The organism is Rhodococcus quanlei (genome assembly GCF_055231015.1).
On the sequence record NZ_JBUYWD010000008.1, the window covers coordinates 169,052 to 282,760 of the forward strand.

The window sequence follows — 113,709 nt, forward strand, 5'->3', positions numbered from 1 at the left end:
TGTCCGTCGAGCAGTAGTTGGCGGACGCCTGCAGAGTTGGTGGAGCCACGCACCGAAATGCCGTCAGAGCTGGTCTCCCACATCAGCAGTCCGCCGACGGGGTAGCCAAGATACAGCGATCGCATCAGCCCTCGGACCTGGTCGCGGTTCCACACTTAGCCGCGCTGGAATTCGGGGAGCAGCACGGTTCCCGAATCGATCTCGTCGAGCAGCGTGGACAACTTGGGCATTGCGGACCTTCCGGGCGAATTACGGTGTGCTTGGTGTTCTATCAGACGAGGGGGACGAGAAAGGGGCTTGGAGCGCCGTGCCAGGTGACGAGCAGCTGTTCTCGTGCTCGGGTGCATGCGACGAACAGCAGACAACGCTCGCGCTGCAGGTCTCGGTCGTGGGTCTGTTGGTCCTCGTCGGTAGCCGTGACGGCACTGGGTTCGGGCACCGCTTTGTCGGAGACTGCAGCGACGACCAAGCACCGGAATTCCAGTCCCTTCATGCGGTGCATGGTGCCGATCGAGACGGCGTCGCTGGCACCGGCTTCGGTTGCGAGCGGTCGAGTCGGCACACCTAGTGCGCGCAGGCTCGCCTCCACTTTCTCTCCGTGCTTCTTGGCTCGAGTTGCGATACCGATCTCGCTCGGCGCGATTCCGGCATCGATCCACGTTTTCACCGACTCTGCGACAAAGGTGAACTCATTGTCTCGGGTGGCGAACCCTTTCGTCGTAGGAGCGTCGCCGTGGATATCGGAGCGGCACCCGGAGATCGAGTCGAGGCCACCGTCCATGTCGTCGATCTGCTCTCCTCGAATGACGCCCAGACCCCATCGCAGAATTTCGGCAGTGGTGCGGTAGTTGATCGACAGTCTGCTGGATCTACCCGTCACGTTGATTCCGACTTCACGCAGACTCACATGATTGTTGTAGATGCGTTGATGCGTGTCGCCCGCGAGGAACATGTCGTTCGGCCCCTCCTGGACTGCGGCCCGCAGTAGTCGCCATTGGTCGGGGCTCAGGTCCTGTGCCTCGTCGACGACGATATGACGATATGGCTTCTCGGTGCGCTCTTCGAGCAGCCGAGTGGCCTCACGTCGGACGGTCTCGTGGGTCCAGGCGTCTTGCGTCGTCAAGGCAGACTCGAACTCCCAGATTGCCTGCCACACCTGGGCCTTTTGGTTCGCTCCGAGTCGGCGTCCGCGGCCGGTACGTTTGGCGGCGAGGTAGTCGGCGGCTGTGGTCACGCGCTGGGCGAGAACGACTTGGCGCCATTCATCGGCGAGGAAGGTCGCGGTGAACGGCAACCCGAGCGAATCGATGATGCCGCGCCACATCTGCTTTTCATTGCTGTTGGTCAACAGTCGTGGTGCGCCGTGCTCCTCGCGGAAGACTCGGTGGGCGATCCGGTCGACGTGTTGCACCACGATCCGCGACATGACCGACGAGTCTTCGACGAGCAGTGTCATGCCGGTCTGCAACGAATCGGCGAGAGTTGACGTGAACGTCGTGACCAATACCTTGCCGTCCGCTCGTTCGGCGAGTTGCCGGGCCCGGTGCAATGCGACCACCGTTTTGCCCGTACCGGGCCCGCCGGTGACACGGGCGGGACCCCGGTGGCTGGCATCGACCACGGACTGCTGTGCGGGATGGAGGTAGATCCGCCAGAGGGCGAACGGGTTCGCGAATACTGCCATCAACTCGTTGGGACCGTCCACGAGTACGACGCGGTCGCGGCTGCGGCGGATCGCGGCGTCGATGTCATTGGTGTCCACTGGATCGTCGAGAATTGCTGCGCCCAGGTCCGACCACACCTGCTCCGGGGACATTCCCGCCGCCAACCCGTACAGAACCTCCCATTGGATTGCGGGCAGGAAAGACTGTGCGGCTTCGAGTTGGGCGGTGTCGGTGAGGACCCGAGCGAAGGCCAGCGTCTTCTCATCGATCCCCAGGCGTGTGAGGTCGTTGTCGTCGACGTTGGTGAATAGGGGTTCCGGCGCCGAAGGTGTGGGAGTGGCTGTGAGCGTATGCAGGGTTTCGTCGAGAGCGGCCTGGTCACGGATCTCGATGCCACCGGTGGCACGGTTCACAGAGACGGAACGCCGCTTCGCCCATTCGTAGGCGTCGTCGTGGGGGAGCACTTTCAGGAGTGTGTAAGTATCGCCGGCCTCTGGGGCCATGACGATGCCACGCCAGAACTGGTTGATCCGGATGGAACGGTAGCGATCGCTTCGTGCGTTCTGGATCTTCTCGAGGTGCAGGCCGGAGTGTGTTGCGGACTCGAACTTGTCGAACACCTCCGAGACCCGTTCCTGCACGGGTTTGTCGAGTTTGCCGAGATCGAGGAGGAAGTCCCTGTCGATCGCGAGTGTTGCCAATGATTCTCCTCAGCCTCGCGCTTTCACGCTGATTGAGCGGAATTCCGTGTCGTGAACGAAGAATGGTGCCCTGACCTGGGATAATTCGACTTGCGAAGGTTGAATCAATCCAAGATCTAGGAGCACCATTCAGGTGAGTAAGTCTACGTCGCCGTACCCGACGCTGTCCGTCGACACCACCGGAACGGGTGTCATGTCGCATGCCGGCACCGCCCTGTTGCTGCGCACCGCGGAGAAAACCGGGCTGACCACCGCACTGTCGAGCGCGCTCGGGCCGTGGCGCAAGCCGCTGGCCAGCCACGACCCCGGCAAGATCGTGTTGGACCTGGCGGTGACCCTTGCCCTCGGTGGCGATTGCCTCGCCGACATCGCCCAGTTGCGGGCTCACCGGGAAGTCTTCGGCAGCGTGGCGTCCGACCCGACCGTCTCCCGACTGGTCACCGCTCTCGCCGCGGACGCGCCGGCAGCACTGTCGGCGATCAACACCGCCCGCGCCGCCGCCCGGGCGCATGGGTGGGCGGCGGCCGGTGAACACGCCCCCGACCACGACACCGATGCGAAGAACCCGCTGATCATCGACCTCGATGCCACCCTGGTGACCGCCCACTCCGAGAAGGAGAACGCTGCACCAACCTACAAGCGTGGCTTCGGTTTCCACCCGTTGTGTGCGTTCGTCGATCACGGTGAGCACGGCACCGGTGAACCGGTGGCGATGCTGCTGCGGGCGGGCAATGCCGGGTCGAATACCGCCGCCGACCATGTCACGGTCGTCAAGGATGCGTTGGCGCAGTTGCCGGCTGATCCGGGCTATCGGGTCGGACGCAAGGTTCTGATCCGCACCGACGGTGCCGGCGGCACCCACGCACTGATCGAGTACCTGACCGCACGCCAGTTGGGGTATTCGATCGGGTTCGGACTCACCGACACCATGGTCGAAAAACTCGCACTGATTCCTGAGGATGTGTGGACTCCGGCCTACGACGCCGACGGGCGGGTCCGCGACGGCGCCTGGGTCGCCGAACTGACCGACCTGCTCGACCTCGCCAGCTGGCCGAAGGGAATGCGGGTGATCGTCCGGAAGGAACGACCGCATCCCGGTGCGCAGTTGCGGTTCACCGACACCGACGGGCTGCGGTTGACCGCGTTCGCCCGCCAACACCTCCCGCGGTCAGCTGCCGGATCTCGAGTTGCGGCACCGCCGCCGGGCGCGTTGCGAGGACCGCATTCGCACCACCAAAAGCACTGGTCTGCAGAATCTTCCGTTGCACGGGTTCGACCAGAACCGGATCTGGCTGGCGATCGTGCAACTGGCCTGCGAGCTCACGGCACGGACACAAATGCTCGCCTTCGGAGCCGACCCGGCCCGCCGCTGGGAACCCAAACGCTTGCGTCTGCGGATCTTCCAGGTCGCCGCACGGGTGGTCCGGCACGCCCGCCGCGTCCACCTGAGACTGTCCGCCCACGCACCACACGTCGACCTGCTCACCGCCGGACTCGTGCGCCTCGCCACGCTACCGACACCGGCCTGACCTGCACAAACCAGCTCGACTGAGACGAAAGGATCACCAGATTCGGGGCCGTGGACCCCGACGCCACCCGACCGCGTCGGGCGCACCCCCACGGCCGAACGCCGATTCACCGGTTCAGACACCCAATCCGAACCCGCTCAGGCCAGCACGCGGAACTCACGAAAGATCGAGGTCAGGCCGGTCCTTCGGGTGATCCCGCCGGGCGGTGTGCGAGTTATGTCCGACTCGGTCTGCATGATTTCACATCGAAAAGTCATCCTTCACGCAACGACAGATTCATCGACGATGCCGCGCCTCGGATTCCTCAGTCCTATGGCTGTTGATCCATTCCGGTCAGCATGGGAAAAGGATCAACGCACTTTGAATCGGGCTTGGCGGGTTCGGGGTATGGGCAGTGGCCTGTCTCGCCACCTGGCTTCGGGTTACAAGGGTGTGTGGTCTCGCCGGCAGTCCTACTGCATTAGCACGTCGGTACCAGGAGAATCGTCGACCCATTGGAGTCTGCGGTCGGTGGCACCCCATAAACTCCACGCATGGTCGCCGCTCCCTCGACATCCCGTAACAGGGCGCACTACCGCATGGTGGACCTATTCGCGGGTCCCGGTGGACTCGATGTAGCGGCACACTGGCTTGGAATCGCGGTGCACGGGGTCGAGTGGGATGACGATGCCTGCGCGACGCGTCGGGCGGCCGGACTTGGCACCGAGCACTGTGATGTTCGGAGTGTGACTCCTGCGGACTACCCCGATGCCACTGTCCTCGCGGGCGGCCCCCCGTGCCAGACCTATACTCTTGCCGGTTTGGGCGTCGGCAGACGAGCGCTCGACGAAGTGCTGTCGTTCGTCAAGCGTATGGCGGTCGGCGACGATGTGGCCGCAAGTGTCGAGGCCCTGGACGACGAACGCACGGGACTAGTCTTGCAGCCGCTTCGTTGGGTGTTGGAGGCAGAACGACAAGCGCTTCCGTTTGACGCTGTGGTCCTTGAGCAGGTGCCCGCCGTATTGCCTGTTTGGGAAGCATACGCCGAGGTCCTCGAAGGCCTCGGCTATTCGGTGGATTGCGGGATTCTGAAGACCGAGGAGTTCGGCGTTCCTCAGACCCGACGACGGGCGATTCTTGTCGCCAACCGCGGCTTCGCGCCACAGCTGCCAAGCCCGACACATCGTGGATATCGGAAGGGTGCCCGAAGAGCAGAAGGGGACTCGGAGCTGCTGCCGTGGAATACGATGGGTGACACCCTAGATCGGGCTGAGCCATTTGTCGTAATCTCGAATTACGGCTCTGGCGGGGATCCCAGGGCACGCGGCCGCCGAACCTCTGTAGAGCCGGCCGCGACGATCACTGGAAAGGTCTCCCGTAATCGTGTGGTGACGTACGACCAGGTTGAGCTCCCACGACTTTCGAACTCAGAAGCCGGTCGGCTGCAGACCTTTCCCGCCGATTACCCATGGTCGGGACGTGGAATTGCGCAGCAGATCGGCAATGCGATCCCGCCGCGGCTCGCTGCGCATGTATTGGCAGCTGCGCTCGGAATCGAGTTAGAACCTGATCTTCTCGATACCGCAGTTGCTTGCTCGTGGCGTGACACACGGACCGGTGTACGTCGACCAACTGTCTGACTGTCGAGTGTTCGGTCGGTCCCACACAGCATGGCTCCGGCGCGGTTTGCGCCGTCTGCTCGCACTATCACAGCAATGGCTGTGGGTAACCGCCATTAGTCGTGGGGCTGACGCGCGTGCCTACTCACCAGCGTCATCGTGCGGCTGGAGACCAACATACCTGCTCAATCGCCAGGGGTCGGTCAGCGTTGAGGTGCCAATTTATTACCTGCCCGAGGCGTTCGCCGTGTATGTGGAATTCTGTTCGTGATGTGGGCCCTCACACTCGAATGCCGCGGGTGCGAATACTGTCATACGTGGCTGGTAGAAATGTCGCAAAAGCGTGGTTCACGTGTGAGTGACCACACAAGTCGAGTGGTCGTGTGGAGGCATGGGGATGGTAGGCATTGGGTGGACGACTCCGGATCGTGCATTGGAGGGGTTGGTCGACGACTTCCGTAGTCGATGCGTAAAGGTGTACAAGGAGGACGCCAACAGAGTCCAGGAAGATGCCGGCAAGGAACGCGGAATCGCCGAGGGCGGTTATGGACGGAAGCAGATCCAGGAGCTCGTACAGAACGCGGCGGACGCGCTTCAAGGTTCGAAGGGACGCATCCAGGTAGTCGTCACACCTGATGCGCTGTATGTTGCGAACGAGGGTCGACCGTTCGAGGCGTCGGGTGTTCGTGCGCTCCTTTACACCCATCTTTCCAACAAGACGGGCTCCGAGATCGGTCGGTTCGGACTGGGATTCAAGTCAGTCAGCGGAATTTCGGACGGGCCGCAGATCTTCAGTCAGTCGGTGTCGTTCGAGTTCAGTAGGCAGAAATCTGTCGAGGACTTGTCGACCGAGCTTGGCCATCATTTTAGGTCGGGTGATGTGCCGGCGTTGCGTCTTGCTTGGCGGGTTGATCCTCAAACCGAGTTCCGAAGCGATTCGATCCTTACCGACCTCTCCAGGTGGGCAGTCACGATCGTCAAGGTGCCACTGAAGCGCGACATGGCTTCGCACCTTTCTGAGGAGATCGGCGAGTTCGACGAGTCGTTCAACCTGTTTGCACCTCATGTGCGTCAGCTCGATCTCCGAGACGATTTTGCAGGCCGCGAGCGGAATTTCAAGGGGGTGAAGAAAGGGAACAGGATTACGCTGACCACCGAGGATGGGGACCGAGAGTGGCTGGTCGTTTCGCGCGAGCACTCGCCGTCGGAAGCGGCGCTCGAGTCGGCCGGACATGCTGCGCGACGCGAGTCGATCGTGGTTAGCTGGGCGCTGCCGGTCTCAGGTCGTGCGGGTATCGGGCAACTGTCCGCGTTCTTTCCTGTGAAATCCGATATCACGCTGAGCGGGCGTGTGAACGCACCGTGGAAGCTGTCGGACGATCGCATCAACGTGATTGAATGCCCTTTCAACTCCGAGATTCTGGTGGATGTCATTCCGCAGCTTGTGGTCGACGCACGTAAGGAACTGGTCGCAGACGGCGCATTCGGTCGGTACATCGACGTGCTGCCGGCTAGGGGCCGAGAAGAGCGAAGTTGGGCTGATGAGGTCCTGAACGAGCCTGTATACCAGGCATTGCGGAAGTCACGTTGTCTTCCCGATCTTGATGGGCAGATGCGAGCGCCCAGCTCGATGCGCCGTGTGCCCGAGGATGTGAATGAGTTCGCTGTTCAGTGGCTAAAGGTTGCGGGTAACCGCAGCGAATGGGTCCACCCGGACTGTACGACGAGTACTGAGCGTCGTTCGAAGGTGGATCGATTAATGCAGGACAACCCGCACCGAGTTGGTCGGGTACTGCAGTGGTTACAGTCCGTTGTTTCGGATCCCACCGCCGAGAACTCGGCGGCGGTGATCGAGATAGCCGCGGGCCTCGTCTCGCGCCGTGGAAACACGGAGATGGACGTCCGTGATTCGCGGATCGTCTTGTTGGAGAACGGGTTGCTTGCTCAGCCTATTCGTGGTCGGTGCTTCGTCCGCACCAATTCTGGGCAGCAGGGGTCCAACTTCGTTGACGATCGAGTCTCGGCTCAAGAATCGACTGCGGACGCTCTGGCCCACCTCGGCATCACCGCATTCGAAGATGGCGGTGCGATGCTGCAGCTACTCGACCAACTCAGCAAGACTGGCAGCGTCGAATGGGACGAACTGTGGATGGCAATGCGCGGTTCGGGTGAGTCGATGGTCGGTGAGGCCTTCGATGGGATCTTGCGGGGTCGGGCTGCCCAGCTGGTTCGGGTTCGTAATGGATTCGGCGAGTGGGTGCTTCCCCACGGCCTCTACATGGCGGGGGAGTGTCTCAAGCAGTTGAAGGACGATGGAGCGCATCTCGTCGACGGTGCATATCATGCGGCGGACCTTGAGATACTAGCGCTGTTGGGTGTCCGGACCCGCCCAGTTCGGTCAGTGACGCAGCGTCACGAGCCGTGGCTCGCCAAGTATCGTACCGCTGTCAAGGAAGAAGTCAGCGAACCCATGGGGCTGGGTATCCAAGCACGCGAGCGGATCGTGATCGACTCGATAGACGCCCCTCTCGGGCCGCTCGAACTCCTTTCGGACCTCGGTGTCACGAATAAAGTAGCGTTGACCACTGCAGTGCTCAATGACGTTCACGATCCACGAGTCCGAGTTACCCATCCGAGTGTGACAAGGACGCTCCGGTTTACAGCGCCGGAGATCTGGTGGGTGCGCAAGCACGGCATGCTCCCGACCACACTGGGGCCGATGCCCGTCGGCGAAGTATTCGTTGCATCGCAGAACAGGGATGAGTTCGAAGGATTGTTGCCGACGCTAACGGAAATCGTCGTCAGTCAGGAAACGGAAGTAACGCTCAAGCTGCGGACAGATATCGAGGCACTTAGTCCGACGGGATTCGCCAGACTTGTAAAAATCCACGTCGACCGAGACGATGTGGAGAGGGTAGGGCGACTATACGCGTGGTGGTGCCTGGCTCATCAGGGCACTCCTCCCGACCGACTTTGGGTCCATCGCAATGGGGAATGGGTCGAGGAAGAGCGGCGGAAGGTGGCCGTCGTGCAGGGTAGTACTGCCTACCAAGAGCTCGACGGGTTCGGCATCCCTAGTCTGGTTGTCGACAATGGAGACGATGTCTACAACCTGCGCGAGCTCTGGGGTTGTATTGAAGGGAAACAACTGCCGGTCACCTACGCATACGAGACGAGTGCTGAGTCCGAGGTGCTCACTGACGTGTACGACATTCTCGACACCCTTGACCTCGTTGACGATCCTGACGACCTACAGCTGCAGAAGTGCCTCTCGATCAGCAAAGTTGCAGCCGTCCCTGGCCAGCCGGAAGTGCGCGTGTCCTGCGCGAGCGGGCGTGAAGGCGACAGAATCCTGGTCACGGGTGCCACTGAGCACCTGATTCTCCAGCAGGTTCTTGGCTGCCTCCTACATGACGACTCCGACGAGCAGGTGGATGCGCTCCTTCGTGACATGGAAAGTAGGCGAAATACGAAGCGCATTCGGAATATCAAGAAGGCGTCGACTGATGCTGAACGCCTGCTGATGTTCGCGGGAGAGGAGCGCCTCCAATCTCTGATCCCTCGTGATGCTCTCCGCTACCTCGTTCGTAATGGTTCTTCGGAACCCGACGGAATCACACTGGCACAGCTTTGCGTCACGATGCATGGTGTTCGTGCGCTCGAACGTGTCTGCAGGGTTGACCCACAGGGCTTGCCTCGCACTCCACCGTCGACTTGGTCCGGGTCATTCAACACGCGCAAGTGGGTGGCGCAGCTGGGTTTCGGCGAACATTGGGCGGGCAATAAGGCCAGGCGTCGGAACAAGCCGACCGAGTACGTCGACGGCCCGACCCGCCTCGGCAACTTGCATGACTACCAGGAGATCGTGTCGAAACGCCTGATGGCATTACTCCGTGGGGAGGGACCCCGGCGCGGTATCATCTCACTCCCAACTGGTGCCGGAAAGACACGAGTGGCCGTTCAGACCATGGTGGAGGCGATCGGGGAGGGCGTTCTAGACACTCCGGGTTTCGATGGTTCATTCTCAGGCCCCATCCTATGGATCGCGGATGGAGAGGAGTTGTGTGAGCAGGCAATCGACGCGTGGTCATTCCTGTGGCGCGCCGTCGGCAGGCAAGATACACAGCTGATCCTCAGCCGATTCTGGTCCAGCTACGAAATGGAGGAGGAATCAGCGGGGGTTCAGGTCGTCGTAGCAACGTGGAAGAAGGTGCTCAGTCGGGCAGTCGATAACGAGACCTTCGCGTGGCTGGCTGATGCTCCGCTGGTCGTTATCGATGAGGCGCATGGTGCGCTCCACCAGTCCTATACGAAGATTCTGGAGTGGCTCGGTCGGGGAGTGAGTGACCGTACCAAGCCGCTAGTCGGTTTGACTGCCACTCCGTTCCGTGGCCGCCGGGACAGTGACGAGACTCAACGACTTTTGCGTCGATTCGACGAGAACATTCTCGATGACGGCGTGTTCGGAGCCGAACTCCCCCAAGTGAGGCTGCAGCGGGACAAGGTGCTCGCCCGTGCAAGCCTTGAGATCCTGTACGGAACATCGATCGATCTGTCCGATAAAGAGATCGAGGAGTTCAGGTCGAAGTACTGGCTATCCAGGAGTGCCGAATCGAGACTCGGTGCCGACGAAGATCGCACTAGGACCATTGTCACCTCGATCATGAAGAAGCCCGCCGACTGGCAGATCGTTGTGTTCGCCGCCTCGGTGGAGAATGCGCAGACCCTTGCCACTCTGCTCACCCTCGCAGGGAGACCCGCTGCTTCGATCGACCAGGACACAAGTCCCGAGGATCGGCGAACAGCGATCGACCGGTTCAAGTTGAGGGAGCTGAAGGTTCTGACCAACTATGCCGTCTTGTCACAGGGATTCGATGCACCCACGACGGACGCCGTCTACATTACCCGGCCGACGAGCAGCGAGGTCCGGTACATGCAGATGGTTGGACGGGGTCTTCGAGGCCCACGGAACGGCGGAACCGACAACGTGCTGATCGTCAACGTGCTCGACAATATCGTCGAGTTCGGCGACAGTATCGTTTACCAGCCCCTGAAGGACATCATCGACGCGGAAATGGACGGGGAAAGTGCTGCCGGCGCCGGATAGCTCACAGTCGCTGGTCCTGGACGCCCCCCTCGTTGAGCGCAGGATCGTTGTCGCAGGGCCTGGCGCAGGAAAGACGACCACGAGCATCCTGCTGATCGACGAGATCGTCCGGAAGTCGGGCGATCTCGACGATCGGTCTATCTTGTTCGTGTCGTTCTCTCGTTCGGCGATGTCAGCGGCCCTCGATGCCTTCGGTGGTGTATTGCACGACCGACCGGTGGATATCGCGGCTATGACGTTGGATTCGTTGGCCTGGCAATTGGTCGACGAATCGGATACGGCCGCTGGGGAGGTTCCGGACTTCGATGGTGTGGTTCGCAGGGCGACCGACCGGCTTCGTTCGAACTATGACGGCGATCTCGACGATGTCGTGCACCTCATCGTCGATGAAGCCCAGGATATGTCAGCGCTGCGCCGTGAAATGCTCTGCGCGATAATTGATCGCATTGGCCCAGATGCTGGTGTGACAATCTTCGGCGACCCGATGCAGTCGGTCTACGAGTTCTTGGCCGGCGAGTCCGCGCGAGGGGTTTCCGGTTGGGACACCCTAGTGGAGGAGCTCGGCCGACGCTCGATATCGAAGTTCTACGAACTCGCGGGGGACCACCGTTCGCGGCGACGTGGGCCGCGAAAGGTTGCCGCCAGTTCCGGGGAGCTGCGCACGGCCGATAGTGATACGCGCGAGAGCGTGCTCGACGACCTGCTGACCGAGTTCACTCACTGGAGCATCGACGAATTCGCGGAGCGTGCCACGGAGTGGCGGGGGTCCACTTCTGTGCTGGCTCGCACCAACGCCGAAGTGTTGCAGCTCTTTCAGGAGTTATCGATGCGTGGACATCGGTGTGTGTGGCGGCAGCCAGGTCGAGTCCATCCGCGCGTGGCGCCGTGGGTAGCCATCCTCTGGTGGGCAACCGGTGGCGAAGCCGTGTCGCAAAGCGACTTCGAGAAGTTTGCGGCCTCACGGTCAGAGGTCGACGTCGCCTGGTTCAGGATCATGTTGGCGGAGGCTGGGCAGGGGGACTTGATCGATTGGTCAAAGTTGGCCCGGGTCTGCCGAGGTGCCGTGGATCCCTTGGCTCCGTGGTTTGCCGATCGGAGCGGTGGCGTGCTCGTGTCGACAATCCATCAGGCGAAGGGGCTGGAATGGGACAACGTCGCCGTCGTGGGTGCCCACGACCTGCTCACGCGGGTGGGATCGCGGCAGCCTGAGTGTGAACTGTTATACGTGTCGCTGTCTCGTGCACGAGACAAGATCGTCGTCGTGGATGAACGGCGCCCCAACTATCTAAAGAGCACGCGGACTTCCGGTTTGTGGTATCAGCCGAAGCCCGGCTCGAATTCGGCCGACGCCATAAGTGTTACGCCGGACTGCCTGGCGTCCGATCGGATGGTCGGGGGATCAGAAGGGCAGAAGATACTCGCATCACTCGATGAGGATTCGCTGGCTGAGTTCGAGTTGCTTGCCTCGGGCCATGCCAACTGGCCCACGTACCGTTGCTCCGTCGCCGGCAGCGCTGTCGGGGTGACTACGCCCCAGTTCGGACGGATGCTGGCCAGTCTGCCGGGGATTCGAAACGGGGCGTGGCCCGAGCTTGGCCCGGTGTGTGTCGACGGTGTGGAGAGTCGATGGGCAACTGTCGACGGCGCCAGCTTCTGGCTCAAACTGCGGCCGTTCGGAATGGCATCGATCCAGCGAAAGGTATGACTCATGGTGGAGGATCTGGGCCCATGGTATGAGGCTCGACAGGAGATCGTCGACGAACTCGAGCGCGAACTCATGGGGCCCGAGGACGCGACACCCCTGCATGAGCGCCCACTGAACCGGATCGTCGTGGGAGTCCTCCATCCACGACCGGACGGCCGCATCGAGTACGTGCCGAAGATGGAGTCGGAGGGATCGCAGACGGAGAGACGCGGCACCGGCTCGGTCGATGACGAGGACAACGATTCGGCGATGGCCCTGTCACACGCCACCAGACCGTCATCGTTCGGTCTGACGTTCACAGTGAACGAACTGGAAACCGCGGCTGTGTCCGTCGGGGTGTTTGCACGGCGGTATCGGGAAGAGGATGGGCGTTGGCATGCGGTGGACGTCGCAACCGACGTGGATCTGAAGATCGACACCGGTTCGCCACGACGAATTGGCGAACCGATTGGTGATGAACCCCTCAGGCTGGTCGGGATTGTCCGTGCTGCGGTCGATGGAATGATTCGGATCTCGCTGTCCCTTGTGAACACCGCGAAGCCAGGCGAGCCGGGCAAGGCCGACGCGCAGTGTTGGTTCAGGCCGCGCATCACGGTTCGTGCTGCTCCGGGGCAATTCGTTGACCGCAGGCGCCACCGGGAGAGCCTCAGTGAGGATCCGGACACACGCTCGACGGATTTTCTGTACCGCAATGAACCTGCACTGGCGATCGGTCACGGCTGTGCCGTGACGTGGGACGATTCGGCCGAGCGGGTCGACGAGCTGGCCACGACTTTCGTTCCGTTCCAGGACGTGCAGCTCGCACGACCCTCCGGAGGTGATTCCGACGATGAATTCGGGACATACGACCTCGACATGGAGAGGCTGGCTACCAGCAGTGATTGCGCGCAGCTGTTCGAACTTGCGGCATCGTACGAACGGTGGATAGCGGCTCGATACCGTGACGCGGAGGCCATCGCTGATCCACATCGCCAGCAGGCACTCACTCACATCGACCTCGCCAAGCAGTGTGCCGAACGTATCCGCGCCGGAGTCGAGATCCTTGACGACCCCGCAGACCCTCTGGTGGGCCGCGCGTTTCAGTTGATGAACGAGGCAATGCTGGAGCAGCGACAAGCACAGGACCGGGGGCGCGGTGCGACGTCCGATGCGCAGCGATGGCGTCCATTTCAGATTGCGTTCATTCTGATGAATCTGCCGGCAATGGCACGAAGCACACACCCCGACCGCGACATTGTCGACCTCCTGTGGTTTCCCACCGGTGGTGGCAAGACCGAGGCATACCTTGGTTGTATCGGCTTCACGATCCTGCTGAGGAGACTCCGGCGCCACGATGACGGCGGAGTGTCAGCTATCATGCGTTATACGCTCCGGCTATTGACGAGGCAGCAGTTCGAACGTGCAGCCGGCCTGATCTGTGGACTCGAATTGATCCGCCGCCGGGAGATTCCGAGTTCCGTCGAGATCTCCCTCGGACTCTGGGTGGGCGACAAGGCAAGTCCCAACAAGGTCGATGACGCGCAACGAATTCTGAACAGCATCGCCTCGGGGCATCAACCGGAAGGGTCCACCCCGGTTCAGTTGCTTCGGTGCCCATGGTGCGGGACTGCGATGGATCACAACAATTACGAAATGATCGACAAGTCACGACTGGAGATCAGATGTTCTTCCTTTGCGTGCGAATTCAGCGACCGGTTGCCTCTCTACGTCACGGATGACGATGTCTACCGGGTGCGTCCGTCTCTGTTGATCGGAACGGTCGACAAGTTCGCGATGATGACTTGGCGTCCCCAAGTGGGTGACCTCCTCTCCGTCGACGGACCGCACTCGAGGCCCGACTTGATCGTGCAGGACGAATTGCACCTAATCTCGGGGCCATTGGGAACGATGGTGGGACTGTACGAATCCGCGCTCGACCTGGCTTGTACGAAGGACGGTCGACCGAAGGTTCTCGCGTCCACAGCGACCATCCGTCGCGCCGAGCGTCAAGTGCGGAATGTGTTCGACCGGGGATCGGTTCAGTTTCCGCCGCCGGGGCTGGACCCTGAGGACAACTATTTTGCCGTCGAAGCCACCCCCCAACAGAAGGGCACCCGGCGATACGTCGGTGTCATGGCTCCCGGTACCAGCCAAGCAACTCTGCTAGTCCGGGTGTATTCCGCCATGCTGCAAGCGGTCAATGACCTGGACGTCGAAGATTCTGTCCGCGACGACTACTGGACATTGTTGGGCTATTTCAACAGTCTGCGAGTCCTGGGTTCGACATATCTCCAGGTTCTTGACGACGTTCCCGACCGCGTCGAGGTGCTCGCCACGCGCAAGCAGACTAGCGGCCGAGGCGTGTCGCCAGAGCCCGTCGAGCTCACGTCACGTGTCGACCAGACGAGGATCCCTGGCGCGATGGCGCGCCTGGAGACCTCGTACCCCGACTCGGGAAGCCCGGATGTGGTCCTCGCGACCAACATGATCTCCGTCGGGCTAGATATCGACCGACTGGGTCTGATGGTCGTCGCAGGACAGCCCCAGAGCACATCCGAATACATCCAGTCGACCAGCCGCGTGGGACGTAGGCATCCGGGACTGGTTGTGGTTGCCCTCAACTCGAACAGGTCGCGGGACGCCTCGCACTACGAATCGTTCATTCCGTTCCATCGAGCCCTGTACCGCGAGGTCGAGGCAACCACAGCGACACCCTTCGCATCCCGCGCCAGAGACCGCGGGGCGCACGGGATGCTGGTTGCCGCGGTTCGCCTTCTCGTCGCTAGTCTCCGCGGTGACGCTTCGGCAGCTTCCGTCGAGAAGTATCGGAAGGAGATCGGTGGCCTGATCGACTCCCTTGTCGACCGTGCGCGACGCATCTCGCCTGAAGAAGCAGAGCCATTCCGTGCCCAACTGTCAGCGCTAGTTCGGGATTGGGGGGAGGCAGCCGACGCCGGGTTGGTCGACCGGTACGGGACGCTGCGGCCTCCCCAGGCCGCGGTCGCCGCCTCTGACGGACACCCTCTGCTGGCCTCTACCGGGGGAGACAACTCTCGACCGGGCAGTTTCCCGGTGGGCGAGCCGCCCTGGCCGGCGTTGTCGAGCATGCGCGACGTTGATGCGGAAACACGCTTGTATGTCAAGAACCTCAAGGGAAGTGGCAGTTGATGGCCATCACGAGAAAGATCCGTAAGTCCCCACCGATCAAGACCTCGATCAGGCGCACGCAGATGATCACCACCTACGGAGTAGGGGCACTCCTGCCCGTCGAATCGGAGAGCTTCATGATCGCGGGACTCGATCACTGGAGGGCTGACAATCGGCTGCAGGTCGACGAGCGGCGATTGTGCGAACTCCTGGGTGTGTCTCGCCTCCTCGCGCCTCCCGGTGGCGATGTTTCGGGAATGGTGCCGATGGTTCGCTTTCCTGAGTGGGTGTCCTGTCCGAAGTGCAACAGGCTGGACAGGTTTGGTCGCCTTGCGGACAAACCGAAGGGCGAGTACGTAAATCGCTGTCGGTTCTGCATCAGCCCCAAGCTCGTTCCATCGCGCTTCGTAGCCTGTTGCCCGACTGGGCACATCCAGGATTTTCCGTATCGCTATTGGGTGCACCGCGGAACGGGCGTGAGTGACGACGGCGACCATTCGTTGAGGATCATCACGAGTTCCGCGGATTCCAGCCTGGCCGGCATTGCGATCAAGTGCGAATGCGGGGCCTCTCGATCTCTACAGGGGGCTCTCGGGAGCGGATCGTTGTCGATGCGGTGTGGAGGCCACTCGCCATGGCTCGACAAGGACACGGAAGAATGCATCGAGCGACTAGTCGGGCTCCAGCGCGGTGCTTCCAACGTGTGGTTCGCAGATGTGCGTTCGGCGCTGACCGTCGACCGCGACCTGACGAGGGCCGAAGAGGCCCTCGAAACGATACTCTCGGAACTCGACGGCATGCGTGAATCCGATGTGTCCATGTACCTCGGGATCAAGGCTCGGCAATACGAAGTCGACCAAAGCGAGCTCGTGTCGGCCTATCGGACTGTCAAGGCGGCCAGACCTAAGGACTACGCCGAGGCGAGCAAGGAGCTCCGGGCAGCTGAGTACGAGGCGTTGGGTCGCCTCCATCCAGAGGATGACGGGACCAAGACTTTTGTGTGCTTCCCGTCCGAGGCTTCCCCGACCGACCGAGCTGGTGATCTCATCGATCTGGTCTCGCGGGTTCCTCGGCTTCGGGAGGTGCGTGCACTCAGCGGGTTTGCGAGGGTCGGTACCTCCCAGGTGAAGTCTGGTTCTCTTTCGGGGGTCTTGTCCCGATCCAAGATGGGGTGGTTGCCGGCGATCGAGGTGCTTGGGGAGGGTATCTTCGTTCGATTGCGAGACGAGGTATTGGCGACCTGGGAAACGTCTGAACTGGCTCGGCGTCGCGCACAGACGCTGCAGGATTCCGCCCAGTCCGCGGCTGGCTGTGTGTTGCCACCGATTTCGCCGCGCTTTCTCGCCCTGCATTCGCTGTCGCACGCCCTGCTTCGTCAGCTGGCGTTGGACACGGGATATCCGGCGTCGTCGATCCGAGAGAGGGTATACGCGGAATCCGGACAGGCGGGCATTCTGCTTTATACGGCGACTGCCGATGCCGCAGGAAGTCTCGGTGGTTTGTGCTCGCACGGCACGGTCGACAACATTGCCAAGATCATCGAGGCGGCAACGGACGCAGCACAATGGTGTTCGGCTGATCCGGTGTGTCTGGAGGCTGTCGCAACCGGCGCGGGTGCAACAAACCTGGCTGCATGTCATTCGTGTCTTCTCGCGCCTGAGGTCTCATGCGAGTACCAGAATCGGTACCTTGACCGAGTGTGCCTGGTCGGGGAAGACGGAATGTCGCGTAATGGTCTACTCCTATATCAATCGTGAAGCGAGCACCGACAAGGGCAGCTGCTGAGTGGGTCATGCACTCCCGATCGGGAAGAGCCCATTCAGGTTGGCTACGGGACTTACGGAAAGACCACTGACTATTCGGGCACACAGGTGACGATGAGGCCCGCACCGCCCGTAGGGAAAATCGACTGCGAGACCGGCGACGGATTACAACTCTCTATCAGGCGGTGGCTACGGCTTGATCGCGAGTTCGTCGGCATCGGGACGCGTCGCGCCCAATGCAGTTGCCTCAGCGGCGAACTCGGGGTGTGGCCTCTTGATGACCAGTTCGGTGCCGTCCTCCGAGGTTTCCGCTCGGAAGAGTTCCTTGTATGTTGACATGCTTCTGATGGTTGGTATCGCGAGCAGGATGCCGAGGATGAGGAGCAAGGAGCGCGGGCCTTCTGGTATCCACTCCATCAACGGCGAAATGGGGCCGGTGATGACGATTGCTGTCAGTGCAACGAGGGCGAGGCTCAGAAGCCGTCGCGCAGCGAGATACCACAGGCAGGAGGAGCACACCGGCCAGCGTGTGTCCGTCCAGATCATGAGGGACCATCGAGCCTGAATACGCCTCAGATTCGCGTATGGCTGGAGTTGGTACAGAATCTTGCGACCGGGCGAAAGGTCATCCCACGGAATGTGTGGACGCGAGGGAACACGCGCTCTCCGCGAGCGCGTGCTTGGTTGCCCGTGTCGCACGCAAATCGAGGGCAGTGTCGCGTCGAGTTCCCTCATGTGCGCGTGCCGCCGTTGGGGCGCTTCCGCTACATCGACCTGACGAAGAGGGAATGCAACGGAGGTTTGGGTCATGCCGTCGATAGTGCGACATGACCACTCTCCTCGGCAAATCGGTGGCAGCGATACAGCGCGGCGAGAAGTGGATCGGTAATGATAGTTTTGACGAAATCATTGAGGGGGCGAAATGACCTTGGAAGTTGTTCCGGCGGATGTCGACGCGTTCGCGCACCGAACAGGGGAACTGTCGGCTCAGTGCGTTGACGCGACCAACCACGTCACGCGTTACTTGTCGATAGGCGCTTCGGACGTTGGGCTGATTTTCCTGCCGGTATTGCAACAGATCGAGGACATGCGCGAAACGCTCGTGGACAACCTTGACTCGATGCGGCAATTGACAGAAGTATCTGCGCAGAACTTGAGCACCGCGGCTCAGAACTACCGCACGCAGGAAGTTGAGACAACTGCACGGCTCGGTGCGGTTGGAGGTGATGTGCTGTGACCGAACCGACCTCAGCGCTGACGACGCCCACGCCGGAGGATCCGGTACCGAACCTTCTGGAGAACGCTCTTGACGGCTCGATCACTTCCCCGACCTATCTCGTTGGTGAAGCGATGGTGTTCTGCGGCATGGTTGGGACCAACGACCCGTGGGCGTGGATCGCCGAACAATATGCTGGCGACTGGCAGGCAGTTCAGGTCGCAGGCAAATCTCTTGAAGGTCTGGCGAAGTTCAATACGGAGATGGCCGGCCAATTGTCATCGGCCGCATCGACGGCGATGACAACGTGGAAAGGCGATGCGGCGAATGGCGCGGAACGCTACTTCACCGAGTTGAGTGACGTAATCGCGCGCCAGAGCAATGCGATCCAGGCCATGTCCACCCAACTCGAGCAGACATCGATGGGGTTGTACGAGGCATCCGAAGCGATCAAAGACCTGATGGGAACCCTCGTCGACACCCTGATCATCATCGTCGCCGAATTGGCCACCAGCGCCATTGCCACGGCAACGGGTTTGGGTGCGCCGATTGCTGCTGGATTCCTGGCAACCGCTTTGATTACAGCAAAGCGGGCATGGGATCTGGTCGGGATGGTTCAGACGTGGATCAGTCGGGCATGGGCAGGCGCGCAAGGCGCCGTCGGTCTCATCGCCGGCAACCTGGCAACTGTCAAAGAGAAGTCACTGCCCCAACTTCCGAACGCTGCTTACCAGACCGGGGGTGTTTGACGTGGAGCCGGACAAGGAACCCTTGATGGACGTACTACGTGACGATCCAGCACTTGCCGCGCAGTTGAGGAAGTCGGTCAAACTGCTGGCCGACAACGCACCTGATCCGGCGATGGGCAACATGTTGCGTGAGGTCCTGAGCGGCGACAAGAATCTGCGTGACGTAGTGACGACAACCAACTTTTCCGAAATGTTCCGCCCCTTCACCGAGGCCGCCGTGGCCGAGGCCGCGCAAATGACGGATGAAGAGAAGGAGTCGTTGGCAGAGCAAGGACGTCGCCAGATCGACTCTGAGTACGAAGAGTCCTTGCGCCGCGACTCCTCGCAACCGGAAGCGGATGAGCAGGACGACGACGAGTACTTCCAGAACCGTGGATCGATCCTGAAGCCAGGCTGGTAGCGCCGTCACGAAATGAAGATTTTCAGCTTTCTCAAGAAGCACGGACTACTGGCCCCGTTGGCCAAGCTTGCGCTAGCGATTGCGGCGATTCCCGCAATTGGTTACCTAGCCTTATGGATGGGAAGCCAATCACCGGCCCATGAGCTGAAGGAATCGCCGGGCTGGTCCGCGTCGCCAGTGGAGCCGGACTCCGCTCCCTATGTGCCGCCGCCAGCCGGGTTTCCGTCGATGGAGTTTCCTCCGCCCCTCGTCGACGTCGTCGACGGCGAACCTCAGCCAGTGCCCACCAGGTACGGCCTGACATATGTGGTGCCGCCGGGCGAGCTATGGCGACCGACCAACAGTGCAATCATGGGATGGTCGGACAACAACGGCTCGATCGCCACATACGGCGCTGTCAGCGACTACGGCTACGGCTACTGCGAAGAATCGGACAGTGCTGAACTGGCGGCTGTAGGAATCACTGGCCGGAACGCCGTCGACGTGGACACCGCCGCACGGGATGCGATCACACAGGCCGAACGAATCTACACAGGCGACGAGGGACAACGTCCGACCGTTCGGATTCGAGGTCCGTTCGAAGTAGACGTGTCAGGTCGTCCGAGTGTGCGATACACGGCCCTGGTCACCGATATTCACATGGACGGGCCGTGCGAACCGCGAAGCGCAACGTTCGACATCGTCGCAACACCCTCGTACTCCAATGCCGAGGTGGCGATCTTCATGATCAACCGAGCCACCGGCGTGGAGGACTCACTGTCCGACGCGGACGCGGACGAGATCATCGAGTCACTGCGCAAGTCGGAGTGAGCTCAGCCATCCTCCCGGCGCCAGGACTGCGTTGGAATCGAATCGATGAGCTATGAGGACGAGGGCAGGTAGCGCGCGAAAATACTGGCCGTTTCCTCGAGTCCGTCGCACCAGGTGTCGAACGGGAACTCCTGACTGGAGTGCGTTCGGAAGAGGTTTCGGGCAATGATGAGGATTCCGTAATCGGTTTCGATGCTTACGGAGCAGGTGTTCGGGAACTCTTGCCGTGCGTCCAGCAAGGCCCGTCGTCCGTCGATTTCGATGGGCGTGGAGTAGTCCTTGACCTTCTCGAGTTGCTCCGCGAACGTGATGTTGCCGGAGAGGATGTTCACCCCGTACTGGACAGGGTCGGTGTCGTAATCGCAGCCGAGGAAGGTGTACGTACCTGTCGGGAAGTCGGCTTTTCCTTCTGATTCCGGGTCGTAGCCGGCTTCGATCAGCGCGTGATCGGGAATGTCGAGGCACGGATCGAACGTGACCGGCGGTCGACCCGAATCGTCGGTATGGCGGGGCGTTCGTGTCGAGCTGTCGGCTGCTTGCGTCTCGGGTATGGCAGATCCCGTTGCCGTGTTCGCTGCGTCGGTTCCGCAGGCGGTCAGAGCAATCGACGCGCAGACGGCGAGTGTGGCGGTGACGCCAGCCGATCTCGCCCGCCACGGCATGGCGCATTGTGTGTCGACGAGTCGGCCGACGGAACCGGACCGGTCGATCACTGGGACGACGGCAGGTAGCGCGCGAAAATGCTGGCCGTTTCCTCGAGTCCGTCGCACCAGGTATCGAACGGGATCTCCTGAGTGGAGTGGGTGCGGAAGGTATCCCTCGCAACGATGAGGACGCCGTAGTCGGTTTCTATGCTTACTGCGCAGCCATTCGGCATCTCTTGCCGGACCTCCACCAGGGCTCGACGTCCATTGATCTCGGTGGGTGTGGAGTAGGCCCTGACCTTCTCGAGTTCCTCCGCGAACGTGATGTTTCCCGAGAGGACGTTCAGTCCGTACTGGACTTCTTTCGTGTCGTATTGACAGCCGAGGAACGTGTACGCGCCCGCGGGATAGTCCGCTTCTTTTTCAGAGGCCGGGTCGTAGCCGGCCTCGATCAGCGCGTGATCGGGAATGTCGAGGCACGGATCGAAGGTGACCGGCGGTCGACCCGAATCGTCGGTATGGCGGGGCGTTCGTGTCGAGCTCTCGGCTCCTTGCGTCTCGGATACTGCAGATCCGGGCGCCGAGTTCGCTGTGTCGGTTCCGCACGCCGTCAACGTGAGTGAGACCGCGACGACGAGTACGGGGGTGACAATCTTCAGCGTCATACGATTGCTCCGTGTTCGAGTTCGGCCAACGACCTGGCCAACTTGCCGTCGGCGTCGGCGAACGCCTCGCCACCTGTGGCGAATGCTTCACGCATATCCAGGATCACAGCCTCGTACTGCCTGAGTCTTGTCCGAACCTCTTCCGCTTTTCGCGCGTACCCGGCGGTCAGTTGTTGCCCGATCCGGAACCCGCCGAAGCATTCGACCTTGTCGATCTTGGTGGCTGCCTGCATCTAATTGTGGATCATATCGAGCATCTCATCGCAGACCGCAACACATTGCTCGATCGCGTCGTCGTCCAAACGAAGTGCCATCATCCCCCCATTGTTCGTGTGCCGGTTGCCGACGACACGATACTCGGCGGCCATTGCGGGCGGCCAACCGGCGTTGCCGACTCAGCGGCCGGTCCGCTCCGTGATCTTTGTCGTCACATATTCGTGCACCAGGGATGGATCGTCGCGAATCTTCCTGTGGTCGATCTCAATTCCTGGCACGGGCGTGGGTGTGTCGATTCTCCAGAAGATCGCAGTTCGCTTCGTCTCCCACTGTGCGTTGCTGTAGCCGATCACCACGGTTGCGGGGTAGCCGTTGTAACCGGCCGACGCGCCCGCCACGGCGGCCCACGGCAGGCAGGATTCGAAGGCCCAGCCGCGCTGGAAGATGCCTTCCGAGGTGAACGCGATGTACCCCACCCGGAGACGTCCGACCAGGAAGCCGAGCGGAAGACTCAGGTAGAGAAGGGCGGCGAGTCCGAAGAAGGTAGTACCGCCATAGCCTTCCGAATCCTCCTCCGGCAACAGATGTTCCGACTCGGGTGGGAGGGGAAGGATGGTTCGCGGTTCCGGGAGGAGATCGTACGCACCGACCGCGAGGAGGAGCCCGAGCGATCCCGCGATGAGGCACAGCAGGATCGGGGGCGTCGCCGAGTAGGCAATCGTCGGGCACAGTTCACCCCGCACATTTCGTTCCTCGATCTCGAGGCGCCCATTCGATCGCGGCCTGTAACTCAGACTGAAACCGACGGTGACGACGACGAAGCCCAGCACACCCACCAGGTACTTCACGGTCCCGTGTTCGCCGTCGACGATGCTGCGCCAGATGCCGATCACACACACCACAGCGACCAGCGCGAAGAACGCGTAGGAGGCGCCCATCCGCAACCGACTCATTCGATTCCACCCCTCGTACTTCGCGAATCCAACGCTTCCGAACTTGCGTTTGGCTAGCCTAAACGCGCTGGCCGAAGGGTTCGGGGCCGGTATCCATCCGCCCCCGAAGTCGGCGTGGTCGGCTACGGTTGGTGAGGAACTGTTCCCACAACCCGAGCGGAGTAGTTGGATGCCCGAGCCCGTGCAACCGCAGCCTGTCGTGACTGGGTTGACCACTGCCGCGCTGTTTCTGGTACTGACCATCGACGACGGCGGCGAGGACGCGGCCCGCGATCTGCTCGAGAATGTTCCCACGATCGAGCGGGTGGTGGATTTCCGTGCGGTCGGACTGGGTGTGAGCGTGGTGGCCGGGATCGGTTCGCAGGCGTGGGACCGATTGTTCGCGGGCGAACGGCCGGCGCACCTGCATGTGTTGGAAGAACTGCACGGCGATACGCACCACATGCCGTCCACACCCGGCGATCTCCTGTTCCACATCCGCGGCGCCCAGCAGAACGTGTGCTTCGAGGTCGCCCGCCAGATCATGAACCAGCTCGACGGCGCCGCAACTGTGGTGGACGAGGTGTACGGCTTCCAATCGTTCGGGCACCGGAACCTGCTCGGCTTCATGGACGGAACCGAGAACCCCACCGGCATAGAAGCATTCGGTGCCGCGTTGGTGGGGGAGGACGAACCCGACTTCACCGGCGGCAGCTACGTGGTGGTGCAGAAATATCTGCACGACATGAAGGCGTGGGACGACACCTCCACCGAAGAACAAGAACGCGTCATGGGCCGGTCCAAAATCGACGACATCGAGATGTCCGACGACGTGAAACCCGCGAACTCCCACATCGCCCTCAACGACATCGAAGACGAGAACGGTGTGGGCCTGGACATTCTGCGCGCCAACATGCCGTTCGGCAGCTTCAAGGACGGCGAGATGGGCACCTACTTCATCGGGTACGCCGCCGACCCGGCAGTCACCGAGCGGATGCTGGAGAACATGTTCGTCGGCGACCCGCCCGGCAATCATGACCGCCTGCTCGACTTCTCCACCGCCGTCACGGGCGGCTCGTTCTTCGCCCCGTCCAAAGATTTCCTCGACGACCTCCCACCGGCGCCCGAGCAGCCGGAGGAGACCGAGGACGATGACAGGCAAGCGCCACCGGTCCAGGCCGGCTCCCTGGCAATCGGCAGTCTGAAAAGGAGTGTCCTCCGATGAACAACCTGTTTCGCGAACTCGCACCCGTCACCGACGCTGCGTGGGCGGAGATCGAGGAGGAGGCCACCCGCACGTTCAAACGCAACATCGCGGGTCGGCGCATCGTCGACGTGAACGGACCCCACGGTCTGTCCCAGTCGTGTGTCGGCACCGGCCACACGCAGAAGGTGGACCCGCCCGCCGACGGTGTGTCCTCGCGGCTGCGGCTCGCGCGTCCGTTGGTCGAGCTGCGCGTTCCGTTCACGCTCGCGCGTGAAGACATCGAGGACGTCGAACGCGGCTCGCAGGATTCCGACTGGGATCCGGTGAAGGAAGCGGCCAGCGCCCTGGCGGCTGTCGAGGACCGCGCCATCTTCGAGGGCTACCCGGCCGCCCAGATCGAGGGAATCCGCGCCAACAGCACCAACGACGCGATCGAATTGCCGTCGGATGTTCGGGAGTTGCCGAACGCGATCAGCAAGGCGCTGTCCGAGCTGCGCCTCGCCGGTGTCGACGGACCGTATTCCGTGCTGCTCGACGCCGAAACGTACACGGAGGTCAGCGAAACCTCCGACCACGGCTACCCGATCCGGGAGCACCTGAAGCGGCTCATCGAAGGTGACATCATCTGGGCGCCCGCCATCGATGGAGCGTTCGTGGTCACCACCCGCGGCGGTGACTTCGATCTGCAACTGGGACAGGACGTCTCGATCGGATACACCTCTCACACCGCCGACACCGTGGAGCTGTATCTACAGGAATCGTTGACGTTCCTCGCCTACACCGGTGAGGCATCGGTTGCGCTGACGAGGCCCAAGAAGCGCACATAACCGACGTCAGCGGGTGGTGTAGCCGCCGTTGGCGAATACCGTTTGCCCGGTCATCCAGCCACCGTCCGTCACGAGAAACTGCACGAGCGGTGCGATGTCCTCGATCTTCGTGAGTCGGCCGTCGAGGGCCTGTGACTTGTGGAACTCGACCCGTTCGGGGGTTTCCTGCGGGTAGAAGAACGGTGTGTCCATCGGTCCCGGGGCGATGTTGTTGACCGAGATGCCGCGGTCGGCGAACTCCTTGGCGGCGGCACGAGTGAAGTGCTCGACCGGACTCTTGCCGCCCGCATAGGTGGAGTAGCCGTCGGTGAAGGCGGCGAGCAACGCGGTGACGATGGTGACGATCTTCCCGCCGTCCTCGAGGTTCTTGCCGGCCTCCTTGATGAAGAAGTACGCCGCTTTCGAGTTGATCGCGAACATCGAGTCGTACTCGTCCTCGGTGGTCTCGACGATCGGCTTACGAAGCACCTTGCCCACGGTGTTGACCGCAATGTCCACGCCACCGAACGCTTCCTTCGCGGTGGCGAACAAGGTTGCCGCGTTCGCCGGGACCGTGAGGTCACCTTGGACCTTGATCGCCTTGGCACCGGCGGCCTCGACCGCGGCCACGGTGCGGTCGGCGTCCGCTTCCGAGCCCGCGCTGTTGTAGTGCACCGCAATGTTGGCGCCCTGCTGCGCCAACGAGGTACTGATCAGACCGCCGAGGTTCTTCGCCCCACCGGCGACGACGACGGACTTGTTTTCGAGTGGCTTGCTCACGTGGATCCCTCGCTTCGTTGCTTTGACGTACAAGTTCACGCTAGAAGGACGATCCACGAATGAAGAACAGCGAAAAGTGGGTTTTCGACAAGTAATGTTTGTGGGGTTACGAGGGCGTCAGATTGCGCTCACTCCGGCCGGGCACACGTTGTACGAGGGAGCCGAGCCGGTCTTGTCAGCCGCACGGTCTGTGATGGCTGCAACCGTCGCCGCAGCACAATCGGAGCCGACGCCGTTCGTGGTTGCGCACTCACCGGCCATCACCTCCGACGAGGTGTTCGATCTTCTGGCACCGGTCCGGAGTGGCTTCACGAACGTGTCCATCACGGTCCGGCAGATGTTTCCCGACGAGATGCGGGCTTCGCTGCACGAGGGCGCCATCGACGTCGGGTTGCGCCGCGGCGCGACGACACCACAAGGCCTTGCCGGTGCAGTGGTCGGATACAACGCCCTGCACGTCGCCGTGCCGTCACACCACCGACTTGCCACCCGCGACTCGGTGAGAATCTCCGAGTTGGCCGACGAGACGATCGTGTTGTGGGCACCGCCCGGAGTGTCGTTCTACTCGGACTTTCTCGTATCCATCTGTCAGCGAGCGGGATTCGAGCCGGCCACCCTGATCAATTCGGTGCAGGGCACCGCGCCGAGTACGGCGGTGATCGACAACGATGCGGTCGCGTTCGTCACCGCCGCCCCAGGGTCCTGCCACGAAGGGCGGGTGCGCGTGATCGCGATCGAGGACGCACCGTTGGCACCCATCCAGGCATTGTGGCTTCGCCACACCACGTCCGAGCCGCGACAGGCTCTACTCGACGCTCGACGCTGATCAGGCCGGAAGGAACTCCTCGGCGATCTTCTTCGCCCACTCCTGCGCCTGATCCTTCGGGCGGACTGAGCTCGAGGCGTCGTGACGTCCGTGTTCGCCGACCTGCTTGGCACCCAGTTCGGTGAGCTTCTCGGCCATGATCTCGCCGCCGCGGTTGAACGTCTCCTCGTAGATGCTGTCACCCAGGCCGAACGTGGCGAAACGCAGTCCGGCGAGGTCGGGCTGCTCGTCGCAGAGGGCCTCGTAGAACGGCTCGGCACCGGTGGGCAGCTCACCATCGCCGTAGGTGGAGCAGACGACGATCAGGAAGTCGTCGGAGTCCAGATCTTCGGGATCGAACTCCATCATGTCGTACAGGGAGGTGTCGTAGCTGCTCAGTGCGTCGACCACGTGGTCCGCCACCAGCTCGCACGTTCCGGTCTCACTGCCGTAGAGGACGACAACGCCCATCGCCAAATCTCCTTCTATCCCTGAACCACAAGATTGCCTGCGACTACTCGGTGCACGTCCAACCGCTCAGTACACGTCGCGCAGGTAGCGCTTTTCGCGCTTGAGTGCGGTCACGTATTCTGCCGCATCCTCGGCGGACATTGTGCCGTGGGTCTCGATCACCTGATGCAGCGCACGGTCGACGTCCTTCGCCATGCGGGTGGCGTCGCCGCACACGTAGAAGTGTCCGCCGTCCTCGAGCCAGGAGAACAGCTCCTTGCCGTTCTCGAGCATCCGCGTCTGGACGTAGATCTTCTCCTCCTGGTCGCGGGAGAACGCCAGGTCCAGGCGGGCAAGCACACCGTCGGCGCTCAGGGCCTCGAGTTCTTCCTCGTAGATGTAGTCGGAGGCGCGGTGCTGATCGCCGAAGAACAGCCAGTTGCGTCCGGCCGCACCCCGCGCCTTGCGCTCCTGCAGGAACGCGCGGAACGGTGCCACACCGGTGCCCGGACCCACCATGATCATGGGTGCGTTGTCGTCGGCGGGCACGCGGAACGACTTGTTCTTCGACACGAAGATGCCCCCGAGATCACCCTCGGCCAACCGGTCGGCCAGGTAGGTGGAGCACACGCCACCGCGGTCGCGGCCGTCCCCGCAATAGCGGACGCTCGCCACCGTCAGATGCACGTGGCCGGGGTTGGCCAGCGGGCTCGACGAGATGGAGTAGGCGCGGTGCTGCAAGGGCCGCAGCAAGCCCACGAACTCGTCCACCTCGAACGTGAGCGACGGATCGAGCGCCAGCAGGTCGAGGACGTCCTTGCCCCACAGCCAGGCCTCCAGGTCGGCCTTCTCGCCGCGGTGCAGCACATGGCTGAGCTCGTCGTGACCGGCACGCTTCTCGACCTCGTCGATCAGCTCGTGCGACGGCGTGGAGATCTCGTACGAGTGCGTGAGCAGGTCGCTGAGCGGGCGTTCCTTCCCCGTGACCAGGGCATCGGCCGCGAAGCCGAGCCGCTCGATAAGGGCATTCACCAAAGCAGTGTCGTTGATCGGCATGACTCCGAGCGCGTCACCGGCCTCGTACTCGAGACCACTGTCCGCCAGTGCGAACTCGTAGTGACGAATTTCCTTCGCCGACTCGGACCCGGACAGGCAGCGGTTGACCGCCACCTGCGAGCGGTACGGATTCTTCCGGTTCCACGGTGAGCGCTTGCGCTTGACTTTGGCGTCAGCGTCCGCAACCCCTGCCTCCTGACTGGCCACGGCCGGCTCCTTCCTGATCCCTTCCACTGCGGCAAACAGCGGAAGAATATCGGAAATCCAGCCGGAAGCGGGATCTTCGTAATCAACATCGCAGTCCACCCGGGGCGCCACGCGCTTGGCCCCGAGCTGCTCGAGACGCGTGTCGATCACCTTCCCGGCCTGGCAGAACCCGTCGTAGCCGGTGTCGCCGAGCGCCAGAACAGCGAAGTCGAGCCCTTCCATCCGCGGGGCCGTATCCGCGGACAACGCCTGCCAGAACAATTCGGCGTTGTCGGGCATCTCTCCCTCGCCATACGTGGACGTGACGACGAGAACGCGCTGCGCCGCAGCCAGCCGCTCGAGGTCGATGTCGTCCAGGGCGCACACCGACGGCGCGAAACCCTGTGCCTTGGCCGCGGCGGCCGCGTCCTCGGCCACACCCTCCGCGTTGCCGGTCTGACTGCCGTACAGAATCTGCATCGGCGGCGCGGCCTCGGCGCCGGCAGCCTCAGCGGACGGCGCCGCCAGCCGGGTACTCATCGCCGCGAGGAACCCGGACAACCACACGCGCTGGTCGTCGCTGAACGGTGCGTCCTGGGGAATGTAGGGAAGTGTCACGATGCGCTCCCGATGACGTCGGTGGGCACCAGATCGGGGAGCGCGTTCTTCGCGAACAGTTCCTCGTATCCGGGCATGCGGCCGATCTTGTCCACGTTCTTCGCCTGCTGGTGGATGATCCACCCGTAGGTGCCGGGCGAGTCCATCGACCGCACATTGCGGCGACTCAGCGCCTGCTTGTAGTCGCCGAGACGCTTGTCCGCCACCATCACGGCGAGGTCCTCGTCGCTGTGGCCGGCCAGAGCCTCGCGGGCGTAGCGCTGCAGCTTCTGCATCAGGAAGAAGTCCTCCGTCAGCAGCAAGTTCCGCACCGCTTTCGCGACCGCCGGTTCGGACGGATCGCGTGAACCGGGCACCTTCGCCAACGCCATCTGCTGCGCCGCACTCAGGACGGTGTAGTTGTTCAGCAACGCGAACATCGACTCGGTGTCGGTCTCGCCGTACCCGGGGGCCTTGCCGCCGAGGACGGTGTTGCCGTCCCGGTAGTCGACCTTGAACTTGTGGATCTGATGCGCGACGAGAGCCGCGGACAGCTCGTCCACGAGGTCTTTGCGCGGTTTGGCCGCCAGGATCTCGTCGCTGTCCTGGTACTGCAGCAATGCGCGCGGCATGCCGTACACGAAGTTCGCCTGCTCGGTTTCCCAGTTCTCCAGCAGCCACGTCGCCCGCGCAGAACCGGTCGCCTCCGCGTGCCACTCGAGCAGCTGACGAACAGCCTGCCGGTGCAGCAGAGCGTGTTCGTCGTCACCGATGATCGAACCGAGGAGGATCGAGTCGGCGCTCGCCTTGCCGGGGAGCCGGCCTTCGGGGTCGTACTGGTAGAAGAACCCGCCGCTCATGCCGTTGCCGACACCCTTGCCGAACCCGCCGAGGTTCAGAACGGCGCCGCCGGTCATGTACTCGCACGCGAAGTCGCCGACACCCTCGACCACCGCGGTGGCACCGGAGTTGCGGACGGCGAAGCGGTCACCGGCCTGACCCTCGACGAACGTGCGCCCGCCCGTCGCACCGAACAGCGCGAAGTTGCCGATCAGCACGTTGCCGCCGTGCTCGGCCGAGCCGCCGCCGGGGGAGCGCACCACGATGGAACCGCCGCATGCGCCCTTGCCGACACCGTCGTTGCAGGTACCCGTGTGGGTGATCGCCATACCGTCGTTGCAGAACGCGGCAAACGAGAGTCCGGCCGACCCGGACGTGGCGATGCGGACACTGCCCTCACGGAGATAGCCGCGGCCACGCTCGTCCCGCAGGACGGCCGGCTTCTCCTCGGAGAGTTCGTGGCTGAGGATGCGTTCGATGTCGATGGCCAACTGTGCGCCGACGCTCTTGTTGCGGTTGCCGAGAACGACACCGTCACCGAGATCGACGGTCAGCTGGTCCTGCTCGAGCAGCGCCTTGCGCAGCTGCGGCAGCCAACCCTCGTCCAGCGTGTAGTCCTTCTCCAGGTACACCGGATTCTCGACGGTCACCTCCTCGACGACGGTGAGCATCGCGCGCAGGTCCAACTGCCCGACGCTCGACGGGTGATCGAGCAGGTTCAACAGGTCGGCGCGACCCCGTGCTTCGCGCAGCGACGTCATCCCCAGTTCGGCGAGCAACTCGCGGGTCTCGTGCGCGATGTTGAGCAGATACTGCGCCATCGCGCGCGGGTCACCGTCGAACAGTTCCGGGTTGGTGGTCAGACCGGCGGGGCACTTGACGTTGCAGTTCTTGGCCATCACGCACCCCAGCATCATCAGCGCGGTGGTGCCGAACTCGAAGCTGTCGGCGCCGAGCAACGCCGACTTGATGACGTCGCCGGCCGTTTGGTGAGCGCCCGAACAGCGCAGCAGTACCTTCTGCCGCAATCCGTTGGCGGACAGTGCCTGATGCACCTCGGCCACGCCGATCTCGGCGGACCGGCCCGCGTACTTGAGGCTGGTGACCGCTGCGGCGCCGGTGCCGCCGGTGTTGCCGGCGACGTTGATGACGTCGGCACCCGCCTTCGCGACACCGACCGCAATGGTGCCGATGCCCTCCGACGACACGAGCTTCACGATGACGCGTACCCGTGCCGCCTTGCAGTCGTGAATCAGCTGTGCAAGGTCTTCGATCGAGTACGTGTCGTGATGCGGTGGGGGAGAGACCAACTCGACGCCCGGCGTGCCGCCACGGGCTGCCGCGATCTCCACGGTCACCTTCGGTGCGGGCAGCTGGCCACCCTCGCCGGGCTTGGCGCCCTGCGCGATCTTGATTTCGAGTTCCTCGAGCATCGGATCGGCCAGGTAGCCGGCCCACACACCGAAACGACCCGACGCGAACTGCTTGATCCGCGACCCGCGCACGGTGCCGTAGCGGGAGAGGTGCTCGCCGCCCTCACCGCTGTTCGACATGCCTCCGGCCATGTTGGTGCCGTGCGCGACCGCCTCGTGCGCATTGGAATTCAGTGCGCCGTGGCTCATGGCACCCGAGGTCAGAAACGGGGTGATCTCGTGCGCCGACTGCACCTGCTCGAGCGGGACGCTGTGCGGCGCCGCCTGCAGCATCGCCAGGCGTTCCGCGGCCTCGCCGGTTGCCTCGACGACCAGCACATTGCCGTCCGGTACATCACCGTCGACACGGTAGGTGACCTCGTCCGGGAAGCGCGCCACCCACGAATCACCCAGGGCGGTCGCACGATCGGTATCGCCGGCGTGCGGGCCGGTGAGCCAAAGCCGGAACTCGCCCTCCGAGACCTGCTCGCTGTCGAGTCCGCGGACGGCGAAGGTGTTGTTGCCCAAACGCGAGAAGCGCCCCATGTGCTTGCGGAACTCGTCCGCCGTCTGCAGGAACGTGACGTCGGTGGGCAGGCCCAGCACGTCACGCAGAGCGGCGGGACGCCGGTGACGTTCCTCGGCCATGGTGCGGGCGAACGAGCGGTAGCCGGGGGTGATGTCGAAGGAGTCGATCGCCTCGGGTGTGAGCTTGCGGAACCCCGCATTGGTGTATGCGGCGTCGTCGAGTCCGAAGGCGTCCTCGAGCCGGTGCAGCGGAAGCAGGCGCAGCGAGTCGGTGTGGTCCTGCGACCCCGTCGTGTCGAAGGCGATGGGCTCCTCGGTGAGGTCGACGAAACCACGCACCGCCGTGGTGCCGTACGAGTGACCGGCACCCTCGGCGCGTTCCTTGAACAGGCCGAGCAGCGGAATGTCCTTCTCGCCCTGAACCGTCAGCGCTCGGTCGTGCCAGTCGGCGACGGCCTGCGCGATGGTCGCGAACCCGACACCGCCGACCGGGGTCTGCACGTTGGCGAAGTAGCGGCGCAACGTCGGATCGTCCGTGTCGAGATAGTTGGGCTCGAAGAACTCCCCGCCGATGTAGCTCTCGGCGGTGCATAGGCCGACGCGGCCCATCGTCTTCATCAGCGACTTCTCGGCTGCCTTCGCGAACTTCGCGAACGCAGTATCAGGGTCGGCCGCGAACTTCTCCTCCGCGCGCAGGCGAACCGCCAACGGGTACACGGCGGACGCGCCGAAACCGAGGGTGGCCGCCACATGATGCGAGGACGAGATCTGCCCGGACTCCACGATCACCGAGACCCGAAGGCGCAAGCCCTCCTCGATCAACCGCTGGTTCACAGCGGAGATCAGCACGATCATCGGTAGTGCCGCCTGGTCTGTGGACACGTGGCGGTCGGTGACCACGGCGATACCGCCCTGCGCACGCGCGAACGCCTCCACTTCGTCGCACACCGCATCGATTGCGGCGGACAGTGCCGCCGCGTTGGCCTCCTCATTGCCCGCAACTGGGGTGTACAGCATCGGGAACCGCTGCACCGGAGTCGAATCCTGCTTACGAATCTTCAACATGTCCGAGTGCGTGAGAATGGGCGAGGGCACCACGATCTGCGGGGCGTCCACGGCGCCGCTGTTCGGGCGTCCGCCGAGCGCTACCCGCAGGGTCATGCCGTCGGCCTCGCGGATGCTGTCGAGCGAAGGGTTGGTGACCTGGGCGAAACGCTGTGAGAAGTACTTGGCCACACCACCTTCCTGATCGGAGAGGGCATTGATGGCGTTGCCGTAGCCCATCGCGGAAATCTTCTCCAGACCCGATGCGAGCATCGGATCGAGCATGAACTTGAAGCTCTCCTGGTTGTGCGAATACGCCACGTACCGCTGATGCGAGTCCAGGTCGCCCTTGTAGCGCAGCGGTCCCGGCTCGGCCGGAACGTCGGGGAGTTCGTCCACGGTGCGCCGCGCCTGCCCCAGAAGAGCCGGGTAGTCCTTCTCCGCCGCAAGGAGTTCGAGAGCATCGTTTGTGCCGAACGAGCGCCCCACGCGGTGGTCGAAATACAACATGCCGCCGGCCTCGATGCGGCCACGGTGGATCACCGATTCCGGGTCGAACTCGAACTGCCCGGCCTCCGACGTCACGCACAGGTACTCGTCGGTCTCCACCGACCGCAGCGGGCGCAGACCCAGCCGGTCGAGGCGCGCGCCGACCACCGAGCCGTCACCGAAGATCAGCGCGGCCGGGCCGTCGTTCTTCTCCTCGTACAGCGAGAAGTACTCGAGCATCGCCCGCACCTCGGCGGACAAGGACGGGTCGTTCTCCCACGCCGGGGGCATCATCGACACGACCGCGGTGACCAGATCCAGCTCGTCGTCGACGATGCGGCTTGCCAACGTCTGATCCAGCCGGCAGCTGTCCGACTGGCCGGGCGGCCGGATGATCTCCCGATTGCGGGCACGTGCCAGCGCACCCTCGGACAGGCGGTTCTTCTTGTCCGTGTTGAGCTCACCGTTGTGGGCCATCAACCGGAACGGCTGCGCCATGGTCGGGTGCGGATCGGTGTTGGTGGAGAATCGGGTGTGGAAGTACAGGGTGTGGACCGCGTGCAACGGATCGGTGAGATCGCGGAAATAGGGGACCACCTCGTTCGAGTTGAGGCGTCCCTTCAGCACCTGCGTGTGCGCGCTGAGCGACAGCGGGTACAGGCCGGTGAGGGTGGTCTGCGCGTAGGCGATCGCCTCGATGGCGAGCAGAGCGTCATGGATTCGGCGATCGAAACCACCGGCTTCGGCGCCGGTGAACACCCACTGACGGATCAGCAACTGGTCCTTGACGGCGACCGGGCGCAGTGCTGCGTTGTCGACCGGGACGTCGCGCACCAGGATCGTGTGCAGGCCGTGATCGGCGAACGCCTTCTCGATGACCGCTTCGGCCTCGGCGTGGAAATCGGTGTCGTTCGGGAGGAAGAAGTTGCCGACGCCGAACTCACCCGTCTGCAGGTCGGTGTTGCCGGTCAAGGTGCGGAAGTAGTCGGGTGACAGGTCGATGCTGACCCCGGCGCCGTCACCGACACCCTCGGCGGACATGCCACCACGGTGCGGAACCTCGCAGAGAGCGCGGTGCGCGTGAACGAGTACGTCGTGACTGCGAGTGCTGTCCTTGCGGGTGATGAACCCCACCCCGCAACTGCTCTTCTCCAATGCGGGGTCGTACAGACCGGACTTCGTTGCACTCGTCTTCAAGCGCCGTCTCCTCGTTCTTGTGCCGGATGGAAATCCGTGCTCGTGGCACGGGTGGCCGTTCGGAGGAGGGTCGGGATAGACGACCGCCTCGAACCGTTCGACCGGTGAGGCAGACGTCGTTGTCTGAATGCACGTGGAACACGCGGAGGAAAAGCCTAGCCTAAGCTAAGTTCCTTGGGCAACACTTGGGTTTGCCAGCTCTGTTCCTTTGCGAAACTGTACACCGAGAAAACCGTAGACCTGCACTGATCTCAGAGTGAAACGCGTTACTCTGCGGCAGGCAGCGTGGTCAGTCGGGATCCTGTTGCTGACGTCTGAGCAATTCCAAGAGCTCGGAAGGCATGGGTGAGGCCACTTGCTCGGCGATCGGTGCGGCGTCGGCCTTGAGCTTCGACACCTCGTCGTGCAGGCGCTCCATCTTCCTGTCCAATTGACTGGCGGCTTCCGCGGCCTCCGTGAGCTCCTCGAGGAGCGGAGCAGGAATAGCGCGGTCGTACTTGTAGTAGATCTTGTGCTCGAGGGTCGCCCAGAAGTCCATCGCAATGGTGCGAATCTGCACCTCCACGCACACCGCGTGCTTGCGGTCGCTCAGGAACACCGGAACCTCGACGATCAAATGCAGGCTCTTGTATCCGTTCGGCTTCGGGTTCTCGATGTAATCCTTCACCTCCAGGACGGTGATGTCGGACTGGCTGATCAACAGTTCCGCCACCTGGTAGGTGTCGCGAATGAACCCGCAGGTGATCCGGACACCGCCGATGTCGGTCAGATTGGCCTTGATGTCGTCGAGGGTGAACGGAATGCCCCGGCGGATCGCCTTGCGCATAATGGACTCGGGCGACTTCAACCGTGAGTTGACGTGCTCGATCGGCGTGTACTGATGAATATGCGTGAACTCGTCCTTGAGGATGTTGATCTTCGTCATCAACTCGGCGATCCCGAACTGGTAGGACATCATGAATCGGGTGAACTCACCGCGAATACGACCGAACTGAGTCACCATCTCCGGGCTGTCGATGTCCCAGGCTTCGATCTCCGCGCCGAAATCGCCCTCGAGTCTGTCACCGGTACTCAAAACTGCGCCTTCCGCCGAATCGTTCCTTCCACGTTATCTCCGCGTCGCAGTGGAAGGTGCCCGGGTCAGGTCCAGAGCACGGCAATCAGGGTGTTGAGGATGGCCAGGCCGCCGACCACGTGCACCAGCGTCGGCGCACCCTCACCGCGCTTCTGCTTGCCGTTCGCGATCTCGGCGCATGCGACGACGGCAAGCGCGACGATCAACTTGACCGCGATCTTTGCGTGGTCGTATTCCTTGTCGACCACCGCCTCGCCGAGACCCACCAGGATCAGCCCGATGACGAACTGTGCCCGGGCGCCCCACAAGATCACCGGACTGATGGCCGGTGCCTTCAGTACCGCCAGATAACCGCCGACCACAGCGGCCATACCGAGCAGATGTGCAACCACGAAAATGTTGTAGACGGTGTCCATGATCACACCGTACGAACCCGCGCAGCCGGACGTTTATGCAGGTGAGGCTAACTTGTCGGTACCGGGCCTTACGCTTGTGGTGACCGAAGGAGGTTGTTGCATGCCACGGACCCTCACCGTGTCGGACAGTATCGTCGTGAACGTCGGCGCCGACGAAATCTATGCCCAGGTCAGCAATCCGTCCCTGATGGGGAAGTGGAGCCCGGAGAACACAGGTGCCACCGTCCCGTCGGACGGATGCGCGGCCCACGTGGGGATGACGTTCGACGGACACAACAAGCGCGGCGCATTCACCTGGACCACTCGCTGCACGGTCACCGCGGCGGAACCGGGGAAGGTGTTCGCCTTCAAGGTGCGTGCCATCGGTGTGAAATCGCCACGCATCTCGGCTCCGATCGCAACCTGGAAGTACGCCTTCGAACCCGTCGACGGGGGGACCCGCGTCACCGAGACCTGGATCGACGACCGCACATCCTGGCCCGATTTCGTCGCCGACACGTTCGACAAGATCGCCACGCGGGGAAAGGTGTTCGCCGACTTCCAGCGGAAGAACATCGACATCACATTGCGCAACCTCAAGCGAGAAATGGAACAGCCTTCAGCCTGAAGGCTCGACAGAGCGGAGTTCATCGTGTCGGCCACCAGCATGAGCACATCCGAACGTGAGAAGTTTCTGGCAGATCCGCATGTGGGCGTGATCGCCGTCGACCGGGACGGCCGGGCGCCCCTGGCCGTGCCGATCTGGTATCTCTACGAGCCTGGCGGACACGTGTGGGTGTGGACCGAGAACGGCACGGTCAAAGAAAAACTGATTCGTGCGAGCGGTCGCTACAGCCTGGTCGTGCAGAACGAGGCCCCGCCGTACAGCTATGTCAGCGTCGAAGGGCCCGCCGAGTTTCAGGAGGCGCCGACCGTCGACGACGTGCGACCGTTGGTGCGGCGTTACCTGTCCGAAGAGGACACGACGCAGTTTCTCGAGCAGATGTTCAACGACAAGGCCGTCATCATCCGGATGCGTCCCGAGCATTGGCTGACCGTCGATTACGCCAAGGTCGGTTTCTGAGCTTCGACTGCTATCGGGGCCCGGCGTGGTCGGCGAGCAATGCCGTCAGCTCTTCGGCGTAGCTGACCTGTTTCCGGAGTTTGCGACAGCTTTCCTCTGCGCGCGCATGGCATTCGGTCACGAAGGCCTGCGCTGCTGCCTGCTCCGTACCGGGCATGTCGTCGGCCAGGGTTTCGAGGGATTCGAGGAGTTGCCGCATTTCGTCCAGGGTGAAGCCGAGTGGTTTCATCCGGCGGATCACCAACAGGCGTTGCACATCGGCGTCCGTGTAGAGACGGAAACCCCCCGCGCTGCGTTCGGACGGGGTGACCAGGCCGACCTCGTCGTAATGGCGAATGGTCTTGATCGACAGCTCCGTGCGCTCGGCAACCTCACCGATCTGTATGTGCCGACCCGTCGTCTCGTCAGTCATCCTCACCGACTCCCTCCTCGCGTCCCGCCATGATGTCAGTGGCCGCCGCCCAGCCGGCCACTGAGGCGCCCATGCCGCTCCGACGATGCGGTGTTGAGGCCGACGATGTCCACGTTCTTTCCTTTGGCAGCGTATTTGTTGGTGATCGCGTCGAGCGTCGCGACGGTGGAGGCATCCCAGATGTGTGAATCGGACAAGTCGATGACGACGTTGTCCGGGTCACCGACGTAGTCGAACTGGTAGATCAAGTCGTTGCTGGACGCGAAGAACAGCTCGCCGCGCACCGCGTACACCCGCGTGTTCTCGTCCGGGTGCGCAATGTCGACGACCTCGGTCACGTGCGCCACCCGGCGGGCGAAGAGCACCATCGCGGTGACGACGCCGACGATGACGCCGTAGGCGAGGTTGTGTGTCGCGACCGTGACGACAACGGTCGCGAGCATCACCAGGGTTTCGCTTCGCGGCATGCGGCGCAGCGTTTTCGGCGCGATCGAATGCCAATCCATAGTACCGGCCGAGACCATGATCATCACCGCCACCAGGGCGGCCATCGGAATCAAGGCGACAACGTCACCGAGGGCGACGACGAGGATCAGCAGGAAGGTACCGGCAAGGAATGTGGAGATTCGAGTCCGCCCCCCGGAGACCTTGACGTTGATCATGGTCTGGCCGATCATCGCGCAGCCGCCCATGCCGCCGAAGATTCCGGTGACGATGTTCGCGACACCCTGACCCCAGCCTTCACGGGTCTTGTCCGAGTGCGTATCGGTGATGTCGTCGACGAGTTTGGCGGTCATCAGTGATTCCAACAACCCGACCAGCGCCATCGCCAACGAGTAGGGGGCGATGATCGACAGCGTCTCGGCGGTGAACGGCACGTCCGGAATCAGCCACGAGGGCAGACTCGAGGGCAACTCGCCCTGGTCGCCGACGTTGGGGACGTTCAACGCGAAAACGACCGTGGCGGCCGTGAGCACCACGATGGCCACCAGGGGCGAGGGGACCGCGCTGGTCAGCTTCGGCAGAAAGACGATGATCAGCAAACCGACCGCGACCATCGGGTACACCAACCCAGGTACGTCGATCAGGTGCGGAAGCTGCGCCATGAAGATCAAGATCGCCAGCGCGTTGACGAAGCCGACCATCACGCTGCGCGGAATGAATCGCATCAGCTTCGCGACACCGAGCAGGCTGAGGACTATCTGCAGGGCGCCGGCGAGCAGGACCGCCGCGATCAGGTAGTCCATTCCGTATTCGCGCGACAGGGGTGCGACGACCAGGGCGATCGCCCCGGTGGCTGCGGAAATCATCGCCGGCCGCCCACCGACGATGGCGATCGTCACCGCCATGGTGAAGGAGGCGAACAAGCCGACACGAGGATCGACGCCGGCAATGATCGAGAAGGAGATGGCTTCCGGGATCAGTGCCAGGGCCACCACCATGCCGGCGAGGATTTCGGTCTTGAGTCGACGAGGCGACCGTAGTGCGGCGCGCACGGATCCCTCGTCTCGGACCTGCGTCTCGAGCTGCTGCGTAGTCATCGGCACGGAAACCTACCCTTACGGGAGGGTAGAGTGCGAATCGGTAGCGAGGTACTGGTATGTGACGTTGCTCGCACTCCGGTAACCCGAAAACGTCAGATCACGATGTACCTTCGAAAGAGAAACATTTTTGCAACGGGGGAGGCACTGCTGTGACACTTGTACGGACGGCTGCGGAAGCAGAGATCAATGCGGCCGCGAAGATGCGCGATTTCGGATTCGTGGATGCGACCGCGCTTCCCGGTGGTCCCGACGGTGGAATCGACGTCTACTCCCAGCGGGCCTACGCGCAGGTGAAGTGGCGTGGGGGCATTGCCGACAAGGACGACCTCGAGAACCTGTACGGAGCGCGGGGCCTCGACCACCGACGCGCACTCGTCTATTTCTCCGGTGCCGACTACACCGAATCCGCGAAGGCGTACGCCGACTCGGTGAGGATCGCGCTGTTCGTGTTCGACCGGACCGGCGAGGTGACACCCATCGACGGGCGCGCCCGCGCCCTGATGGATTCTCGCATCGAAACGCGCAGGTCGGCACCTGTGAACACCGTCGACAGGACTCCATCGGCAGCGATGGCCGCCGCGCTGTCTGCGGCGGAATCCGTACGCGAATTCGGGATACGTCACTGGCCGCTGATCGGCGCACTCCTTTTCACCGTGTCCCTCGTGGCCACACCTTTCAGCGGCGTGCCGGTCGGAGTCCGCGTCGTCGTCACCATTCTCAGTGTCGTTCTGGCACCGGTCTTCTGGACGATCTACCTACGTAATCGCCAAATCCAGGCGAGCTGACCTACTCGGTCGGCAGTGCGCGCAGCGAGGCCAATGTGGTGTCGACGGCGCGTGCGGCCTCCGCACCCTTCTTCACGAAGTGCTGGGTGAAGTAGTCGATGTGCTCGTCGTGCTCGTGGAAGTGATGCGGTGTGAGGACCACGGAGAACACAGGAACGTCCGTGTCCAACTGCACGCGCATCAGTCCGTCGATGACGGCGGTGGCAACGAAATCGTGCCGGTAGATGCCGCCGTCCACGACCAGACCGGCAGCGACGATGGCGGCGTACCGTCCGGTGAGTGCGAGGCGTCGTGCGTGCAGCGGGATCTCGAAAGCGCCGGGAACCTCGAAGTAGTCGAGGGCGTTGTTCGCGAAACCGAGCGACACGATCTCGTCGGTGAAGCCCTCGCGTGCACGATCGACGATGTTGCGGTGCCACGTTGCCTGGATGAACGCGATTCGTCCCTGACTTTCACTCATGTCAAGAAACTATCGCACAAGGGTCGCCCGGTGCGCGCCAAAGGAGTCCCTGCACTCGCTACTCACTCACAGGGGCATAGGGTTGAGCAATGGAGACAGAGTTCGTCCGGTGGAGTGAGGACGGCTCCGAACGCTCCGCGGTATGGCGATCTACCAGCGGTGCACGCGCACCGAAGAAGGTCGTCGTCGCCGATGACTCCATGCGCGCCGACGACGCATACCGCCTCGCATGCGAGGGAACGGCGCTCCTGTGGCGAGGCGACTACCAGAATGCGCGTCAACTCTCGGTAGCAATCGCGAAGCGGGTCGACAAGAAGCACCGCAAGGGGTCCGACGATCCCGCCACCGCGTTCCACCTGCATCGCCAGACGCAGTCGCGCCGGGCCCGAATACTCGGAATGCTGGTGATGCAGTTCGATGCCGACCAGTCGCTGGACCTGCGGCGGGCACCCGACACTCGCCAGGCGATGCTCGCAGCCCACGGGCCCGTCGACGTGGACTCGGTGTCGTCGCTGCGCGACCTGTTGGGTGCAATCGGCGCACACGAGTGGCAGAAGAGCGGGGTCGAGATTCCCGCCCTCGGCGCACGCATCCATCCGGATTACGGGGTGTTCTCACCGATACGGGGAGAGTATGTCGACCTGGTGGCACAGGCCCCGTTGCCGTCGACCGAACTCGCCTTCGACATCGGCACCGGCACCGGCGTCGTGGCGGCCGTGCTGGCGAAACGCGGCGTGAAGACCGTGATCGCCACCGATCTGGATGCGAATGCTCTGGCATGCGCAGCACGGAACATCGAAGACCTCGGGTACGGCGAGAACGTCACCATCGAACGTGCCGACTTGTTTCCGACCGGCCGCGCACCGTTGGTGGTGTGCAACCCGCCGTGGCTACCGGCCAAACCGACGTCGCCCATCGAGCGCGCCGTCTACGACCCGAACAGCACGATGCTTCGACGATTCCTGACCGGCCTGCCCGACCACCTCGAGGACGGCGGCGAGGGCTGGCTGATCCTGTCCGACATCGCGGAGCGGCTGGGTCTGCGCTCACGGGACGAGCTTCTCGGCTGGATTGCCGACGCAGGTCTCATCGTCGTCGATCGGCTCGACGTTCGGCCCACCCACACCAAGGTGAACGATCGAACCGACCCGCTGCATGTGGCCCGTCGCGGTGAGATCACCTCCCTGTGGAGGCTTCGCCTGTGAGCGGTTGACGAGTCCAGCGACTCGTTACGCACGCACAGGGGGAGTGCGGGGGATCAGTGCAGTGAACAGCAGCGTCACCGCGGCGGCCGCGATGGAGATGCCGATCGTGGCATCGAATCCCGCAGGCGACGGCAGGAGCACCGGCCCGACCTCGATGGTCATGTGCGCCAGAATCACACTCACGACTGCGGACGAGGCCGACGTACCCACCGCCCGCATCAAGGAGTTCAGACCGTTCGCGGCTGCCGTTTCGGTGATCGGGACCGCGCCCATGATGAGTGCCGGCATGGCCGCGTAGGCGATTCCGATGCCCGCACCTACGATCATGTTGGCAATCATGATCTCCCACACACTGCCCCGCAGCAGCAACATGACGACGTACCCGGCCGCGATCACCGCACCGCCGACGCCCAGCGTGATGCGAGGTCCGTACACGGCGGAGATTCGTGCCGACACAGGCGAGAAGAAGAACATCACCAGTCCGGCCGGCGCCAGCACGAGTCCGGCCTCGATCATCGACAGACCCAGCCCGTAGCCCGAAGCGGTTGGTGCCATCAGGATCTGCGTCGGAATGAGGGACATGCCGAACATTGCGAACCCGGTGGAGATCGAGGCCAGATTGGTGAACAGCACCTGCGGACGTGACGACACTCGCAGGTCGACAAGCGGGGCGTCGGTCCGCAGCTCGTAGAAGCCCCATGCGACGAAGATCGCGACGGAAGCTACCAGGAGCCCCAGGGTTGTCGTGCTCGTCCAGCCCCAGTCGCCACCCTTGGTGATGGCCAGAAGGAGAGCGATCAAGGCCGCACTGAGCCCGACCGCGCCGATGTAGTCGAAGCGCGCGGGTGTGCGTACGGGTGACTCGGGGATGATGGCGAGGACGAGGCCCAGCGACAACAAACCGAGCGCACCCGATACCCAGAACAAGGCGTGCCAGTCGGCTTTCTGGGCGATCGTGGCAGCGACCGGCATTCCGATGGCCCCGCCGACGCCCAGGGTCGCGCTCATGATCGCCATTGCCGAACCGACCCGTTCGGTCGGCAGTTCGTCGCGCAGAATACTGATACCCAGTGCGATCGCACCCATGGCCGTGCCTTGCAGTGCGCGACCCACGATCACCGGCAGCAGCGACGAACTGAGTGCGCAGATCACCGAACCGGCAATCAGGGAGACGAGGCTCAGCGCAAGAATGGTGCGCTTGCCGAACATGTCGCCCAGCCGTCCGGAGATCGGGGTGATCACCGCCCCGGCGAGCAGTGTCGCGGTGATCGCCCAGGAGGCGTCCGCCGCCGAGGCATTCAGGATCTGGGGAAGGATCGGGACCAGCGGAACGATCAACGTCTGCATGAGTGCAACCACGATCCCGCACAGCGCGAGTACAGCGATGATGACGCCGGGAGGTCGCGCCGGCTTCGCGGTCTCGCCCGTCTCGGGTGCAATTGTGGACACGAGGTTCCCCTACCTGACTTCGATAAAGTGCACGAACTGGCTTCGGTGGACAGCGTTGACCGAAAGCAACGATGTGTATCGTACACATTGTGTGCATGATGCACACTGTCGAGTGAGGAGAAGTGCGTGGCAGACGAGGAAGGCGCCGGGGCCGATTCGCTCACTGCCCTCGAGTACGAGTTGATGCTGCTCTCACGGCACTCGTTGATGGCGCGCACGCATCGGAAGGGTCACGTGCTCGAACGGTCGGCGTACATACTGCTGAGCAGACTGCAACTCGAATCCCCGATGAGTCTCCGAGAACTCGCCGAAGCGCTCCGCCTCGACATCTCCACGATCAACCGCCAGGTCCGTTCGATGGTCCGTCAGAACCTCGTCGAATGCGCCCTCGACCCGGAGGGCGGAGCAGCCCGAAAATTCGTCGCCACCGAACACGGTCTCGATCTCCTGCGCGAGGACAGACGCCTGAGCACCGAGGGCGTGGGAAGAGTTGTCGGCAGCTGGAAAGCAGCCGAGCTGGCCCAGTTTCGCCGGTTGCTGGACAAGTTCAACAGGTCCGTGGAGAACCTCGAGGACAACGAATGGCCACGCCCCGACTAGCTGGTGGTCACCGTCTGCAGCCGTCGCAGTAGTTCCTCGTACACGTCGATCGGAGACACCGGCCGTAGATGCACGGCGTGGTCGACACGGTGAAGGTAACGGCCATCGCCGACGACATCGAGCCAAGTGAACTCGTCGACAAGCGGTTCCTCGAGACCGCTGCGCGCCCCGCGTATGCAGACGTAGCCGATACCCGAACGTGGATGCCCGAGAAGACGACGCATACGCTCGGCCTGAGACGGCACCGCACTCTGCAGAAACGAGCGCGATGGGGTATCGCACGGCTGCACGTCGTCGGGGTGGGCGGTGAGAGCGCCCACCGTTCCGGCCACACAGTCGTGAAGATCGCCGACGAGTCCCCGGGCGAGCTCGGCGATACCGCGCGATTGTCCGATACGACTGGTACCGATACGAATATCGCCAGACGCGGAACCGCCCGGGAGTTGCTCAGCCAGAACGGCAAGGTCGCCACGTACGCATCCGCGACGTCTGAGTGCTGGACTCTTGTCGATGTGCGGCGCGTACACCGTGACCGACAGGTCGGGATAGCGAAGGGCTCCGATCCACTCGGGCAGTTCGAGTTCGGGTGGATGCTCGTCCGGCGTCGGTGATCCGGATCGGTACTGGAGGGGATACGGCATTCGGTCCAGATCTGTGGCCTCCCACCATCTCATGAACTGGGCGGCGGTCACCGATGCCTTCATCAGCGGATCACCGGCGGTCCTACAGGATCGATCCGCCCGATCAACGCATTTCCGTTGTCGACGCTGACCAGGTAGCTGGGTGTCGAGTGCTCGGGGTCGTCGCTGCGTCCCATGCCGCGCGCACCGAGCGGCATCACATGACCGCCCATGGGTGTGACCGGCCGAGATGACGCGGGCTGCGACATCGTCGTATTCGCGGCCGAAGCGACGGCGGCCGAGGAGCGCGGAGGGACTCCGACCGGTGGCTGGTCGCCGGGCGTCCGAACACCACCTGGAGCTCCGGTGCTCACAGGACGTGTGACCGAGGCGCCCTGAACACTGGGCGGTGTGGATGTCGGGGGCAGCGCTGAATCGTACACGGGCTTTGCGTCGAAACGTGCTGTGCTGTAATCGGAGCGGGCAGTGGTCTCCGGAGCGCGACTCGGCATGGTCGCAGATGGTGTTCCCACGAATCGGAATACCGTGTGCTCGGGTGTCACCACTGGCCGAGGGCTCGGCGCAATTCCAGAGGCGCCGGCCGTCGTAGGCGGAGCGGAAACCTCGGTCACGGTACTCACGATCGTCGTGGTTGTGGTCGCGGCGTCGGCGAGTGGCGGCGTCGTGGTCGTGCCCGACGCATCGGCAAAGGGTTTCTTCTCCTCGCCGGGAAGGAGGTTCGACTCCTCCGCCGGTACAGAAATCGTGCCGTCCGAGCCGCTCGCGACGGCCGTATGGGGCGCCGGGAACACCGGTACGTCGGTGCCCGCATCACGATACGAGGGCGAGTACAGGTTGGTGAGCGCAAGCGCTGCCGCTTGCCGGGCGTCTTCGCGGGCTTCGTGCACGGCCTGCTGCCGAGAGCCACTCAGGGACATTTCGGTGGAAGTGTCCGGCGGTGGCACCGCGATCTTGATGTCGTCGACGTACGAGTGGAGACGGTGCAGCTTCACCGCGACAGCGGCTATGCCGTCACGGAACTCGGTCCCCTGATCGCCGAGCCGCTGGGCTGCTTCCAGGGCACGATCGGCCGCGTCGCCTTCCCAACCGGCATCGATGGTTGCCTTCAGGAAGGCCACGCCCAGTCCGAACGGGACCAGCCCGGCAATGTCGTTGAGGGTTTCGGCGACCTGACGGATTCGAGTGCTGTCGATGGACTGGACAGCCTCGTACATCTCTTCGTGGTCCCACCCGAAGAAGTTCTCTGTCGTTGTCACGTACGGCAGGTCGGTCTCGCCACCGAGTCGGCGGGCGAGCACTCGCTCGGTTCTGGCCAGTTGGTCTTGTCTCGTGATGGATCCGGGCACCGGTCATGCCCTTTCGGTGTCGAGTGACGCCAAACTGTCGAGCGACGCAAGACTTCGGTGAATGGCATCGTCGGAATCCCGGTATCCGGCCCCAGCCTCCGAGAACGCGGTGCGCATCTCGATGACGGCGCGGGTGTACTGCTGCAGGCGCTCCACCAGGGATGTGGGGTCGCCGGTGAACTTGTTCTGATACCCGGACTGCAATTCGAGGGCAGTGGTAAATGTGCCGAATCCGGAGATGGTCGTCAGGTCCTGTGCTCGGTCCGATGCCAATCTCAATTGATCCAGCATTCCGTCACAGATCGACTGACATTTCGCGATTACGTCCGGTTCCAAGCGAATCGGCTTCATCTTCCACCCCCAGTGTGACGCGATCGGCAAATCGTGTGGGAGCGACGCTATCCGGCGGAGCCGCCGCGAGTGAGACTGCTGGAAAGACTGTGGACAACTTCGTAATCACCAACAGCGTGCGAGTGAGGGTTGTGCGTGGTCATCTTGACGTGAGGCAACACCGGAGTCTCTGCCCTCGCTACGCGCGCACAGGGGTGGTCAGGGGTCGTCGAAGAGAGTCGGTTCACCTGGATCGGTGGACGATCCGGCTTGTTCGTTGCGGGCGGTGGATTCGGACTCGGTTGTGTCGGTTGGGATGACGACGGTCCGTAGCGCGCCGCGGAGAAGGTCCATCATCGAGCGCCACGATGCGGCTTGCGCTTCGAAGGCATCGCGCATCGAGAGATCTTCGTCCTCGGCAGCCATTTTCGACGATTGCTGCAATTGGCTTTGCCACAGATGAGCGAGATTGAGCAGCTCCAGAATCCGGCTCCGATCGTGCCCGCACACTTCCGCGACAACCGCCGCGTCGACAGTGCCGTCGCCCCGCGGATCGAGATGCAGCAGGGTCTTCAGTTCGGCAGGAAGTTCGTCAGCAGTCAGGTCCACCTCCGTGGACGGCGACGTGCTGCGGTCGAAGAACAGATTGCCACCGAACTTTTCGGCAAAGGCATGATCGACCGTCTTCAGGAACTGACTGAACGTGCGGCACAGATCGGTGAGGTGCTGTGGCACGAATGGGTTTCCGGGCAGTTCGACGAAACCGGACAGTCGATCGTCGACCAGAACGAACTTGATACGCAGCCACTTACGGTTGAGGTCGGCGACGAGCTCGCACGCGCGGGTCCGATCGGAAATGTTGTCGACCAGCGGTGCGAACAATTGAATATCGAGAGTATCGGCGATTTGCCCCACGAACATGATGGTGTTTCCCACGCGCACCGGAATGTCGCCGTCGGGATCTTGCTGTGGTGCAACTCCCAACAGTGATACGAGCGCTCTCGATACCAACGCCTTCAGATGTGCCGAATCGTGCGGTACGACAGGGGCTGTGGGAGAGAGCGGTGTTACGAGACTGTCGGCGGGCGCGAGCACCTCGAACGGTGCGTCACCGTTTCCCGATTCGACGCTCTCGAGGAAGGCAGGGTGAGTGACACCCCACACGTCGCGGAACGCGGCGACCGTCATGGCTGCCAGTTGGTCCGACCAGGACTGACTCTTGTCGACGAAGAACGACGGTGAGCCTTTGTCGTCGTCCACCTCGAGGCTGTGCGTGGGCCGCGCCCAGCCGAGCTCGGTGAGATAGGTCTGGTCGGAATCGCTCAGCGCGCGGTCGGGGTGCAGGAGGTCGTTGGAAGGAACCTCGCAACGCACCATGTTTCCTTCCCACACCAGGTACTGCACGTACGGCATCGATCGCTGCGCGTCGACGTCACCGAAACCGGCTTCCAGAATCAGAAGGTCATCCTGTTGCATGACGGCGATGTGATCGGCAAGACGGCGCTGAAAGTCTGCCCACGCCTGGTTGACGTTGGTATCGAGATCGAACGTGTCGGCCTCGAAATCTGCGGAATCGGTCACCGGTCACACCTCCTTCGTGTCTGTCCACATTAGTGGTTCGGTCCGACAGGCGAGACTCAGCGTGCCTGTCCCGCCGACAGTGTTCCGGTCAGTCGATCGAGGACGTCCAACAGATCCCAAGACGTGCCCGGTTGCACGGTCACCGTGTCGGTCCCGAACACGATGTAGCGGCCGTCGGCATCGATATCGCGCCAGGACGCACCGCCACGGGTGACGGCCGCGTGCCTCGGTCCCGACACGACTTTCACCACCCCCTCGCCGATCGAGGGGCGGTCCAGTAGATCGGCGACCGGCCGGAGCGCGTGCTCTGCCGCCGGACTGCGCAATACGCCGCTTCCCGGTGCGGCATCGTCGCGGCGAAATTGCACGCCTCGGTACCTGCCCGGATCGGTGTTCGGGATCTGTGCGAGAACCTGCCGTGCGACGTCGTAGGGTTCGCAGCCGAGCATCACCACGTCCCCACCGGTGCTCGATGTCCGGCCTGGGTGTTGCAATGCGACGATGCCGTGGTGGCCGTCCATCGCACCGATGACACGCAGCGGTGCCGACCTCACCTGCCCGGCGAGCTCGATGCGGAGATCGGGTTCTGCGATCAGCAGAAGTGCGGCAGCGAGAAGGTCGTGCTCGGGCCCGTCGAACGTTTCACGAATCGTGTTCTGCTGCACGTCATGTTCGGCGGCCGTCGCCGCGGGGCTCGGCACGGCGAACGGATAGGGGATCCGATCTTGGCCCGTCCGTGTCCAGAGCGCCGAGAACTGAGCACTGGACAGGGTCCACCTACCCATTCCTAGCCGCCGATCACCGGAGGCGAAGCGGGCGGGAGTGTTCCGACGATGGCGCTGCCTTCGTCGACCTCCACCAGGAAGGTCGGAGGTTCGGTTTCGTCCTCGGGCGGGTCGACGGCCTCGGGTTCGGGTGTGCCGGTGGGAGCGTCGGAATCCGTGCCCTGATGCGTCGCCACTACGTGACGTGCGTACTGTGCCGCACCGCTTCCGAGGGCACCGGCCAGGACGCCGCCTGCCATCGCTCCGCCGGGTGTTCCAGCGGGGGAGGGAACACTGTCGCCGGTATCGTCGGGAAGGCGACGAGGCAGGTTCGGATCTTCGGTGGAGCTCGATGTGAATGCCGGGACACCGTGAATGCCGTTGGGGCCCTGTTCGTATCCCGCGATGTCGGGTACCGCGACGGCTGCCACCGATGTCGTGGCGTTCAGCAGCACCGGCTGGTACGTCGATTCCATCGCGGCCTTCGCGGACTGCTCGGCCACGTCCGCGGCTTCGTCGGCGTCCCACATCCAGGGCATGGAACGCACCCATCCCTCCGGACGGTCGACGGGTGCGGGTATGGCGGTGCGAATCGATTCGGCGCCGGCGACCACCTGCCCGATCGCCGTGCCGGTGTCGGCGAAACTCGCCCCGACATGCGCACGGTCGGCCGCATATCGTGTGACGGATTCGGTGGCGGCTGTGGCCGTGCTTCCACGCCAGCCGGCGGCGGTAGCCGTTTCGACGGTCCCGCGGAACCGGTCGATCGCGGTGTCGAACTCACGCCCGATCGAGGTCCACGCCTGCGAGACGGCGGCAGCAGCGGACGGATCCACAGCGTCGACCGCGGCTTTGATCGCGTGGTGGTCCCATGCGGCGTGACGAAGGTTCTCCATCCCCAGCCTTTCCTTCGAGGCGACGCGTCCCGGAATGGAATCCCCCCAATCCGGCGGAACGTCAGCCTACAGGCGGGAGGGTCAGCCCTCCGGTGTGGAGTCGTCGGACCAGTGTGTGGTGACGGGCGGCGTGGTGATGGTCGGCATGGTGATGGTCGGGTCGGATGCCGATCCATCCGATGCTGCGTCGGCGAACGAGTCCTCGTCTGCAGACGAGGACTCGGGAGCGCTGGTCGTGGCCGGAACCGACGTGGTCGTCGGGTCGGCAGTGGTGGTGGGCGTCTCGTCGGTGGACGATGGCTCCGACGCCACCGGTACAGGTGCCGGGCTCGGAGTGGTGGTTTTCGGCCGAGGTGTGGTCGGGGCCGCGACCTTCCACGTCGGTGACGGTGGCACGATCACCTGTTCAGCTGTCGGGGACTGCGGCCTGCTGGCCTGTTGCAATCCGACCTGGACCAGCGGGGGAGCCTCGACGGTTCGGGTCTCGGTGCCGAAGGCGCCGCCCACAGCGCCCACCATGAGCCCCGAAACCACCGAGAAGCTTGCGATCGCGAGGGCGCCGATCGCCACATTCCTGTCCTTCATTCCCTACCCGTCGTCGGCCGGTGAGTCGCGTACACGATAGGGGTCCGGCTACGTGAAGGCACCATTTGCGCGAGCGAATGTGATGTAAGTCGCTTTGCATGCGGCGCGATTGCGCACGACGGGGCGGAAGCGCTTCGGACACTTTCGGTGCCGGCCCGAGGCGGGTGGCGCGAGCTTCGTGACCGAGCCTCAGGCAGCAGCGATTCGAGCGGTGGTCGATCGCTTGACGAACCGGCCGATCTCCTCGATAGCACGCGAACTCTCGGGCAGGAACCCCGCTGCGGCCTGGAACACGTGTACTCGGTTCTCCCACACCTGCAGTTCGGCGGGCACTCCTGCGGCCGCCAGGCGCTCGGCCATCAGCTCCGCGTCGACGTAGGTCAATTCCTCGGAGGCGGATTGGATCAGGGCCGATGGCATGTCCACCAGTAGGTCGTCGACCGGCGAGACGGTGGGATCGGTGCCGCTGCGGGTGTCGAGCTCCTCGATCATGGTCGACAGCACCGGAACAGCGCGGCGTGGGAACACTGCACACGTGCCGGCATTGGGGTGTGCGAGTTTGCGCGTCGGGTCGAGGTCTGTCAGCGGTGACAGCGCCACATTTGCCGCCGGCCGTGGCAGGCCTTGCCGCATGGCCTCGAGGGTGACCGCGAACGTGAGGAAGCCACCCGCGGAGTCGCCGGCGAGGACGATCCGATCCGGGGAGTATCCGTGCGTGAGTAGCCAACGGTAGCCGTCCACACCGTCGTCGACTGCGGCCCGGATCGGATCATGGGGGAGCATGCGATAGGCGACGTTGAGTACGCGCGCGTCCGATTCCGTGGCGATACGCGACACCATCTGCCTGTGAGTGTTGATGCCGCAGCACAAGAATGCGCCGCCGTGGAAGTACAGGATCGCACGCTCACGACCAGTAGTGGCGGTGGTCGAGGGCGTGATCCACTCGGCCGGGCAGTTCGCGAGCTTGATGGACCGCCGGGAGGTGCCCTTCACCGGCGGCAACGAGCGTCCTGCGAAGTCGACGAGGTCTGTAGGCCACGGCAGGTACGGCCGCCGCGCCCAGGTGTCCAGGAACGGCTTCACGGTGCGCCGAAGTATCGCCGCCAAGAGATGCGCTTGCGGTGATGTGCCGGCAAACAACTGGCGAGTCACGGGGACGGGTGCGGGGCACAGCTCGAATGCAGAGGTAGTCATCGCCCTCTCCGTTCTGGTCGTGTTTCCGTAGATATCCACCACAATTCGTTCTCTGACAACTACATCGGACCTCCGGACTCGGACGCTACAGGGCAGCGCCCATTCGGATGGCCGCCGTGATGCGAAAGTGACCGTTTTCAACCAAAAGTCCAGGTCGGTCAGTTCTCGGTTACCGATTCGATACGCGCGAAACGTCGAAAACCACCCTTCAGAGCGGGGTTTCCTGTGCTGCAAGCGCTCTCCGAGACTCCTCGTGCAGGATCTCGAGCAACTCGTGTTCGATCGCGACGAACTCGGGTGACGTCATGACCCCGATATCCCGCGGTCGAGGCAGATCGACCTGCACTTCCCGTCGCACAGTTGCCGGACGTGCAGACAGGACGACGACACGATCCGAGAGGTAGACGGCCTCACGAATGTCGTGGGTGATCATGAGGACGGTCCATCGGTATTCCTGCCATACCTGTTGGAGCCAGTTCTGCATCTCGGTGCGGGTCAGCGAGTCGAGCGCGCCGAACGGTTCGTCGAGGAGCAGGAGGGGCAATTCCTGAACTACGGTGCGTAGTACGGCCGCCCGTTGGCGCATGCCGCCGGACATCTGGGAGGGTCGGGCATCCTCGAACCCGGCGAGGCCGAACACGGGAAACAACGCGCGAGCCCGCTCACGTGCTTCCTTGCGCGCAACTCCGTGGACTTCGAGCCCCAGGGTGGTGTTGTCGAGAACTGTCCGCCACGGAAACAACAGATCCTTCTGCGGCATGTACGCGCACTTCGCGTGGCCGCTGCCCGCCGGCTCGACGGGTGTACCACCGATCGCGACCGTGCCTTCATCCGGTGTATCCAGTCCGGCCAGGATGTTGAACACTGTGCTCTTCCCACAGCCCGACGGTCCTATGACCGATACGAACTCGCCGGGGAGCGCATGGAACGACAGCCCGTCCAGGACCTGTCTCGAGCCGCCCCGGATCGGGAACGATTTGTCGAGGTGCGATACGTCCACCCGCGACTGGTCACTCATGACGACTCCGCTCGTCTCGGGCCCAGGGCGCCACAACCCGTTCGAGTGCGAACGTCGCGAGATACAGCGTGACACTGAGCAGTGCCGTCACCACCACGGCAGCCAATACGAGGTCGGTGCGGAACGAGTTCTTCTGCATCGCCATGTAGATGCCGAGCCCTTCGGTGGCGCCGACGTATTCGGCGAACACCGCAGCCACGACCGCGTACGTGATGCCGATACGCAGTGACGTGAAGAATCGTGGAATTGCCGATGGCAGTCGCACGTAACGAAACTCCTGCCACCTCGAGGCGCCCATGCTGCGCAGCAGTGCTCCCGCGTCACGGTCCGCAGCGGCGAACCCTTCGATCAGCCCGATGGTCATCGGAAAGAACGTCGCCAGCGCGATGACGAGAATTTTGGGAAGTACACCGAACCCGAACCAGATGATCATCAGCGGCGCGATCGCGATGATGGGCAGGGTCTGCGAAATCACGAACAGCGGCAGCAGTGCGCGCCGCAGCCACGGAGAGAAGTCTGCGACCACCGCGAAGACCCAGGCACACAGGAGTGAGACTGCGAACCCGAGCAACGTGACCTGCACGGTGGCCGACGCATGTATCGCGATGCTGTCCCGGGCTGCCCACCCTTGCTCGAGCACACGTGTCGGCGACGGCAGGACCTGCGGCCGTATCCCGGATACGGCCACGTAGGTCTCCCAGGCGGCGATCAGCACGACAGCTGCAACGAGGGCGGGTAACACCGTCCGCATCGCGGTTGCGGTAATACGGGAGTCGGCGGGCCCGGCGGCGCTCGAACGAATTCGCGCTGTGCTGGTCGGCATCAGGGCCCGGGCAGGTATTCGTTGGTGAAGTAGGTCGACCAGTCGGGTTCGACGGTGAGCGGCGATCCGTCGGGGCCGGTGAGCAATCCGCGGTCGAACAGGAACTTCGAGTAGCCGGTCCACTGTTCGAGGGTTTGCCACCCGATTCGCCCGGCCTCGTCACGCATGTAGTCCGCCGACAGCATGCGTTGACTCTCGTAGACGAGGTCCTCGTCCGAGAACGCACCCGGGTTGGCCTCGATCAGCAGTTGTGCGGCTTCCTCGGGCTGCTCTGCCGCGAACGTGTACCCACGATGGAGGGCGGAGACGAACTTGTCCGCCTTGTCCGGGTGTGCCTCGAGCCACGGCCGGTTGCCCTCGATGATCAGCGCGTATGCGTCCGGAAACCCGAAATCCGTGTACTCGAAGTACGTCATCGGAGTGCCACGATGTTCGGCTTCGATGCCCTCCCACGCGAAGAACGACACGGTGAAGTCCGCCTCACCGGAATACACGGCCTCGTATGCCGACGTGCCGAGGGTGACCGACTCGAACTCGCCTGTGCCGCCGTCGTTACGGATGACCTGGCGCAACGTCGCCTCGCTGTCCGGGTTGCCGAAGCCCGCGTACACCTTCCCGTCGAGGTCACGAGGCCGGGTGATGTCGGGGCGGTCTGCCCGCACCGCGATGCCGGTCGCCCAGTGCTGCAGCGGTGCCATGACGGACACCGTCTGTGCGCCGGCCGCTTTCGCGAACACCGACGAACTCTGGAAACTCACCCCGAACTCGGCATTACCCGAGTCCACGAGAGTGTCGGGAGGCGTGCTGTTGTAGGGCAGGATACGGACGTCGAGACCGGCGTCGGTGAACCATCCCTTCTGTTGCGCGACGAACAAACCCGTGTGATTGGTGTTGGGGGTCCAGTCCAGCGCGAAGCGGATGGTGTTCTCCGACTGTGCGCCACCACCGCAGCCGGTGAGTGAGCCGACTGTGACCAGGACCGTGATCGCCGCGACAACTCGACGCAGGGTCGAACGCGACCTCACGACGCCGGCCAGTTCTGTGGGCTCAGCGGTGCGTCCCAGAACATCAGCTCGTACCGGGCGGCGATGACGAATGCCTCGGTCATCGCGCTCCGGACAGCAGGTGTCGAGTGGTCGGCGGCGGCGTCGACGCACCGTCGTGCGCCTGCTACCTCCTCGTGAAACTCCGGCGCGTCGTACGTCGTGACCCAGCGTGCGTACGGGTGAGACGGATCGGCTGCCAGCACCTCTTGGGCTGTGGCAGCCAGCCTCGTGCCGACATCGGCGTAGATCCAGAAACACGGCAGTGCGGCCGCTGCTGCGACGGCATACGGTTCGGTTGCCGCCGTTGCGGTCAGATACGACGTGTACGCGAGGCATGCCGGTGAGGGAATCGGTTCACCGGTCGCTTCCGGGAGAACTCCACTGCTGAGCAGGTCTCGGTGAAGTGCAGCCTCCACGGTGGCCGTCTGTGCGGCCGCGCCGGCCCAGAAACCGGTGGCCTCCGCGCTCGGTGCGTGCGCGGCGAGGATCGACAGCGCTTTCGAGTACCGGTCGAGGTACAGCAGATCCTGTTCGATGTAGGTGCGGAACACGTCGAGAGGCAACGTGCCGTCGCCCAGTTTGCGGAGGAATTCGAGGTCGTCGATCCCCTCGCGGACGAGACGTGCCGCATCCCAGAGGTGGTCGGTGAAACGGGAAGCTCCCGTTCCCGTCGATTGGGCAGAAGTGTTCACAGCTTCGACAATCCCTTCGTCAGCATTACCTGAGCAGGTTCCCGGGTGTGATCTCAGCCCCGCGTCCGCGGAGCACCCCGTGTCAGAACCAGGAGACCATAACAGCCTTCGCCTGGTGCGGGCCTCGGCGCGTCCCCGAGTTGATACGTTGACGAGAAGATTCCCTGCACGCCTCGCGTTAGGAGATTCACTCGTGTCGGCAACCGGACCGGACGTCACGTCGATCGTTCACGCTCGCGATGGGGATGTGCGCGGATACGCCCACGAGGGTGACGAGAAACCGGTGTTCGCGTGGAAAGGAATTCCATATGCGGCGCCGCCGGTAGGCGCTCGCCGCTTTCGGGCTCCGGCCCCGCCGGCTCCGTGGGAGGGGGTACGCGACGGTCGCGACTTCGGTCCGATGGCACCGCAAGGGGCGAGTACGGCCGTCCCGATCGATGCGCATCTGGTCTACGACGAGGACTGCCTCTCCCTGAACGTATGGGCACCCGAACCGGACGGATCGCTGCGCCCGGTGCTCGTGTGGATCCACGGAGGCGCCTACTGCCTCGGTTCCTCCGCACAGGCGATCTACGACGGACGGTTACTGGCCGAACGCGGTGACGTGGTGGTGGTGACGATCAACTACCGCGTCGGTGCACTCGGATTTCTCGACCTGTCGTCGTTCTCGACCGCCGGTGCCGGCTTCGACACCAACTGTGGTTTGCGGGACCAGGTGGCTGCGTTCGAGTGGGTTCGTGACTGCATCGCAGATTTCGGGGGCGACCCGAACAATGTCACGGCATTCGGCGAGTCGTCCGGGGCTGGTTCGCTGACCACCCTCATGACGTGCCCGAGCGCGGAGGGGCTGTTTCACCGTGTGATCGCGCAGAGCCCGCCGGCGACGTCGGTGTACGGGGCCGAGCGTGCAGCCGACGTGGCCGAGAGATTCCTGGACATCCTCGAGCTCACGCCCGATCGTGCGGGTGAACTGCGGGACCTGCCGATCGAGAAGATCGTGGCGGCCGGCGACACCTTGGTGGACGAGGTGCCGAGCAGGATCCCGGGAACGTTGGCGATGGCACCGGTCGTCGATCGTGACTTCCTGCCCAAGTATCCAGTGGCGGCGTTCCAGAAGGGACTCTCGCACCGGATCCCGTTGATCATCGGCTACAACAAGGACGAGGCGTCGATCTTCAAGTTCATGAGATCACCGCTGCTTCCGGTGAGCGCCGAAGCCGTTCAGGAGATGTTGCGAGCTCTGGCAGCAGACCATCCGGAACTGTCCGCTGCTCGTCTCGCCGAGATTCTGTCGGCCTACCCGGATCGCGCGAAACCGAGTGGTGCATTGGCGATGTCACGCGACGCAGCGTTCCGGATGCCGGCACTGTGGGTGGCGGACGCGCACAGTCGGCATTCGCCGACGTGGATGTACCGGTTCGACCACGCGACACCGATGCTGAAGGCCGCCCGCGTGGGTGCCGGTCACGCCACCGAGTTGCCGTACGTGTTCGGCAATTTCGGCACGTTGAACGTCGACCCCACATTCTGGATCGGTGGCCGCAAAGTGGCTCTCGAGGTGTCGGGGCGGATACAGCGCAGATGGCTGGCGTTCGCGAAGCACGGGGTTCCTGCCGCGATCGACGGTTCGAAGCATTGGCCGCCGTACGACGAGGAGACGCGCAACGCGTTGATCATCGACAGTTCCGACACGGTGGTCGTGGACCCCGACCACGCACTGCGCGCCGCATGGGGCGACGAGGTCGTGGGCTTCAACTGACCGTATCGGGGTCGGGATCGAGCCCACGAAGACTCGAGAACCCCAGGCACGCAACGCCGAGGATGACAACCGGCACCGCCAGCGCAAAGAACGCCGGTTGGACTCCGAGCCGATCCAGCATCGGCCCGGCGAATACGAAGCCGAGCGGCCCGGCAGCGTATGCCGTGGATGTCATGACACCGACCACCCTGCCGCGCATGTGTTCGGGGCTCCGCGTCTGCATCGCATAGTTGACGATCGGGCCCACCGGCCCGAATACGAACCCTTGCAGGGCCGCGAGCAGGAGGATCACCCACAGCGACGGTAGGAACGCCATGGCAACCATGGCAAGGCCGAGAACAATCACCGCGGTGATGAGAACCTTCCACCGTGAAAGATACGGTGCGGCAGGACCGTAGGCCAGAGCGCCCGTGACGCCACCGACGCTGAGCGCCATCAGAACCGAACCCAGCTGTGCCGGCTGGTCCAGCTCCGTGAAATACACGGGAAAGAGCACACCCTCGACGGGCATGTACAGGGCGACCAGGACCATGTCGACGAGAGCCAATGTCCTCAGCAACCTGTCGTTCCATACGAACCGTAGACCTTCCAGGGTGCCGTGCCAGATCGACCGTGGCCGATTCGCGGCCAGAGGCCGACCAGCGTCCTCGAGTCGGATGAATGCGACCGATCCGATCGACAGAACGAAACATACTGCCGTGACCCACAGGGCATTTGCCGCGCCCACGGATGCGATGAGGACACCGCCGACACCGGGACCGATCAGGTAGGCGACGTTGTAGTTCGCCTCGTAGACACTGTTGGTTCGATCGAGGGTCCAGTCGGCAGCGCGGGTCGCGGCAGGCAGCATCGATTCCCGCGCTGAAATCCCGGCGGGGTCGAAGAACGATCCGAGCGCTGCGAGAATCGCAATCGTCGTTACCGTGAGGCCGGACGTCGCCGCCACGATGGGGATGGACGCTACGGACACCGCGGACAGGACGTCCGACACGATCGACGTCCTCCGACGTCCGAACAGATCGACGAACGTCCCGGAGAACAGACTGGACAGCAACAGCGGCAGCGTCGTCGCACCGGCGACGATCGCTGCATCGGAGGCGCGGCCGGTGAGTTCCAGCACGAGCCACGGCAATGCAACGATCACGATGCCGTTGCCGGTGGCCGAGACCAGTGTTGCCAGGTTGAGCAGCAGCAGAGGTCGGCGGCGCTTGGCCGTGTCCACCGCGGTCACGGCGATTCCTCCCGGTCGGTTGGGGTGAAATCGACGCTAGCAGCGCCGCCCGGGGCGGCGCGACGGATTATTCGTGCGAAGGATCGATCAGAGCATCCTGCGAAGCAACATCACGTTGCAGTCCGACCACGTTGTAGCCCAGCCACGTGGTGGTAAGGAAGCACAGACGGAGACGAATCGTGCGAGGTGGATTTCACAGGACGGCGCCGGGGTTGAGAATCCCGCGTGGGTCGAGCGCCGTCTTGATCCGCCTCGTCAACGCCATCACGTCGTCGCCCACCTGGTCGGGCAGCCATGCCTTCTTGAGTCGCCCGACACCGTGCTCGCCGGAGATGGTGCCGCCGAGTGCGATGGCGAGTTCCATGATCTCGCCGAACGCGACCCGGGCACGTTGCGCCATCTCTGCGTCACCCGGGTCGAAAACGATGAGGGGATGGGTGTTGCCGTCGCCTGCGTGAGCGATCACGGCAATTGTCACATCGCGGCGCTGGGCGATCGCGGCGATACCGTCCACGAGGGCGGGTAGTTCCGGAATCGGCACCCCGACGTCTTCCAGGAGGATGCTGCCCAACCGCTCGACGGCGGGAATCGCAGCACGACGTGCGGCAGCGAACGCTTCGCCTTCGTCCTGGTCGTCGGTGGTGAAGACGTCGTCCGCGCCGTTGTTTCGGCAGACGTCTGCGACGTGATTGATTTCCCGGGAAGCGACGTCGCCGGCCGCGTCCGAGCGCACGATCAACAAGGCTTCGGCGCCACGATCGAGTCCCATGCGCATCGCGTCCTCCACTGCTCCGACGGACACGCGATCCATGAACTCGAGCATCGAGGGTCGTAACGAGCGGGTGATGGCCAGCACCGCGTCGGCGGCGGACTGCACGGACGGGAAGCTTGCGACCAGCGTGGACGAGGGTGCCTGAGCGGGAATCAGCCGCAGGGTCGCTTCGGTGACGACGCCGAGGGTGCCTTCGCTGCCGACGAACAGCTTGGTCAACGACAGACCGGCCACATCCTTGAGTCGCGGGCCGCCGAGACGTACCGCCGTGCCGTCCGCGAGCACGACACGCAATCCCAGTACGTAGTCGGTGGTCACGCCGTACTTGACGCAACACAGACCGCCGGCGTTGGTGGCGACGTTTCCCCCGATAGAGCACATTTCGAAAGACGAGGGGTCCGGCGGATACCAGAGATCGTGTTCGGCGGCGGCCTTCTTCACATCGGCGTTGAATGCACCGGGTTCCACGACAGCCACCCGAGTGACCGGGTCGATCGCGATGTCTCGCATGCGTTCGGTACTCAGAACGACGCCCCCGTGGACGGCGGTGGCGCCGCCGCTCAGTCCGGTGCCGGCTCCTCGCGGCACGACCGGCACCCGATGTTCGTGTGCCCACTTCATGACGACCTGGACATCGTCGGTGCTGGTTGCCCGGACGAGCGCGGAGGGAAGTGGGGCGTCGGGTTCCTTGGCCCAGTCCTGACGGTAGGCGGCCATGATGTCCGGATCCGTGGTCACAGATCCGTCGGGTAGTGCGGCGCGCAGGATTGCGATGGTGTCGGCCGAGGCCGTCATTGGTTGCTCCTGATCGAGGTGCCCCTCACCGTAACCCGCGGGGCAGGCGGGCCAGCTGAATTTGATCGAGTGTCCAGATGACATATGTCCGTTTTGGAGTCGATCAAAAGTGGTACAACCAGCATTGATGGATAAAACAGGACGACCGTTCGGTTCTGTATTCGCCCAATACGTTCGAGTGTCTCACATAGTGGGACGCCGGGGATTTTTTTTTCCGCACACGATCGCCGGGTAGGCGATGTCGGCCGAATGGATGCAATGCGCTGGTCAGGGCTGTGAACGACGAGCTTCGAGCGTATGAATACAGCTGTAACCCACGTCACATCCGAAACTCTGTTACCTGATCGTTTCTGCGACGCAATTCAAATTGAGTGTTCTACGGGTTAGCGTCTCCATCGTCGAACAGAGGCGAGGCGTTACACCGAATCTTGGTACTTCTTCGAAATGTGAGAGAGACCATGAATCCGGTGGCACGTACCAACCACGGAAGGACCGCACTGATGATTGCTACGACCGGGGATGCCCACAGCTACGTATCGGCCATGTTCTCTGACGAGTTCATCGATGGTGGCGTCGACAACGACCTGATCGAGCAGATTCATCGTGGCGAGTTCGGCGAATGGCTGTTCGCCGTCGCCGGTTCCGGTCTCTTCACCAACGCCGAGGTCGACATCATGGAAGGTGAGTGGCAGCAGAAGCCCCGAGCCTTCCTCGATGCGCTCCTCGCCGAGGCCGACGAGATCACCACCAGGCGGTGCAACCTCGTCTGGGAATCACTCGACCGTGTGGTCGAACCCGTCGCCGTCTTCGGCTGACTCAGTCGGACAGGCTACTGTCGCCGTCCACGACGATCGCGTCGTCGTCGGTCAGGGTTCGGTAGACGACCCCAGCGGATCGCAAGGTGGCGATCGTGCGGTTCACTTCTGCCAGATCGGTCAGCGACACGTCTGCTGCGCCCGTACCCGGTGCGGGAGAATGCGGCACTATTGCGAAATCGACAAACCCCAGACCGTCCCACAACGGTTCGACAGCGCACGTCGGGCGTACCTCGCCCGGATCGTCACTCGCGTCCAACCCGAGTAGCGTCGGCGTCGCCACACATGCTCCCGCACTGTAGCCCGCATATACGAGCGAACCGCTACGTACGCGGTCGCGAATCACCCCATCTGCACCACTGCGTGCCATCTGGGCACGGAGAACAAAGGTGTTGCCACCCCGAACCCACACCGCTCGAAACGGGGCCAGGCGGTCGGCGAGGGCGTCCGGGCGTCCGACGAACTGCCGCAAATCCACCTCTTCGGCCCGATACCCCAAACGCCGCAACGGTGTGATATCGCTGACCACCGCCGAGGCGCGAGCCGTGGCCGGCCACGCGTCGGCCGCCGCCGCGATCACCGCGACCCGCGCACCGCTGTCGAGCAGTGCGCGGAAACGGTCGGGATTCGCACCGAACCGGTACGAAGACAGAAACAATCGCATGATCGGATCGTGAAGGCTGGTCAGATCGTGAAGGCGAGGTTGTCGACGATGGTCTTTCCCAGTGCCTTGTCGCCGACGAGTTCGATGTCGTCACCGTGATCCCAGGCGAAGGCCCGGCCACCGGCCAGGCGCGTGAACAACCGACCGTCCATGCGTACGGAAACGGTGGCAGCGGACGGCAACTCCGCGACCACGGACGCCCGTCCGTCCACCGCAACGAAGACGCTGCGTCCGAGGGGGCCCGAGAGTTCGAACGCGACACGTGAGCCATCCGGTGCCTTCGCCTTCTTGCCGACGACGTAGCCGAGCGTTGCCACCAGCTCCTCGAACGCTATCTCCGACCGCGCACCGTCCTCGTTCCCGGGCTTGCCGATGGCATCGCGGATGTCCAGTTCGTGCATCCAGCAGTCGAAGACCCGGATACGCATGAACCGTCGATACGGGGCAAGGCCGACAGGGGTGGTGGTCTCGGCGTCGAACTCCTCGTCCGTCATTGCGGTCAACTCGGCACGGCGACGTGAAACGGTTTCGCGGAACCGCGTGAGCATTGCCGCGCCGGACTCGCCCCGCAGGCCTTCCACCCACTCCTCGTTGAACGCACCGATCTCGTTGCGGACGTGGGGAAGCGAATGCACGTCGATCGAAGTACGAGGCGGGGAAATGCCGGAGAGCATGGACTCCGTACCGATGATGTGGGCAACGACATCATGGACAGTCCAACCGGGAAGTGCGCTCGGGCAGTACCAATCGTCCGCCGCGAGATCCGTCAGCACGGAGTCGAGGGCGGTCCACTGCTCGAGAAGTGCCTCCAGTACGGCAGTGCGTGTCATGGACGTCTCCTAGCCAGAGTTCCGGTGGTGTGCTTCCTCACCGACCACGGTCAACGACATCTGTTGCGCAGCGGGGACACTCCGAGTCTGCACCATCGGTGAGGAACGCGCCGCAGTCAGGGCACACCCGGTCGAGCCAACACACCGGATCGCCCCCAAAATCTGTTTCCGGGTAACGGCTTTCGGGCTCACTGGAGTTCACGATCTCTCCCGCAGATACTCGGCCAGAACGCTCGCTTGGCTGTGGTCCACATCCTTGGTCGCAGTCAGCAGGACCAGCGGGCGTCCGTCCGCCAACTTCAGCACCCGCTCCACCGCGCGGTGGCCGTCTTCCGACTCGAGTTCGGCGACGTACTTCTTCTTGAACTCCGAGAACAACGTGGTGTCGTGTGCATACCAGTGACGCAGATTCGGCGACGGCGCCAGATCCTTCGCCCAATCGTCGTAATGAAACGCGTCCTTGCGCATGCCGCGCGGCCACAGTCGGTCGACGAACAACCGCAGGGCGTCCTCGTCGGCGGGGTGGTCGTAGACGCGTTCGATTTTCACGGTCGGTTCACTCATCGATTCACCTCCGGTCCCATTACCTCAGAGTACGTCGCGATACCATGTGAGCGGTCTCACATTTGGGGTGCGGAATGTGTGAGAACGGCTGTTCGGACTCGATTCAGAGGGAACTGTGATCACGAAAGCTGGTCGAACCCAAGGGTAGGTCTGGCTATCATCATTCGAATTCTTTTCCAGAGGCGGTTTTGGATTCCGCCGGTCACAGGATGGTCGCTGCCCGTGTGCAGCTGATCACCGTCAACCGCAGGAAGTCGGAGAATGGATACATCGGAGAGCGTGGCTTCGCCGCGCCCGACGGTCGGCGTCGTTCGTGAAACGGGCGACGGCGAGCGTCGAGTGGCAATGGTGCCGAAAGTTGTGGCACCGCTGATCGGCAAGGGCTTCGACGTGGTTGTCGAAGCCGGAGCAGGGGTGAACGCACTCATCCCCGACGAGTCGTATGTCGACGCGGGAGCGTCGATCGGCGACCCGTGGGCAGCGGACGTGGTCGTCAAGGTGGCGCCGCCGTCACCCGACGAGGTGTCGAAATTCCGTTCGGGGCAGACCCTCATCGGATTCCTGGCTCCACGCAACGAGGACAACCGGATCGCCGACCTGAAGTCGGCAGGCGTCGAAGCGTTCGCAGTCGAGGCGATCCCGCGCATTTCACGTGCGCAGGGGATGGACGCGCTGTCGTCGCAGGCGAACGTGTCCGGCTACAAAGCCGTCATCGTGGCCGCATCCGAGTCGACTCGGTTCTTTCCGATGCTCACCACGGCGGCCGGGACCGTCAAGCCGGCAACTGTGCTGGTGCTCGGTGTCGGTGTCGCCGGCCTGCAGGCGTTGGCCACGGCAAAGCGACTCGGCGGTCGTGCGACCGGCTACGACGTGCGCCCGGAGGTGGCCGACCAGGTTCGCTCGGTGGGCGCACAGTGGCTCGATCTCGGCATCGACGCAGCCGGTGAGGGTGGATATGCCCGTGAGCTCACCGACGACGAGCGTGCCCGGCAGCAGCAGGCGCTCGAAGATGCCATCAAGGGATTCGACGTCGTCATCACCACCGCACTCGTTCCCGGACGCCCGGCACCGCGCCTGGTCACCGCGGCGGCCGTCGAGGGCATGAAGCCCGGCTCCGTGGTGGTCGACCTTGCCGGCGAGACCGGAGGCAACTGCGAGCTCACCGAACCGGGGGAGACCGTGGTCAAGCACGGCGTCACCATCTGCTCGCCGCTGAACCTTCCGGCGACGATGCCCGAACACGCATCGGAGCTGTACTCGAAGAACGTGTCCGCGCTGATCGAGCTCTTGCTCGACGAGAGCGGCGCGCTCGCCCCCGACTTCTCGGACGAGATCCTTGCGGGTGCATGCGTGACGCGGACTGAGGAGAACGTCTAGATGTACAACGAACTGCTTGCGAACATCGCGATTCTGGTCCTTGCCGGATTCGTCGGATTCGCCGTTATTTCCAAGGTTCCGAACACGCTGCACACGCCGCTGATGTCCGGTACCAACGCCATTCACGGCATCGTCGTGCTCGGCGCCCTGGTGGTCCTCGGGCACCTGCCCGGTGACGCTCACTGGGGAATCAAGATCATCCTGTTCGTCGCCCTGGTGTTCGGCACGCTGAATGTCGTCGGTGGCTTCGTCGTCACCGATCGCATGCTCGGCATGTTCAAGCCCAAGAAGCCCGTGTCCGACACGGATGCAGAGAAGAAGGGGGCTGACGCCTGATGGGCTACCTCGTCTCCGTCCTGTACATCGTCGCGTTTGCGATGTTCATCTACGGCCTGTCGGGTCTGACCGGCCCGAAGACGGCAGTGCGCGGCAATTACATTGCCGCCGTCGGTATGGGCATCGCGGTCATCGCAGTGCTCATCGACATCCGTGAGACCGACAACTGGGGCCTGATCATCGGCGGCCTGGCCGTCGGCGTAATCCTCGGCGTCCCGCCCGCACTCAGGACCAAGATGACGGCCATGCCGCAGCTGGTCGCGCTGTTCAACGGCGTCGGCGGTGGCACCGTGGCCTTGATCGCGTGGGCCGAGTTTCTCGACTCGTCCAGCTTCACCACCCTCGACGACGAACCGACCGTCACCATGATCGTCGGCTCGCTGTTCGCTGCGATCATCGGCTCGATCTCCTTCTGGGGCTCGCTCGTCGCGTTCGCGAAGCTGCAGGAACTGCTCAACAAGAACCTCGAGAAGAGGCTGGTCTCGGCGGCGAAGCTGTTCCAGCTCGCCAACATCGTGCTGGTACTCGCCTCGATCGCGATTGCCGTGTACATCGGCATCAGTGCCGATGGCGAGCCACTGGCATCGTGGTGGATCGTTCTGCTGCTCGTCGTTGCGGGCCTGATGGGTCTGTTCGTCGTGCTGCCGATCGGCGGTGCCGACATGCCCGTGGTCATCTCGCTGCTCAACGCCCTGACAGGTCTGTCCGCTGCAGCTGCCGGTCTGGCGCTGAACAACCAGGCGATGATCGTCGCCGGCATGATTGTCGGCGCGTCCGGCACGATCCTGACCAACCTGATGGCCAAGGCCATGAACCGCTCGATCCCGGCAATCGTGTTCGGTGCGTTCGGCGGCGGCGACGAGGGCGGCGCTGTGGCCGGCCTCGGTGGTGGCACCGTCAAGGCGACCTCCGCATCCGACGCTGCAATCCAGATGGCATACGCCAACCAGGTCATCGTCGTGCCCGGCTACGGTCTGGCCGTGGCGCAGGCACAGCACGCTGTCAAGGAGATGGCGGCGCTGCTCGAAGAGCGTGGCGTCGAGGTCAAGTACGCGATTCACCCGGTCGCCGGTCGTATGCCCGGCCACATGAACGTCCTGCTTGCCGAAGCCGACGTCGAATACGACGCGATGAAGGAGATGGACGGCATCAACGGCGAGTTCGGCCGCACCGATGTCACCATCGTCATCGGCGCGAACGACGTGACGAACCCAGCTGCGCGGCTGGATTCGTCGAGCCCGATCTACGGCATGCCGATTCTCAATGTCGATCAGTCTCGGTCGGTCATCGTGATGAAGCGGTCGATGAGCGCCGGTTACGCCGGCATCGACAATCCGCTGTTCACGCTCGACCAGACGTCGATGCTGTTCGGTGACGCCAAGAAGATGGTCGGCGAGGTCACCGAGGAACTGAAGGCCCTGTAGCAGGGCTTCGCCCCCTGTGAGCGGCTAGCGAGTCTCCGGACTCGCTAGCCGCTCACAGGGGTTTTTCAGTACCGGCGGCGAGACAACGCCATGGCTGCTGTGTCCGGCCGGAGCGCCTCACGCTTCTTGGCGTCGGGGGAGTAGAGCATCACGGTGGAGGCAACGAGCCACCACACGGCGACGATCCCGAGGCTGGCTACCAGACCGAACGCGGATGTCGGTCCGACCATTGCCGCAGCGCCCGCGGTGGCCACGACCGTCACGAATCCGAGTCCACGGATCGCCGGAACGAAGCGCGGAGCCGCGACGAGCAGTGCCGCCCCCAACACCGCAGCGACGGCAACGAGATGCCCACTGGGCAACAGGACCCACGACGCCTCGTCCCCGACCCAGGTGCGAATGCCCGCGGAGGTGACATTGGCCCCGATGGACAGCGTCAGTACGGCACCGACGCCGTAGGGGAGCGTGCGAACCATCGCCACAACGGCCATGGCGGTCGTCGCTACCAGCATTGTGGTGACGTTCACGGGTGCGATGACCGCTTCTGCGAGAGGCCGCAGTGCGCTCGGTAGAGCGATCGGGCTACTGGTGGGCTGGACGGAGTACAGGACGAACAGGGCCACCGCGCCCACGATCGCGAAAGTCAATCGGCGAACGCTGTGACGCAGTCGGGTCTCCGTGTCAGTGGTGGGGTCGAGTGCAGTCACGCCTATATCATGCATCCAAATTCTGAACACACAATGAGATGTAACTGTGATCCCGATCAGACGTGACCGAAATCATAGATGGGCGATCAGGTCCGCGGGATCGGTGAGCATGGCACCGACCCTCGAGAGGAACATCGAACCCTGTTCACCGTCGATCACACGGTGATCGAACGTGAGACTCAGGGTCGTCACATCCCGCACCGTCAGTTCTCCTTCTTCACGCTTGCCCTCCGCAACCCAGGGACGCTTCGCCACCCGGCCCAGGCACAGGATGGCCGCCTCGCCGGGATTGAGGACAGGAGTGCCGGCATCGACCCCGAACGATCCGACGTTGGTGATGGAAATGGTGCCGCCGATCAGATCTCCGGGAGTGGCCTTGCCGCTGCGCGCCGCATCGGTGAGCTCACCGATGGCTCGACACAGGTCGACGAGCGTCATCGCCTGCGCATCCTTCACGTTGGGCACGACCAGCCCACGGGACGTCGCCGCAGCGATACCCAGATTGACCGAGCGATGGACGATGATCGAGTCGTCGTCCCACGATGCATTGATCTCGGGTAGGCCGCGGATGGCCGTGATCGTTGCCTTGGCCACCAGCGTCAGTGGTGTCAGCGGTAGTCCGTCGAACTCGGGGTGCATTCGCAGCCGACCGAGCAGATCCATCGAGCGAGTCATGTCCACCGTCAGGAACACGGTCGCGTGCGGCGCCGTGAATGCGCTGTCGACCATGGCGGCGGCCATCTGCTTCCGCACACCGCGTACCGGGATGCGACGCGACCGGCTGTCCGGGGCAGCGTCGAGGTCGCCGACGGTGACGGCACCGCCGTGCCCCGATCCGCTCACGGACGACAAGTCGAGTCCGCGCTCACGGGCCAGGCGCCGAGCGGCGGGCGTCGCGTCCGGTCTGGGGGTGCTGGACGAATCTGGACGGGTCCGGCGGGTTCGCCGGCGCTTGCTTTCCGGCTCTGCGCCCGGTCCGTAGCCGACGAGTACCGGGTTCTCCTCGGCGGGCGGCTGGTCATGTGCGGGCGGCTGTGTGCCGAGAGTGGAAACTTGGGCATCGTCGGTGCGAATCCGGACGATGGGGGTACCGACGGGCACCGTGGTGCCCGCGTCGACCAGAACTGCCTCCACCACACCCGCATGGGGTGACGGCAGCTCGACGAGCGCTTTCGCCGATTCCACTTCTGCGATGACCTGATTGAGTTCGACGTGGTCACCGGCCTCGACCGACCAGGACACGATCTCTGCCTCTGTGAGCCCCTCCCCGAGGTCGGGCATCCGGAATTCCTCGGCCACGACGGGTTGCCTCCGATCTCACGCGGCGAGACTGCGATCGACTGCACCGAGCAGTCGATCGGCGTCGGGCAGGTGGTGTAGTTCCAGTTTCGCAGGTGGGTAGGGGATGTCGAAACCACCGACGCGCAGTACCGGTGCCTCCAATTGGTAGAAGCAGCGCTCCGAGATTCGGGCCGCGATTTCCGCACCCAAGCCGAGGAACGTCGGCGCCTCGTGTGCGACGACGAGGCGGCCCGTCCGTCGGACCGATTCTTCGACGGTGTCGAAGTCGATCGGCGAGAGGGATCGGAGATCGATGACCTCCAGTGAGCGGCCCTCGTCGTCTGCGATGTCGGCTGCCGAGAGCGCTGTGGCGACCGTACCGCCGTACGTGACGACCGTGACGTCCGTGCCGCGGCGCACGACGCGGGCCGTGTGCAGCCCGAGCGTGGGCGCCGCATCCATGTCCACGTCGGCCTTGTCCCAGTACCGGCGCTTCGGTTCGAAGAACACCACCGGATCGTCGGAGGCGATGGATTGCTGGATCATGTGGAACGCATCCGCGGGGTTGCTGGGGCTGACGACACGCAGACCCGCGGTATGCGCAAAGTACGTCTCCGGCGATTCCGAATGATGCTCGACGGCGCCGATGCCACCCCCGTACGGGATGCGGATGGTCAGCGGTGCCCGCACGGCACCGCCGGTACGGTAGTGAATTTTCGCGACCTGCGAGACGATCTGATCGAAACCGGGATACACGAATCCGTCGAACTGGATTTCGCAGACCGGACGGTACCCGCGTAGGGCCAATCCGAATGCGGTACCGATGATCCCGGATTCCGCGAGCGGGGTGTCGATGACGCGGCCACTCCCGAAGTCCTTCTGCAACGTGTCGGTGACTCGGAAGACGCCACCGAGTGCGCCGACGTCCTCACCCATGACGATGACCTTGTCGTCGTGCTCGAGGGCGCGCCGCAATCCGGCGCCCACCGCTGCCCCCAAACCGAGCGTGGTCATGACGGCACCTCCTGCCGAGATCCGAAACTGCTCAGATACGCGGCGTACGCGGCGCGTTCTTCCGCGATCAGGGCATGGTCTTCGCTGTACACGTGCTCGAACAGCGCCGCAGGGTGCGGGTCGGGTGCACCTCGTGCGCCGGCGCGAAGTCGCCGGGCCACGTCGTCGGCGGTCTCGCGCACCGTGCCGTCGAACTCGTCGGTCCACAGCCCTTCGCGCTCGAGCAGGCGTCGCATGCGCAGCAACGGGTCGCGCGACTTCCACGCTTCCGTCTCTGCCGCGGCGCGGTACCGCGTGGGGTCATCGGAGGTCGTATGGGGGCCCATGCGGTAGGTGATGGCCTCGATGAACGCGGGACCCCCACCATCGCGTGCACGGCGCGTCGCCTCGCGGGTGGTGGCAAGGACGGCCAGTACGTCGTTGCCGTCGACGCGGACCGCGGGCATCCCGTAGCCGGCCGCTCGTCCCGCTATCGGCACCGGACTTTGCAGCGACACCGGCTCACTGATGGCCCACTGATTGTTCTGGCAGAAGAAGACGACGGGTGCGTTGAAGCTGACGGCGAAACCGAGTGCTTCCGCGATATCACCCTGGCTGGTTGCACCGTCACCGAAGTAGGCGATGGTGGCGATTTCGGCCCCGTCCAGGTGCGCGCCCATCGCATAGCCGGTCGCGTGCAGGCCCTGGGCGCCGACCACGATTGCCGGGTTGGTGACGCCGACACTGTTCGGGTCCCAGCCGGAGAGTGCGCACCCCCGCCACATCCGCGTCATCGACTCCGGGGCGACACCGCGGCAGTAGGCGACGGCGTGTTCGCGGTAGCTCGTGAAGGCGTAGTCGCCCGGTTCGAGGGCGTGTGCCGAGCCCACCTGCGCGGCTTCCTGCCCGAGCATGGGAGCCCAGAGGCCGAGTTCGCCCTGGCGCTGCAGGGCGGTCGCCTCGGTGTCGATGCGCCTGGTGACGACGAGGTCCTGGTACAGAGTGCGCAGTGCATCAGGGCCGATATCTGTGACGAGCGCTGCGTAGTCGGGGCGGTGAACACGCCTGCCGTCGGGCTGGACGAGTTGTATCGGGTACGGGATCTTGTCGATCATCGGGTACACCTCCTCGGCGGCGAGGTGGCCTTGTGGGCTGCTCACCTTTGGGGCCGTCCGGCCCTGAATGTGTCCTACTTCACAGCATCCACGCTGGGGCGGATTGCGCAAGCGATGATCGACAGATTGTGCATAATGCCCAGCCAATGATGATGCGCCATTGGCATACTGCGAAACATGACCACTATGGATGCCACCGACGCCCGACTGCTGCTCGCGTTGTCGGAGAGTCCGCGGGCGACGGGAGTGGAGTTGGCTGCGCGTCTGGGCCTGTCGCGAAACACGGTGCAGGCGCGGTTGGCGCGATGGGAGTCGACCGGTGCGCTCGGTGGGGTCGACCGGCGGGTCGCCCCGAGTGCTCTCGGTTACCCGTTGTCGGCGTACGTCGCGACGCGGGTCGACCAACACCGACTCGACGCCGTCGTGGAACGGTTGGCCGATATTCCGGAAGTGGTGGAGGTGTCGGGCATGACGGGGGAGACCGATCTTTCGGTGAAGGTCGTGGCGAAGGATGCCGACGACCTCTACCGCTTGGCCGGCCTGATCTTGGAAATACCCGGTGTCGAACGCACGAACATGGCACTTGTCATGCGGGAACTCGTCGGACCGCGTCTCGGTCCGCTACTCGAGCGGCTGGCCGGTGGTCGGCCGCTCAGTCGATGAGGTGGCGAAGAAACCGATCCGGTTGGGCGAGGAAGTCTCTGGTGATGCGTACGGGCAGGGCGTCGTCGTAATCGACGGTGTCGATCATCCCGTCGTCGGAGATTTCGTAGATCGTCGCTCCCGGTAGCGCCAGCAGGATAGGCGAATGGGTGGCAACGACGATCTGGCAATCCCCGGCTGTCAGCTCTGCCAACCGGGCAAGCACGGCCATGCACCGTTGCCTTCTGGTGAGCAGATGTGAGCATGCTCGTTCATCAGGCAGCCTCGCCTTGCGGTGAGGCGGTCCCCGTCTGATCCGTGAGGTGCGGGGTTGACGCTTCGTAGCCTGCTGCGTCGCCTGCTCGCGCAGGTTCGGTCTCATGCGTGGCTCCACGTCCTGCCACCGGGCCACTCCCGGCGGGGCTCTGTTCACCCGGACGGGTCTCGCCGAGCCGGGCGAGGTTGATCGCGGCGTTGCGGTCACGGTCGATCTGTAGGCCGCAGTGTTCACACACGTAGGTTCGCTCGGCGAGGGTGAGGCTTGGCTTTCGCTCACCGCATCCCGAACACGTCTTGGACGATGGGTAGTATCGGTCGGCTTCCACCAGGGTCGAGCCGTACCAGCGGGTCTTGTAGCCGAGCATCCGCCGGATCTCGGCGAGGGAGGCGTCGGACAGTGCCCGGTTCAGGCCCTTCTTCCGGCTACCTCCGGCACTCCGCATGCCGGCCGCGTTCAGTGTCTCCACGACGACCACCCGATGCTGCTGGGCGAGGGCAGTGGTGGCCTTGTGCAGCACGTCGCGGCGCACGGCGGCAGCGCGGGCGTGGGTCGTGTTGATCCGGGCCTGGGTCCGGGCCCACCGCTTCGACGGTTGCCGTCTGGTCTTCGTGACCGGATCGTAGAGGCCCTGCTGGCGCGCTGCCCGGCGCTGCAACGCACGGCGCTTGGCCTGAGTTCGTGCATACGATTTCGGTGCCGGTACCCGGCCGACCTCACCCCCGTCCGGGGCGGCGACCACCAGCAGCGAGTCGGCTTTCACGCCGACGTCGACACCCACCACCGGTACGCCCGCTCTGACGTGCCCGGGGACCGCGACCGTGCGCTGCACGAGGACCTGAAACGCCACATGCCACCGACCCGCCGAGTCCTCAGACACTGTGGCCGACAGGATCCGGGCGGTACCTGCTTCGATCCGTCGGGCCAGTTTCCGGGTCGACTCGTGGGTCTTGATCTGCTTCAACCGGGGCAGGGTGACGTGCTTGCGGTCGGGCTCGACCCGGATGGTGCCGGTGGTGAACCGCACCGATCGGCGCGACCGGGCGGTCTTGAACTTCGGGAACCCGACCGCTCTGCCTGCTCTCTGGCCGCTGCGGGACTTCGCCCACGCGTCGAGGCCACGAGCCAGGCCGTCGAGACCGGTGTTGTACGCCTCCTTGGAGTTCTCCTGCCACCATGGCGCGACCTCGTGTTTACGGGCGTTCCACTGCTTACGTAGCCCCGCGAGTGACCAGTTCACCGAGGGCGTCAGATCGGCCTCGGTGATCCCGTAGGAGCGTTCCGCGGCCCGCTGATCCATAACTGCCTTCACTGCGGCCAGCATCGTGTTGTGCGCCTTGCGCGCCCCGCCCGCGTGAGACCTGAACGCCTGCACCTGGGCAGGTGTCGGATCGAGCGCGAACGTGTATGCCTGCACCGCCTCGCCGTCAGGAATCTCGAACCTGGCCATTCAGGGGGCCACCTCGACCGGGTCGTCATGCTTGGTGGCGGTGACCGCGCGCATCGCCCGGTTCCGGGCGCCGCGGCGACCGTAGAGCCGGGCGCACATCGAGGTCAGCACCTCGATCATGTCGCGCACGAGATCGTCGTCGGTTTCTCCCTCGTCGGTCACCACAATCCGCCGGCCCTGCGCCGACAGGGCCGCTTCGAGATGTTCGACCCCGAACCGGGCCAGACGATCACGGTGCTCCACGACAAGCACTGTCGCAGACGGGTCCGACAAGATCCTCCTGATCTTCGGTCTCTTCCCGTTCAGCCCGGATCCGACCTCGGTGACCACCTCGCCCACTGTGTGGCCGTTCGCCGTGGCCCAGTCGGCGAGCCGAGCGACCTGCCTGTCCAGGTCAGCTCGCTGATCGTGCGAGGAAACTCGCGCATAGACAACCGTCCGGCCAGTCTCGTCAGCCGCCCGAGTCTCGACCCAGATCGTGCCCGAATTCAGACGGCGTGCGGGCACCGGCATCCGATCCTCCCGGAACCACCGTTACGCCGTCTGCGGATGCACACCGTTCGCACGCGCCCACTGAGCCAGCTTCACATGCTCAGTGAAACACACATACGATCACGTTTGCTCACGAATCACTGAACAGTTGTGAACCCCGTCCACGAGATGTCGTACGACAGGATGATCGAAAGGGAAACCTCGCCGATCTGCGTGGTCGGCAACGCGTAGGTCGTTGATGTACCGTCCGCCCACGGACTGCGTGCTCGTCATACAGTGGTTCTTCTCCGAGGCGCGCTAGTGGGAAACCAGGAAGAGTACGAACGTGACCGCGGCCAAGACAGCGAAGTACACCGCAGGCAGGGACGTGGCCCGGGTGTCAGGGTTGCCGTAATCGCCGTTCTTGGCGTGGAATCCGACGGCGGCAAGCCCCAGGAGGAGAAGGCCGCCCGCTGCGACGGCACCGATCGGCCACACCAAAAGTCCGACGAGCACACCTGCAGCACCGGCGATCTCGGCGCCGCCGATGAGACGCACCTGATTCTGTACGAAGCCTCTCGAGCGCAGCATGGTCCATGCGGTGCCCTCCAGTCGCAGCTTCGGGACACTCACCGCCAGCGCGGCAATGGCAAGCAGGATTGCGCACACGATGAGAACTACATTCACGTCCGGCCTCCGGTTTCCCTGAGTCTCTTGTCGGTGTCGTTCATACCGGTGTCATGCGGTATGGGACGACGGATCAACAGTAGGCGGCGACCGCCACATTTTCCGGCGTTGGCGATCTCGCGCTATCTCGCGTGTCGAGCGGTTAGCATCGTGCGCGTGACTGTCGTGGGATTGAACGAAGATGCCGTGACCGGGTGGATCGCCGAACTCGGAGTGGGTGCTGTTGCGCCACTGACCTACGAACGGATCGGAAACGGTCAGTCGAATCTGACGTATTCGGTTTCGGATTCGTATGGTGGGCGCTGGGTTCTGCGACGACCGCCTCTCGGGCACATTCTGTCGTCGGCCCACGACGTGGTCCGTGAACACCGAATTCTGTCGGCATTGCAGGGCTCGTCCGTCCCCGTCCCCAAGATCCTCGGCCTCACCGAAGATCCGGCGATCACCGACGCACCGTTGGTACTCATGAGCTTCATCGACGGTGTCGTGGTGGACGGCGTACCTGTCGCGGACAAGCTCACACCGGAGCAGCGCCGTGGGATCGGACTGGCGCTGCCGAAAGCGCTGGCCCGGATTCATGCCGTCGATCTCGAGGACGCCGGTCTCGTCGATCTAGCCAGTACGAAGCCCTTCGCAGCACGTCAGCTCAAGCGCTGGTCGACGCAATGGGAGCAGTCGAAGACCCGTGATGTACCCGACGTCGAGCGGCTTGCGGAGTTGTTGCAGCGCAACATTCCCGAGCAGACGGAAGTATCGCTGGTACACGGCGATTTTCACCTGAACAATGTCATAGTCTCACCGAGCGAGGGCACGGTTCGTGCGGTGGTGGACTGGGAATTGTGCACTCTCGGTGACCCCCTGGCAGACGTCGGGGCGCTGCTTGCCTATTGGCCCGAGGCGGGCGATGAGCACGTTGCCGGCCCGTTCATGGCATCGACACTCGAAGGTTTCCCGAACCGCAACGAGTTGGTAGAAGCGTATGCACACGAGACCGGAAGAGACGCTTCGGCAGTGGGATACTGGCACGTTCTCGCACTGTGGAAACTGTCGATCATCGCCGAAGGAGTGCTCCGCCGGATTCTCGACGATCCTCGTAACGAGGCGGAACACGGCGGACCCACCGCGAGGCTCGTCGACGGGATCATCGCGCGGGCAGTGTCCACCGCGGAGACGGAGGGGCTGTCCTGATCGCCTTCGTGGCGTACCCGGTCAGTTCGAGTCCGTCGCCAGCAGTCTAGCGGCAGCGTCACGGATTTCCGGTGGGATCGGCACCGGCGTACGAGTTCTCGCGTCCACGTACACGTGCACGAAGCGTCCGCGTGCGGCCGGTACCAATCCTGCAGCGGGTGAATTGCGGTCTTCCCGGAAGATCGCCAACGCGTACACGATGCTGCGGGTACCCAGCCGCTCGATCGACAATCCGACCTGCAATCGGTCGGGGAACGTGAGTTCTTGCAGGTATGTGCACGACGTTTCGGCGACGATCCCGATGGCAGGAAGCTCGCGGATGTCGACACCGGTTGCGTCCATGAGCCAGGCGTTGACCGCCGTATCGAAGTACGAGTAGTACGTGACGTTGTTGACGTGCCCGTAATGGTCGTTGTCCTCCCACCGCGTTGCAACGGGCCAGAGTGCGGGAAAGTCGGCTGCGACGGGCAGCGCCTGCTTGGTGTCGGTCACGGATAGAACACTACTTCGGTGTCAGGTCGATGCCGCGGATTCCTCGTCGCGACGGAGCCGGTGCGGGAGCACGAACCACAGTGCCACGAACATGACAGCGCATACTGCTGCCAGCATCATTGCGATCCACCCACCGACGACCACCTCGGATATCAACAGCACGGTACCGGTCATGGCGGCGGCAAGAGAAGCCATTCCGATCAGTGCGAACCTCGTCCCCAATGCCAGAATGTGTACGCGTCGTCCCTGCTGGAACAGCACCCGATGCCAGACCGCGGGCGCGATGCGGAAGGCTGCGGCGATGGTCGTGAACAGTACGGTGACCATGTGTATCGCGTGGACGTAGGCGGTGCCCTCGCGGTAGGCCTCAGTGAACGCTACTGCCAGGAGGAAGGCGAACAGAATCTGAACCCCGGCCTGAGCGACCCGCAATTCCTGTAGCAACTCGTTGAAGTTGCGCGTCGACCGCTGAGCCGGTGTTTCGGATCCTTCCATCACGATCGCGAGAATTCCGATGCGCGGCGAATCTGATCGACGGTCGGTCGGATACCGGTGTAGAGCGCGAACTGTTCGGCAGCCTGCAAAGCGATGACTGCGGCGCCGGTGATAACCGTCTTGCCCTCGTCGGTCGCTCGGCGAATCAGGGGAGTATTCGATGGCGTCGCCACGACGTCGAACACGGCCTCGGCTGCCGACACGGCCGCGGCCGTGAACGGCATCTGCGCGGCTTCGGCACTCCCGGCCATTCCGACCGGTGTGGCATTGACGAGCAGACCCCGGGTGTCGTCGCCGAACTCCGGACGCCACGACAATCCGTAGTGTTCGGCCAGGGCGGCGCCGCTGTCGGCATTGCGCGACACCACGACGACATCGTCGAGTCCGTGATTCCGCAGCGCTGCCACCACCGCCTTCGCCATGCCGCCACTTCCGGCCACAGCAACCGACTGTGATGTGGGAATTCGGTTCTCGCGCAGAAGAGTTGCCACCGCGTCGTAGTCGGTGTTGTACGCGTGCAGGACGCCCTCTTCGTTGACGACGGTGTTGACGGAATCGATGGCGTTCGCCGAATCGTGCATGACGTCGACGAATTCGATGACCTGTTCCTTGAACGGCATCGACACCCCCGCCCCGCGAATTCCGAGACCACGAATACCGCTGACCGCAGCCGAGAGGTCGGATGTCGTGAACGCCTTGTAGAGGAAGTTCAGCCCGAGTTCGGCGTAGAGATAATTGTGGAATCGGGTGCCGATGTTGCTCGGCCGCCCCGACAACGAGATGCAGACGCGGGTGTCCTTGTCGATCGCCATGCCGTTCGTCGCGGTGCCGTCGAGCATCATTGTGCCGAGTCTAGTGCCTTTGGCCTCGGCTTCCCGACGTTCACGAATGCGGATGCAGGCGCTCGTACGACGCCTGCTCGCCGGCGCGTCGGCGAGCCACCTTCAGGCTCTCGAGATCCGGCGGTAGACCATGGCGCTCGAGGCGACGGGATCTGTTCTGTGCCATGTAGGCAACGCTGTAGAACATCGCCAGAATGACGCCGAGCAGGGTCATCGAGGCGTTCAGCCACACCGGGCCGGGGAAGAGGAAGAAGGCAGCAAAGATCGGGAGGAAGGGCACCATTGCGCGGATGAGGTGACGCGGCACAGCCCACTCGCCCACCAGGTCGTTGCGTACCCAGTCCTGCATGGAGTGGGGGAGGGTGCGGCCGAAGCAGTATCCCAGCCATTGAATCGGATTCGGGCGTCGTCGCTCGGTCATGATCGTTGCTCCAGTGGGTTGAGTGCGCCGGAGGCGTGTGCGGCGGAATTGATGCGGGTGAGGACGCGGTGAAGCTCCTCGAGTTCTGTGAGTTCGACGCCGAGCGCTGCGATGACCGCGGGAGGTACCTTCTCTGCTTCGGCTCGTAATGCTCGGCCGGATTCGGTGAGTTCGACGGCGAGTTGACGCTCGTCTTCTCGGCTACGCGTACGAACGAGGAGACCCGATGCTTCCAGACGCTTCAGGAGTGGCGAGAGTGTCGCCGAATCCAGTTGCAGGGCCGCGGCGATCGACTTCACCGACATGGGGGAGGTTTCCCACAAGGCAAGCATCACCAGGTACTGCGGGTGGGTGAGACCCATAGGGGCCAGGATCGGCCGATAGATGCTCAGCACCGCACGGTTCGTGACGGCGAGTGCGAAGCAGACCTGCCGGTCCAGGGCGAGTGGATCGGGTGCGGGTTCGGTGGTCATGCGGCAAGCCTAGCATTTAGTTAATGCCCTAAGTGTTAGCCACTGAATGGTTAGTGCATTAACCGGTGTCAGTCGCAGGTGCGAGCGACCTCCCGCAGAACTTCGGCATCCGAACGCGTGATCGGGAGTGCGTAGTGCACCGCCACCATCAGGTACTTTCCCGCGTAGAAGCAGTGATATGCAGGGGTCGGAGGCAACCACTCGGACGGGGTGGCGTCGCTCTTGCGCATGTTGTCCGGACCATTGACGGCCAGCAGGTTGAACGCGATGTCGTTGGCGAACCGGATGCGCAATTCTCGTGACCACCGGTGTGCGCCCATGTCCCAGGCCGCCGCGAGAGGGTAGACGTGGTCGATGTGCACCGCCCTGGCGTTCGAGCGGTCGAACGACAGCGACTCACCCGAGTACGGGTCGGGCAGGATTCCGCTCGCCACGACGCAGCCGCCGGTTCCCTCTCTGAACGTGGTGGAATGCAGGCTCAGCGCGAGGACATTGTTTCTCGTGTCGCACCCGTCATGGCCGCCCTGTGCGTCTTGCTCGTCCGTCCAGGCGGGGCCGAATACGCAACTGCTGTCGCCGGAACACTCGCGCTCGTATCCGGCCGCGTTGTGACGGCGATCCGCGATCTCGACTTCGGTCAGCAGCGCCTCGATATCGGCGCGGGACGGACTGCCCGGTGCCGGAGCCACCGACGTGAACTCACCGAATACGGCGCCACAGCCCCCGAATGCAGCGGTCGACATCATCGCCGCAGCAACCCCCAGCACGGCCAAACGACGAACATTCATGCGTCCCCCCAGGCGCTCATCGAGCTCAGTAGGGCAGCACTGTAGCTCGAGCTGGTGACACGCGTAACGGAATCGCTTGCCTTCCAGGCAGCGTCACGACACCTCGATGACGACCTTGCCGGTTGCGTGCCCGCTCTCGACCAGGGCGAGAGCCTCATCCGCACGACTGAGGGGCAACCGTGCCGTGACGTGAGGATCGACCTCACCGGCTGCGACGAGTGCGGCGATCTCCGCGAAAACCTCGGATGTTCGTCGGCGTGTGACACCCGAGCCGCCGAGTTCCTGTGCTCGGGCGGTGTTTCCGATACTGATGAGCCGCTTCGGGTCGGTGACAAGCGTGACGAGCGCGGCGAGTTCGGCGCCGACCGCGTCGAACACCGCGTCCACGTTGCCGGACACCCGTGAAAGCAGATGCTCACCCGACCCGACCCACGTAGCTCCGAGTGATTCCACGAGTTCTCGTTTGGTGCTGCCGGCAACACCGGTGACCGACACACCACGCAGAGCGGCGAGCTGCAGCATGCTCTGCCCAGTGCCGCCGCCGGCACCGACCACCAGCAACGTCGAGCCCGCAGGGAGGTCGAGCTGATCGAGTGCGTCGTAGGCGGTTCCGATGGCGACGGGGATCACCGCCGCGTCCGCGAACGACACGGCCGACTGCTTGAGCGCGGTGGAGGACGCGTCGGTCAGGGTGTATTCGGCGTATCCACCGAAACCGGTGGCCGTCGCACCGAACACGGCATCGCCGATCGAGAAGCCGGCTACTCCCTCGCCGACGCCGGTCACGACACCGGACACCTCGCGACCCAGAACCGCAGGAAACGTCACGGGGACGGTGGCCTTGCGGGCGCCGGACCGCACCTTCCAATCGGCAGGGTTCACCCCAGCGGCGCGAACGGCGACGAGTAGCCGACCGGGGCCGGGTGTGGGTATCGGACCCTCGAGGAACTGTTGTGTCTCGGGTCCGCCGTATTCGGTGAAGCAGTAAGCGCCAGGCATGCTCTCACTGTGCCACTGGTGGCGCAGCCGTCAGCTGAGGCGTCAGAGTTCCGTCGGCAGGCCCGCGCCGTAGAGCGTCAGCACGTCCGTCGCACCGCGAAGCGAGTCGATGACGCACGGGGCTGGTGAGACGAAGAGCTGCGGATAGTCGATCTCACCTCGGGTGCGGTCGATCGTCCACGCGAGTTGTTCGGTACCGAGTGAAAATTGCGCGTCGATCCCGTTGGTGTTGCCGCGTGGATCCTGCCGGTGCCAGGCGCCGCCGAGGTGGACAGCAACCAGGCCGTGCAATACGTGTCCGCCACCGTGCTCGAGACGTTGGTAGCACAATCCGGTCGGAATGCCCTCGGTGCGCAACAATGCCGCCAGCAGGTGCGACTTGGCGTAACAGAGACCCGCGCGGTGGGCGAGCACCTCCCCGGCTGTGAGAGTGACCCGTGGATTCCGAACGTCGTAGGAGTGTCCGACCTCGTCTCGCACCCATTCGAACGCGGCTTCGGCGAAGGACACGTCGCTGTCGGTCTGTTGCCGCAACGCCAGCGCCAACTTCCGAACAGCGCGATCCTCGCGGTCGACGAATTCGTCGCCGGCCAGGAAATCGCCTGTGGACGAGGTTTCGAGCAGCACGTCGGTGGTTGCCATGCCGAGAGTCTTCGCTCGGCGGCAGAGGGTGGTCAAGTTGTATTTCTGTCTGCGCTACCTGATTGGATGGGGGCATGCTGCACGGCTTGTGGACCCCGGGTTCGGGACTGCTGCTGTGGACACACGGCGCCGAGGGGCGAGGCCCCGAACCGGACAGGCTCGAATCAGAACACGGAGACGAAGGCAACGTCGTCGACCGCACCCTGCGGCGGAAGTTCCGTCATCGGGTAACGGTGCCGATGCCCGCGCCGTCCGGAGTCGACCTGATCGAGTGGCCTGCCGTCGCGTTGGCGCCGCCCGATGCGGCGGAGCTGTTGCTGACCCTGCCCGGGCGTGACTCCCGCGTCTGCGGTGACCTGAGGTATCTCGCGCACATCGCACAGGGGATCGACCGCTGGGCCGGTGCCGGTCGTGTGGTCCCCGAGGTGAAGCGGGCGGACGGCGAATGGTGGCCGCGGTGGCGGCTCGTCGGAGGTGAGCAACAGCGGGCCTGGCGTACGGAGCTGTCCATGGGGATGCCGTCGGTCCAGCGATACGGCGACGGACCACGTGCCGTGCTGGACGACATGCTCGCCGAACTCACCGATCCCATCGTGCGCAGGCGTCTCGACGTACATGATCCGAACGATCCGATGCTCGCGGCACTGGTGCGGGGCGAGCCGTTCATCGGCGGTACGCCGAAGCTTGCCGGCGATCTCGACCGGTGGCGCGAGAGTCTTAAGATGGACGAGCCCGAACTGGTGTTGCGGTTGCTCGAACCCGAGGGGACTGACGAATCCGGCGACGACCCGGACGAGGCTTTGTGGCGGTTGCAGGTATGTCTGAGGGCGGAGGGGGAGGCACCCGAACCCGTTCCACTGCACCGCACCGACCGAATTCGCCTGCAGTTGGGGGTTCGGAAGCTCACCGAGGCCGTCGCGGCATACCCCCGGCTCGAAGATGTGCCCAGTGCGCCCGACAGCCTCGACCTGCTGTTGCCGACAGCGGTGGTGATCGACCTCGTGACCCACGGTGCGGGCGCCCTGCAGGAGAAGGGCATCGGGCTGCTTCTGCCCCGCGCGTGGAAGAAGGCGGCGCCATCGATGCGACTGAAGGTGTCGGCGCCGGGATCGCCGATTTCCGCGGAGGACCGCGCCGTCGGCAAAGATCAACTCCTCGAGTACGAGTGGGAGCTGGCACTCGGCGACGAGGTCCTCACCGCCGACGAGATGGCCCGGCTCGTCAACGCGAAGAGTGGTCTCGTTCGGCTCCGCGGTGAGTGGGTGCGTGCCGACCCGGACATGCTGTCGCGGGCTGCTCGATACGTGTCGCAACGAAGCTCCGGGGGAGAGCGGAGCATCCTCGATCTGCTGCAGGAGCTGATCGACGACGACTTACGGGACCTTCCGGTCGAGGACATCGAGGCCAGCGGCTGGGTCAGGGCACTGGTCGACGAGAACACCCGACCCGAAAAGATCGGTGTTCCCGAGGGTTTGACTGCCACGTTGCGGCCGTATCAGGAGCGCGGACTGGACTGGTTGGCGTTCATGAGTGCGGCCGGCCTCGGCGCCGTCCTCGCCGACGACATGGGCCTGGGCAAGACCGTCCAACTGCTGGCGCTCCTCGCACACGAACGATCGGACGATCCGACCCTGATCGTGTGCCCGATGTCGGTCGTCGGCAACTGGCAGCGTGAGGCGGCACGTTTCGTGCCGGGCCTGCGTGTGCTGGTGCACCACGGCTCCGGCCGAACGAGTGGGGCAGCGTTCGGGGAAGCGGTGGCCGGTAGTGACCTGGTCATCACCACCTATGCGCTTCTCGCCCGCGATCTTGCCCACCTGAAGGAACAGGCGTGGCGGCGGATCGTCCTCGACGAGGCGCAACACATCAAGAATCCCAAGACTTCTCAGGCCAGAGCTGCACGAAGCATCACTGCAGATCATCGGATCGCGCTGACCGGTACTCCCGTCGAGAACCGGCTCGACGAGCTGCGTTCCATCCTCGACTTCGCGAATCGGGGCATGCTGGGCTCGGAGTCGATGTTCCGCAAGCGATTCGTCGTGCCGATCGAACGGGACAAGGACGAGACCGCAGTTGCACGCCTGCGGGCCATCACGTCCCCGTTCGTGCTCAGGCGAGTGAAGACGGACCCGGCGGTGATTTCCGACCTGCCCGACAAGTTCGAGATGACGGTGCGTGCCAATCTCACCGCGGAACAGGCCGCGCTGTATCGGGCGGTGGTCGACGACATGCTCGCGCAGATCAAGGACAAGAAGGGCATCAAACGTAAGGGTGCGGTGTTGGCGGCGCTGACCAAGCTCAAGCAGGTGTGCAATCACCCCGCCCACTTTCTGCACGACGGTTCCACGGTGCTCAGGCGTGGCCGGCACCGTTCGGGGAAACTGGGCTTGATCGAGGACATCGTCGATTCTGTGATTGCCGAGGGTGAGAAAGTGCTGTTGTTCACGCAGTTTCGCGAGTTCGGTGACCTGCTCGTGCCGTTCCTCGAGGAGCGTTTCGACACAGGGGTTCCCTTCCTTCACGGAGGGGTGCCCAAGAGTGGTCGTGATGCGATGGTGGAGCAGTTCCAGTCTCCGGACGGTCCGCCGGTGATGGTGCTGTCCCTCAAGGCGGGTGGCACGGGCCTGAACCTGACTGCGGCGAATCATGTGGTGCACATGGACCGCTGGTGGAATCCAGCCGTCGAGAATCAGGCGACGGACCGGGCTTTCCGGATCGGTCAGCGACGCGATGTCCAGGTGCGCAAACTCGTGTGCGTGGGCACCCTGGAGGAGAAGATCGACCTGATGATCGCCACCAAGCAGGAACTGGCGGATCTGGCGGTCGGAACCGGGGAGAACTGGGTGACCGAGATGAGCGCCGAGCAGTTGAGTGACCTGCTGCGACTCGGTGACGAGGCGGTCGGCGAATGAACGCGAGCGAACCCGGTCCGTACTTCGAGCAGTTCGGAAAGCGGCGACCGGTGAAGGGTGGATTGGCTGCGCAGTCGCGGCGCGGCGGGTTCGGTAGGAGTTGGTGGGGGCGCGAGTTCGTCGCCATCATCGACCTGATCGCGGACAAGGGCAGGATGGCGCGCGGCCGCAGTTACGCCAGGTCGGGTCAGGTGCTGTCACTCGAGATCGACGCCGGTGTGGTGGCAGGGGAAGTACAGGGCAGTCAGATTCAGCCGTTCACGGCGACCGTCCTCGTCCCCACGCTGGACGAGAACCGGATCGCTGCGCTCACGGCGCAGGTGCGGAAAGCGCCGGGCAGTCTGTCCACGCTGGCAGGCGGCAAGGTGCCACAGTTCCTCGGGCCGGTACTCCTGCCGTCGGGTCCGTCCGATCTGCAGTTCGATTGCACGTGCCCCGACGTGGGGTGGCCGTGCAAGCATGCGGCAGCGCTCGCCTATCTGACTGCCGAGCGCATCGACGAGGACCCGCTGCAGATACTCGCGCTGCGAGGTGTGGACCTCGACGCGCTGATCGAGAGTGTCGCCGACCCGGAAGGAACACTCGGCGACCCGATGAACCTCGACTGGGCCGACTGGTTCGGTGACGGCACCCGGTTGCCCTCGTTGCCGCGCCCGGAGGTGCGAGCGGCTCCGGGCGACCTGGACCCAGGGCTGCTGCGGCGGGCCTTCCGCTCCATGAGCGACGGCGAGTACGAACTCGAGGACGCGATCCGTGAGTTGAAGGGACTGTACGGGCGACTTCTCTGACGAGACGAACCCCTGAGCTGGACGTATCGATGCAGCTCTAGACATACATGGACATCCGACTATAGGATGGGCGATAGAAGTAGTCGCCGGCGTGACACCTCTGAGGTCACGCCGCGGCGGCCCACAATCATCGAGCAAGGACGGGTTGCATCATGGTTCGAGAGATCTCCCATTTCATCGGCGGCAAGCAGGTTCCCGGTGCTTCCGATCGATTCGCCGACGTCTTCGACCCGAACACCGGTCAAGTCCAGGCGCGTGTTCCGCTCGCCGACAAGGCCGAGACCGAAGCCGTCATCGCCAACGCCGCCGAGGCGCAGCGGGAGTGGGCAGCGTTCAATCCGCAGAAGCGTGCCCGCGTGCTCATGAAGTTCATTCAGTTGGTGCATGACGAGATGGAACCGCTCGCGCGGTTGCTCTCGTCCGAGCACGGCAAGACGATCCCGGACGCGAAGGGCGATATCCTGCGCGGCCTCGATGTCATCGAGTTCGCAGTGGGTGCTCCGCACCTCCTCAAGGGTGAGTACACCGAGTCCGCCGGTACCGGCATCGATGTGTACTCGATGCGTCAACCACTCGGAGTGGTTGCCGGGATCACCCCGTTCAACTTTCCTGCCATGATTCCGCTGTGGAAGGCAGGGCCCGCCCTCGCCGCGGGCAACTCGTTCATCCTCAAGCCGTCCGAACGCGACCCGTCGGTGCCGCTGCGGCTCGCGGAACTGTTCCTCGAAGCAGGTCTGCCCGCCGGTGTCTTCAACGTCGTCAACGGTGACAAGGAAGTAGTCGACGTGCTGCTCACCGACGAGCGCGTCAAGGCCGTCGGATTCGTCGGTTCCACCCCGATTGCGCAGTACATCTACGAGACCGCGGCAGCCAACGGCAAGCGTGCCCAGTGCTTCGGCGGCGCGAAGAATCATGCCATCGTCATGCCGGATGCAGATCTGGACGAGGTTGCAGATGCCCTCATCGGCGCAGGTTACGGTTCGGCCGGTGAACGTTGCATGGCCATCTCCGTCGCCGTGCCCGTCGGTCAGGAAACAGCGGACGCTCTGGTCGCCAAGCTCAAGGAGCGTGTCGGCGAACTGAAGATCGGCCGCAGCGACGACGAGGGTGTCGACTTCGGGCCGCTGGTCAGCAAGGCTGCCGCCGATCGTGTCGACGAGTACATCCAGATCGGCATCGACGAGGGCGCGGAGGCCGTGGTGGACGGTCGCGGATTCACGCTCGAGGGTCACGAGGACGGCTTCTTCTCCGGCGCAACACTGTTCGACAAGGTCACACCGGAGATGCGGGTCTACAAGGAAGAGATCTTCGGCCCGGTGCTGCTCGTGGCCCGCGCCGCCGACTACGAGGAAGCGCTGCGACTTCCGTCGGACCACGAATACGGCAACGGTGTCGCGATCTTCACCCGCGACGGTGACACGGCACGAGACTTCACCAACCGCGTCAACGTCGGCATGGTCGGCGTCAACGTACCGATTCCGGTGCCGATCGCGTACCACACGTTCGGTGGCTGGAAGCGTTCCGGATTCGGTGACCTCAACCAGCACGGACCGGATTCGTTCCGGTTCTACACCAAGACCAAGACCGTCACGCAGCGCTGGCCCTCCGGCACCAAGGAACAGGCCGACCACTTCGTCATCCCGACAATGAACTGATCGGAACTCGCATGTTCACCTTGACCGACGACGAGCGGGCGATACGCGACACCGCCCGTGATTTCGCGGCCGAGCATCTCGCGCCCAACGCTGTCGAATGGGATCGGAGCAAACACTTTCCGGTCGACGTCCTGCGCAAGGCGGCGTCGACCGGAATGGGTGGAATCTACATCCGCGAAGATGTAGGTGGCTCCGGCCTGACACGTGTCGATGCCGCCCGAATCTTCGAAGAGCTCGCGAAAGGCGACCCGTCGATCGCCGCCTATATCTCGATCCACAACATGGTGACGTGGATGATCGACAGATTCGGCAACGACGAGCAACGACACACGTGGGTTCCGGGCTTGTGCTCGATGGATCAGCTGGGCAGTTACTGCCTCACCGAACCCGGCGCCGGCAGCGACGCCTCGGCTCTGAGTACCAAGGCCGTCGCAGACGGTGACCACTACGTGCTCAATGGGGTGAAGCAATTCATCTCCGGTGCGGGTACCTCCGACGTGTATGTCGTCATGGCGCGGACCGGCGATCCTGGTCCCAAAGGGATCTCGGCGTTCATCGTGCCCAAGGATTCGCCGGGCCTGTCCTTCGGCGCAAACGAGGACAAGATGGGGTGGAACGCACAACCCACCCGTCAGGTGATCTTCGAGGAGGTCCGGGTACCCGCCGCGAACCTGCTCGGTGAACTGGGCGGCGGATTCCGGATCGCCATGTCCGGACTCAACGGTGGGCGACTCAATATCGCCGCCTGCTCCGTGGGTGGGGCCCAATCTGCTCTCGACCAGGCAGCCGCGTATCTGGTGGATCGCAAAGCGTTTGGGGCTGCCCTGATCGAGTCGCAGGCCCTCCAGTTTCAACTCGCCGACATGAGAACCGAACTCGAGGCGGCGCGCACGTTGTTGTGGCGAGCGGCCGCTGCGCTGGAAGACAGTGCCCCCGATGTCGTGGAACTGTGCGCCATGGCGAAACGGTTCGGAACCGACGCGGGCTTCGACGTCGCGAACAAGGCGCTGCAAATGCACGGCGGATACGGTTATCTTGCCGAGTACGGGATCGAAAAGATCGTCCGGGATCTGCGTGTGCACCAGATCCTCGAAGGTAGCAACGAGATCATGCGCGTGGTGATTGCCCGCAGCGTGGTGTCGGCGGCGAAGAGCGCCAGCGGAAAAGGAGCGGCATGACCGGTATCGAGCCCGAGGTTCTGATCGAGAAGCGTGACGGCCTCGGCCGGATCACACTCAATCGGCCGAAATCGATCAATGCACTCAATCATGCGATGGTGCAAAAGATCGCCGCGGCCCTCCTGGAATGGTCGAACGACAGCGAGGTCGGTGCCGTCGTTTTGGCCGGGGCCGGCGAGCGCGGCCTGTGTGCCGGCGGGGATATCGTGTCGATCTACAACGACGCGAAGGACGGCGGCACCGGCTCGCTCGACTTCTGGCGTGACGAGTACATCCTCAACGCGGCCATCGCCAACTACGGCAAGCCGTACATAGCGTTGATGGACGGCATCGTGATGGGCGGCGGCGTCGGTGTCTCGGCGCACGGCAGTGTCCGAATCGTCACGGAGCGTTCGATGGTCGGTATGCCCGAAACCGGGATCGGGTTCGTCCCGGACGTCGGCGGTACGCATCTGCTTTCCCGAGCACCCGGCGAACTGGGAACGCACATCGCGCTGACGACGGCACGGCTCAGTGCCGGCGATGCGATCGCCTGCGGGTTCGCAGACCACTTCGTACCGTCGGACAAGCTCGACGAGTTCGTGGAGACAGTGACGATTTCTTCCGTGGGCGATGCACTGGCGGCGTTCGCGGAGCCCGCGCCCGTGTCGGAGTTGACGGCGCAGCAGAGTTGGATCGACGCGGCGTACTCGGCCGAAACGGTTCCCCAGATCGTCTCGCGGTTGCGCAGCAGCGGCGTCGCGGAGGCCGAGAAGGCTGCCGAGCAGATTCTCGCCAAGTCGCCGACAGCCGTCACGGTCACTTTGCGGGCGCTGCGCCAGGCGCGCGAACTCGACAGCCTCGAGGCAGTGCTGGACCAGGAGTTCCGGGTATCCACGGCGTCGCTTCGCTCACATGATCTCGTGGAGGGCATTCGCGCTCAGGTGGTCGAGAAGGACCGCAACCCGAAGTGGTCCCCGGCCCAGTTGTCGGACGTCGATTCCGAACAGGTGAACCTGTATTTCGCACCGCTCGGGGATCGTGAGCTAGGACTGGCACAGACATACGCGGCGCAGGTCGGCGACGCTCAGGAAGGATGATCATGAGTACGAAAGTTGCGTTTCTCGGTCTCGGACACATGGGCGGTCCGATGGCAGCGAATCTCGTCGCCTCCGGACTGTCGGTGACCGGATTCGACCTGGTGCCCGCGGCTCTGGAACAGGCCACCGAAGATGGTCTGATCATTGCTGATTCGGCAGTAGCTGCGGTCGCCGGTGCCGACGTGGTGGTGACGATGCTGCCGAGCGGCAAGCACGTCCTCGGGCTGTACGACGAGATTCTTCCCACAGCCAAGGCCGGAACGTTGTTCATCGACAGTTCGACCATCGACGTCGACGATGCGCGCGAGGCACACAAGCGTGCCACCGAAGCCGGGCACAGAGCCGTGGACGCGCCCGTGTCGGGCGGCGTCGTAGGCGCCACTGCGGGCACGCTCGCGTTCATGGTCGGCGGATCCGCGGACGACTTCGAAGCGGCGAAACCACTGTTGGACGTGATGGGCCGCAAGGTTGTTCATTGTGGTGATTCGGGAGTCGGTCAGGCCGCGAAGATCTGCAACAACATGATCCTCGGGGTCTCGATGATTGCCGTCAGCGAGGCATTCGTGCTGGGAGAGAAGCTCGGCCTGAGCAACCAGGCCCTGTTCGACGTCGCGTCCAACGCATCCGGGCAATGCTGGGCACTGACCACCAACTGCCCCGTCCCCGGACCGGTGCCCACCAGCCCTGCGAACCGTGATTATCAGCCAGGATTCGCAGTCGCACTCATGGACAAGGACCTCGGCCTGGCCACCAACGCCCTGCGTGCCAACAGTGTCGACGCCGATCTGGGATTGCGTGCTGCGGAGCTGTACGGCAAGTTCAACGAGGCAGGGGCTGGAGGTCAGGATTTCTCCGCGATAATCGAGGACATCCGCAGCCGTTCCGAGAAGAAGTCCAGTGAGGGAGACAAGTGAGCGAGTTCGACACCATCCTGCTAGAGCGTAAGGGGCGCGTCGGCGTCATCACGCTGAACCGGCCGAAGGCGCTCAACGCGCTGAACTCGGAACTGATGCGCGAGGTCGTGTCCGCTGTCGACGAACTCGAGGCCGACGACGGAATCGGCGCGATCCTCGTAACCGGCTCGGAGCGCGCGTTCGCCGCCGGTGCGGACATCAAGGAGATGCAGCCCAAGACGTACATGGAGATGTACCTGAGCGACTTCTTCGCGGCCTGGGATCGACTCGCGCAGGCGCGCAAGCCCACGATCGCGGCGGTTGCCGGTTACGCACTGGGTGGTGGTTGCGAGCTGGCGATGCTCTGCGACGTCCTGCTTGCGGCAGATACCGCGAAGTTCGGTCAGCCCGAGATCAAACTCGGTGTCATCCCCGGTATCGGTGGCTCGCAGCGGCTCACCCGTGCCGTGGGTAAGGCGAAGGCCATGGAAATGTGCCTGACGGGCCGCAACATGGATGCGGACGAGGCGGAGCGTGCCGGTCTGGTGTCACGGGTCGTGCCCGCCGCCGACCTGCTCGACGATGCGCTGAAGACGGCCACCACCATCGCCGAGATGTCCATGCCGATTGCGATGATGGCGAAGGAAGCGGTCAACCGGTCGTTCGAGACCACCCTCGACGAGGGTATTCGCTTCGAACGGAGAGTGTTCCACTCCGCATTCGCCACCGAGGACCAGAGCGAGGGGATGGCGGCGTTCGTCGAGAAGCGGACACCGGACTTCAAACACCGCTGACAGCCGCGCACGGTCACCATTTGGTCGGCGCATCGCCGGTGTCGAAATCGCCGGCGGTGCGCCGCAGCTGCGCCAAGATCTTCACCAGTTGTTCGATGTCGCCTTCCACGAGCCCGGGCTGTGCGAACACCTGCTCGTTGAGAAGCTCGGTCGAAGAGGTTGCGAGCGTGCGCCCTGCCTCCGTGATCTCGATGAGGGTGGTCCGGCGATCACTGGGATGCGGCACTCGCTTCACCAACGATGCGGCCTCGAGCCTGTCGACCGCGTTGGTCACACTCGTCGGATGAACCTGAAGGCGGGCGCTCGCCTTCGCCATGGGGAGCGCACCGGTCCGGGTGAACGTCAGCAAGGTCAGCAACTCGTAACGCGCGAACGTGAGCCCGACGGGTTTGAGCACCTCTTCCACCCGGGCCATGTAGATCTGCTGCGCACGCATCACCGACGTGACGGCGGCCATACCGTCGGCAACAGCACCCCAACCATGCGTCGTCCACTGTCTGTGGGCCTCTTCGATCGGGTCCAGTGGGAGCGGTGACGATGCCATGTGCCGATCATCCCACGACCGTTTCGGGGACATCGCCACGGTGGGGCCGTGTCGCGGATCCTCGGACCGGATGCGAGACGGGTGGCCCCGGCGGTCATAGGGGCGCTGAGCCCGCCCTGTTACCGGCTATTCGCCGATCACTTGCGGGCGTGCCAAGGCCCACGCCGCAAACCCGAGGGCGATCCCCAGCATGATCACACCCACCCACAGATTTGCGATGGTGCCCACGCTCATGTCCACGACGTTGTTCGACGGCGACGACTGGGTGCGTCCGCCGAATACCGAGGGGAACAATCCTGCAAGGGTGAGCAGGATGCCGTAGATGCCCAGCAGAGCGGCGATGATGCTGCGGATGTCGAACAGCCGAGCTGCAATGGTCGACTTCTTGTCGGCGGTGGTCATTGTCGTATCCTTCCTTCGCGGTCAGTGAACCTGTGACGCTTCGCGGTCAGTGAAAAATGACGTTGAGAACGACCACGAGCCCGAGTGTGAAGCCCGCCAACGGAACAGGGCGCTTGTACCAGGGGTTGGTTGCGTCTTCCGGGTCGACGAACTGCTCGCGAGGTGTCTCGGAGTAGACGAATCCGACGAGTTCCGCCGCAGGTTTGGGTCGCGTGACCAGGCTGACGACGACGCTCACCACGATGTCCACGACGAAGGCGGCCGAGGCCGCAACGAACGGCACCCCCTGACCAGGCAGGGAGTACACCCCGACCTCCGACAACACGAACACGAACACTGCGGATGCGGTACCTGCGACGAGACCCATCCAGCCTGCGGCAGGGGTCATGCGCTTCCAGAACATACCCAGAATGAACGTGGCGAACAGTGGTGCATTGAAGAACCCGAACAGCGTCTGGAGATAATCCATCAGGTTGGAGTACCCCGATGCGATCAGCGCGGTGAAGATGGCGAGTACGGTGGCAGTCACCGTCGCGACGCGCCCGACGGTGATGTAGTAGCTGTCCTCGCGATCCTTCACGACGTACTGCTGCCACAAGTCGTAACTGAAGACGGTGTTGAATGCCGAAATGTTGGCGGCCATACCTGCCATGAACGCCGCCATGAGACCGGCGACCGCGACGCCGAGGAGTCCGTTCGGCAAGATGTCGCGCATCATCAGGAGCATGGCGTCGTTGTAGGTGATCTCGCCGGTCCCGTTCTGCTTCAGGTTGATCATGTCGCCGATCGCTGCGGCCGCGATCATGCCGGGAACCACCACGACGAACGGGACGAGCATTTTCGGGATCGCACCGATGATCGGGGTACGGCGGGCGGCGGACATCGAATTCGATGCCATGGCTCGCTGTACCTCGACGAAGTTGGTGGTCCAGTATCCGAACGACAGAACGAAACCGAGGCCGAACACGATACCGACGATGGACAGGATGGGGGAGTCGAAACCACTCAAGGCCTGGCCCGGCCACGAGGTGAGCTGTTCGGAGGTCGAAGCCGTCACCGTGCCGTCGGTCTTGGTGGGGACGACCTTCTCCTTCAGTCCCGACCATCCGCCGACCTTGATGAGACCGATGACCGTCAAGGGCACCAGCGCTGCGAGGATCACGAAGAACTGCAGTACTTCGTTGTAGATGGCGGCCGACAAACCGCCGAGGACCGTGTAGGTCAGCACGATCGCTGCGGCCACGATCAGCGACACCCAGAGGGACCATCCGAGAAGAACTTTGACCACGGTTGCGAGGAGGAACAGGTTGACGCCCGCGATGAGGATCTGTGCGACTGCGAAGCTGATCGCGTTGACGAGGTGCGCCCTGGAATCGAACCGTTTGCGCATGAACTCGGGAACGCTGCGCACCTTGGAGCCGTAGTAGAACGGCATCATGACGATACCGAGGAAGATCATGGCGGGAATGGCGCCGATCCAGTAGTAGTGCATCGTCGCCAAACCGAGCTGCGCCCCGTTCGCGGACATGCCCATGATTTCCACGGCGCCCAGATTGGCGGACACGAAGGCGATGCCGGTGACCCACGCCGGGAGGCGACGCCCAGACAGAAAGAAGTCGAGGCTCGTGGAGAGCTGACGGCGGGCCGCGTACCCGATGCCGAGAACGAACGTGAAGTACACGGCGATGAGTACGTAGTCCAGCGCATTCGTGTTGAACGACAACACGCCTTCCGCCGCAAGGTTCGACGTCACGCGTCAACCTCCCTGGTTGAGTGAGCAGCCGCACTGAGATGTGCGATGTTGAACGTAAAGTAACAGACTCGCACAATCAAGAGCGCCGAATGCGTCCATAATGTTCTAGAATGTTTGGTAATGTTCGAACGTGGCGTGGATCAGCCGGAACTCGGAGGTTAGGTGGACATGCTCGCAGCGGAGCGGCACGACAGAATCACGAAGGCGCTGCGCAGGGACGGGGCGGTTCGGGTTGTGGAACTCGCCGAACACCTGAACGTTTCGGAGATGACGATCCGCCGCGACCTCGACGTCCTCGACGAGCGTGAGATCCTGCGAAAGGTGCACGGTGGCGCAATCGCGCGCGGCAATCGCGGCGTCGAGCTGCCGGCCACGGCGAAGGCGGCTCGACAACACGCGGAAAAGGTGGCCATCGGGCGCGCTGCCGCGGAGGCGGTCGAGGATGGAATGACGATCGCACTCAGTGCTGGGACGACCACCCTCGAACTCGCACGCCTCCTGCGCGGGCGGTCGTCGGTCACCGTCGTCACCAATTCGATCTCGATCTTTCGAGAACTCACCGAACGACCGTCCGGTCGACCTGGCTTCGCGGGGGCCGACCCGACGGTCTACTTGACGGGCGGCTCGAGAACTCCGTCCGATGCCCTGGTCGGTCCCGTCGCCAATGCCGCGCTCGACACGTTTCGTGTCGACGCCGTGTTCCAGGGTGTGCACGGGTTCGACATCGAATCCGGATTGACCAGCCCGAATATTGCAGAGGCCGATACCAACCGTCGCCTCATCGCCACCGGGGGACGGTTGTTCGTGCTTGCAGACCACACCAAGTATCGCGAGGTGGGAACCAACATCTTCGCCCGCATGTCTGCCATCGACACCCTGGTGGTCGACGACGGGCTGGACGACGTCGCACGAGCCGAACTCGCCCCCCACGTCAGGAACATTCTCATCGCCGAAGCGGAGGTCGCATGACCATCTCGGAACCCGTGCTGAGCACGCTGGCCGATGGCCGGTCGATTCGGTTCTTCTCGTTACCGGGAAACACCCCGAAACCGGTCGAAGACGTCCGCCCGTTGCCCGTCAGGACCGAGACGACAGGCTCGGACGTTCGGTACGACAGAGCGACCGGTGACTGGGTGGCCATCGCCGCGCTCAGACAGGACCGGACGTACAAGCCGCCGGCCGACCGATGCCCACTGTGTCCGTCGCCGCACGGGGACTCGAGCGAAGTACCGGCGGCCGACTACGACGTTGTCGTCTTCGAGAACCGCTTTCCAAGCCTGTCCGGTGCGGGTACAGGTGCACCCGCTTTGCCGCCGACATCGTCGGACGATCAGATGAGCGCTCCGGGAATCGGTCGGTGTGAGGTGATCTGTTTCTCCAGCGACCACTCGACGTCGTTCGCGGAACTGGGTCATGATCAGGCTCGTCTCGTTGTCGACGTGTGGCGTCAGCGGACAGCGGCGCTGCTCGCGATGGACGGAATCGAGCAGGTTTTCTGCTTCGAGAACCGCGGCGAGGAAATTGGTGTCACGCTCTCGCACCCGCACGGTCAGATCTACGGATACCCGTATCTGACGCCGCGCACCACATCGATGCTGCGTCAGGCCGAAGCGTTCGCGAAGAGAAACGAGGGCCGGAACCTGTTCGCCCGAATTCTTGCCGACGAGGTCTCCGCCGGAGTGCGCGTGATCACCTCGAACGTGAACTTCACAGCCTTCGTGCCGTTCGCAGCTCGGTGGCCGGTCGAGGTGCATATCTACCCGAATCGTCAGGTACACAATCTCGTCGAGCTGTCTGCGCGTGAGCTCGACGACCTCACCTCGATCTACCTGGACGTACTCGGACGGTTCGACCGGCTCTATCCGACCCCACTGCCGTACATCTCGGCGCTGCACCAGTACCGAACCACGTCGATCCAGAAGCACGGGTACTTCCACATCGAGCTGATGTCGGTCCGGCGGTCGGCAACCAAACTGAAGTATCTTGCGGGATCGGAATCGGGGATGGACGCGTTCATCACCGACGTCACTCCCGAAGCGATGGCCGAGCGGTTGAAAGCGGCCGCATCATGACCGGCGGAATCATGAACCCGGTGGTGGCGCGTGCACCCGGCCGTATCAATCTCATCGGAGAACACACCGACTACAACCAGGGCTACGCAATGCCCATAGCGTTGACCCAGCAGACGACGGTGCGATTCGAGCCGAACGGTACGGACGTCGTCACTTTGCTGAGCAGTGAAGAGGGAGACGGCCAGACTTTCGGTCTCGCAGTGGCGCCCGGTGATGTCGCGGGGTGGTCGGCCTATCCGGCGGGAGCCGTGTGGGCGCTCGCAGAGTCGGGGCATCCGGTGGTCGGAGGAACGATGACCATAGACAGCGATGTTCCGATCGGAGCAGGATTGTCGTCGTCGGCAGCGCTGGAATGCGCTGTGCTGCTCGCAATGAATGCTGCTACCGGAACGCGTCTGTCACGTTTGGAGGTTGCGCAGATCGCTCAGCGCGGTGAGAACGACTTCGTCGGCGCGCCTACCGGGCTGATGGATCAGCTCGCCTCGCTCAATGGTGAAGTCGATCGCGCACTGCTCATCGACTTCGAGACCTCCGCAGTAACTGCCGTCCATTTCGACCTCGACGCGCACGAACTCTCGTTGCTCGTAATCAATTCCAATGCTGCACACCAACATTCGACTGGAGAATACGCGCTACGGCGCGAATCATGCACTCGAAGTGCACACGAGTTGGGAGTCGATTCTCTGCGCGGAGTTCAGGGCATGGACGTCACGCAGACACTCGGGTGCATATCCGACACCACCGACCGTCGGCGGGCGCGCCATGTCCTCACCGAGAACCGGCGAGTCCTCGATTGCGCCGAAGCGTTGTCCGCAAACGATTTTCGGTTCGTCGGCGAGCTGATGGTGCAATCTCATGTGTCGATGCGCGATGAATTCGAGATCACCACGCCGCACATCGACCTCATTGCGGACTCTGCAGTTCGGCACGGGGCGCTGGGTGCACGCATGACAGGAGGCGGATTCGGCGGGTGCGTGATCGCACTGGTGCGATCGGACGACGTCGACCGAGTCGCTGCCGCAGTTTCGGGAGATGTCGGTCGCGATGGTTTTCCCTCGCCCGACATCTTCGTCGCCCATGCCGGCCCCGGTGCGTCCGCCACCCCCGTGAGTGGTTGACGAGTCCCAGCGCAGAGTCCCAGCACTCGGCTGACCACTCACTGGCCGTCATGGCTCGTACGGGCGAGCGCCTCCCGGATGGTCGCCGCAGTACCTTGCGGGTCCGACGAGCGGCGGACGAGGAGCCCTTTCACGAAGCGAAGTTTGTCTCCGTTGTGCCGCGGAACCACATGCAAGTGCGTGTGGGCGACAGTCTGAAAGGCCGACTTGCCGTCGTTCACGACGAGGTTTGCACCATCCGCGTGGAGGTCGGAGAGCCGTAGCGCGCGACTCAAGATATGTCCGACCTGAAACATGTGTGCCCCCAAGTCGGCGGACAGTTCGGTCAGGTCGGTGGCGTGCTGCTTGGGAATGACCAGCGTGTGCCCGCGCGTGACAGGTCTGATGTCGAGGAACGCAATTACCGTCTCGTCCTCGTATACCCGGTGGGCATCGCCGTCACCGGTCGCTATCGAGCAGAAGATGCATGCGCTCATGTGGATCGAACTCCGCGTGTCGTGAGGGAAGCGAACATGGCGAACCTAACGCATGCGGCGGGAAACGTGACGAAGATCCCCCGTGTGATTCGCAGCGGTGGCACACATCGCGTCACCTGGTTGTCCTCCGCCGCGCGGCGACCAGGAATGGGCTATCGAGAGAACACCGCATTGACTGCTGGTTAACCCTTGTCGGCCGGCGAATTGCGCATCGCGTCGCACGAGGAGTTGGACGTATCGGTTGGCTATTGTGCCCGCATGCACGTCCTGTTCCTCTGTAGCGGTAACGTCTGCCGCTCGCCGATCGCGGAACGTGTGACGAGGGCGTTCGCAGTCGAGAACGACCGAACCGACCTGTCGGCTGAGAGTGCGGGCGTGCGTGCGCTCGTCGGTTTCCCGATCGAACCCGTCGCCGCCAACGTGATCGAGGGACTCGGGGCGTCGGCGGCACACTTCAAAGCCCGACGACTTAGGCCGGACATGATCGACGATGCGGACCTGGTACTCGGTATGACCGAACGCATTCGCGATCACGCAGCCGATCTGGTGCCGGACGCGTCCAGCCGAGTCTTCACTTTGCGTGAGGCGTCCACACTGGTCGCGCGAGCGAGAGCCACGACGGTGGCCGGGTTGGCGCGAGCCCGCGGCCGCTACTCGATCGACGACGAGGACATCCCGGATCCGGTGGGGTTGAAGGCGGAGGCCGCGGCGAGGGTGGGCGACCGAATTGCCGAAGCACTACTTCCGTTGCTGCACGCGTTGGCGCAATCGGAGCCGCTGCCCACTCCAGCAATGGAGCCCGAATTGACCAGGAGATTCGTCGCCGGTGGTGCTACGCATCCGCGGGAAAGCGATAGCCCGAGAACCGTTCGTTCACCTGGCCTTCGGTGAGTCCGAACTCTTCGAGGGTGTATTTGTGCGCGGGTTTGCGTGAGCCACTGCGACTCTCGTTGTGCATGCCCTCCATCGCAGCCCACGCCGACGGGCCGAGTTCGAGTCCGAACGTCGAGTAGATGTCGTCGACGGTACCGAGCGGATCGGCGACGAAGTCGTGATAGTCCACGTCGACGAACTGCGTCTGGTCGTACCCTGACCGTGCTTGCGTGAACTGCTCGAGCCCCCGCGCCCACAGGTCGAGTTGGTTGCGGCCGATCACCTCGCCGCGGAACTTCTCCGACCATCCTGCGGTCGCCTGCTCCGCGAGGCTGCAGACGGATGGGACGATGGTACTGGGTGGCCGGTGAGTCTGGATGATCAGCGCATCCGGGTACACAGCCATCAGTTCGTCCAGTGCGAAGAGGTGGCTGGGATTCTTCAGCACCCACCGTTTCTCTCGGTCGGGCAGACCGATCAACTGCAGGTTCTTCTTGTGACGGGCGTAGGCATTGGTCCAGTCCTGGCCTTCGAGCCAGTGTGAATACGTCGGCAGGTTGGCCAGGCACTCGTACGACACCGACTTGAACGTCTGACGGAGCAGCTGCCAGCATTCCTCGACCTCGCCCGCCGACATGTAGTGCACCCCCATGAATTCGGGGTGTTCGATGTGATGACGACCGAAACCCTCCTCGATCTTCTGATACACCGGGTTGGCCTCCCAGGTCTCGCGGGGAGGTCGTGGCTGTGGCATCTCCGTCAGCCACATTTCCAATCCCTGATGCGACGGGTCGGCGGTCAGAAGCCGATGGAGGGCCGTGGTACCCGTGCGAGGCAGACCGGTGACGAAGATCGGCCGCTCGATCGCGACGTCGGTATGCTCCGGGTGCTGCTTCCAAGCGGCTTCGCTGAGCAGCCGCGCCACGAGTGCGCCACGCAGGAAGAACCGAGACATCTTGCTCCCCAGCGGAGTCAGGGACTCGTCGCTGCGGTACGACTCGAGCAGGACACCGAGTGCTTCGGTGTAGTCGTCGCCCCCGAAATCGTCGAGCCCGGTCATGCGGGTCGCGGATGCTTGCAGGTCTTCGATCGTCCCGACGGTGGTTCGTTCGCTCATGAGCTTCCGTTCTTCGGTGGTGGCGCTGGTCAGTGGTGGTATTCGCCGCAGTTCACGTCGAGGCACTGCCCGGTGATCGCGTTCGCCATCGATGACGCGAGGAAGATGGCCGCGTCTGCGACTTCCTCCGTTTCCGGGAGACGCAGAAGATCCGTTCCGGCAGCGGTGTGCTCGTAGATCTGATCCACGCTCATGCCGTACTTCTCGGCCTGATGCGCGAAGTACTGCTTCAACGTCTCCCCCCAGATGTAGCCAGGAGCGACGGAATTGACGCGAATGCCGTACGGCCCCAACTCGCTGGCGAGCGACTGGGAAGCCGCCAGCAGCGCGGACTTCGCGATCTTGTACGAGCCGTATCGCTGCTGCGAGTGCCGGATCACCATCGAGTTGATGTTGACCACGGCGCCCTTCGATTCGGTGAGCGCCGGAGTGAACAACTGCGTCAGACGCAACGCCCCCAGTACCGTCAGCTCGATGCTGTCCCGGATGTGGTCGAAGTCGGTACGGGCCAACGGCCTCATCGCGGGAATGGAGAAGGCGTTGTTCACGAGGGCGTCGACGCGGCCGAACCCGTCGAGCGAGGCCGCCACCAGCGCCTCCGCCGACGTTTGATCTGTGATGTCGGTGGCAACGGTCAGGGCCTGCCCACCGGAATCGATGATTTCTTTCGCGACGTCGTCGAGTCGAGACGCAGTCCGGGCGGCGAGGACGACGGCGGCACCTTGTTGCGCGCAGCGCACGGCAAGCGTGCGGCCCAGGCCGGGGCCGACGCCGGACACGACGACCACTTTGTCCTGTAGAAGATTGCTCACGACGTTCACCCCAGCATCCGGCCGGCGATCGCCGCTTGGCGCTGCGCGATTCGTGTCGCGAACGCCTCGGGCGTGATCTTGTTGTGGTCGAAGTGGGGGAGCGCGTCCGGTATCTCGGCGAAACTCACGATCTGCACGCTCGGTCCATCCTTCGGAGTGAACTCGCGAGACACTCGTTGCCACCGGAACTGCAGGTAGCCACGATCGTGACCGAGCGTTTCGATCCAATTGGTGACACCCGGATTACGGTCGCTGACCACCAGCCGGATCATTCCGTCGGGATCTTCCTGGGCCTGATCGGCGTTCAACGACGTCTGATGGTTGATGTAGTCGAGCGAGACATACCACATGCTGCCGAGCTGAAAACCCTGGTAGGGCGCATCGGATTTGGGAACGGTCACGATCATGGCCTCGTCAGGTCCGAGCTCGTAATGGCCGACCGACGAGTACTGAGTGGCCAATCCGCCCGGCGTCAACCGAGGTTCGGTCATCGAGTTGACCGGAAGCTTCAAGTAGAACCACTCCGGGAACTGCAGCCACGTCTTCACGCGAGATACCAGCGCTTTGCCTGCACGCGCGTAGTTCTTTTCGGCGCTGTCGCGAGTCAGTGGTGGCGGAGCGCTACCAATCGTGTCGGCGCGGGCGATTCGAATGGTTCCGCGCTTTTGTGACCAGTCGCTGTACACCTCGCGGACCACCAACTGCGCGGCGCCGGGCGCCAACGTGAAGTAGTTACGACGCCCCTCCGCCGGCTCGGGGCCGAATCGGATCTCGTAGGAGCCGTCGTCGGCGATGTCGATCTCGCGGTCGTCGAAAGCATTGGTGCTACCGGGGACGTTTGCGGAGGTGTAGTTACCGTTGAGCACCTGGAAGCTCAGATCGACTGTGCTGCCGCGCGTTCCGCTCACGATGTATTCGATGTCGTCGTTGATACGGGCTCCGAAATACAGCGTGTCCGGGTTGTCGAGGCCCATCTTCGTGAAGGGCCCGGTGCCGGTGATGAAGAACGGGTGGGTCCGATGCGTCGCCCACGCTGCGTGGGTGGTCGCCACTATTCCGCCGGCGAGGTACTGATAGCCCTCGAGCAGGTCCTTCTCGTCTCGGACGTGCGGGGCGCTCTCGATCAGCATTTCGGCCTCGGCGAGGGCGTCCGCAAATGGATCGGTCAGCACACCGTGCTCCTCATGACAGAACTCCTTGCGACTGAGATGCGGTACAACTACGAGTGCGGTACAAATATGAACCGACATGGTAGAACTGATAAGACAATAGAACGCGTTCTAGGGAGTGGTCAATGGTGGCATCCGGCGGGTCGGCGAGACGATCGCCGCCGACCGAACGAGTCGTGCAGGTGCTGGACTTCCTCGTTTCCCGGAAAGGGCAGCGATTCGGTTTGTCCGAACTGGCACGTCAATTGGAGATCAGCAAGCCGACCTGTCTGGGGATCCTGTCGGCGCTCGTCGACGGCGGTTACCTCATTCGGGACGCAGAATCCAAGACCTACGGGCTCGGGCCCGCGCTCATCGCGGCGGGGCGCGCGGCGCAACAGGGCTTCGCGGCAGGACCGATCGCGCGCGAGCACCTCGAGAAGTTGGGCGAGCGCTTCGGCACGACCTGCACGGCTTCGGCGGTGGTCGGCGATCGCATTGCCGTACTCGAACTCACTAGTCCGCCGGGGGTCAGGCCGGCGGTGAAGGTAGGTGAGGTGTACCCTTTCGCGCCGCCGGTGGGGTTGATGTACGTCCTGTGGGACGGCGACGAGCAACTGGAGGCGTGGCTGCGTAGGGAGCCGACGCTCCCGGTTCGCCTGGACCGTGACCGTCTTGGCCGGGTCGTGGCCGAGTGTCGGCGCGACGGCTACCTGGTGGAGACGCTCACCCTGGCGGGGCGGCAACTTCACGCACTCATGGCCGGGGTGGCGGCTCACGACCTGCCGCCGGAACTGAGGGATGTTCTGGGTGAGATGGTGTCGAGTCTCGGTGAGCGGGTCTATCTCGCAGGGGCGGATGGTTTCGACGAGCCGGAGGAGACTGCCGGCGGTCACCCGGTGAGTCTCATTGCGGCACCGACTTTCGACGCCGAGGGGCATCAGGCGATGGTGCTCACCCTGTACGTGGGCGTCACGATCTCCGACGGCGAGATACGTGAGCGTGGTGCGGCGCTCGCCGCTGCAGCGGATGCGGTCACGGAGGAGGTTGGGGGGCGCAGGCCGTAAGCGAAACCCGAGTCGGGCATTGACCAAGTTCTGAAACGCGTTCTACAGTCACCCTGTAACGATTTCGACCGCATTGGTACAAATATGAAACGGTATCCGTGAGCTCGGCCAGAGGAGTCGCCCACCATGACGTCGCCCCCGCTCTACGAGTTGTCTCATCTCGGCGCGTTGGAGGCCGAGGCTGTCCACATATTCCGGGAAGTCGCCGCCACATTCGAGCGGCCTGTTCTGCTGTTCTCGGGCGGCAAGGATTCCGTCGTGATGCTGCATATCGCCGCCCGCGCGTTCTGGCCTGCTCCGATTCCCTTTTCGGTGATGCACGTCGACACGGGACACAACTTCGACGAGGTCATCGAGTTTCGTGATCGGACAATCGAGCGTTTCGGGGTTCGGATTGTCGTAGCCAGCGTTGCGGAAGACATCGACGCAGGCCGATCGGTCGACGAGTCGGGTGTGCGTGCGAGCCGTAACCGACTCCAGACGGCAACCCTGCTCCGCGGTATTCGCGAGGGTGGGTTCGATGCGGTGTTCGGTGGGGCCAGGCGTGACGAGGAGAAGGCCCGTGCCAAGGAGCGCGTCTTCAGCTTCCGCGACGAATTCGGTCAATGGGATCCGCGTGCACAGCGACCCGAATTGTGGAACCTCTACAACGGTCGGCACCGGAAAGGTGAACACATCCGGGTCTTCCCGTTGTCCAACTGGACCGAACTCGACATCTGGCAATACATAGACGAGCAAGGCATCGACCTGCCGGCGCTGTACTACGCGCACCGTCGCGAGGTGGTTCCACGTGACGGAATGCTTCTGGCGCGCACCCGCTTTCTCGAACTCGGGCCGGGGGAGGAGTCATACGAAGCGCTGGTCCGTTTCCGGACGGTGGGTGATGCCACCTGCACCGGCTGCGTCGAATCGTCTGCCGACAGCCCGGCTGCGGTGGTGATGGAGGTGGCGGCCAGCAGGATCACCGAACGCGGCGCGACACGAGCAGACGACCGCATTTCCGAGGCCGGTATGGAAGACCGCAAGAAAGAGGGGTACTTCTGATGCCGCGACTGTTGCGGATTGCGACGGCGGGCAGTGTGGACGACGGGAAGTCGACGCTGATCGGACGCCTGCTGTACGACTCGAAGGCCATTTTCGAAGATCAACTCGCCGCCGTCGAGCGCACCAGTCACGACCGGGGTGACCGACACGCCGACCTGGCGCTGCTCACCGATGGCTTGCGCGCCGAACGTGAACAGGGCATCACGATCGATGTCGCGCATCGCTACTTCGCCACACCGCAGCGCAAGTTCATCATTGCCGATACCCCCGGGCACGAGCAGTACACGCGGAACATGGTTACGGGCGCTTCCACCGCCGACCTTGCACTGATCCTCGTGGACGCGCGGAATGGTGTCCTCGAACAGACCCGCCGGCACGCCTTCATCGCCACCCTTCTGGGGATTCCACACCTCGTCGTGTGTGTGAACAAGATGGATCTCGTCGACTGGTCGCAGGAACGGTTCGAGCAGATCGTCGACGAGTTCGGACAGTTCGCAATCAAACTAGACGTCCACGACCTGACCTTCGTACCGGTGTCGGCCTTGCGCGGCGACAACATCGCGCAGCGCACCGTCAACATGGATTGGTACGAGGGCAGTTCGCTTCTTCATCACCTGGAACAGGTGCACGTGGCCTCCGATCGCAACCTGATCGACGCCCGATTCCCCGTCCAGTACGTGATCCGGCCGAGATCGGAGTCGGCGCCCGACCTTCACGATTTCCGCGGCTATGCCGGCACCGTAGCGTCCGGGGTGTTCAAACCGGGGGACGACGTGGTCGTGCTGCCCTCCGGGTTCACCTCGACCGTGAAAGCGATCTCGGGCCCCGGCGGCACTCCCGTCGAGGAAGCGTTCGCCGCTTCTGCGGTGTGCATACAACTCGTGGACGATCTGGATGTCGGACGCGGGGACATGTTGTGCAGGCCCAACAACAGGCCGCAGATGACCAACGAGATCGACGCGATGGTGTGCTGGCTGACCGAGAAGTCGACGCTCGCCCCCGATGCCCGCTACACGTTGTTGCACAACACGCGGGGAACGAAGGCGTTGGTCGCACGGTTGGACTATCGGTTGAACGTCAACACGCTGCACCGCGACGAAACAGCGCAATCGCTGTCGCTCAACGAAATCGGCCGTGTGCAGCTGAAGACCAACAATCCCTTGACGTTCGACCCCTATCGCCGCAACCCCGGCACGGGCAGCTTCATTCTGGTGGACGAGTCCACCAATGACACCGTCGCGGCCGGAATGATCACCGGTCCGACGCTGTCCGAGTCGAAGGTGGTGTGGCATGCGGCGTCCGTGACGCGGGACGAACGCGCCACCACGGGGGCCACGGTGTGGCTCACCGGTCTGTCTGCGTCGGGAAAATCGACGGTGGCGGTCGAACTCGAGCGGATGCTGGTGGCGGCGGGGATACCGGCGTACCGACTCGACGGTGACAATCTTCGACATGGACTGAACGCAGATCTGGGGTTCAGTGCCCAGGATCGGGCGGAGAACGTCCGACGAGTAGGCGCGGTCGCCCAGTTGTTCGCCGACTCCGGCGTGATCGCGATTGCGTCGTTGATCAGTCCGTATCGAGAGGATCGGCGGCAGGTGCGCCGGCAGCACACCGACGCGGGCATTCCCTTCGTCGAAGTATTCGTCGACACACCGATCGAACAATGCGAGGCACGTGACCCGAAAGGCATGTGGGCGAAGGCCAGGCAAGGTGAGATCACCGGATTCACCGGGGTGGACGACCCGTACGAGGCGCCCGAGAACCCGGAACTGGTGGTGCGCCCCGAGAACGGCAGCCCCGGAGAGCTTGCCGCCAAGATCATGAACGAGTTGAATCTGTGAGCGCCGACGCGAGGCTGGCAGCCGATCTGGCGGAAGGTGCCGGCAAGGTCTTGCTCGAAATTCGTTCGGGCACCGGACCGCTCGGGCAGCCGCCGGCGAGCGGACGTGAACTGGGTCGCCGAGGCGATGGCGTCGCGAACGACTATCTTCTCGAACGGTTGACCGCCGAGCGTCCTGACGATGCCGTGATGTCGGAGGAATCGGTCGACGACAGCACACGACTGACCGGCTCGCGGGTGTGGATCATCGATCCGCTGGACGGCTCGAAGGAATACGGAACGCCGGGTCGTGAAGATTGGGCCGTGCACGTGGCCCTGTGGGAGAAGAACCGCGGCATCACCGCGGCGGCGGTGGCACAACCTGCACTCGGCGCCGTCTACTCGAGCGACGAGGAACGTGAGGTGCCATACGCGACCACCGCGAATTCCGTGCGACCGCGAATCGTGGTGAGCGGCAGCAGGCCCCCGGCATTCATGGACGACGTCGCGACGCAGCTCGGCGCAGAAGTCGTGACGATGGGGTCGGCCGGTGCGAAGGCGATGGCTGTGGTGCGGGGCGAGGTGGATGCCTACGTTCATGCGGGCGGTCAGTGGGAATGGGACTCGGCGGCCCCTGTCGGCGTGGCTCAGGTGGCCGGCCTGCATTGTTCGCGTATCGACGGCAGCGAACTCGTCTACAACCGGCCGCATCCCTATCTACCGGACCTCGTGATCTGCCGACCGGAGTTCGCTTCGCCGCTGCTGGCAGCCATCGGCACGCATGCTCCTGACGCTGCCGACAGCGCGCGCGTGGCAATGGCGCGGGAGTACATCGCCTCGTTGGTCAGTCATGATGCCTCGAAGGTCAGGCTCGCACCGGATGCGTGGCGGGTGGAGAACGGCGAGCGGACCGGTGAGTCGGGGCAAGAGATCTGCACAGAGCTCGAGGAGGGGGAGCAGTACAAGCCGATCCGCGCGATCACAGCACTCGAGTTCCGGGAATGGGGTCACAATGTGGTGGCTCGGTACGACCTGGACTTCGTGGTCTCGGCGACCGAGGTGATCACCGTGCACGTCACGGAACACTTCGATGTTCCCGGCGGTGAGATCGCATCGATCACGGCGGTCATCGAACCGCACGAACACACGGAAGGTGGAATGTGACGGCAAGCGAACTCGTGACGGCGTTCTGTACCGAATGGGCCACAGCCGATCCGGAAAGGATTGCGAACTACTTCACCGAAGATGGTGTCTACCACAATATTCCGATGGAACCGGTCGAGGGGCGCGACGCCATTCGCACGTTCGTGGCGGGGTTCGTGGCCGCATTCGGAAACATCGAGTTCCGCGTGCATCGCCAAATCGTCGACGGTGACGTGGTGATGAACGAAAGGACCGATGTGCTCGCGTTGGGAGGCGCGGAGGTCGAACTTCCGGTAGTCGGCGTGTTCGAGGTGCGAGGGGACAAGATTGCCGCCTGGCGGGACTACTTCGACATGGCACCGATAACCAAAGCAGCGGCTGGGGGCGATTAGCCGACGCAACCGTGCTGCTGTTGCTCACTGTGGTGCCCCCGGCAGGATTCGAACCTGCGACCTTTCGCTCCGGAGGCGAACGCTCTATCCCCTGAGCTACGGGGGCGCACCGGAATCCGGTGTGCCGATCGGGCTGCGTAAGCGTATCGCATTCAGGTCGTAAAGGACCAAATCGGGGGTGCGCCGCGCGGTATGGCGCACCCCCGACTCGGTTCAGTTCATGGGAAGAGGAGCGGCTCCACGCTCGGCGAGCATGTCCGTCATGAGGGCGGATTCACTCTGCTGCGTATCGACCATGGTCTGGGCGAGCTGCCGGACGACAGCCTCCGATGCGTGCTGTGCCGCATACTCCATCATCGGCAGACCGCCCTGATGGTGACGGAGCATGAGCTGAAGGAACTGAACGTCGCCCGCGACGCCCGTTGCCTGACGGAGTGCGGAAATTTCGTCCGACGACGCCATTCCCGGCATCTTCGCCATCGAGCCGGACTCGTGCCCACTGTTTCCGTGGCCGTCGGCGTTGTGATCACCGTGCCCCGAATGCATCTCCATCCAGCCCATGTAGCCGCCGCTGGGCAGCAGTGGCTGGTCCCACAGGCTCAGCCAGCCCTGCATCTGGCCCAGCTGGTTCTGCTGCGTGGTCAGGATGTCGTACGCGAGACCTCGAACCGCAGGATCGTCGGTGTTGGCCAGAGCAATGGCCGACATCTCGACAGCCTGGCTGTGATGGACGCTCATGTCCTGCGCGAACCCGACATCGACAGAGCCGGCTTCGGGGGTGTGTGTCGACGCGTCGTCGAGCGGGATACGTGCCAGAAACCCCAAGGCGAATCCCAAGACGATCGCGCCGATCACACCCACCACCAGCAGTCCTGTCCGCTGATTGCGGGCGGCGGCCCGGAACCCGGCGACCCCGTTGCGGGAGGTGTCGTCCTTTTCGTTCATCACTGACCCATGGGTGCCTGCGGCGCCTCGGGTGGCAGCTGACCCGCCGGCGGGACGGCCCCACCAGCAGGTGCGCCGCCGACCTCCGACGGATCCGGTGCGATGCCGTGACCGTCCATCGGTACGGCGTCGGGGCCGGGTGCGGACGGATCGAAGGCCGGAGGATTCTCGGGGTCGAATCCGGAACCGGGGATGCTCGAGCAGCTCGCGCCCACCTCGGGGTAGGTGTTCTGGTTCAGGCGCAGCGCGGTGATGAACTGATCGATGCGCTCGTCGTCGACGCTGTCCACCTTCAACTGGTGGCCCCACGACTGCAGTGCCACGGGGGAGTCGAGGCCCGGGTACGGCGACAGCATCATGTACGTTTCGCCGTCGACCTTGTCCTCGAGGGTCGCGAGGGCGTCGCCCGAGACCAGGTCGGGGTTGTAGGCGATCCAGATTGCGCCGTGCTCGAGAGAGTGGACCGCGTTCTCGGTGCGAATCGCCTGCTCGTACACGGTTCCGGTGCAGGTGGCCCAGATTCCGTCGTGCGGACCACCGAACGGCGGCGTCTGATCGTAGGCGACGCGCTGAGTGGGCTGGACGTGAATGCCGGCCGGGTAGTCGAGCTTCACGACACCGTCGATCTTGTCGGACGGGTCAGGTGTTTCCGCACTCGGCTGGTACTCGGCAGCTGCTTCCGTGGCCTGGTACTTCGGATAGAGGTTCACCGCCAGCACCGTGATCAGTGCGACGACCGCGACCACCGCACCGATGGTGAGCCAGGGGATCTGCCGCGGAGGCTTCGCACCGCGAGGCTTGTTTCCACCGCTTTGCTTGTTTGCGGCCTTGATGGCCTTGGCGGACTTTGCACCCGACTTCTTGCCGGGACCGCTACTTTCCGTACCGCTTGGCATCTGATGCGCTCTCTCGTTCTGTCGTCACGTGCGCCGTTCCCTGGTACCTGCACACGCAGGGTGCTGCCCACTGTACTTTCCGGGTTCGACGGCGTGAGCGGCAGAAGCCGACACAGGCGAGTCACTGTGACGTGGGTCGAACCCATAAGATGGATACCTGTGACTCCTGCTGACCTTGCCGAACTGCTGCGCGGCACCGCCGCGACCGTACTCGCCGACCGTGGCCTCGACGTGTCGGTGCTCCCCGAGAAGCTCACGGTGGAGCGACCGCGAAACCCGGAACACGGTGACTACGCGACAAACGTTGCGATGCAGGTGGCGAAGAAGGTCGGTACCAACCCGCGTGAGCTCGCCTCGTGGCTCGCCGAAGCGCTGACCGCAGCCGACGGTATCGAGAGTGCGGAGATTGCCGGCCCGGGCTTTTTGAACATTCGGCTCGCAGCGGACGCGCAGGGCGCGATCGTCGCTGCCATCCTGGCCGCGGGACCCGAATACGGTACTGCGGCGACGCTGGCGGGCACGAAGATCAACCTCGAGTTCGTTTCCGCGAACCCGACCGGTCCGATTCACCTCGGCGGCACCCGCTGGGCGGCGGTGGGCGACGCACTCGGCCGTATCCTCAGCGCCCAGGGCGCAGCGGTCACGCGCGAGTACTACTTCAACGACCACGGCGCACAGATCGATCGCTTCGCGCGGTCCCTCATCGCCGCAGCCGAGGGCGAGCCTGCGCCCGAGGACGGTTATGCCGGCGGATACATCGCCGACATCGCCACCGAGGTCGTGGCGCAGCATCCCGATGTGCTGTCGCAGCCGTCCGACGTCCAACAGGAGACGTTCCGCGCGGAGGGCGTCGAGCTCATGTTCGCGCACATCAAGCGGACGTTGCACGAGTTCGGTGTCGACTTCGACGTGTACTTCCACGAGAACTCGCTCTTCGAATCGGGTGCGGTCGAGAAGTCGGTCGAGACTCTGAAGAAGTCGGGAAATCTCTACGAAAAGGACGGCGCCTGGTGGCTCGAGAGCACCAACTTCGGTGACGACAAGGACCGCGTCGTCATCAAGAGCGACGGAAACGCCGCGTACATCGCCGGGGACATCGCCTACTTCCAGGACAAGCGATCGCGCGGCTTCGATCTGTGCATCTACATGCTCGGAGCCGACCACCACGGATACATCGGGCGGCTGAAGGCGGCTGCTGCTGCGTTCGGTGACGATCCGGCCACCGTCGAGGTCCTCATCGGTCAGATGGTGAACCTCGTCCGTGACGGTGTCACCGTCAAGATGAGCAAGCGTGCGGGCACCGTGATCACTCTCGACGATCTGGTCGATGCCATCGGCGTCGACGCCGCCCGTTACGCCCTGATCCGCTCGTCGGTCGACTCGAGCATCGACATCGACCTCGAAGTGTGGACCAGCGACGGCAACGAAAACCCCGTGTACTACGTGCAGTACGCGCACGCACGGCTGTCCTCGATCGCACGCGGCGCCGCAGAACTCGGCATCAGCGCCGATAATGCAGACCTTTCGTTGCTGATCGGCGACCAGGAAGGCGAACTCGTCCGTACCCTGGGCGAGTACCCCCGCGTGGTCGCCAGTGCGGCGAACCTGCGCGAACCGCACCGCATCGCTCGCTACCTCGAGGAACTGGCAGGCGCCTACCACCGCTTCTACGGTGCAAGCCGGATCCTTCCGCAGGGCGACGAGGAAGCGGGTCCCGTACACACCGCACGTCTTGCACTGTGCGACGCCAGCCGCCAGGTGCTGGCGAACGGGTTGCACCTGCTCGGCGTCAGCGCACCGGAGAAGATGTGATGAGCGCCCATCCAGCCGGCCCCAAACACGCAGACCAACCACACGCCCCGAGTCTGCCGGCGCGGCCGGAATCACCGGCCGAGTACGCGGAGTTGCCCGCACACGTGTGGCCACGCAACGCGACCCGCGGCGACGACGGTGTGGTCCGGCTCGCCGGAGTGCCGGTGACCGACCTTGCCGAGCAGTACGGCACCCCGCTGTTCGTGATCGACGAGGACGACTTCCGCTCACGGTGCCGTGACATGCGCCGGGCATTCGGACCCGACGCCGCCGTGCACTACGCGTCCAAGGCGTTTCTGTGCACCGAGATCGCGCGGTGGGTTGCGGACGAGGGGCTCTCGCTCGACGTCTGCTCGGGCGGCGAACTGGCCATCGCGCTGCATGCAGGCTTTCCCGCAGAACGAATTGCCATGCACGGCAACAACAAATCTGTTGCCGAGCTCGAGGCGGGCGTCGCTGCCGGCGTCGGCCATGTCGTCCTCGACTCGACGTACGAGGTCGATCGCCTGAATGCGGTCGCGGGTGCCGCCGGTGCAGTCCAGGATGTTCTCGTTCGTGTCACGGTCGGAGTCGAGGCACACACTCACGAGTTCATCTCCACCGCCCACGAAGACCAGAAGTTCGGGTTCTCGTTGGCCGGGGGCGACGCCATGGATGCGGTGCGGCGCGTGTTCGCGTCCGAGAACCTGCGGCTCGTCGGCCTGCACAGTCATATCGGTTCGCAGATCTTCGAAGTCGACGGCTTCGAGGCAGCGGCCCACCGCATCATCGGCCTGCTGCGCGACGTCGTGGCCGAGTTCGGGGTCGAGAAGACGACGCAGGTCTGCGTCGTCGATCTCGGCGGTGGCATGGGCATCTCCTACGTTCCCTCGGACGACCCCCCGGCGGTGGACGACCTGGCCGCCAAGCTTCGCGACATCGTGCGCAACGAATCGGCCCTCGCAGGACTGCCGGAGCCGACCATCGCGGTCGAGCCCGGGCGCGCGATCGCAGGACCGGGCACGGTCACGCTGTACGAAGTGGGCACCATCAAGGATGTGGCCGTGGACAACAACCTCACGCGCCGATACGTCAGCGTCGACGGAGGGATGAGCGACAACATTCGGACATCCCTCTACCAGGCCGACTACGAGGCGCGCCTCGTTTCGCGTGTCAGCGACGGCGAACCGGTCGTGGCCCGTATCGTGGGCAAGCATTGCGAATCCGGTGACATAGTTGTCAGGGACACCTGGATCCCCGACGACGTGGACGCCGGAGATTTGGTGGCAGTGGCCGCAACCGGCGCATACTGCTATTCGATGTCCAGCAGATACAACCTGCTGGCTCGCCCCGCCGTCGTGGCCGTACGTGACGGCCGAACCCGCGTGATCCTGCGCCGGGAAACAGTGGAAGACCTGCTCAGCTTGGAGGCACAACAGTGACGAGCGAATCGACGCAGCGTCCGATCGGCGTTGCCGTACTGGGTTACGGCAACGTGGGAAGCGAAGTCGTCCGCATCCTTCGTAACCAGGCCGCGGATCTCGAAGCGCGCGTGGGTGCGCCACTCGAGCTGCGAGGCGTCGCCCTGCGGCGAATCAGCAGCGATCGGGGCATACCCGAAGACCTGCAGACCACCGACGCGGAAGCCTTGGTCGCCCGTGACGACGTCGACGTCGTCGTCGAGCTGATCGGCGGTATCGAGGTTCCACGGAAGCTGATCCTCTCGGCTCTGAACTCGGGCAAGTCCGTCGTGACAGCGAACAAGGCGCTTCTGGCCGAGCACACCGGCGAGCTGGCCGAAGCGGCCGAGGCGCAGCGCGTAGACCTCAACTTCGAGGCGTCCGTCGCAGGCGCGATCCCGGTGATCCGCCCGCTCACCCAGTCGATGGCGGGCGACCGGATCACGAAGGTCGCCGGCATCGTCAACGGCACCACCAACTACATCCTCTCGGCCATGGACGAGACGGGCGCCGACTACGACGAGACGCTGGCCGAAGCCGGCCGTCTGGGGTACGCGGAGGCCGACCCGACGGCAGATGTCGAGGGATACGATGCCGCGGCGAAGGCTGCGATCCTCGCATCGATCGCGTTCCACACCCGCGTCACGGCTGCCGATGTCTACCGGCAGGGCATCTCCGAGATCTCGGCCGACGATTTGGCCTCTGCGCGCGCACTCGACTGCACCATCAAGCTGCTGTCGATCTGCGAACGCATCACCGCGCCCGATGGCAGCGAACGGATCTCCGCTCGGGTGTACCCGGCGCTGGTGCCGTCCACGCACCCTCTCGCCACTGTCAACGGCGCCTTCAACGCCGTGGTCGTCGAGGCCGAGAACTCCGGCCGCCTCATGTTCTACGGCCAGGGTGCCGGGGGAGCACCGACTGCGTCAGCGGTGATGGGTGATCTGGTGATGGCTGCCCGTAACAAGGTGCACGGGGGACGTGGGCCACGCGAGTCCAAGTATGCCAAGCTCAAGGTTGCCCCCATGGGCGACATCCCCACCCGGTACTACGTGAACATGCAGGTGGCCGACCGTGCAGGCGTCCTGTCTGCCGTGGCTTCGGAGTTCACGCAGCACGGCGTGAGCATCTCCACGGTCCGTCAGGAAGACGAGGGCGAGGGGGCGCGGTTGATGGTCGTCACCCACACCGCAGCCGACTCCGCCCTGTCGGACACCGTTGATGCACTGAGCAAACTCGAATTCGTCACCGCTGTGACCAGCGTGCTGCGACTGGAAGGCACCGAACAATGACCGTCACTGGCAACTCTCTCGCGACCGCTGCAGTGCACAAGCCGTGGCCCGGACTGATCGAGGCGTACCGCGATCGCCTGGCCGTCGGTCCGGACTGGAAGACGGTGACCCTGCGCGAAGGCGGCACACCGTTGCTGCCTGCCGGCCACCTGTCCGAGATCACCGGGTGCGAGGTGCACCTCAAGGTCGAGGGGCTCAACCCCACCGGGTCGTTCAAGGATCGCGGTATGACGATGGCCGTCACCGACGCACTCGCACGCGGTCAGCGTGCCGTGCTGTGCGCATCGACGGGCAACACGTCTGCTTCCGCAGCGGCCTACGCGGCGAAGGCGGAGATGTCCTGTGCCGTGCTGGTGCCACAGGGCAAGATCGCCATGGGCAAGCTTGCGCAGGCGGTCATGCACGGCGCTCGCATCATTCAGGTCGAGGGAAACTTCGACGATTGCCTCGAGCTTGCCCGCAAGACCACCGCCGAGTTCCCGACCATCGGCCTCGTCAACTCGGTCAACCCGGTTCGTATCGAGGGGCAGAAGACAGCAGCCTTCGAGATCTGCGACGCACTCGGCAAGGCACCCGACGTACACGCACTGCCGGTCGGAAACGCAGGCAACATCACCGCGTACTGGCGCGGCTACTCCGAGTACTTCGCGGACGGACTGACGGCCGTCAAGCCCCGGATGCTCGGCGTGCAGGCGGCCGGAGCGGCACCGCTCGTCGGTGGCGCACCGGTGAAGGATCCCGAAACGATTGCCACCGCCATCCGGATCGGTTCGCCGGCATCCTGGAACGGGGCGGTTGCCGCCAAGGAAGAGTCGAACGGAGCCTTCCGCGCGGCAACGGACGAGGAAATCCTCGAGGCCTACCGCTTGATCGCCGCGACCGAAGGGGTATTCGTGGAACCGGCCTCGGCCGCAAGCGTCGCGGGACTGCTCGCGGCCCGCAAGGACGGCTGGCTCGATTCCGGTCTCACCGTGGTGTGCACCGTGACCGGAAACGGTCTGAAGGATCCTGACACCGCTCTGGCGGGAATGCCGGAGGTGAAGCCGATTCCGGTGGATCCCGTTGCGGTGGCGTCTGCGCTCGAGTTGGCGTAGTGACCTCCGCCCCGTCCTCGACTCCGCGACATCGGACATCTGCGATGACACAGACTTTGCCCATCGGCTTGACGGTGACGGCACGTGTGCCGGCATCGAGCGCGAACCTTGGCCCCGGGTTCGACACACTGGGGCTGGCTCTCGGGCTGTATGACGAGATCACCGTGACCACAACGGGTTCCGGCCTCGACATCACAGTCGAAGGCGAGGGGGCCGAGGATGTGCCCTGGGGTCCCTCGCACCTCGTGGTGCGTGCGATCGAGCGGGGCCTGGAAGCTGCCGGCGTATGGGCGGATGGTCTGAAAGTGTTGTGCCGCAATGCTATTCCGCATTCACGTGGTCTCGGTTCGTCGGCTTCGGCGGTGGTGGGTGGTCTGGCCGCAGCAAGCGGTCTCGCCGCCAAGGTCGGCGACGATCTCGCCTTGACTCCAGCGCAACTGGTTCAGATGTCCGCCGAGTTCGAGGGCCACCCCGACAACGCCTCCGCGAGTGTGCTCGGGGGAGCAGTGGTGTCCTGGAGTTGCCCCGCGGAGGGGGCGGACGCGCCCCGCGGCTATTTCGCCACACGACTCGATGTCCACCAGACGATCAAGGCTGTGGTGCTCGTACCCGACGAGCGCTCGTCGACAGCACACACTCGCGGTCTGCTGCCGGAGTTCGTTCCGCATCGCGACGCGGCGTTCAACGTGAGCAGGGGTGCGCTGGCAGTCGTTGCGCTGACGGAGCGTCCGGACTTGCTGATGCCGGCGACCGAGGACCTCTTGCATCAACCGCAACGCGCTCCTGCCCTTCCGCTCACCGCCAGGTGGATCGAGATTCTTCGAGCCGATGGGTTCGCAGCCACCATCTCGGGGGCCGGTCCCACGATCCTTGCTCTGACCACCGCCGAGTTCCCAGACAACCTGCGTGAACAGGCTGTGTCCGAAGGTCTGAAGGTTTACGATCTCGATATCGCCGACGGTGTGCAGCTGACCTGACACGCCGCTGTTCGGGTGTTTTCTTGCTCATGCGAAGTGTGACCGCTACTCTGGGTCTTGTCCGTACATCGTGCGCGTCAGCCGCCGGTGCTTCACCAGGGCAACCATCCAACGCTTATCGCGCTCGATCGGCTGGTCGTTCCTGGCATGATCCTCCGCACTCTTCAGTTGTGATGGATTTGCGAACACGCGCCTGGTTCGAAGGTGTCGTGATGGCGGACGGCCGACAGTTCTTCACATGCAACTACGTACGGCACATCCGAGTTCAGACCTCAACTGAACTGCGGGACGAACCCTCGGCTCAGCGCAGCGCGAGCGAGGGAAGGAAAGGACCTCCGTGACCGATACGGATCTCATCGCCACCTCTGCACCGGCGTCCACTGCGGGTGCCAACGCTGCTCAGGAAGGCGATACTTCGACCACTACCGATGCCGCACGTGGCGCCGTCACAGCATCGACCAAACGCGCCGAGTCTCGGCGCGGCGGCGGGCTCTCCGGAATGGTGCTGGCGGAACTTCGTGGCCTGGCCGGTGAGCTGGGCATCAAAGGCACATCGGGTATGCGCAAGGGTGACCTGATCGCCGCCATCAAGGAACGCCAGGCAGGCGCCGGAGCGCCCGCAAAGGCGGCACCAACGCAGAGCGCCTCGCCCGACCGCAAATCCGGCAGCGACGCATCCGCCCCTGCTTCGCAGGACGCGGCCCCGGCGACCACCGGCGATGCCGGCGACGGCGAGCAGTCCGCGTCCTCGGATGCGGATTCCGAGAGCGATCAGGGCGGAAACCGTCGTGGCCGTCGCCGTGGCGGCCGTCGCGGCGCTGCCGACCAGGCTGGCGGCTCCGAGAACGCAGCGCCGTCCGACGATGCCGGCCGGCAAAGGTCGAACGACAAGCAGGCCGATGCCGGCCAGTCGGACCGTCAGGACCGTGACAGCAAGGGCCGCGACAACCAGGGCCGCGACAACCAGGGCGGGGATCAGTCCGGCAAACAGAATCAGAACAAGCAGGACGGCAACAAGTCCGAGCCCAACAAGCAAGACTCCACCAAGCAGGACGGAGACCAGGGTGAGGGCCGGGGCCGGGGACGCGGCGAAGGCCGCGACCGTGGTGAGAACCGGGGTCGCAACCAGGGCAACCAGGGCAACCAGGGCAACAACGGACCGCGGGACAACCGTGGCAACGACGACGATCAGGAAGGCGGCGGGCGCGGCCGTCGCGGTCGACGTTTCCGTGAGCGTCGGCGCGGGCGTGATCGCGGCGGCGATACCGACACCGAGATTCGCGAGGACGACGTCCTGCAGCCCGTGGCCGGCATCCTCGACGTCCTCGACAACTACGCGTTCGTGCGCACGTCCGGATACCTGGCGGGTCCGAACGATGTGTACGTGTCGATGAACCTGATCCGCAAGAACGGGCTTCGCCGTGGCGACGCCATCACCGGCGCCGTGCGCGTCGGACGCGAGGGCGATCAGGGTGGCGGCAATCAGCGCCAGAAG

Annotated in this window: 105 protein-coding genes, 1 tRNA gene and 3 pseudogenes (2 of these 109 only partly in view); 50 read left to right on the top strand and 59 right to left on the bottom strand. The window is 63.8% G+C overall.

Going from position 1 to position 113,709, the window contains the following annotated elements; all coding sequences use genetic code 11:
- Both ACZI8Q_RS06710 and ACZI8Q_RS06715 read right to left on the bottom strand, forming a co-directional pair.
- Positions 1-125: the 5' portion of a GmrSD restriction endonuclease domain-containing protein gene (locus tag ACZI8Q_RS06710; protein ID WP_463372725.1), read on the bottom strand. The gene continues 2,029 nt to the left of window position 1, outside the view; 125 of the gene's 2,154 nt are visible here — the first part of the coding sequence; it begins with the start codon at positions 123-125; its stop codon lies beyond the left edge, outside the window.
- A 146-nt stretch (positions 126-271) separates the two neighbouring features.
- Positions 272-2,365: a UvrD-helicase domain-containing protein gene (locus tag ACZI8Q_RS06715; RefSeq protein WP_463372726.1), complete on the bottom strand. Its 2,094-nt coding sequence runs from the start codon at positions 2,363-2,365 to the stop codon at positions 272-274.
- 133 nt (positions 2,366-2,498) lie between these two features.
- Between ACZI8Q_RS06715 and ACZI8Q_RS06720 the strand changes: the two are divergent.
- The 7 genes and pseudogenes from ACZI8Q_RS06720 to drmB all read left to right on the top strand — a co-directional run bounded on the left by ACZI8Q_RS06720 (position 2,499) and on the right by drmB (position 17,187).
- Positions 2,499-3,894, top strand: a pseudogene (locus ACZI8Q_RS06720) (IS1380 family transposase).
- A 578-nt stretch (positions 3,895-4,472) separates the two neighbouring features.
- Positions 4,473-5,513 (top strand): DNA cytosine methyltransferase, encoded by a 1,041-nt coding sequence (locus tag ACZI8Q_RS06725; RefSeq protein ID WP_463372850.1) that lies wholly within the window; start codon positions 4,473-4,475, stop codon positions 5,511-5,513.
- Positions 5,514-5,889: 376 nt separating this feature from the next.
- Positions 5,890-6,270: pseudogene (locus tag ACZI8Q_RS06730) on the top strand (sacsin N-terminal ATP-binding-like domain-containing protein); the annotation flags it as partial.
- A gap of 1,311 nt (positions 6,271-7,581) precedes the next feature.
- Positions 7,582-10,599 carry a DEAD/DEAH box helicase gene (locus ACZI8Q_RS06735; RefSeq protein ID WP_463372851.1) on the top strand — a complete coding sequence of 1,006 codons (3,018 nt, stop codon included), beginning with the start codon at positions 7,582-7,584 and terminating at the stop codon, positions 10,597-10,599.
- Positions 10,580-12,304, top strand: coding sequence for an AAA family ATPase (locus tag ACZI8Q_RS06740; RefSeq protein WP_463372727.1), 1,725 nt, complete (start codon positions 10,580-10,582; stop codon positions 12,302-12,304). Before ACZI8Q_RS06735 ends, ACZI8Q_RS06740 begins: the two co-directional genes overlap by 20 nt.
- Positions 12,305-12,307: 3 nt before the next feature.
- Complete coding sequence (locus ACZI8Q_RS06745; protein WP_463372728.1) at positions 12,308-15,451, top strand: helicase-related protein; 3,144 nt, start codon at positions 12,308-12,310, stop codon at positions 15,449-15,451.
- Positions 15,451-17,187, top strand: a complete 1,737-nt coding sequence (gene drmB, locus ACZI8Q_RS06750) for a DrmB family protein (RefSeq protein ID WP_463372729.1) — start codon at positions 15,451-15,453, stop codon at positions 17,185-17,187. Before ACZI8Q_RS06745 ends, drmB begins: the two co-directional genes overlap by 1 nt.
- Before the next feature lie 195 nt (positions 17,188-17,382).
- On the opposite strand, the gene ACZI8Q_RS06755 is transcribed toward drmB, so the two are convergent.
- Positions 17,383-17,739: a hypothetical protein gene (locus ACZI8Q_RS06755; RefSeq protein ID WP_463372730.1), complete on the bottom strand. Its 357-nt coding sequence runs from the start codon at positions 17,737-17,739 to the stop codon at positions 17,383-17,385.
- 376 nt (positions 17,740-18,115) lie between these two features.
- Between ACZI8Q_RS06755 and ACZI8Q_RS06760 the strand changes: the two genes are divergently transcribed.
- The 4 genes from ACZI8Q_RS06760 to ACZI8Q_RS06775 are packed head-to-tail and all read left to right on the top strand — an operon-like array spanning position 18,116 to position 20,368.
- Complete coding sequence (locus ACZI8Q_RS06760; RefSeq protein ID WP_463372731.1) at positions 18,116-18,430, top strand: type VII secretion target; 315 nt, start codon at positions 18,116-18,118, stop codon at positions 18,428-18,430.
- Positions 18,427-19,158, top strand: coding sequence for a hypothetical protein (locus ACZI8Q_RS06765; protein ID WP_463372732.1), 732 nt, complete (start codon positions 18,427-18,429; stop codon positions 19,156-19,158). The genes ACZI8Q_RS06760 and ACZI8Q_RS06765 overlap by 4 nt, the downstream gene beginning before the upstream one ends.
- A 25-nt stretch (positions 19,159-19,183) precedes the next feature.
- Complete coding sequence (locus ACZI8Q_RS06770; protein ID WP_463372733.1) at positions 19,184-19,558, top strand: hypothetical protein; 375 nt, start codon at positions 19,184-19,186, stop codon at positions 19,556-19,558.
- Between the two features lie 12 nt (positions 19,559-19,570).
- Positions 19,571-20,368, top strand: coding sequence for a hypothetical protein (locus tag ACZI8Q_RS06775; RefSeq protein ID WP_463372734.1), 798 nt, complete (start codon positions 19,571-19,573; stop codon positions 20,366-20,368).
- A 50-nt stretch (positions 20,369-20,418) separates the two neighbouring features.
- Here the strand turns inward: ACZI8Q_RS06775 and ACZI8Q_RS06780 are convergent, their stop codons facing one another.
- The 4 genes from ACZI8Q_RS06780 to ACZI8Q_RS06795 form a co-directional block, all read right to left on the bottom strand.
- Positions 20,419-21,081 (bottom strand): DUF3558 domain-containing protein, encoded by a 663-nt coding sequence (locus ACZI8Q_RS06780; RefSeq protein WP_463372735.1) that lies wholly within the window; start codon positions 21,079-21,081, stop codon positions 20,419-20,421.
- The gene (locus tag ACZI8Q_RS06785) at positions 21,078-21,677 is read right to left on the bottom strand and encodes a DUF3558 domain-containing protein (protein ID WP_463372736.1); all 600 of its coding nucleotides are present in this window, start codon (positions 21,675-21,677) and stop codon (positions 21,078-21,080) included. The genes ACZI8Q_RS06780 and ACZI8Q_RS06785 overlap by 4 nt, the downstream gene beginning before the upstream one ends.
- Positions 21,674-21,910, bottom strand: a complete 237-nt coding sequence (locus tag ACZI8Q_RS06790) for a hypothetical protein (RefSeq protein ID WP_463372737.1) — start codon at positions 21,908-21,910, stop codon at positions 21,674-21,676. The genes ACZI8Q_RS06785 and ACZI8Q_RS06790 overlap by 4 nt, the downstream gene beginning before the upstream one ends.
- 162 nt (positions 21,911-22,072) lie before the next feature.
- On the bottom strand, positions 22,073-22,846 hold the full coding sequence (locus tag ACZI8Q_RS06795) for a hypothetical protein (protein WP_463372738.1): 774 nt from the start codon (positions 22,844-22,846) through the stop codon (positions 22,073-22,075).
- Between the two features lie 169 nt (positions 22,847-23,015).
- On the opposite strand from ACZI8Q_RS06795, the gene ACZI8Q_RS06800 reads away from it, so the two are divergent.
- Positions 23,016-24,050 carry a Dyp-type peroxidase gene (locus ACZI8Q_RS06800; protein WP_463372739.1) on the top strand — a complete coding sequence of 345 codons (1,035 nt, stop codon included), beginning with the start codon at positions 23,016-23,018 and terminating at the stop codon, positions 24,048-24,050.
- Positions 24,047-24,859, top strand: a complete 813-nt coding sequence (locus tag ACZI8Q_RS06805) for a family 1 encapsulin nanocompartment shell protein (RefSeq protein WP_463372740.1) — start codon at positions 24,047-24,049, stop codon at positions 24,857-24,859. Before ACZI8Q_RS06800 ends, ACZI8Q_RS06805 begins: the two co-directional genes overlap by 4 nt.
- A 6-nt stretch (positions 24,860-24,865) precedes the next feature.
- Here the strand turns inward: ACZI8Q_RS06805 and ACZI8Q_RS06810 are convergent, their stop codons facing one another.
- Positions 24,866-25,618 (bottom strand): SDR family oxidoreductase, encoded by a 753-nt coding sequence (locus ACZI8Q_RS06810; protein WP_463372741.1) that lies wholly within the window; start codon positions 25,616-25,618, stop codon positions 24,866-24,868.
- Positions 25,619-25,811: 193 nt separating this feature from the next.
- On the opposite strand from ACZI8Q_RS06810, the gene ACZI8Q_RS06815 reads away from it, so the two are divergent.
- Complete coding sequence (locus tag ACZI8Q_RS06815; protein ID WP_463372742.1) at positions 25,812-26,444, top strand: LysR family substrate-binding domain-containing protein; 633 nt, start codon at positions 25,812-25,814, stop codon at positions 26,442-26,444.
- Here the strand turns inward: ACZI8Q_RS06815 and ACZI8Q_RS06820 are convergent, their stop codons facing one another.
- The 5 genes from ACZI8Q_RS06820 to ACZI8Q_RS06840 all read right to left on the bottom strand — a co-directional run bounded on the left by ACZI8Q_RS06820 (position 26,445) and on the right by ACZI8Q_RS06840 (position 35,713).
- Entirely contained in the window at positions 26,445-26,894 is a 450-nt protein-coding gene (locus ACZI8Q_RS06820) for a flavodoxin domain-containing protein (protein WP_463372743.1), read from the bottom strand.
- Positions 26,895-26,960: 66 nt separating this feature from the next.
- Positions 26,961-28,733 (bottom strand): sulfite reductase subunit alpha, encoded by a 1,773-nt coding sequence (locus tag ACZI8Q_RS06825; RefSeq protein WP_463372744.1) that lies wholly within the window; start codon positions 28,731-28,733, stop codon positions 26,961-26,963.
- Entirely contained in the window at positions 28,730-34,222 is a 5,493-nt protein-coding gene (locus tag ACZI8Q_RS06830) for a glutamate synthase-related protein (RefSeq protein ID WP_463372745.1), read from the bottom strand. Before ACZI8Q_RS06830 ends, ACZI8Q_RS06825 begins: the two co-directional genes overlap by 4 nt.
- Before the next feature lie 289 nt (positions 34,223-34,511).
- On the bottom strand, positions 34,512-35,225 hold the full coding sequence (locus ACZI8Q_RS06835; RefSeq protein ID WP_463372852.1) for a GTP pyrophosphokinase: 714 nt from the start codon (positions 35,223-35,225) through the stop codon (positions 34,512-34,514).
- Positions 35,226-35,362: 137 nt separating this feature from the next.
- Positions 35,363-35,713, bottom strand: coding sequence for a hypothetical protein (locus ACZI8Q_RS06840; protein WP_463372746.1), 351 nt, complete (start codon positions 35,711-35,713; stop codon positions 35,363-35,365).
- Positions 35,714-35,813: 100 nt separating this feature from the next.
- Here ACZI8Q_RS06840 and ACZI8Q_RS06845 point away from each other — a divergent pair, with 100 nt between their 5' ends.
- Together ACZI8Q_RS06845 and ACZI8Q_RS06850 are read left to right on the top strand one after the other, a co-directional pair.
- Positions 35,814-36,320: an SRPBCC family protein gene (locus tag ACZI8Q_RS06845; protein ID WP_463372747.1), complete on the top strand. Its 507-nt coding sequence runs from the start codon at positions 35,814-35,816 to the stop codon at positions 36,318-36,320.
- Between the two features lie 24 nt (positions 36,321-36,344).
- Positions 36,345-36,776, top strand: a complete 432-nt coding sequence (locus ACZI8Q_RS06850; RefSeq protein ID WP_463372748.1) for a pyridoxamine 5'-phosphate oxidase family protein — start codon at positions 36,345-36,347, stop codon at positions 36,774-36,776.
- A gap of 10 nt (positions 36,777-36,786) precedes the next feature.
- Here the strand turns inward: ACZI8Q_RS06850 and ACZI8Q_RS06855 are convergent, their stop codons facing one another.
- Positions 36,787-37,188 (bottom strand): MerR family transcriptional regulator, encoded by a 402-nt coding sequence (locus ACZI8Q_RS06855; RefSeq protein ID WP_463372749.1) that lies wholly within the window; start codon positions 37,186-37,188, stop codon positions 36,787-36,789.
- Positions 37,189-37,223: 35 nt separating this feature from the next.
- Positions 37,224-38,729, bottom strand: coding sequence for a SulP family inorganic anion transporter (locus tag ACZI8Q_RS06860; protein ID WP_463372750.1), 1,506 nt, complete (start codon positions 38,727-38,729; stop codon positions 37,224-37,226).
- A gap of 152 nt (positions 38,730-38,881) precedes the next feature.
- On the opposite strand from ACZI8Q_RS06860, the gene ACZI8Q_RS06865 reads away from it, so the two are divergent.
- On the top strand, positions 38,882-39,517 hold the full coding sequence (locus tag ACZI8Q_RS06865) for a restriction endonuclease (protein WP_463372751.1): 636 nt from the start codon (positions 38,882-38,884) through the stop codon (positions 39,515-39,517).
- Between the two features lies 1 nt (position 39,518).
- Here the strand turns inward: ACZI8Q_RS06865 and ACZI8Q_RS06870 are convergent, their stop codons facing one another.
- Positions 39,519-39,977 carry a 6,7-dimethyl-8-ribityllumazine synthase gene (locus ACZI8Q_RS06870; protein ID WP_463372752.1) on the bottom strand — a complete coding sequence of 153 codons (459 nt, stop codon included), beginning with the start codon at positions 39,975-39,977 and terminating at the stop codon, positions 39,519-39,521.
- A gap of 89 nt (positions 39,978-40,066) precedes the next feature.
- On the opposite strand from ACZI8Q_RS06870, the gene ACZI8Q_RS06875 reads away from it, so the two are divergent.
- Positions 40,067-41,182, top strand: coding sequence for a methyltransferase (locus tag ACZI8Q_RS06875; RefSeq protein WP_463372753.1), 1,116 nt, complete (start codon positions 40,067-40,069; stop codon positions 41,180-41,182).
- A gap of 24 nt (positions 41,183-41,206) precedes the next feature.
- On the opposite strand, the gene ACZI8Q_RS06880 is transcribed toward ACZI8Q_RS06875, so the two are convergent.
- Positions 41,207-42,631, bottom strand: coding sequence for an MFS transporter (locus ACZI8Q_RS06880; RefSeq protein WP_463372754.1), 1,425 nt, complete (start codon positions 42,629-42,631; stop codon positions 41,207-41,209).
- Positions 42,632-42,757: 126 nt separating this feature from the next.
- Here ACZI8Q_RS06880 and ACZI8Q_RS06885 point away from each other — a divergent pair, with 126 nt between their 5' ends.
- Positions 42,758-43,231, top strand: coding sequence for a MarR family winged helix-turn-helix transcriptional regulator (locus tag ACZI8Q_RS06885; protein WP_463372755.1), 474 nt, complete (start codon positions 42,758-42,760; stop codon positions 43,229-43,231).
- Here the strand turns inward: ACZI8Q_RS06885 and ACZI8Q_RS06890 are convergent.
- The 6 genes from ACZI8Q_RS06890 to ACZI8Q_RS06915 all read right to left on the bottom strand — a co-directional run bounded on the left by ACZI8Q_RS06890 (position 43,228) and on the right by ACZI8Q_RS06915 (position 48,789).
- Positions 43,228-43,935 carry an ESX secretion-associated protein EspG gene (locus tag ACZI8Q_RS06890; protein WP_463372756.1) on the bottom strand — a complete coding sequence of 236 codons (708 nt, stop codon included), beginning with the start codon at positions 43,933-43,935 and terminating at the stop codon, positions 43,228-43,230. The two genes, ACZI8Q_RS06885 and ACZI8Q_RS06890, sit on opposite strands and share 4 nt — an antisense overlap.
- Positions 43,935-45,218: a WXG100 family type VII secretion target gene (locus ACZI8Q_RS06895; RefSeq protein ID WP_463372757.1), complete on the bottom strand. Its 1,284-nt coding sequence runs from the start codon at positions 45,216-45,218 to the stop codon at positions 43,935-43,937. The genes ACZI8Q_RS06890 and ACZI8Q_RS06895 overlap by 1 nt, the downstream gene beginning before the upstream one ends.
- Positions 45,219-45,221: 3 nt before the next feature.
- Complete coding sequence (locus ACZI8Q_RS06900) at positions 45,222-45,497, bottom strand: hypothetical protein (RefSeq protein ID WP_463372758.1); 276 nt, start codon at positions 45,495-45,497, stop codon at positions 45,222-45,224.
- Positions 45,498-45,767: 270 nt separating this feature from the next.
- Entirely contained in the window at positions 45,768-47,129 is a 1,362-nt protein-coding gene (locus ACZI8Q_RS06905; RefSeq protein ID WP_463372759.1) for a T3SS (YopN, CesT) and YbjN peptide-binding chaperone 1, read from the bottom strand.
- Positions 47,130-47,185: 56 nt separating this feature from the next.
- The gene (locus ACZI8Q_RS06910) at positions 47,186-47,914 is read right to left on the bottom strand and encodes an ESX secretion-associated protein EspG (protein WP_463372760.1); all 729 of its coding nucleotides are present in this window, start codon (positions 47,912-47,914) and stop codon (positions 47,186-47,188) included.
- Between the two features lie 2 nt (positions 47,915-47,916).
- Positions 47,917-48,789: a WXG100 family type VII secretion target gene (locus ACZI8Q_RS06915; RefSeq protein WP_463372761.1), complete on the bottom strand. Its 873-nt coding sequence runs from the start codon at positions 48,787-48,789 to the stop codon at positions 47,917-47,919.
- A gap of 94 nt (positions 48,790-48,883) precedes the next feature.
- Between ACZI8Q_RS06915 and ACZI8Q_RS06920 the strand changes: the two genes are divergently transcribed.
- Complete coding sequence (locus ACZI8Q_RS06920) at positions 48,884-49,414, top strand: hypothetical protein (RefSeq protein ID WP_463372762.1); 531 nt, start codon at positions 48,884-48,886, stop codon at positions 49,412-49,414.
- A 149-nt stretch (positions 49,415-49,563) separates the two neighbouring features.
- On the opposite strand, the gene ACZI8Q_RS06925 is transcribed toward ACZI8Q_RS06920, so the two are convergent.
- The 5 genes from ACZI8Q_RS06925 to ACZI8Q_RS06945 form a co-directional block, all read right to left on the bottom strand.
- Positions 49,564-50,568 carry an alpha/beta hydrolase gene (locus tag ACZI8Q_RS06925; RefSeq protein WP_463372763.1) on the bottom strand — a complete coding sequence of 335 codons (1,005 nt, stop codon included), beginning with the start codon at positions 50,566-50,568 and terminating at the stop codon, positions 49,564-49,566.
- 208 nt (positions 50,569-50,776) lie between these two features.
- Positions 50,777-51,586 (bottom strand): ABC transporter ATP-binding protein, encoded by an 810-nt coding sequence (locus ACZI8Q_RS06930; protein WP_463372764.1) that lies wholly within the window; start codon positions 51,584-51,586, stop codon positions 50,777-50,779.
- Positions 51,579-52,409: an ABC transporter permease gene (locus ACZI8Q_RS06935; protein ID WP_463372765.1), complete on the bottom strand. Its 831-nt coding sequence runs from the start codon at positions 52,407-52,409 to the stop codon at positions 51,579-51,581. The genes ACZI8Q_RS06930 and ACZI8Q_RS06935 overlap by 8 nt, the downstream gene beginning before the upstream one ends.
- A complete protein-coding gene (locus ACZI8Q_RS06940) occupies positions 52,409-53,434 on the bottom strand; it encodes an ABC transporter substrate-binding protein (protein ID WP_463372766.1) in 1,026 nt (341 codons plus the stop codon). The genes ACZI8Q_RS06935 and ACZI8Q_RS06940 overlap by 1 nt, the downstream gene beginning before the upstream one ends.
- Positions 53,431-54,147, bottom strand: coding sequence for a TenA family protein (locus ACZI8Q_RS06945; protein ID WP_463372767.1), 717 nt, complete (start codon positions 54,145-54,147; stop codon positions 53,431-53,433). Before ACZI8Q_RS06945 ends, ACZI8Q_RS06940 begins: the two co-directional genes overlap by 4 nt.
- Positions 54,148-54,340: 193 nt before the next feature.
- On the opposite strand from ACZI8Q_RS06945, the gene ACZI8Q_RS06950 reads away from it, so the two are divergent.
- Entirely contained in the window at positions 54,341-55,906 is a 1,566-nt protein-coding gene (locus ACZI8Q_RS06950; protein WP_463372768.1) for a carboxylesterase/lipase family protein, read from the top strand.
- On the opposite strand, the gene ACZI8Q_RS06955 is transcribed toward ACZI8Q_RS06950, so the two are convergent.
- Positions 55,899-57,137, bottom strand: coding sequence for an MFS transporter (locus ACZI8Q_RS06955; protein WP_463372769.1), 1,239 nt, complete (start codon positions 57,135-57,137; stop codon positions 55,899-55,901). The genes ACZI8Q_RS06950 and ACZI8Q_RS06955 overlap by 8 nt on opposite strands.
- 193 nt (positions 57,138-57,330) lie before the next feature.
- Positions 57,331-58,704 carry an FAD-binding oxidoreductase gene (locus ACZI8Q_RS06960; RefSeq protein WP_463372770.1) on the bottom strand — a complete coding sequence of 458 codons (1,374 nt, stop codon included), beginning with the start codon at positions 58,702-58,704 and terminating at the stop codon, positions 57,331-57,333.
- Positions 58,705-59,204: 500 nt separating this feature from the next.
- Here ACZI8Q_RS06960 and ACZI8Q_RS06965 point away from each other — a divergent pair, with 500 nt between their 5' ends.
- Positions 59,205-59,519 carry a hypothetical protein gene (locus ACZI8Q_RS06965; RefSeq protein WP_463372771.1) on the top strand — a complete coding sequence of 105 codons (315 nt, stop codon included), beginning with the start codon at positions 59,205-59,207 and terminating at the stop codon, positions 59,517-59,519.
- A 1-nt stretch (position 59,520) separates the two neighbouring features.
- Here the strand turns inward: ACZI8Q_RS06965 and ACZI8Q_RS06970 are convergent, their stop codons facing one another.
- The 3 genes from ACZI8Q_RS06970 to ACZI8Q_RS06980 all read right to left on the bottom strand — a co-directional run bounded on the left by ACZI8Q_RS06970 (position 59,521) and on the right by ACZI8Q_RS06980 (position 61,577).
- Positions 59,521-60,183, bottom strand: coding sequence for a Type 1 glutamine amidotransferase-like domain-containing protein (locus ACZI8Q_RS06970; protein WP_463372772.1), 663 nt, complete (start codon positions 60,181-60,183; stop codon positions 59,521-59,523).
- A 20-nt stretch (positions 60,184-60,203) separates the two neighbouring features.
- On the bottom strand, positions 60,204-61,013 hold the full coding sequence (locus ACZI8Q_RS06975; protein WP_463372773.1) for a maleylpyruvate isomerase family mycothiol-dependent enzyme: 810 nt from the start codon (positions 61,011-61,013) through the stop codon (positions 60,204-60,206).
- A gap of 198 nt (positions 61,014-61,211) precedes the next feature.
- Positions 61,212-61,577, bottom strand: a complete 366-nt coding sequence (locus ACZI8Q_RS06980; RefSeq protein ID WP_463372774.1) for a DUF488 domain-containing protein — start codon at positions 61,575-61,577, stop codon at positions 61,212-61,214.
- A gap of 261 nt (positions 61,578-61,838) precedes the next feature.
- Here ACZI8Q_RS06980 and ACZI8Q_RS06985 point away from each other — a divergent pair, with 261 nt between their 5' ends.
- Genes ACZI8Q_RS06985 through ACZI8Q_RS06995 form a run of 3 tightly spaced genes read left to right on the top strand, consistent with a single transcriptional unit; the run spans position 61,839 to position 64,714 of the window.
- Complete coding sequence (locus tag ACZI8Q_RS06985; protein ID WP_463372775.1) at positions 61,839-62,954, top strand: Re/Si-specific NAD(P)(+) transhydrogenase subunit alpha; 1,116 nt, start codon at positions 61,839-61,841, stop codon at positions 62,952-62,954.
- Positions 62,955-63,290, top strand: coding sequence for an NAD(P) transhydrogenase subunit alpha part 2 (locus tag ACZI8Q_RS06990; protein ID WP_463372776.1), 336 nt, complete (start codon positions 62,955-62,957; stop codon positions 63,288-63,290).
- Positions 63,290-64,714: an NAD(P)(+) transhydrogenase (Re/Si-specific) subunit beta gene (locus ACZI8Q_RS06995; protein ID WP_463372777.1), complete on the top strand. Its 1,425-nt coding sequence runs from the start codon at positions 63,290-63,292 to the stop codon at positions 64,712-64,714. Before ACZI8Q_RS06990 ends, ACZI8Q_RS06995 begins: the two co-directional genes overlap by 1 nt.
- Positions 64,715-64,779: 65 nt before the next feature.
- On the opposite strand, the gene ACZI8Q_RS07000 is transcribed toward ACZI8Q_RS06995, so the two are convergent.
- The 4 genes from ACZI8Q_RS07000 to pdhA all read right to left on the bottom strand — a co-directional run bounded on the left by ACZI8Q_RS07000 (position 64,780) and on the right by pdhA (position 68,810).
- A complete protein-coding gene (locus tag ACZI8Q_RS07000) occupies positions 64,780-65,421 on the bottom strand; it encodes a hypothetical protein (protein ID WP_463372778.1) in 642 nt (213 codons plus the stop codon).
- Between the two features lie 72 nt (positions 65,422-65,493).
- Positions 65,494-66,720, bottom strand: a complete 1,227-nt coding sequence (locus ACZI8Q_RS07005) for a dihydrolipoamide acetyltransferase family protein (RefSeq protein WP_463372779.1) — start codon at positions 66,718-66,720, stop codon at positions 65,494-65,496.
- An 18-nt stretch (positions 66,721-66,738) separates the two neighbouring features.
- A complete protein-coding gene (locus ACZI8Q_RS07010; protein ID WP_463372780.1) occupies positions 66,739-67,716 on the bottom strand; it encodes an alpha-ketoacid dehydrogenase subunit beta in 978 nt (325 codons plus the stop codon).
- Positions 67,713-68,810 (bottom strand): pyruvate dehydrogenase (acetyl-transferring) E1 component subunit alpha, encoded by a 1,098-nt coding sequence (gene pdhA / locus ACZI8Q_RS07015; protein ID WP_463372853.1) that lies wholly within the window; start codon positions 68,808-68,810, stop codon positions 67,713-67,715. The genes ACZI8Q_RS07010 and pdhA overlap by 4 nt, the downstream gene beginning before the upstream one ends.
- 177 nt (positions 68,811-68,987) lie before the next feature.
- Between pdhA and ACZI8Q_RS07020 the strand changes: the two genes are divergently transcribed.
- The gene (locus ACZI8Q_RS07020) at positions 68,988-69,473 is read left to right on the top strand and encodes an Lrp/AsnC family transcriptional regulator (protein WP_463372781.1); all 486 of its coding nucleotides are present in this window, start codon (positions 68,988-68,990) and stop codon (positions 69,471-69,473) included.
- Here ACZI8Q_RS07020 and ACZI8Q_RS07025 read toward each other — a convergent pair.
- From ACZI8Q_RS07025 to ACZI8Q_RS07040, 4 genes and pseudogenes are all read right to left on the bottom strand, one after another.
- Positions 69,463-69,684 (bottom strand): hypothetical protein, encoded by a 222-nt coding sequence (locus ACZI8Q_RS07025; protein ID WP_463372782.1) that lies wholly within the window; start codon positions 69,682-69,684, stop codon positions 69,463-69,465. The genes ACZI8Q_RS07020 and ACZI8Q_RS07025 overlap by 11 nt on opposite strands.
- Positions 69,685-69,727: 43 nt before the next feature.
- Positions 69,728-71,179 carry an IS607 family element RNA-guided endonuclease TnpB gene (gene tnpB, locus ACZI8Q_RS07030; protein WP_463372783.1) on the bottom strand — a complete coding sequence of 484 codons (1,452 nt, stop codon included), beginning with the start codon at positions 71,177-71,179 and terminating at the stop codon, positions 69,728-69,730.
- Positions 71,180-71,767 (bottom strand): annotated as a pseudogene (locus tag ACZI8Q_RS07035) (IS607 family transposase). It lies immediately after the preceding gene.
- Between the two features lie 201 nt (positions 71,768-71,968).
- A complete protein-coding gene (locus tag ACZI8Q_RS07040; protein ID WP_463372784.1) occupies positions 71,969-72,337 on the bottom strand; it encodes a DoxX family protein in 369 nt (122 codons plus the stop codon).
- 156 nt (positions 72,338-72,493) lie between these two features.
- On the opposite strand from ACZI8Q_RS07040, the gene ACZI8Q_RS07045 reads away from it, so the two are divergent.
- Positions 72,494-73,525, top strand: a complete 1,032-nt coding sequence (locus ACZI8Q_RS07045) for a phosphotransferase family protein (RefSeq protein WP_463372785.1) — start codon at positions 72,494-72,496, stop codon at positions 73,523-73,525.
- A 21-nt stretch (positions 73,526-73,546) separates the two neighbouring features.
- On the opposite strand, the gene ACZI8Q_RS07050 is transcribed toward ACZI8Q_RS07045, so the two are convergent.
- The 8 genes from ACZI8Q_RS07050 to ACZI8Q_RS07085 all read right to left on the bottom strand — a co-directional run bounded on the left by ACZI8Q_RS07050 (position 73,547) and on the right by ACZI8Q_RS07085 (position 78,677).
- Positions 73,547-74,017, bottom strand: a complete 471-nt coding sequence (locus ACZI8Q_RS07050; protein WP_463372786.1) for an acyl-CoA thioesterase — start codon at positions 74,015-74,017, stop codon at positions 73,547-73,549.
- Between the two features lie 21 nt (positions 74,018-74,038).
- A complete protein-coding gene (locus ACZI8Q_RS07055; RefSeq protein ID WP_463372854.1) occupies positions 74,039-74,512 on the bottom strand; it encodes a DUF6328 family protein in 474 nt (157 codons plus the stop codon).
- Entirely contained in the window at positions 74,512-75,354 is an 843-nt protein-coding gene (locus ACZI8Q_RS07060) for a shikimate 5-dehydrogenase (RefSeq protein WP_463372787.1), read from the bottom strand. Before ACZI8Q_RS07060 ends, ACZI8Q_RS07055 begins: the two co-directional genes overlap by 1 nt.
- A 40-nt stretch (positions 75,355-75,394) precedes the next feature.
- The gene (locus ACZI8Q_RS07065; protein WP_463372788.1) at positions 75,395-75,775 is read right to left on the bottom strand and encodes a DUF5313 family protein; all 381 of its coding nucleotides are present in this window, start codon (positions 75,773-75,775) and stop codon (positions 75,395-75,397) included.
- Complete coding sequence (locus ACZI8Q_RS07070; RefSeq protein WP_463372789.1) at positions 75,772-76,248, bottom strand: MarR family winged helix-turn-helix transcriptional regulator; 477 nt, start codon at positions 76,246-76,248, stop codon at positions 75,772-75,774. Before ACZI8Q_RS07070 ends, ACZI8Q_RS07065 begins: the two co-directional genes overlap by 4 nt.
- A 68-nt stretch (positions 76,249-76,316) precedes the next feature.
- Entirely contained in the window at positions 76,317-77,036 is a 720-nt protein-coding gene (locus ACZI8Q_RS07075; protein WP_463372790.1) for an HNH endonuclease family protein, read from the bottom strand.
- Positions 77,037-77,129: 93 nt separating this feature from the next.
- On the bottom strand, positions 77,130-78,035 hold the full coding sequence (locus tag ACZI8Q_RS07080; protein ID WP_463372791.1) for an NADP-dependent oxidoreductase: 906 nt from the start codon (positions 78,033-78,035) through the stop codon (positions 77,130-77,132).
- Between the two features lie 42 nt (positions 78,036-78,077).
- On the bottom strand, positions 78,078-78,677 hold the full coding sequence (locus tag ACZI8Q_RS07085) for a transglutaminase-like domain-containing protein (RefSeq protein WP_463372792.1): 600 nt from the start codon (positions 78,675-78,677) through the stop codon (positions 78,078-78,080).
- 74 nt (positions 78,678-78,751) lie between these two features.
- Between ACZI8Q_RS07085 and ACZI8Q_RS07090 the strand changes: the two genes are divergently transcribed.
- The 7 genes from ACZI8Q_RS07090 (at position 78,752) to ACZI8Q_RS07120 (ending at position 87,976) form a co-directional block, all read left to right on the top strand.
- Positions 78,752-81,589, top strand: a complete 2,838-nt coding sequence (locus ACZI8Q_RS07090; RefSeq protein ID WP_463372793.1) for a DEAD/DEAH box helicase — start codon at positions 78,752-78,754, stop codon at positions 81,587-81,589.
- Positions 81,586-82,377, top strand: a complete 792-nt coding sequence (locus tag ACZI8Q_RS07095; protein WP_463372794.1) for an SWIM zinc finger family protein — start codon at positions 81,586-81,588, stop codon at positions 82,375-82,377. The genes ACZI8Q_RS07090 and ACZI8Q_RS07095 overlap by 4 nt, the downstream gene beginning before the upstream one ends.
- A gap of 152 nt (positions 82,378-82,529) precedes the next feature.
- Positions 82,530-84,032, top strand: coding sequence for a CoA-acylating methylmalonate-semialdehyde dehydrogenase (locus tag ACZI8Q_RS07100; protein ID WP_463372795.1), 1,503 nt, complete (start codon positions 82,530-82,532; stop codon positions 84,030-84,032).
- Positions 84,033-84,043: 11 nt separating this feature from the next.
- Positions 84,044-85,210: an isobutyryl-CoA dehydrogenase gene (locus ACZI8Q_RS07105; protein WP_463372796.1), complete on the top strand. Its 1,167-nt coding sequence runs from the start codon at positions 84,044-84,046 to the stop codon at positions 85,208-85,210.
- The gene (locus tag ACZI8Q_RS07110) at positions 85,207-86,289 is read left to right on the top strand and encodes an enoyl-CoA hydratase/isomerase family protein (protein ID WP_463372797.1); all 1,083 of its coding nucleotides are present in this window, start codon (positions 85,207-85,209) and stop codon (positions 86,287-86,289) included. Before ACZI8Q_RS07105 ends, ACZI8Q_RS07110 begins: the two co-directional genes overlap by 4 nt.
- A gap of 2 nt (positions 86,290-86,291) precedes the next feature.
- The gene (mmsB, locus tag ACZI8Q_RS07115) at positions 86,292-87,203 is read left to right on the top strand and encodes a 3-hydroxyisobutyrate dehydrogenase (RefSeq protein WP_463372798.1); all 912 of its coding nucleotides are present in this window, start codon (positions 86,292-86,294) and stop codon (positions 87,201-87,203) included.
- Positions 87,200-87,976 (top strand): enoyl-CoA hydratase, encoded by a 777-nt coding sequence (locus tag ACZI8Q_RS07120; RefSeq protein ID WP_463372799.1) that lies wholly within the window; start codon positions 87,200-87,202, stop codon positions 87,974-87,976. Before mmsB ends, ACZI8Q_RS07120 begins: the two co-directional genes overlap by 4 nt.
- Before the next feature lie 13 nt (positions 87,977-87,989).
- Here the strand turns inward: ACZI8Q_RS07120 and ACZI8Q_RS07125 are convergent, their stop codons facing one another.
- The 3 genes from ACZI8Q_RS07125 to ACZI8Q_RS07135 all read right to left on the bottom strand — a co-directional run bounded on the left by ACZI8Q_RS07125 (position 87,990) and on the right by ACZI8Q_RS07135 (position 90,675).
- Positions 87,990-88,520 carry a MarR family winged helix-turn-helix transcriptional regulator gene (locus ACZI8Q_RS07125; RefSeq protein ID WP_463372800.1) on the bottom strand — a complete coding sequence of 177 codons (531 nt, stop codon included), beginning with the start codon at positions 88,518-88,520 and terminating at the stop codon, positions 87,990-87,992.
- 126 nt (positions 88,521-88,646) lie between these two features.
- A complete protein-coding gene (locus ACZI8Q_RS07130; protein WP_463372801.1) occupies positions 88,647-88,922 on the bottom strand; it encodes a hypothetical protein in 276 nt (91 codons plus the stop codon).
- A gap of 46 nt (positions 88,923-88,968) precedes the next feature.
- Positions 88,969-90,675 carry a sodium:solute symporter family protein gene (locus ACZI8Q_RS07135; RefSeq protein WP_463372802.1) on the bottom strand — a complete coding sequence of 569 codons (1,707 nt, stop codon included), beginning with the start codon at positions 90,673-90,675 and terminating at the stop codon, positions 88,969-88,971.
- Positions 90,676-90,843: 168 nt separating this feature from the next.
- On the opposite strand from ACZI8Q_RS07135, the gene ACZI8Q_RS07140 reads away from it, so the two are divergent.
- The 3 genes from ACZI8Q_RS07140 to galK are packed head-to-tail and all read left to right on the top strand — an operon-like array spanning position 90,844 to position 93,865.
- Positions 90,844-91,644: a DeoR/GlpR family DNA-binding transcription regulator gene (locus tag ACZI8Q_RS07140; RefSeq protein ID WP_463372855.1), complete on the top strand. Its 801-nt coding sequence runs from the start codon at positions 90,844-90,846 to the stop codon at positions 91,642-91,644.
- A complete protein-coding gene (gene galT, locus ACZI8Q_RS07145) occupies positions 91,641-92,747 on the top strand; it encodes a galactose-1-phosphate uridylyltransferase (protein WP_463372803.1) in 1,107 nt (368 codons plus the stop codon). Before ACZI8Q_RS07140 ends, galT begins: the two co-directional genes overlap by 4 nt.
- Entirely contained in the window at positions 92,744-93,865 is a 1,122-nt protein-coding gene (galK, locus tag ACZI8Q_RS07150) for a galactokinase (protein WP_463372804.1), read from the top strand. Before galT ends, galK begins: the two co-directional genes overlap by 4 nt.
- Before the next feature lie 38 nt (positions 93,866-93,903).
- Here galK and ACZI8Q_RS07155 read toward each other — a convergent pair whose 3' ends face one another.
- Positions 93,904-94,341 carry an HIT family protein gene (locus tag ACZI8Q_RS07155; protein WP_463372805.1) on the bottom strand — a complete coding sequence of 146 codons (438 nt, stop codon included), beginning with the start codon at positions 94,339-94,341 and terminating at the stop codon, positions 93,904-93,906.
- A gap of 36 nt (positions 94,342-94,377) precedes the next feature.
- Here ACZI8Q_RS07155 and ACZI8Q_RS07160 point away from each other — a divergent pair, with 36 nt between their 5' ends.
- Both ACZI8Q_RS07160 and ACZI8Q_RS07165 read left to right on the top strand, forming a co-directional pair.
- Positions 94,378-94,527, top strand: a complete 150-nt coding sequence (locus ACZI8Q_RS07160) for a hypothetical protein (RefSeq protein ID WP_463372806.1) — start codon at positions 94,378-94,380, stop codon at positions 94,525-94,527.
- Positions 94,528-94,599: 72 nt separating this feature from the next.
- Positions 94,600-95,232, top strand: coding sequence for an arsenate reductase/protein-tyrosine-phosphatase family protein (locus tag ACZI8Q_RS07165; protein WP_463372807.1), 633 nt, complete (start codon positions 94,600-94,602; stop codon positions 95,230-95,232).
- On the opposite strand, the gene ACZI8Q_RS07170 is transcribed toward ACZI8Q_RS07165, so the two are convergent.
- From ACZI8Q_RS07170 to ACZI8Q_RS07180, 3 genes are read right to left on the bottom strand one after another with little or no spacing between them, the layout of a single operon-like run.
- Positions 95,174-96,331 carry a sulfotransferase family protein gene (locus ACZI8Q_RS07170; protein ID WP_463372808.1) on the bottom strand — a complete coding sequence of 386 codons (1,158 nt, stop codon included), beginning with the start codon at positions 96,329-96,331 and terminating at the stop codon, positions 95,174-95,176. The genes ACZI8Q_RS07165 and ACZI8Q_RS07170 overlap by 59 nt on opposite strands.
- Positions 96,332-96,360: 29 nt before the next feature.
- Positions 96,361-97,143 (bottom strand): SDR family oxidoreductase, encoded by a 783-nt coding sequence (locus tag ACZI8Q_RS07175; protein ID WP_463372809.1) that lies wholly within the window; start codon positions 97,141-97,143, stop codon positions 96,361-96,363.
- 5 nt (positions 97,144-97,148) lie between these two features.
- On the bottom strand, positions 97,149-98,315 hold the full coding sequence (locus ACZI8Q_RS07180) for a hypothetical protein (RefSeq protein WP_463372810.1): 1,167 nt from the start codon (positions 98,313-98,315) through the stop codon (positions 97,149-97,151).
- 122 nt (positions 98,316-98,437) lie between these two features.
- Here ACZI8Q_RS07180 and ACZI8Q_RS07185 point away from each other — a divergent pair, with 122 nt between their 5' ends.
- From ACZI8Q_RS07185 to ACZI8Q_RS07205, 5 genes are all read left to right on the top strand, one after another.
- On the top strand, positions 98,438-99,358 hold the full coding sequence (locus ACZI8Q_RS07185; protein ID WP_463372811.1) for an IclR family transcriptional regulator: 921 nt from the start codon (positions 98,438-98,440) through the stop codon (positions 99,356-99,358).
- A gap of 126 nt (positions 99,359-99,484) precedes the next feature.
- On the top strand, positions 99,485-100,402 hold the full coding sequence (cysD, locus tag ACZI8Q_RS07190) for a sulfate adenylyltransferase subunit CysD (protein ID WP_463372812.1): 918 nt from the start codon (positions 99,485-99,487) through the stop codon (positions 100,400-100,402).
- Positions 100,402-102,246: an adenylyl-sulfate kinase gene (cysC, locus tag ACZI8Q_RS07195; RefSeq protein WP_463372813.1), complete on the top strand. Its 1,845-nt coding sequence runs from the start codon at positions 100,402-100,404 to the stop codon at positions 102,244-102,246. The genes cysD and cysC overlap by 1 nt, the downstream gene beginning before the upstream one ends.
- Positions 102,243-103,388: a 3'(2'),5'-bisphosphate nucleotidase CysQ gene (locus ACZI8Q_RS07200; RefSeq protein WP_463372814.1), complete on the top strand. Its 1,146-nt coding sequence runs from the start codon at positions 102,243-102,245 to the stop codon at positions 103,386-103,388. The genes cysC and ACZI8Q_RS07200 overlap by 4 nt, the downstream gene beginning before the upstream one ends.
- Complete coding sequence (locus ACZI8Q_RS07205; RefSeq protein WP_463372815.1) at positions 103,385-103,759, top strand: SgcJ/EcaC family oxidoreductase; 375 nt, start codon at positions 103,385-103,387, stop codon at positions 103,757-103,759. Before ACZI8Q_RS07200 ends, ACZI8Q_RS07205 begins: the two co-directional genes overlap by 4 nt.
- A gap of 30 nt (positions 103,760-103,789) precedes the next feature.
- On the opposite strand, the gene ACZI8Q_RS07210 is transcribed toward ACZI8Q_RS07205, so the two are convergent.
- The 3 genes from ACZI8Q_RS07210 to ACZI8Q_RS07220 all read right to left on the bottom strand — a co-directional run bounded on the left by ACZI8Q_RS07210 (position 103,790) and on the right by ACZI8Q_RS07220 (position 105,600).
- Positions 103,790-103,865, bottom strand: a tRNA-Arg gene (locus ACZI8Q_RS07210).
- Positions 103,866-103,972: 107 nt separating this feature from the next.
- A complete protein-coding gene (locus ACZI8Q_RS07215) occupies positions 103,973-104,704 on the bottom strand; it encodes a DUF305 domain-containing protein (protein ID WP_463372816.1) in 732 nt (243 codons plus the stop codon).
- Positions 104,704-105,600, bottom strand: coding sequence for a DUF3105 domain-containing protein (locus ACZI8Q_RS07220; RefSeq protein WP_463372817.1), 897 nt, complete (start codon positions 105,598-105,600; stop codon positions 104,704-104,706). The genes ACZI8Q_RS07215 and ACZI8Q_RS07220 overlap by 1 nt, the downstream gene beginning before the upstream one ends.
- Before the next feature lie 159 nt (positions 105,601-105,759).
- Between ACZI8Q_RS07220 and argS the strand changes: the two genes are divergently transcribed.
- From argS to rho, 6 genes are all read left to right on the top strand, one after another.
- The gene (argS, locus tag ACZI8Q_RS07225) at positions 105,760-107,412 is read left to right on the top strand and encodes an arginine--tRNA ligase (protein WP_463372818.1); all 1,653 of its coding nucleotides are present in this window, start codon (positions 105,760-105,762) and stop codon (positions 107,410-107,412) included.
- Positions 107,412-108,833 carry a diaminopimelate decarboxylase gene (gene lysA / locus ACZI8Q_RS07230; protein ID WP_463372819.1) on the top strand — a complete coding sequence of 474 codons (1,422 nt, stop codon included), beginning with the start codon at positions 107,412-107,414 and terminating at the stop codon, positions 108,831-108,833. The genes argS and lysA overlap by 1 nt, the downstream gene beginning before the upstream one ends.
- Positions 108,830-110,143: a homoserine dehydrogenase gene (locus ACZI8Q_RS07235; RefSeq protein ID WP_463372820.1), complete on the top strand. Its 1,314-nt coding sequence runs from the start codon at positions 108,830-108,832 to the stop codon at positions 110,141-110,143. Before lysA ends, ACZI8Q_RS07235 begins: the two co-directional genes overlap by 4 nt.
- Positions 110,140-111,237 (top strand): threonine synthase, encoded by a 1,098-nt coding sequence (gene thrC / locus ACZI8Q_RS07240; RefSeq protein ID WP_463372821.1) that lies wholly within the window; start codon positions 110,140-110,142, stop codon positions 111,235-111,237. The genes ACZI8Q_RS07235 and thrC overlap by 4 nt, the downstream gene beginning before the upstream one ends.
- 44 nt (positions 111,238-111,281) lie before the next feature.
- Positions 111,282-112,214 (top strand): homoserine kinase, encoded by a 933-nt coding sequence (gene thrB, locus ACZI8Q_RS07245; protein ID WP_463372822.1) that lies wholly within the window; start codon positions 111,282-111,284, stop codon positions 112,212-112,214.
- 337 nt (positions 112,215-112,551) lie between these two features.
- On the top strand, positions 112,552-113,709 hold the 5' portion of the coding sequence (rho, locus tag ACZI8Q_RS07250) for a transcription termination factor Rho (protein WP_463372823.1). It continues 945 nt past the right edge of the window; the window shows 1,158 of its 2,103 coding nt (coding positions 1-1,158); the start codon lies at positions 112,552-112,554; its stop codon lies off the right edge, out of view.

What these genes read in the sequence shown, in the direction of transcription:
- ACZI8Q_RS06725 (WP_463372850.1), top strand. Translation starts at nt 4,473, where the DNA reads ATGGTGGACCTATTCGCGGGTCCCGGTGGACTCGATGTAGCGGCACAC.
- ACZI8Q_RS06735 (WP_463372851.1), top strand. Translation starts at nt 7,582, where the DNA reads ATGCTGCAGCTACTCGACCAACTCAGCAAGACTGGCAGCGTCGAATGG.
- ACZI8Q_RS06745 (WP_463372728.1), top strand. Translation starts at nt 12,308, where the DNA reads ATGGTGGAGGATCTGGGCCCATGGTATGAGGCTCGACAGGAGATCGTC.
- drmB (WP_463372729.1), top strand. Translation starts at nt 15,451, where the DNA reads ATGGCCATCACGAGAAAGATCCGTAAGTCCCCACCGATCAAGACCTCG.
- ACZI8Q_RS06755 (WP_463372730.1), bottom strand. Translation starts at nt 17,739, where the DNA reads ATGATCTGGACGGACACACGCTGGCCGGTGTGCTCCTCCTGCCTGTGG.
- ACZI8Q_RS06760 (WP_463372731.1), top strand. Translation starts at nt 18,116, where the DNA reads ATGACCTTGGAAGTTGTTCCGGCGGATGTCGACGCGTTCGCGCACCGA.
- ACZI8Q_RS06770 (WP_463372733.1), top strand. Translation starts at nt 19,184, where the DNA reads ATGGACGTACTACGTGACGATCCAGCACTTGCCGCGCAGTTGAGGAAG.
- ACZI8Q_RS06775 (WP_463372734.1), top strand. Translation starts at nt 19,571, where the DNA reads ATGAAGATTTTCAGCTTTCTCAAGAAGCACGGACTACTGGCCCCGTTG.
- ACZI8Q_RS06785 (WP_463372736.1), bottom strand. Translation starts at nt 21,677, where the DNA reads ATGACGCTGAAGATTGTCACCCCCGTACTCGTCGTCGCGGTCTCACTC.
- ACZI8Q_RS06790 (WP_463372737.1), bottom strand. Translation starts at nt 21,910, where the DNA reads ATGCAGGCAGCCACCAAGATCGACAAGGTCGAATGCTTCGGCGGGTTC.
- ACZI8Q_RS06795 (WP_463372738.1), bottom strand. Translation starts at nt 22,846, where the DNA reads ATGAGTCGGTTGCGGATGGGCGCCTCCTACGCGTTCTTCGCGCTGGTC.
- ACZI8Q_RS06800 (WP_463372739.1), top strand. Translation starts at nt 23,016, where the DNA reads ATGCCCGAGCCCGTGCAACCGCAGCCTGTCGTGACTGGGTTGACCACT.
- ACZI8Q_RS06805 (WP_463372740.1), top strand. Translation starts at nt 24,047, where the DNA reads ATGAACAACCTGTTTCGCGAACTCGCACCCGTCACCGACGCTGCGTGG.
- ACZI8Q_RS06815 (WP_463372742.1), top strand. Translation starts at nt 25,812, where the DNA reads ATGGCTGCAACCGTCGCCGCAGCACAATCGGAGCCGACGCCGTTCGTG.
- ACZI8Q_RS06820 (WP_463372743.1), bottom strand. Translation starts at nt 26,894, where the DNA reads ATGGGCGTTGTCGTCCTCTACGGCAGTGAGACCGGAACGTGCGAGCTG.
- ACZI8Q_RS06835 (WP_463372852.1), bottom strand. Translation starts at nt 35,225, where the DNA reads ATGGTGACTCAGTTCGGTCGTATTCGCGGTGAGTTCACCCGATTCATG.
- ACZI8Q_RS06840 (WP_463372746.1), bottom strand. Translation starts at nt 35,713, where the DNA reads ATGGACACCGTCTACAACATTTTCGTGGTTGCACATCTGCTCGGTATG.
- ACZI8Q_RS06845 (WP_463372747.1), top strand. Translation starts at nt 35,814, where the DNA reads ATGCCACGGACCCTCACCGTGTCGGACAGTATCGTCGTGAACGTCGGC.
- ACZI8Q_RS06855 (WP_463372749.1), bottom strand. Translation starts at nt 37,188, where the DNA reads ATGACTGACGAGACGACGGGTCGGCACATACAGATCGGTGAGGTTGCC.
- ACZI8Q_RS06860 (WP_463372750.1), bottom strand. Translation starts at nt 38,729, where the DNA reads ATGACTACGCAGCAGCTCGAGACGCAGGTCCGAGACGAGGGATCCGTG.
- ACZI8Q_RS06870 (WP_463372752.1), bottom strand. Translation starts at nt 39,977, where the DNA reads ATGAGTGAAAGTCAGGGACGAATCGCGTTCATCCAGGCAACGTGGCAC.
- ACZI8Q_RS06875 (WP_463372753.1), top strand. Translation starts at nt 40,067, where the DNA reads ATGGAGACAGAGTTCGTCCGGTGGAGTGAGGACGGCTCCGAACGCTCC.
- ACZI8Q_RS06890 (WP_463372756.1), bottom strand. Translation starts at nt 43,935, where the DNA reads ATGAAGGCATCGGTGACCGCCGCCCAGTTCATGAGATGGTGGGAGGCC.
- ACZI8Q_RS06910 (WP_463372760.1), bottom strand. Translation starts at nt 47,914, where the DNA reads ATGGGTAGGTGGACCCTGTCCAGTGCTCAGTTCTCGGCGCTCTGGACA.
- ACZI8Q_RS06915 (WP_463372761.1), bottom strand. Translation starts at nt 48,789, where the DNA reads ATGGAGAACCTTCGTCACGCCGCATGGGACCACCACGCGATCAAAGCC.
- ACZI8Q_RS06925 (WP_463372763.1), bottom strand. Translation starts at nt 50,568, where the DNA reads ATGACTACCTCTGCATTCGAGCTGTGCCCCGCACCCGTCCCCGTGACT.
- ACZI8Q_RS06930 (WP_463372764.1), bottom strand. Translation starts at nt 51,586, where the DNA reads ATGAGTGACCAGTCGCGGGTGGACGTATCGCACCTCGACAAATCGTTC.
- ACZI8Q_RS06935 (WP_463372765.1), bottom strand. Translation starts at nt 52,409, where the DNA reads ATGCCGACCAGCACAGCGCGAATTCGTTCGAGCGCCGCCGGGCCCGCC.
- ACZI8Q_RS06960 (WP_463372770.1), bottom strand. Translation starts at nt 58,704, where the DNA reads ATGACGGCCTCGGCCGACACCATCGCAATCCTGCGCGCCGCACTACCC.
- ACZI8Q_RS06965 (WP_463372771.1), top strand. Translation starts at nt 59,205, where the DNA reads ATGATTGCTACGACCGGGGATGCCCACAGCTACGTATCGGCCATGTTC.
- ACZI8Q_RS06970 (WP_463372772.1), bottom strand. Translation starts at nt 60,183, where the DNA reads ATGCGATTGTTTCTGTCTTCGTACCGGTTCGGTGCGAATCCCGACCGT.
- ACZI8Q_RS06975 (WP_463372773.1), bottom strand. Translation starts at nt 61,013, where the DNA reads ATGACACGCACTGCCGTACTGGAGGCACTTCTCGAGCAGTGGACCGCC.
- ACZI8Q_RS06980 (WP_463372774.1), bottom strand. Translation starts at nt 61,577, where the DNA reads ATGAGTGAACCGACCGTGAAAATCGAACGCGTCTACGACCACCCCGCC.
- ACZI8Q_RS06985 (WP_463372775.1), top strand. Translation starts at nt 61,839, where the DNA reads ATGGATACATCGGAGAGCGTGGCTTCGCCGCGCCCGACGGTCGGCGTC.
- ACZI8Q_RS06990 (WP_463372776.1), top strand. Translation starts at nt 62,955, where the DNA reads ATGTACAACGAACTGCTTGCGAACATCGCGATTCTGGTCCTTGCCGGA.
- ACZI8Q_RS06995 (WP_463372777.1), top strand. Translation starts at nt 63,290, where the DNA reads ATGGGCTACCTCGTCTCCGTCCTGTACATCGTCGCGTTTGCGATGTTC.
- ACZI8Q_RS07010 (WP_463372780.1), bottom strand. Translation starts at nt 67,716, where the DNA reads ATGACCACGCTCGGTTTGGGGGCAGCGGTGGGCGCCGGATTGCGGCGC.
- pdhA (WP_463372853.1), bottom strand. Translation starts at nt 68,810, where the DNA reads ATGATCGACAAGATCCCGTACCCGATACAACTCGTCCAGCCCGACGGC.
- ACZI8Q_RS07020 (WP_463372781.1), top strand. Translation starts at nt 68,988, where the DNA reads ATGACCACTATGGATGCCACCGACGCCCGACTGCTGCTCGCGTTGTCG.
- ACZI8Q_RS07025 (WP_463372782.1), bottom strand. Translation starts at nt 69,684, where the DNA reads ATGGCCGTGCTTGCCCGGTTGGCAGAGCTGACAGCCGGGGATTGCCAG.
- tnpB (WP_463372783.1), bottom strand. Translation starts at nt 71,179, where the DNA reads ATGGCCAGGTTCGAGATTCCTGACGGCGAGGCGGTGCAGGCATACACG.
- ACZI8Q_RS07055 (WP_463372854.1), bottom strand. Translation starts at nt 74,512, where the DNA reads ATGGAAGGATCCGAAACACCGGCTCAGCGGTCGACGCGCAACTTCAAC.
- ACZI8Q_RS07060 (WP_463372787.1), bottom strand. Translation starts at nt 75,354, where the DNA reads ATGATGCTCGACGGCACCGCGACGAACGGCATGGCGATCGACAAGGAC.
- ACZI8Q_RS07065 (WP_463372788.1), bottom strand. Translation starts at nt 75,775, where the DNA reads ATGACCGAGCGACGACGCCCGAATCCGATTCAATGGCTGGGATACTGC.
- ACZI8Q_RS07070 (WP_463372789.1), bottom strand. Translation starts at nt 76,248, where the DNA reads ATGACCACCGAACCCGCACCCGATCCACTCGCCCTGGACCGGCAGGTC.
- ACZI8Q_RS07075 (WP_463372790.1), bottom strand. Translation starts at nt 77,036, where the DNA reads ATGAATGTTCGTCGTTTGGCCGTGCTGGGGGTTGCTGCGGCGATGATG.
- ACZI8Q_RS07080 (WP_463372791.1), bottom strand. Translation starts at nt 78,035, where the DNA reads ATGCCTGGCGCTTACTGCTTCACCGAATACGGCGGACCCGAGACACAA.
- ACZI8Q_RS07085 (WP_463372792.1), bottom strand. Translation starts at nt 78,677, where the DNA reads ATGGCAACCACCGACGTGCTGCTCGAAACCTCGTCCACAGGCGATTTC.
- ACZI8Q_RS07090 (WP_463372793.1), top strand. Translation starts at nt 78,752, where the DNA reads ATGCTGCACGGCTTGTGGACCCCGGGTTCGGGACTGCTGCTGTGGACA.
- ACZI8Q_RS07095 (WP_463372794.1), top strand. Translation starts at nt 81,586, where the DNA reads ATGAACGCGAGCGAACCCGGTCCGTACTTCGAGCAGTTCGGAAAGCGG.
- ACZI8Q_RS07100 (WP_463372795.1), top strand. Translation starts at nt 82,530, where the DNA reads ATGGTTCGAGAGATCTCCCATTTCATCGGCGGCAAGCAGGTTCCCGGT.
- ACZI8Q_RS07105 (WP_463372796.1), top strand. Translation starts at nt 84,044, where the DNA reads ATGTTCACCTTGACCGACGACGAGCGGGCGATACGCGACACCGCCCGT.
- ACZI8Q_RS07110 (WP_463372797.1), top strand. Translation starts at nt 85,207, where the DNA reads ATGACCGGTATCGAGCCCGAGGTTCTGATCGAGAAGCGTGACGGCCTC.
- mmsB (WP_463372798.1), top strand. Translation starts at nt 86,292, where the DNA reads ATGAGTACGAAAGTTGCGTTTCTCGGTCTCGGACACATGGGCGGTCCG.
- ACZI8Q_RS07125 (WP_463372800.1), bottom strand. Translation starts at nt 88,520, where the DNA reads ATGGCATCGTCACCGCTCCCACTGGACCCGATCGAAGAGGCCCACAGA.
- ACZI8Q_RS07130 (WP_463372801.1), bottom strand. Translation starts at nt 88,922, where the DNA reads ATGACCACCGCCGACAAGAAGTCGACCATTGCAGCTCGGCTGTTCGAC.
- ACZI8Q_RS07140 (WP_463372855.1), top strand. Translation starts at nt 90,844, where the DNA reads ATGCTCGCAGCGGAGCGGCACGACAGAATCACGAAGGCGCTGCGCAGG.
- galT (WP_463372803.1), top strand. Translation starts at nt 91,641, where the DNA reads ATGACCATCTCGGAACCCGTGCTGAGCACGCTGGCCGATGGCCGGTCG.
- galK (WP_463372804.1), top strand. Translation starts at nt 92,744, where the DNA reads ATGACCGGCGGAATCATGAACCCGGTGGTGGCGCGTGCACCCGGCCGT.
- ACZI8Q_RS07155 (WP_463372805.1), bottom strand. Translation starts at nt 94,341, where the DNA reads ATGAGCGCATGCATCTTCTGCTCGATAGCGACCGGTGACGGCGATGCC.
- ACZI8Q_RS07160 (WP_463372806.1), top strand. Translation starts at nt 94,378, where the DNA reads ATGGCGAACCTAACGCATGCGGCGGGAAACGTGACGAAGATCCCCCGT.
- ACZI8Q_RS07165 (WP_463372807.1), top strand. Translation starts at nt 94,600, where the DNA reads ATGCACGTCCTGTTCCTCTGTAGCGGTAACGTCTGCCGCTCGCCGATC.
- ACZI8Q_RS07170 (WP_463372808.1), bottom strand. Translation starts at nt 96,331, where the DNA reads ATGAGCGAACGAACCACCGTCGGGACGATCGAAGACCTGCAAGCATCC.
- ACZI8Q_RS07185 (WP_463372811.1), top strand. Translation starts at nt 98,438, where the DNA reads ATGGTGGCATCCGGCGGGTCGGCGAGACGATCGCCGCCGACCGAACGA.
- cysD (WP_463372812.1), top strand. Translation starts at nt 99,485, where the DNA reads ATGACGTCGCCCCCGCTCTACGAGTTGTCTCATCTCGGCGCGTTGGAG.
- cysC (WP_463372813.1), top strand. Translation starts at nt 100,402, where the DNA reads ATGCCGCGACTGTTGCGGATTGCGACGGCGGGCAGTGTGGACGACGGG.
- ACZI8Q_RS07215 (WP_463372816.1), bottom strand. Translation starts at nt 104,704, where the DNA reads ATGAACGAAAAGGACGACACCTCCCGCAACGGGGTCGCCGGGTTCCGG.
- ACZI8Q_RS07220 (WP_463372817.1), bottom strand. Translation starts at nt 105,600, where the DNA reads ATGCCAAGCGGTACGGAAAGTAGCGGTCCCGGCAAGAAGTCGGGTGCA.
- lysA (WP_463372819.1), top strand. Translation starts at nt 107,412, where the DNA reads ATGAGCGCCCATCCAGCCGGCCCCAAACACGCAGACCAACCACACGCC.
- thrC (WP_463372821.1), top strand. Translation starts at nt 110,140, where the DNA reads ATGACCGTCACTGGCAACTCTCTCGCGACCGCTGCAGTGCACAAGCCG.
- thrB (WP_463372822.1), top strand. Translation starts at nt 111,282, where the DNA reads ATGACACAGACTTTGCCCATCGGCTTGACGGTGACGGCACGTGTGCCG.